The 90,465-nt window shown below is 60.9% G+C and carries 78 protein-coding genes and 1 pseudogene; 13 read left to right on the top strand and 66 right to left on the bottom strand.

Annotation, left to right across the window (positions count from 1 at the left end):
* Nucleotides 1-67: 67 nt before the first annotated feature.
* The 58 genes from AB4Z20_RS19255 to AB4Z20_RS18970 form a co-directional block, all read right to left on the bottom strand.
* Complete coding sequence (locus AB4Z20_RS19255) at nt 68-463, bottom strand: DUF2802 domain-containing protein (protein ID WP_024618185.1); 396 nt, start codon at nt 461-463, stop codon at nt 68-70.
* 1 nt (nt 464) lies between these two features.
* Nucleotides 465-950, bottom strand: coding sequence for a chemotaxis protein CheW (locus tag AB4Z20_RS19250; RefSeq protein WP_003199144.1), 486 nt, complete (start codon nt 948-950; stop codon nt 465-467).
* Nucleotides 951-1,022: 72 nt separating this feature from the next.
* Entirely contained in the window at nt 1,023-1,898 is an 876-nt protein-coding gene (locus tag AB4Z20_RS19245; protein WP_253472445.1) for a CheW domain-containing protein, read from the bottom strand.
* Nucleotides 1,899-1,994: 96 nt separating this feature from the next.
* Nucleotides 1,995-2,786, bottom strand: coding sequence for a ParA family protein (locus AB4Z20_RS19240; protein ID WP_214510749.1), 792 nt, complete (start codon nt 2,784-2,786; stop codon nt 1,995-1,997).
* Between the two features lie 49 nt (nt 2,787-2,835).
* Nucleotides 2,836-3,720 carry a flagellar motor protein MotD gene (gene motD / locus AB4Z20_RS19235; RefSeq protein ID WP_214510748.1) on the bottom strand — a complete coding sequence of 295 codons (885 nt, stop codon included), beginning with the start codon at nt 3,718-3,720 and terminating at the stop codon, nt 2,836-2,838.
* 15 nt (nt 3,721-3,735) lie between these two features.
* Entirely contained in the window at nt 3,736-4,476 is a 741-nt protein-coding gene (locus AB4Z20_RS19230) for a flagellar motor protein (RefSeq protein WP_072408495.1), read from the bottom strand.
* Nucleotides 4,476-5,621: a protein-glutamate methylesterase/protein-glutamine glutaminase gene (locus tag AB4Z20_RS19225; protein ID WP_253472443.1), complete on the bottom strand. Its 1,146-nt coding sequence runs from the start codon at nt 5,619-5,621 to the stop codon at nt 4,476-4,478. The genes AB4Z20_RS19230 and AB4Z20_RS19225 overlap by 1 nt, the downstream gene beginning before the upstream one ends.
* A 48-nt stretch (nt 5,622-5,669) precedes the next feature.
* On the bottom strand, nt 5,670-7,922 hold the full coding sequence (locus tag AB4Z20_RS19220) for a chemotaxis protein CheA (protein ID WP_253472441.1): 2,253 nt from the start codon (nt 7,920-7,922) through the stop codon (nt 5,670-5,672).
* Nucleotides 7,923-7,952: 30 nt separating this feature from the next.
* Nucleotides 7,953-8,738, bottom strand: a complete 786-nt coding sequence (locus tag AB4Z20_RS19215; protein ID WP_320390060.1) for a protein phosphatase CheZ — start codon at nt 8,736-8,738, stop codon at nt 7,953-7,955.
* Nucleotides 8,739-8,756: 18 nt separating this feature from the next.
* Nucleotides 8,757-9,128, bottom strand: a complete 372-nt coding sequence (locus tag AB4Z20_RS19210) for a chemotaxis response regulator CheY (protein ID WP_003199125.1) — start codon at nt 9,126-9,128, stop codon at nt 8,757-8,759.
* 167 nt (nt 9,129-9,295) lie between these two features.
* A complete protein-coding gene (fliA, locus tag AB4Z20_RS19205; RefSeq protein ID WP_014337177.1) occupies nt 9,296-10,039 on the bottom strand; it encodes an RNA polymerase sigma factor FliA in 744 nt (247 codons plus the stop codon).
* Nucleotides 10,036-10,866: a flagellar synthesis regulator FleN gene (fleN, locus tag AB4Z20_RS19200; protein ID WP_003184001.1), complete on the bottom strand. Its 831-nt coding sequence runs from the start codon at nt 10,864-10,866 to the stop codon at nt 10,036-10,038. Before fleN ends, fliA begins: the two co-directional genes overlap by 4 nt.
* Nucleotides 10,867-10,982: 116 nt before the next feature.
* Nucleotides 10,983-12,332, bottom strand: coding sequence for a flagellar biosynthesis protein FlhF (gene flhF / locus AB4Z20_RS19195; protein ID WP_024618179.1), 1,350 nt, complete (start codon nt 12,330-12,332; stop codon nt 10,983-10,985).
* 11 nt (nt 12,333-12,343) lie between these two features.
* The gene (gene flhA, locus AB4Z20_RS19190; RefSeq protein WP_253472439.1) at nt 12,344-14,473 is read right to left on the bottom strand and encodes a flagellar biosynthesis protein FlhA; all 2,130 of its coding nucleotides are present in this window, start codon (nt 14,471-14,473) and stop codon (nt 12,344-12,346) included.
* A 232-nt stretch (nt 14,474-14,705) separates the two neighbouring features.
* Nucleotides 14,706-15,842: a flagellar biosynthesis protein FlhB gene (flhB, locus tag AB4Z20_RS19185; RefSeq protein ID WP_253472437.1), complete on the bottom strand. Its 1,137-nt coding sequence runs from the start codon at nt 15,840-15,842 to the stop codon at nt 14,706-14,708.
* A 3-nt stretch (nt 15,843-15,845) separates the two neighbouring features.
* Entirely contained in the window at nt 15,846-16,628 is a 783-nt protein-coding gene (fliR, locus tag AB4Z20_RS19180; RefSeq protein WP_214510742.1) for a flagellar biosynthetic protein FliR, read from the bottom strand.
* Nucleotides 16,629-16,632: 4 nt separating this feature from the next.
* On the bottom strand, nt 16,633-16,902 hold the full coding sequence (gene fliQ / locus AB4Z20_RS19175; protein ID WP_003199113.1) for a flagellar biosynthesis protein FliQ: 270 nt from the start codon (nt 16,900-16,902) through the stop codon (nt 16,633-16,635).
* Between the two features lie 23 nt (nt 16,903-16,925).
* Nucleotides 16,926-17,675 carry a flagellar type III secretion system pore protein FliP gene (gene fliP, locus AB4Z20_RS19170; RefSeq protein ID WP_253472435.1) on the bottom strand — a complete coding sequence of 250 codons (750 nt, stop codon included), beginning with the start codon at nt 17,673-17,675 and terminating at the stop codon, nt 16,926-16,928.
* Nucleotides 17,675-18,112: a flagellar biosynthetic protein FliO gene (gene fliO, locus AB4Z20_RS19165; RefSeq protein ID WP_253472433.1), complete on the bottom strand. Its 438-nt coding sequence runs from the start codon at nt 18,110-18,112 to the stop codon at nt 17,675-17,677. Before fliO ends, fliP begins: the two co-directional genes overlap by 1 nt.
* Nucleotides 18,113-18,571, bottom strand: coding sequence for a flagellar motor switch protein FliN (gene fliN, locus AB4Z20_RS19160; RefSeq protein WP_003199107.1), 459 nt, complete (start codon nt 18,569-18,571; stop codon nt 18,113-18,115).
* Nucleotides 18,572-18,642: 71 nt separating this feature from the next.
* Nucleotides 18,643-19,611, bottom strand: a complete 969-nt coding sequence (fliM, locus tag AB4Z20_RS19155) for a flagellar motor switch protein FliM (protein WP_018611773.1) — start codon at nt 19,609-19,611, stop codon at nt 18,643-18,645.
* 9 nt (nt 19,612-19,620) lie between these two features.
* Nucleotides 19,621-20,124 (bottom strand): flagellar basal body-associated protein FliL, encoded by a 504-nt coding sequence (gene fliL / locus AB4Z20_RS19150; protein ID WP_212797040.1) that lies wholly within the window; start codon nt 20,122-20,124, stop codon nt 19,621-19,623.
* A gap of 230 nt (nt 20,125-20,354) precedes the next feature.
* Entirely contained in the window at nt 20,355-21,728 is a 1,374-nt protein-coding gene (locus AB4Z20_RS19145; protein WP_442090418.1) for a flagellar hook-length control protein FliK, read from the bottom strand.
* Between the two features lie 88 nt (nt 21,729-21,816).
* Nucleotides 21,817-22,161, bottom strand: coding sequence for an Hpt domain-containing protein (locus tag AB4Z20_RS19140; protein WP_253472429.1), 345 nt, complete (start codon nt 22,159-22,161; stop codon nt 21,817-21,819).
* A gap of 31 nt (nt 22,162-22,192) precedes the next feature.
* Nucleotides 22,193-23,899: a SpoIIE family protein phosphatase gene (locus AB4Z20_RS19135; protein ID WP_442090417.1), complete on the bottom strand. Its 1,707-nt coding sequence runs from the start codon at nt 23,897-23,899 to the stop codon at nt 22,193-22,195.
* Between the two features lie 5 nt (nt 23,900-23,904).
* Entirely contained in the window at nt 23,905-24,210 is a 306-nt protein-coding gene (locus tag AB4Z20_RS19130; RefSeq protein WP_214510738.1) for an STAS domain-containing protein, read from the bottom strand.
* Nucleotides 24,211-24,312: 102 nt separating this feature from the next.
* The gene (gene fliJ / locus AB4Z20_RS19125) at nt 24,313-24,762 is read right to left on the bottom strand and encodes a flagellar export protein FliJ (protein WP_003199091.1); all 450 of its coding nucleotides are present in this window, start codon (nt 24,760-24,762) and stop codon (nt 24,313-24,315) included.
* Between the two features lie 6 nt (nt 24,763-24,768).
* Nucleotides 24,769-26,127: a flagellar protein export ATPase FliI gene (gene fliI / locus AB4Z20_RS19120; protein WP_063322402.1), complete on the bottom strand. Its 1,359-nt coding sequence runs from the start codon at nt 26,125-26,127 to the stop codon at nt 24,769-24,771.
* The gene (gene fliH, locus AB4Z20_RS19115) at nt 26,117-26,962 is read right to left on the bottom strand and encodes a flagellar assembly protein FliH (RefSeq protein ID WP_253472423.1); all 846 of its coding nucleotides are present in this window, start codon (nt 26,960-26,962) and stop codon (nt 26,117-26,119) included. The genes fliI and fliH overlap by 11 nt, the downstream gene beginning before the upstream one ends.
* Before the next feature lie 7 nt (nt 26,963-26,969).
* Entirely contained in the window at nt 26,970-27,989 is a 1,020-nt protein-coding gene (fliG, locus tag AB4Z20_RS19110; RefSeq protein ID WP_018611787.1) for a flagellar motor switch protein FliG, read from the bottom strand.
* Entirely contained in the window at nt 27,982-29,766 is a 1,785-nt protein-coding gene (gene fliF, locus AB4Z20_RS19105) for a flagellar basal-body MS-ring/collar protein FliF (protein WP_253472420.1), read from the bottom strand. The genes fliG and fliF overlap by 8 nt, the downstream gene beginning before the upstream one ends.
* A 15-nt stretch (nt 29,767-29,781) precedes the next feature.
* Entirely contained in the window at nt 29,782-30,108 is a 327-nt protein-coding gene (fliE, locus tag AB4Z20_RS19100) for a flagellar hook-basal body complex protein FliE (protein WP_003199082.1), read from the bottom strand.
* Between the two features lie 223 nt (nt 30,109-30,331).
* Nucleotides 30,332-31,714 (bottom strand): sigma-54-dependent response regulator transcription factor FleR, encoded by a 1,383-nt coding sequence (gene fleR / locus AB4Z20_RS19095; RefSeq protein WP_442090416.1) that lies wholly within the window; start codon nt 31,712-31,714, stop codon nt 30,332-30,334.
* Nucleotides 31,715-31,719: 5 nt separating this feature from the next.
* Nucleotides 31,720-32,928 carry a sensor histidine kinase gene (locus AB4Z20_RS19090; RefSeq protein WP_442090415.1) on the bottom strand — a complete coding sequence of 403 codons (1,209 nt, stop codon included), beginning with the start codon at nt 32,926-32,928 and terminating at the stop codon, nt 31,720-31,722.
* Nucleotides 32,929-33,038: 110 nt separating this feature from the next.
* Nucleotides 33,039-34,514 carry a sigma-54 dependent transcriptional regulator gene (locus AB4Z20_RS19085; protein WP_003199076.1) on the bottom strand — a complete coding sequence of 492 codons (1,476 nt, stop codon included), beginning with the start codon at nt 34,512-34,514 and terminating at the stop codon, nt 33,039-33,041.
* Between the two features lie 169 nt (nt 34,515-34,683).
* On the bottom strand, nt 34,684-34,980 hold the full coding sequence (locus AB4Z20_RS19080) for a flagellar protein FliT (protein ID WP_072408529.1): 297 nt from the start codon (nt 34,978-34,980) through the stop codon (nt 34,684-34,686).
* An 11-nt stretch (nt 34,981-34,991) separates the two neighbouring features.
* The gene (gene fliS / locus AB4Z20_RS19075) at nt 34,992-35,387 is read right to left on the bottom strand and encodes a flagellar export chaperone FliS (protein WP_214510733.1); all 396 of its coding nucleotides are present in this window, start codon (nt 35,385-35,387) and stop codon (nt 34,992-34,994) included.
* 131 nt (nt 35,388-35,518) lie between these two features.
* On the bottom strand, nt 35,519-36,949 hold the full coding sequence (fliD, locus tag AB4Z20_RS19070) for a flagellar filament capping protein FliD (RefSeq protein WP_214510732.1): 1,431 nt from the start codon (nt 36,947-36,949) through the stop codon (nt 35,519-35,521).
* Nucleotides 36,950-37,031: 82 nt separating this feature from the next.
* Nucleotides 37,032-37,397, bottom strand: coding sequence for a flagellar protein FlaG (locus tag AB4Z20_RS19065; RefSeq protein WP_258690581.1), 366 nt, complete (start codon nt 37,395-37,397; stop codon nt 37,032-37,034).
* A 72-nt stretch (nt 37,398-37,469) separates the two neighbouring features.
* Nucleotides 37,470-38,318 carry a flagellin domain-containing protein gene (locus AB4Z20_RS19060; RefSeq protein WP_442090414.1) on the bottom strand — a complete coding sequence of 283 codons (849 nt, stop codon included), beginning with the start codon at nt 38,316-38,318 and terminating at the stop codon, nt 37,470-37,472.
* Between the two features lie 277 nt (nt 38,319-38,595).
* The gene (locus AB4Z20_RS19055) at nt 38,596-39,522 is read right to left on the bottom strand and encodes a ketoacyl-ACP synthase III (protein WP_027912745.1); all 927 of its coding nucleotides are present in this window, start codon (nt 39,520-39,522) and stop codon (nt 38,596-38,598) included.
* 332 nt (nt 39,523-39,854) lie between these two features.
* A complete protein-coding gene (locus AB4Z20_RS19050) occupies nt 39,855-42,749 on the bottom strand; it encodes a TIGR00180 family glycosyltransferase (RefSeq protein WP_442090413.1) in 2,895 nt (964 codons plus the stop codon).
* A 63-nt stretch (nt 42,750-42,812) separates the two neighbouring features.
* A complete protein-coding gene (locus AB4Z20_RS19045) occupies nt 42,813-46,394 on the bottom strand; it encodes a glycosyltransferase (RefSeq protein WP_442090419.1) in 3,582 nt (1,193 codons plus the stop codon).
* A gap of 110 nt (nt 46,395-46,504) precedes the next feature.
* Nucleotides 46,505-48,070 (bottom strand): flagellar hook-associated protein 3, encoded by a 1,566-nt coding sequence (locus AB4Z20_RS19040; protein WP_442090412.1) that lies wholly within the window; start codon nt 48,068-48,070, stop codon nt 46,505-46,507.
* A 13-nt stretch (nt 48,071-48,083) separates the two neighbouring features.
* A complete protein-coding gene (gene flgK / locus AB4Z20_RS19035; RefSeq protein ID WP_442090411.1) occupies nt 48,084-50,150 on the bottom strand; it encodes a flagellar hook-associated protein FlgK in 2,067 nt (688 codons plus the stop codon).
* 10 nt (nt 50,151-50,160) lie between these two features.
* Entirely contained in the window at nt 50,161-51,465 is a 1,305-nt protein-coding gene (gene flgJ / locus AB4Z20_RS19030) for a flagellar assembly peptidoglycan hydrolase FlgJ (RefSeq protein WP_253472397.1), read from the bottom strand.
* Nucleotides 51,466-51,475: 10 nt separating this feature from the next.
* Nucleotides 51,476-52,546: a flagellar basal body P-ring protein FlgI gene (locus AB4Z20_RS19025; protein WP_161796644.1), complete on the bottom strand. Its 1,071-nt coding sequence runs from the start codon at nt 52,544-52,546 to the stop codon at nt 51,476-51,478.
* A 45-nt stretch (nt 52,547-52,591) separates the two neighbouring features.
* Entirely contained in the window at nt 52,592-53,287 is a 696-nt protein-coding gene (gene flgH / locus AB4Z20_RS19020) for a flagellar basal body L-ring protein FlgH (RefSeq protein ID WP_253472395.1), read from the bottom strand.
* Between the two features lie 67 nt (nt 53,288-53,354).
* The gene (gene flgG, locus AB4Z20_RS19015) at nt 53,355-54,140 is read right to left on the bottom strand and encodes a flagellar basal-body rod protein FlgG (protein WP_214510726.1); all 786 of its coding nucleotides are present in this window, start codon (nt 54,138-54,140) and stop codon (nt 53,355-53,357) included.
* Nucleotides 54,141-54,189: 49 nt separating this feature from the next.
* The gene (locus tag AB4Z20_RS19010) at nt 54,190-54,927 is read right to left on the bottom strand and encodes a flagellar basal body rod protein FlgF (RefSeq protein ID WP_214510725.1); all 738 of its coding nucleotides are present in this window, start codon (nt 54,925-54,927) and stop codon (nt 54,190-54,192) included.
* A 174-nt stretch (nt 54,928-55,101) separates the two neighbouring features.
* The gene (gene rffA, locus AB4Z20_RS19005; protein WP_442090410.1) at nt 55,102-56,253 is read right to left on the bottom strand and encodes a dTDP-4-amino-4,6-dideoxygalactose transaminase; all 1,152 of its coding nucleotides are present in this window, start codon (nt 56,251-56,253) and stop codon (nt 55,102-55,104) included.
* A gap of 51 nt (nt 56,254-56,304) precedes the next feature.
* Nucleotides 56,305-56,982, bottom strand: coding sequence for a metallophosphoesterase family protein (locus AB4Z20_RS19000; RefSeq protein ID WP_442090409.1), 678 nt, complete (start codon nt 56,980-56,982; stop codon nt 56,305-56,307).
* Nucleotides 56,963-57,940 carry an ATP-grasp domain-containing protein gene (locus tag AB4Z20_RS18995; protein ID WP_442090408.1) on the bottom strand — a complete coding sequence of 326 codons (978 nt, stop codon included), beginning with the start codon at nt 57,938-57,940 and terminating at the stop codon, nt 56,963-56,965. Before AB4Z20_RS18995 ends, AB4Z20_RS19000 begins: the two co-directional genes overlap by 20 nt.
* On the bottom strand, nt 57,937-58,785 hold the full coding sequence (locus AB4Z20_RS18990) for an NAD-dependent epimerase/dehydratase family protein (protein WP_442090407.1): 849 nt from the start codon (nt 58,783-58,785) through the stop codon (nt 57,937-57,939). Before AB4Z20_RS18990 ends, AB4Z20_RS18995 begins: the two co-directional genes overlap by 4 nt.
* Nucleotides 58,782-59,510 (bottom strand): methyltransferase domain-containing protein, encoded by a 729-nt coding sequence (locus tag AB4Z20_RS18985; protein WP_442090406.1) that lies wholly within the window; start codon nt 59,508-59,510, stop codon nt 58,782-58,784. The genes AB4Z20_RS18990 and AB4Z20_RS18985 overlap by 4 nt, the downstream gene beginning before the upstream one ends.
* 45 nt (nt 59,511-59,555) lie before the next feature.
* A complete protein-coding gene (locus AB4Z20_RS18980) occupies nt 59,556-63,092 on the bottom strand; it encodes a glycosyltransferase (RefSeq protein WP_442090405.1) in 3,537 nt (1,178 codons plus the stop codon).
* A gap of 51 nt (nt 63,093-63,143) precedes the next feature.
* Entirely contained in the window at nt 63,144-63,845 is a 702-nt protein-coding gene (locus tag AB4Z20_RS18975; RefSeq protein WP_442090404.1) for a WbqC family protein, read from the bottom strand.
* 125 nt (nt 63,846-63,970) lie between these two features.
* The gene (locus tag AB4Z20_RS18970) at nt 63,971-65,530 is read right to left on the bottom strand and encodes a sigma-54-dependent transcriptional regulator (protein WP_442090403.1); all 1,560 of its coding nucleotides are present in this window, start codon (nt 65,528-65,530) and stop codon (nt 63,971-63,973) included.
* A gap of 335 nt (nt 65,531-65,865) precedes the next feature.
* On the opposite strand from AB4Z20_RS18970, the gene phhA reads away from it, so the two are divergent.
* The 3 genes from phhA to AB4Z20_RS18955 all read left to right on the top strand — a co-directional run bounded on the left by phhA (nt 65,866) and on the right by AB4Z20_RS18955 (nt 68,299).
* A complete protein-coding gene (phhA, locus tag AB4Z20_RS18965) occupies nt 65,866-66,651 on the top strand; it encodes a phenylalanine 4-monooxygenase (RefSeq protein WP_018614446.1) in 786 nt (261 codons plus the stop codon).
* 98 nt (nt 66,652-66,749) lie between these two features.
* On the top strand, nt 66,750-67,106 hold the full coding sequence (locus AB4Z20_RS18960) for a 4a-hydroxytetrahydrobiopterin dehydratase (protein WP_003184087.1): 357 nt from the start codon (nt 66,750-66,752) through the stop codon (nt 67,104-67,106).
* A complete protein-coding gene (locus tag AB4Z20_RS18955) occupies nt 67,106-68,299 on the top strand; it encodes an amino acid aminotransferase (RefSeq protein ID WP_214510717.1) in 1,194 nt (397 codons plus the stop codon). The genes AB4Z20_RS18960 and AB4Z20_RS18955 overlap by 1 nt, the downstream gene beginning before the upstream one ends.
* A gap of 42 nt (nt 68,300-68,341) precedes the next feature.
* Here AB4Z20_RS18955 and AB4Z20_RS18950 read toward each other — a convergent pair whose 3' ends face one another.
* Entirely contained in the window at nt 68,342-68,905 is a 564-nt protein-coding gene (locus tag AB4Z20_RS18950; RefSeq protein WP_442090402.1) for an NAD(P)H nitroreductase, read from the bottom strand.
* 162 nt (nt 68,906-69,067) lie between these two features.
* Here AB4Z20_RS18950 and AB4Z20_RS18945 point away from each other — a divergent pair, with 162 nt between their 5' ends.
* Nucleotides 69,068-70,522: a TrkH family potassium uptake protein gene (locus AB4Z20_RS18945; protein WP_253472377.1), complete on the top strand. Its 1,455-nt coding sequence runs from the start codon at nt 69,068-69,070 to the stop codon at nt 70,520-70,522.
* Here the strand turns inward: AB4Z20_RS18945 and AB4Z20_RS18940 are convergent.
* Nucleotides 70,479-71,540 carry an AraC family transcriptional regulator gene (locus AB4Z20_RS18940; RefSeq protein WP_442090401.1) on the bottom strand — a complete coding sequence of 354 codons (1,062 nt, stop codon included), beginning with the start codon at nt 71,538-71,540 and terminating at the stop codon, nt 70,479-70,481. The genes AB4Z20_RS18945 and AB4Z20_RS18940 overlap by 44 nt on opposite strands.
* A gap of 139 nt (nt 71,541-71,679) precedes the next feature.
* Here AB4Z20_RS18940 and AB4Z20_RS18935 point away from each other — a divergent pair, with 139 nt between their 5' ends.
* Complete coding sequence (locus tag AB4Z20_RS18935) at nt 71,680-71,991, top strand: DUF962 domain-containing protein (protein ID WP_027912759.1); 312 nt, start codon at nt 71,680-71,682, stop codon at nt 71,989-71,991.
* Between the two features lie 14 nt (nt 71,992-72,005).
* Nucleotides 72,006-72,596, top strand: coding sequence for an HD domain-containing protein (locus AB4Z20_RS18930; protein ID WP_258690572.1), 591 nt, complete (start codon nt 72,006-72,008; stop codon nt 72,594-72,596).
* A gap of 104 nt (nt 72,597-72,700) precedes the next feature.
* Here AB4Z20_RS18930 and AB4Z20_RS18925 read toward each other — a convergent pair whose 3' ends face one another.
* Nucleotides 72,701-73,516 (bottom strand): UDP-2,3-diacylglucosamine diphosphatase, encoded by an 816-nt coding sequence (locus AB4Z20_RS18925; protein ID WP_258690571.1) that lies wholly within the window; start codon nt 73,514-73,516, stop codon nt 72,701-72,703.
* Nucleotides 73,517-73,651: 135 nt separating this feature from the next.
* Here AB4Z20_RS18925 and AB4Z20_RS18920 point away from each other — a divergent pair, with 135 nt between their 5' ends.
* Complete coding sequence (locus AB4Z20_RS18920; protein ID WP_442090400.1) at nt 73,652-74,401, top strand: AraC family transcriptional regulator; 750 nt, start codon at nt 73,652-73,654, stop codon at nt 74,399-74,401.
* 282 nt (nt 74,402-74,683) lie between these two features.
* Nucleotides 74,684-75,574, top strand: coding sequence for a DMT family transporter (locus tag AB4Z20_RS18915; RefSeq protein WP_320390050.1), 891 nt, complete (start codon nt 74,684-74,686; stop codon nt 75,572-75,574).
* On the opposite strand, the gene AB4Z20_RS18910 is transcribed toward AB4Z20_RS18915, so the two are convergent.
* Nucleotides 75,568-75,855: a SelT/SelW/SelH family protein gene (locus AB4Z20_RS18910; protein ID WP_253472366.1), complete on the bottom strand. Its 288-nt coding sequence runs from the start codon at nt 75,853-75,855 to the stop codon at nt 75,568-75,570. The two genes, AB4Z20_RS18915 and AB4Z20_RS18910, sit on opposite strands and share 7 nt — an antisense overlap.
* Before the next feature lie 70 nt (nt 75,856-75,925).
* Here AB4Z20_RS18910 and AB4Z20_RS18905 point away from each other — a divergent pair, with 70 nt between their 5' ends.
* A complete protein-coding gene (locus AB4Z20_RS18905; RefSeq protein ID WP_442090399.1) occupies nt 75,926-78,127 on the top strand; it encodes a patatin-like phospholipase family protein in 2,202 nt (733 codons plus the stop codon).
* Between the two features lie 170 nt (nt 78,128-78,297).
* On the opposite strand, the gene AB4Z20_RS18900 is transcribed toward AB4Z20_RS18905, so the two are convergent.
* The 3 genes from AB4Z20_RS18900 to recQ form a co-directional block, all read right to left on the bottom strand.
* Nucleotides 78,298-80,256 (bottom strand): FimV/HubP family polar landmark protein, encoded by a 1,959-nt coding sequence (locus AB4Z20_RS18900; protein ID WP_442090398.1) that lies wholly within the window; start codon nt 80,254-80,256, stop codon nt 78,298-78,300.
* A gap of 112 nt (nt 80,257-80,368) precedes the next feature.
* Nucleotides 80,369-80,803 (bottom strand): MarR family transcriptional regulator, encoded by a 435-nt coding sequence (locus AB4Z20_RS18895; protein WP_030141131.1) that lies wholly within the window; start codon nt 80,801-80,803, stop codon nt 80,369-80,371.
* Between the two features lie 118 nt (nt 80,804-80,921).
* On the bottom strand, nt 80,922-83,048 hold the full coding sequence (gene recQ, locus AB4Z20_RS18890; protein WP_253472352.1) for a DNA helicase RecQ: 2,127 nt from the start codon (nt 83,046-83,048) through the stop codon (nt 80,922-80,924).
* Nucleotides 83,049-83,480: 432 nt separating this feature from the next.
* On the opposite strand from recQ, the gene AB4Z20_RS18885 reads away from it, so the two are divergent.
* The 4 genes and pseudogenes from AB4Z20_RS18885 to AB4Z20_RS18870 all read left to right on the top strand — a co-directional run.
* Nucleotides 83,481-84,068: a UPF0149 family protein gene (locus AB4Z20_RS18885; protein WP_003198997.1), complete on the top strand. Its 588-nt coding sequence runs from the start codon at nt 83,481-83,483 to the stop codon at nt 84,066-84,068.
* Between the two features lie 8 nt (nt 84,069-84,076).
* A complete protein-coding gene (locus AB4Z20_RS18880) occupies nt 84,077-84,472 on the top strand; it encodes a YbaN family protein (protein WP_253472350.1) in 396 nt (131 codons plus the stop codon).
* 304 nt (nt 84,473-84,776) lie between these two features.
* Nucleotides 84,777-85,604, top strand: coding sequence for a hypothetical protein (locus AB4Z20_RS18875; protein ID WP_442090397.1), 828 nt, complete (start codon nt 84,777-84,779; stop codon nt 85,602-85,604).
* A 95-nt stretch (nt 85,605-85,699) separates the two neighbouring features.
* Nucleotides 85,700-85,792: pseudogene (locus AB4Z20_RS18870) on the top strand (DUF454 domain-containing protein); the annotation flags it as partial.
* A 301-nt stretch (nt 85,793-86,093) separates the two neighbouring features.
* Here AB4Z20_RS18870 and AB4Z20_RS18865 read toward each other — a convergent pair.
* The coding region (locus tag AB4Z20_RS18865) for a beta strand repeat-containing protein (RefSeq protein ID WP_442090396.1) at nt 86,094-90,465 on the bottom strand (4,372 nt) is incomplete at its 5' end.

Raw genomic sequence — 90,465 nt, 5'->3', positions numbered from 1 at the left:
TCTCTGTTGATTGTCACACCGCTATCGCGAGCAAGCTCGCTCCCACATTGGATTGGGGTGAAGGCGATCAGCCGCCCTTGTGCAGCTTGCTCATCAACTCCGCCTCGGCCTGGGTCAGGCCGCAGGCTTGGGTCAGTTCGTCGACACTGGCGCCCATACCCACCAGGCGGGCGGCCTGGGCGAAGGACAGGCTGGAGGGGTCGCGCTGTTCCAACTGGGCGAGTTTATCCGGCAACGGCGCGACCACGGCACGCAGCTCATGGAGCGCTTCGCCCATGCGCACAGTGCCGTTCTGGTAATCGTCGACGCGCTTGGCCAGGTCCCTGATGCGCTGGTCGCGCAGCGCATCGCCCTGGGCCTGCTGAGCGGCGATCTGCCGCTGGCCACGTATGTACGCCAAGAACATCGCCAGCGTGCCTGCCCAGAAAAGGAACAGGACAATGACTGCTACCTCAAGAATCAAATCAGATACTCTCCAGTTCCGACCACTCTTCTTCGCTCATCATCTTGTCCAGTTCAACCAGAATCAGCAACTCGTTGTTCTTGTTGCACACGCCCTGAATGAACTTGGCGGATTCTTCGTTACCCACGTTCGGCGCAGTCTCGATTTCCGACTGACGCAGGTAAACCACTTCGGCGACGCTGTCGACCATGATGCCAACCACTTGCTTGTCGGCTTCGATGATGACGATCCGGGTGTTGTCGCTGATCTCGGCATTCATCAGGCCGAAGCGCTGACGGGTATCGATCACCGTAACCACGTTGCCACGCAGGTTGATGATGCCCAGCACATAGCTCGGAGCACCCGGTACCGGGGCGATCTCGGTATAGCGCAGCACTTCCTGAACGCGCATCACGTTGATGCCGTAGGTTTCGTTATCGAGCTTGAAGGTTACCCATTGCAGAATCGGATCTTCAGAACCCTTTTGAGACGACGCCTTATCATTCATACCCTGACCCCTCGAAAAACCGCCTGTGGCGGCGTGTATTCTGTCCGGCGACGCTGTGCGCCGCCGGTTGTCTTATTTCGGTTTCTGGACCGGCTTCTTGCTGCCGCCCAGGTGTTTTGCCCCGCCGCTGGCGATCAGCTCCGCCAGCTCGGAAACGTCCAGCAAGGCGCACATATGCTCGATCACCGTACCGGCCAGCCATGGCCGTTGCCCTCGATGGCTACGCCACTTGATCTCGTTCGGGTCCAGGCGCAGCGAACGGCTGACCTGATGCACCGCCAAACCCCACTCGTAACCCTGCACTGAAATCACGTACTGCAAGCCTTGGCGAAAGTCATCGCGATAACGGTCCGGCATGACCCAGCGCGCCGTATCCAGTACCTTCAGGTTGCCGGCCTGGCTCGGCAGGATTCCGAGAAACCATTCCGGCTGGCCAAACAACGGCGTCAATTCCTGCCCGGCCAGGGAATAAATCGATCCCAGGCATACCAGCGGCACCGCCAGGGTCAACCCGGCCACATCGAACAACAAACACTCGAACGGCTCGGCAGCCCAGGCCGGACGGTCGTCGCCCGGCACCGGTGGTGGCGGGCTGCTCGGCGGCAGGTGAATTTCCACCACCGGCGTCACCAGGCCTTGCAGCAGCGGGGCAACGGTCGAGACCGACGCCAGGATCGGCGCAGGCGCGTCCATGACCGCCACCTGAGGCTTGATGAACGGTGCCTCGACCGCCGCAGCCATTACTGATTTCTGTGCATCACGGGCCTGCTCTTCGAGCACGGCCGCCTGAAACTCATCCAGCACACCCTTGGCTTCGACATTCTCGGGCAACGCCTCGATCACGCTTGGCAGTGGTGGCAATTCTTCGGTCGCTTCCTGCAGCAGCCCATCCAGATAGGATTGCAGGGCCATTTGCGGACGCGAGGTTGTCTTTATCGGGCGGCTCATAGGAACAGTGCGCCACTTGAAGAGGTTATCGGCATGAATGCGGTAGGACTTGAGCGTTCACAAGCGAACGCAATGCCAGTGGAAAGCCTCGTCACCTCAGGCCACCTGCTGTGGAACAAGCTGCTGGGCCAACAGGTGCTTGAGCAGCGCCCGGTAGGCCAGCACGCCACGGCTCTTGCCATCGAATTGCGAGGGGGTCACTCCTGCGCGGCTGGCGTCCCGCAAGCGGGTATCGACGGGGATATAGCCTTGCCAGATGTCCTCGGGGTACATGTCCCGCAACACCCGCAGGGTGCCCAGGGACGCCTGGGTGCGACGATCGAACAAGGTCGGCACGATGTTGAAGGCCAGCGTCTGCTTGCGCGAGCGGTTGACCATCGCCAGTGTATTGACCATGCGCTCCAGGCCCTTGACCGCCAAGTGCTCGGTCTGCACCGGGATCACCAACTGCTGGCTGGCAGCCAAGGCATTGACCATCAGCAAACCCAGCAACGGCGGGCTGTCGATGATCGCGTAATCGAAATCCTGCCACAGCTGCGCCAGACTCTTGGCGATCACCAAGCCCAGCCCGCCCTGCCCGGGCGACTGTCGCTCCAGGGTGGCGAGAGCGGTGCTCGATGGCAGCAGGGAAATCCGCTCGTCGCTGGTGGACAACAGCAACTGCCCCGGCAGGCCCTCGGGCACAACGCCCTTGTGCAGGAACAGGTCGTAGTTGCTGTGCTCCAGGCTATCGGGATCGTAGCCGAAATAGCTGGTCATCGAGCCATGGGGATCCAGATCGACGATGACCACGCGCTTGCCCGCCTCGGCCAGCAACCCGGCTAAAGCGATGGAAGATGTGGTCTTGCCCACACCACCTTTTTGATTGGCGACTGCCCAGACTCTCATTCGGATCGTTCCTCCCGGCCGAAACAGGCTCGACCGAGAAATAGCTCGGTTATAAAGCGGGTGACGGAGAATTGACGGCACTCTGTCTTCCCGGCGACTTGACCGGAGCCGGTGCAGTTTGTGTGCCAGCCCGCTTCAATGCCGCATCCGGAGTTGCATTGGCCGTACCGGTACCGGTCAGGCTGCGACGCACATCGAGGTTGCGCGACACCACCAGCACCACCCGCCGATTGCGCGCACGCCCCTCGGCAGTGGCGTTGTTGGCGACTGGCTGGAACTCGCCGTAGCCCACCGAGGCCAGGCGACCGGGGTTCACACCCTGCATCGCCAGCATGCGCACGATGCTCGCCGAACGGGCGGAGGACAGTTCCCAGTTGGTCGGGTATTGCGCGGTACGGATCGGCTGATCGTCCGTGAAACCTTCGACATGGATCGGGTTGTCGAAGGGTTTGAGGATCGTCGCGACCTTATCGATGATGTTGAACGCCATGTCGCTGGGCATGGCGTCGCCGCTGCCGAACAACAGGCTGGAGTTGAGCTCGATCTCGACCCACAACTCGTTGCCGCGCACGGTCATCTGGTTGGAACTGATCAGGTCGCCGAACGCCGCGCTGATATCGTCGGCGATGCTTTTCAATGGATCACGACCGCCGGCAATACCGGCATCGACCTGCTCGCTGTCCTTGACCAATGGCTTGGCCGGGGTCGTGGTCTTGGGCCGCTCCTCACCGATGGGGATAGGCTTGAGGGCACGGTCGGAGTCGGTAAAGACACCGATCAATGCCTCGGAAATGACTTTGTACTTGCCTTCGTTGACCGACGAGATCGAATACATGACCACGAAAAAGGCGAACAGCAGCGTGATGAAGTCGGCGTAGGAAACGAGCCAGCGTTCATGGTTGACGTGTTCTTCTGTGTGCCTGCGACGAGCCATGTTCCTTGCCTCCCATCAGTCCATGAAGCCCTGGAGCTTCAACTCAATGGAGCGCGGGTTTTCACCTTCGGCGATCGACAGGATCCCTTCCAGCAGCATTTCGCGATAGCGCGACTGGCGCAACGCGATGGCCTTGAGCTTGGCCGCGATCGGCAGCAGCACCAGGTTGGCACTCGCCACACCATAGATCGTGGCAACGAACGCCACGGCGATGCCGCTGCCCAGTTGCGATGGATCGGCCAGGTTGCCCATCACATGGATCAAGCCCATCACCGCACCGATGATGCCGATGGTCGGCGCGTAGCCGCCCATGCTTTCGAATACCTTGGCCGCCTCGATATCGCGGCTTTCCTGGGTGTAGAAATCCACTTCCAGAATGCTGCGGATGGCTTCCGGCTCGGCGCCGTCCACCAGCAATTGCAGGCCTTTGCGTGAGTAGCTGTCGGGCTCGGCATCGGCCACACCTTCCAGGCCCAGCAAGCCTTCCTTGCGAGCGGTCAGGCTCCAGTTCACCACCCGATCGATACCACCGGCCAGGTCGACACGGGGCGGGAACAGAATCCAGATCAGCACTTGCATGGCGCGTTTGAAAGCGCTCATGGGCGACTGCAACAGCGCCGCACCAATGGTGCCACCGAGCACGATCAACGCCGCCGGGCCGTTGGCCAGCGCGCCCAGATGACCGCCTTCCAGGTAATTGCCGCCAATGATGGCAACGAACGCCATGATGATGCCGATCAGGCTGAGCACATCCATTACAGGCAGGCCTCGACCAGGTGTCTACCGATGTCGTCCAATCCATACACCGCGTCGGCAAGATCGGCCTTTACGATGGCCATTGGCATGCCGTAGATCACGCAGCTGGCTTCGTCCTGGGCCCAGATTGCGCTGCCGCCCTGCTTGAGCAGGCGCGCGCCTTCGCGACCGTCGGCGCCCATGCCGGTGAGCACCACCGCCAGAACTTTGTCACCGTAGGACTTGGCCGCGGAACCGAAGGTAATGTCCACGCAAGGCTTGTAGTTCAGACGCTCGTCGCCCGGCAGGATTTTCACCGCGCCACGGCCATCGATCATCATCTGCTTGCCACCCGGAGCCAACAACGCCAGGCCTGGACGCAGGATGTCGCCATCCTCGGCTTCCTTGACGCTGATGTTGCACAGCTTGTCCAAACGCTCCGCGAAAGCCTTGGTGAACGCCGCCGGCATGTGCTGGATCAGCACGATGGGGGCCGGGAAGTTGGCCGGCAACTGGGTCAGGACCCGCTGCAGTGCCACCGGGCCACCCGTGGACGTACCGATAGCGACCAGCTTGTAGGCTTTGCGCTTGGGCGCCGGCGATGACGTACTGGCGGGCGCCGGGCGAGCCGGCGCAGGTGCTGGTGCCGGAGCACTGCGTACCGGTGCCGGATTGAAGCTGCTCGATGCAGTCGGCGTCGGCGATGGAGCCGGGCTTGGCGCCGCAACAGGGGCTGGCGCCGGTGCGCTGTAGGCACCGACACGGCGATTGCTGCGGGAGATGCTGTGGACCTTTTCGCACAGCAACTGCCGAACCTTGTCTGGGTTACGCGAAATGTCTTCGAAATTTTTCGGCAGGAAATCCACCGCCCCGGCGTCCAGCGCATCGAGGGTCACCCGGGCGCCTTCATGGGTCAGGGACGAGAACATCAATACCGGCGTCGGGCAGCGCTGCATGATATGCCGCACGGCCGTGATGCCGTCCATCATCGGCATCTCGTAGTCCATGGTGATCACGTCCGGCTTGAGCGCCAGGGCCTGATCAATCGCCTCTTTGCCATTGGTCGCGGTACCGACGACCTGAATACTCGTGTCCGCCGAAAGAATTTCCGAGACGCGGCGGCGGAAAAACCCCGAATCGTCCACCACCAGGACTTTAACTACCATAAACACTCCGTTAGACGAGGCGCGGCCCTTGGCCACGCCCCTCCAGAATCAAATACGCCGGGCGGCGTAACGCTTGAGCATGCTTGGCACATCGAGAATCAACGCGATGCGGCCGTCGCCGGTGATGGTGGCGCCGGACATGCCCGGGGTGCCCTGGAGCATCTTGCCCAACGGCTTGATGACCACTTCTTCCTGGCCCACCAACTGGTCGACGACGAAGCCGATCCGCTGGGTGCCCACCGAAAGGATCACCACATGGCCCTCGCCCTGCTCCACATGAGCGGCGGAGCTGACCAACCAGCGCTTGAGGTAGAACAGTGGCAGTGCCTTGTCCCGTACGATCACCACTTCCTGGCCGTCCACCACGTTGGTGCGCGACAGGTCGAGGTGGAAGATTTCGTTGACGTTGACCAGCGGGAAGGCGAAGGCCTGGTTGCCCAGCATCACCATCAGGGTCGGCATGATCGCCAGGGTCAGCGGGACCTTGATGACGATCTTCGAGCCTTGGCCCTTGGTCGAGTAGATATTGATCGAACCGTTGAGCTGGGAAATCTTGGTTTTCACCACGTCCATGCCCACGCCACGGCCCGACACGTCGGAAATCTCGGTCTTGGTCGAGAAACCCGGGGCGAAGATCAGGTTGTAGCACTCGGTGTCGCTCAGGCGGTCGGCGGCATCCTTGTCCATCACACCGCGTTTCACCGCGATGGAACGCAGCACGTTCGGATCCATGCCTTTGCCGTCGTCGGAGATCGACAGCAGGATGTGGTCGCCTTCCTGCTCGGCGGCCAGGATCACCTTGCCGCTGCGGACCTTGCCCGAGGCTTCGCGTTCTTCCGGCGACTCGATGCCATGATCGACCGCGTTGCGCACCAAGTGGACCAGCGGGTCGGCCAGGGCCTCGACAAGGTTCTTGTCGAGGTCGGTTTCTTCACCCACCAGTTCCAGGTTGATTTCTTTCTTGAGCTGGCGAGCCAGGTCGCGAACCAGGCGCGGGAAGCGTCCGAAAACTTTCTTGATCGGCTGCATCCGGGTCTTCATGACCGCGGTCTGCAGGTCCGCCGTGACCACGTCGAGGTTCGACACGGCCTTGGACATGGCTTCGTCCTGGCTGTTGAGGCCCAGGCGCACCAGACGGTTACGCACCAGCACCAGTTCGCCGACCATGTTCATGATCTCGTCCAAGCGTGCGGTATCGACCCGAACGGTGGTCTCGGCTTCGCTGGCCGGTTTCTCGGGCGGCGGCGCCGCCGGAGCACGGGCTGGCGCCGGGGCGGCAGCGGCAGGCTTGGCTGGCTCGGCCTTCGGTTCCGGTGCCTTGGCAACGGGTTTGGGCGCAGCCTTGGCCACCGGTGCAGCCGCAGTGGCAGCAGGCGCAGCAGAAGCAGTACCCACTTCGCTGAACTTGCCCTTGCCATGAAGCTCATCGAGCAGTGATTCGAATTCGTTGTCGCTGATCAGGTCGCTACCCGCGGCAGCAGCGGCAGGCTTGGCCGGTGTCGGCGCCGAAGCGATGGCCGAATCCAGTGCCTCAACGGCAAAGGTACCCTTGCCATGCAACTGATCGAGCAAGGCTTCGAATTCGTCGTCGGTGATGTCCGAGCTGTCGCCCGCGGCTTTCGGCGCGGCGGGGGCCGCCGCCGGGACCACGGCATCAGCTGCGAACTGGCCCTTGCCATGGAGCTGGTCGAGCAGTGACTCGAACTCGGCATCGGTGATTTCATCGCTGGCAGCCCCACCGGCGGCTGGCGCAGCAGGTGCAACCTGAGCGACCGGCGCCTCGGCCTGAGCCTTGACGGTATTCAGGGAGTCCAGCAGTTGTTCGAATTCGTTATCGGTGACGTCCCCCGATTCCTCGGCGACCGGCTCTTCAACCGCAGCCTCGGCAACCGGAGCCGCTTCGTCAGCCGATTGCGGCTCGGCCAGACGCGCCAGCGCAGCGAGCAGCTCGGGGGTGGCAGCGGTGATCGGCGAGCGCTCACGCACTTCGCTGAACATGCTGTTGACCGCATCCAGCGCTTCAAGCACCACGTCCATCAGTTCCGAATCAACGCGACGCTCACCCTTGCGCAGGATGTCGAACACGTTTTCGGCAATGTGACAGCACTCCACCAGCTCGTTGAGCTGGAGGAAGCCGGCGCCTCCTTTTACAGTGTGGAAACCGCGAAAAATTGCATTGAGCAGATCCGCATCATCTGGTCGGCTTTCCAGCTCGACCAGCTGTTCGGACAGTTGCTCTAGAATCTCGCCGGCCTCAACCAGGAAATCCTGAAGGATCTCTTCATCGGCGCCGAAGCTCATTAATGGCTGCTCCTAAAACAGGGCTAAAACTCAGAATCCAAGGCTGGACAGCAAATCGTCCACATCGTCCTGACCGGACATAACGTCTTCTCTTTTATCGGCATGAATCTGCGGACCTTCACCCTGAGAGAGATGTTTTTGTGGATCTTTTTCAGCAAGCATCGCTTCACGGTCGTGTTCGATGCCTGCAAAGCGGTCGACCTGGCTGGCCATCAACACCAGTTTGAGCAGGTTGCTCTCCACTTCGGTGACCAGTTGGGTCACACGCTTGATCACTTGGCCGGTCAGGTCCTGATAGTCCTGAGCCAGCAGAATATCGTTGAGGTTACTGGCCACCGCGCGGTTCTCGGTGCTGCTGCGCGTCAGGAAACCGTCGACCCGACGGGCCAGCTCCCGAAACTCTTCGGCGCCGACTTCGCGCCGCATGAACCGACCCCAGTCGGTGCTCAAGGCCTGGGCTTCGTCGCCCAGGCCGTTGACCAGGGGCGTTGCGCTTTCCACCAGGTCCATGGTGCGGTTGGCCGCAGCCTCGGTCAGCTTGACCACATAACCCAGACGCTCGGTGGCGTCGGTGATCTGCGAGACTTCCTCGGCCTGCGGCATATTCGGGTCGATCTGGAAATTGACAATCGCGCTGTGCAATTCACGCGTGAGCTTGCCCACCTCCTGATACAGACCGCGGTCACGGGTCTGGTTGAGCTCATGGATCATTTGAACCGCATCGCTAAAGCGACCTTTTTCAAGGCTGTCGACCAGTTCGCGGGCATGTTTTTTCAGGGTCGATTCGAAATCACCCATTGAAGATTCGTTATCCATAGCTCCCCCGTGGCGCCGTTAACCGATGCGTTCGAAGATTTTTTCGATCTTCTCTTTCAACGCCTGGGCCGTGAAGGGTTTGACCACATAGCCGTTTACACCGGCCTGGGCCGCTTCGATGATCTGCTCGCGCTTGGCTTCGGCAGTGACCATCAGCACCGGAAGATGCTTGAGTTTTTCGTCGGCACGCACCTGGCGCAACAGGTCGATACCGGTCATGCCCGGCATGTTCCAGTCGGTGACCAGAAAATCGAAGTTGCCACTGTGCAACATCGGAAGCGCAGTGGTCCCGTCATCTGCTTCGGCCGTGTTGGTGAACCCAAGGTCACGCAACAGGTTTTTTATGATCCGCCGCATCGTTGAGAAGTCATCAACGATGAGGATTTTCATGTTCTTGTCCAATTCGACCTCCAAGCAGTCTTAAACGCGCCCAGCACCTGGACGCGCCATTTCAATCAATCCGGCACAACACTCGACAACGGTCTGGAGCACAACGGATGGAGACTGGTACAGCACCTGCCAGGCCAGCCTCGTTCGCAGTCTCCCCACACTGCCTGTCAGCGCGCTCGCCACTCCCCCAAACGCCCCCGCAAACGGGCCGCGCACTGGCTGTGTAACTGGCTGACCCGCGATTCGCTGACCCCCAGGACCTCACCGATTTCCTTGAGGTTCAGCTCTTCGTCGTAGTACAGCGCCAAGACCAGCCGCTCACGCTCCGGCAAATTGGCAATCGCATCCGCCAGCGCGCTCTGGAAACGTTCATCTTCCAGGTCACGCGACGGCTCCATGTGAGCACTCGCGTTATCCTCGTGCAGCCCTTCATGTTCGCCGTCCTGCAACAGGTCGTCGAAACTGAACAGGCGGCTGCCCAAGGTATCGTTCAAAATCCCGTAATAATCGTCGAGACTCAACTGGAGTTCGGCCGCAACCTCGTGATCTTTAGCGTCGCGCCCGGTTTTAGCTTCAATTGCCCGAATTGCATCACTGACCATGCGGGTATTGCGGTGTACCGAACGCGGAGCCCAATCGCCCTTGCGGACTTCATCGAGCATGGCCCCGCGAATGCGAATACCGGCATACGTCTCGAAACTCGCGCCCTTGCTCGCGTCGTATTTGTTCGACACTTCGAGCAGGCCGATCATGCCCGCCTGGATCAAGTCTTCGACCTGGACACTGGCCGGCAACCGCGCCAGCAAGTGATAGGCGATACGCTTGACCAGTGGCGCGTAACGCTCGATCAATTCGTATTGGGCGTCCCGTGCCGATTTTTTGTAGAGATGGTTGTAACCGCTGGCTGTCATAGCACGGGCCCTGCTGTTTGTTGCACAAGACGCTCGACGAAAAACTCCAGATGCCCGCGAGGGTTGGCCGGCAGCGGCCAGGTATCGACCTTCTGGGCGATTGCCTTGAACGCCAGCGCGCATTTGGAACGTGGAAAGGCTTCATAAACGGCACGTTGCTTCTGGACGGCCTTGCGTACGCTTTCGTCGTAAGGCACTGCGCCGACGTATTGCAGGGCGACATCCAGGAAACGATCCGTGACCTTTGTCAACTTGGCGAACAGGTTGCGTCCTTCCTGCGGGCTCTGGGCCATGTTGGCCAGGACGCGGAAGCGGTTCATGCCATAGTCGCGGTTAAGCAACTTGATCAGGGCATAGGCGTCGGTGATGGACGTCGGTTCGTCGCAGACCACCAGCAGCACTTCCTGGGCCGCGCGGACGAAACTGACGACCGAGTCACCAATACCGGCTGCGGTGTCGATCACCAGCACATCGAGATTGTCGCCGATGTCGCTGAAAGCCTGGATCAGGCCCGCGTGCTGGGCCGGGGTCAGGTGAACCATGCTCTGGGTGCCTGAGGCAGCCGGCACGATGCGAATCCCGCCCGGCCCCTGCAACAACACGTCACGCAGCTCACAGCGCCCTTCAATCACGTCCGCCAGCGTGCGTTTGGGTGTAAGCCCCAACAACACGTCGACGTTCGCCAGGCCCAGGTCGGCGTCCAGCAGCATGACCCGTCGGCCAAGCTCTGCCAGAGCCAGGGACAAGTTCACTGACACGTTAGTCTTCCCGACGCCACCTTTGCCGCCGGTCACCGCGATCACCTGTACGGGATGCATGCTGCCCATGTTCGTTCTTTACCTTGTCTTACTTAGACGGAGGCCACATTACTGGCTGCGCGTTCGCATACGGAACAATGCATGGCAGACCATCGATGTAGGTACAAAAAATATTCATGATAACCTCAGCCGACCTGCTTGGTCGGACTGTGGTAGATATCAGCGAACATATCAGCCATGGCTTCTTCGCTGGGTTCTTCCTGCATTTGCACACTCACGGCACGACTGACCAGTTGATGACGGCGCGGCAGATGCAAATCATCCGGGATCCGCGGCCCGTCGGTCAGGTAGGCCACCGGTAGTTCATGACCGATCGCCAGGCTCAACACCTCGCCCAGGCTTGCCGTTTCGTCCAGCTTAGTCAGGATGCAGCCGGCCAGCCCGCAGCGTTTGTAGCTGTGGTATGCGGCGGTTAGAACCTGTTTCTGGCTGGTGGTTGCCAACACGAGATAATTTTTTGACTTGATACCACGTCCGGCCAGGCTTTCGAGCTGCATGCGCAGGGCTGGATCGCTGGCTTGCAGGCCTGCGGTATCGATCAGCACGACGCGTTTGCGCAGCAGCGGCTCCAGCGCCTGGGCCAGGGACTGACCCGGATCCACATGGGTCACCGACACATTGAGGATCCGGCCGAGGGTCTTGAGCTGCTCCTGGGCACCGATGCGGAAACTGTCCATGCTCACCAGGGCAATGCTCTGGGCGCCGTACTTGAGTACATAACGGGCGGCGAGCTTGGCCAGGGTGGTGGTCTTGCCCATGCCGGCAGGACCGACCATGGCAATTACCCCGCCTTCTTCCAGCGGCTCGACTTCCGGGGTCGCGATCATCCGCGCCAGGTGCGCCAGCAACATGCGCCAGGCCTGGCGAGGCTCCTCGATACCATTGATCAGCGCCAGCAGGTCCCGGGACAACGGGCCGGACAGGCCGATGCGTTGCAGGCGACGCCACAGGTTGGCCTGGGCTGGACGGCTGCCTTGCAGCTGGTTCCAGGCCAGGGAGCCGAGCTGGACTTCCATCAGCTCGCGCAGGCTGTTGAGTTCAAAGCGCATCGAATCCAGGGCACGCGGATCGACACCCCGGGCAGGCGCTGCGGGCGCCGGCTCAGGACGACGCGGTTCGGCGTGGGCCTGCTCGATCAGCGGCTCGGCAGCGGTCAACGGCAGGCCGGCGGTCAGCGGCTGACCGGCGAACAATTGACGATTGGTGCCTGCCGCGCCCTCGCCTTCGCTGCTGCGCAGGCTCAGTTCGGCCTGGGCGCTGGCGATGCGCGATTGGGTCTTGCGCAGCTCATCTTCGAGTTCCATGTTCGGAACCCGTGGGGCCAGCGCAGACAGTTTGTAATCCAGGGCCGCCGTCAGCTCGACACCGCCGGCAATACGACGGTTGCCAATGATGGCTGCTTCAGCGCCCAGCTCGTCACGAACCAGTTTCATGGCCTGACGCATGTCGGCGGCGAAAAAACGCTTCACTTGCATAAACCACTACCTCAGCCGTTGGGCCCTACTGTCGCAACGATGGTCACTTGCTTGTTGTCCGGTATTTCCTGGTACGCCAGCACATGCAGCCCCGGGACCGCGAGGCGCCCGAATCGCGAGAGCATCGCGCGAATCGGACCGGCCACCAGCAGGATCACCGGTTGGCCTTGCATCTCTTGCCGCTGGGCTGCTTCGATCAGCGAACGCTGCAGCTTCTCGGCCATGCTTGGCTCCAGCAGAACACCCTCTTCCGAGCCTTGTCCTGCCTTCTGCAGACTATTGAGCAATATCTGTTCCAACCTTGGCTCCAAGGTGATCACAGGCAGCTCAGACTCAGTGCCTACAATGCTTTGGACGATTGCGCGGGACACTCCGACCCGAACCGCAGCCACCAGGGCGGCGGTATCTTGACTCTTGGAAGCGTTGTTGGCGATAGCCTCGGCAATACTGCGTATGTCGCGCACAGGCACCTGTTCGGCCAACAGCGCCTGCAGCACCTTGAGCAAATGCGACAACGAAACCACACCCGGCACCAGCTCTTCGGCCAGCTTCGGCGAGCCTTTGGCCAGTACTTGCAGGAGTTGCTGGACTTCTTCGTGACCAATCAGCTCGCTGGAGTGCTTGTACAGAATCTGGTTCAAGTGGGTCGCCACCACCGTACTGGCGTCCACCACGGTATAGCCGAGGGACTGCGCCTGGGCCCGCTGGCTGATTTCGATCCACACCGCCTCCAGGCCAAAAGCCGGATCCTTGGCGGTGATGCCGTTGAGGCTGCCGTAGACCTGCCCCGGGTTGATCGCCAGCTCGCGGTCGGGGTAGATCTCGGCTTCGGCCAGGATCACCCCCATCAGCGTCAGGCGGTAGGCGCTCGGCGCCAGGTCGAGGTTGTCGCGGATATGCACGGTCGGCATCAGGAAGCCCAGGTCCTGGGACAGCTTCTTGCGCACCCCCTTGATCCGTGCCAGCAACTGACCACCCTGGTTGCGGTCGACCAATGGAATCAGGCGGTAACCGACTTCCAGGCCGATCATGTCGATTGGCGTCACGTCATCCCAGCCCAGTTCCTTGGTTTCCATGGCGCGGGCCGGCGACGGCAGCAGTTCCTGCTGACGCTTGACCTCTTGCAGGGCCTGGACTTTCTGCACGTTCTGCTTCTTCCAGAACAGGTAGGCACCGCCTGCCGCCATGGCCGCCATGCTCAGGAAGGAAACATGGGGCATCCCCGGCACCAGGCCCATCACCGCCATCAGCCCAGCGGCAACCGCCAGGGCCTTGGGCGAGGCGAACATTTGCCGGCCGATCTGCTTGCCCATGTCTTCGGAGCCCGAAGCACGGGTTACCATGATCGCAGCCGCTGTAGATAACAACAGTGATGGCAATTGCGCCACCAAACCGTCACCAATGGTCAACAAGGCGTAGACCTTGCCGGCGTCGCCAAACGTCATGTTGTGCTGGAAGATACCGACGGCCATGCCGCCGATCAGGTTGATGAACAGAATCAGCAAACCGGCGATGGCGTCACCGCGTACGAATTTGCTTGCACCGTCCATGGAACCGTAGAACTCGGCTTCCTGGGCCACTTCCAGACGGCGCAGCTTGGCCTGGCTCTGGTCGATCAGGCCGGCGTTGAGGTCGGCGTCGATCGCCATTTGCTTGCCGGGCATCGCATCGAGGGTAAAACGCGCGCTCACCTCGGAAATCCGCCCGGCACCCTTGGTCACCACGACGAAGTTGATGATCATCAAGATGGCGAAGACCACGATACCGACCACGTAGTTACCGCCGATCACCACCTCACCGAAGGCCTGGATCACCTTGCCGGCGGCGGCATGCCCGTCCTGGCCATGGAGCATGACCACCCGGGTGGATGCCACGTTCAGCGCCAGGCGCAACAGCGTGGCCACCAGCAGGATGGTTGGGAATACAGCGAAATCCAGCGGCCGCAGGGCGTATACGCACACCAGCAGCACAACGATCGACAGGGCGATGTTGAACGTGAAGAACACGTCCAGCAGGAACGGCGGCACCGGCAGCATCATCATGGCGAGCATGACCAGCAGCAACAGCGGCACGCCCAGATTACCCCGGCTGAGGTCTACGACATTGCTGCGCGCGGCGCTGAATAACTGAGAGCGATCCACCAATATTCCCCGTTCCTGTGAAGCAAACTTTTGACGCCCGGAGGGGGCGCAGACGGGGTATTGCAAGAAGCCTTCCAACTTTTGTAGGCGGCTGAAATAGAGGGGTTGAAGGGACGCGAACCTGTGGGAGCGAGCTTGCTCGCGATAGCGACTTGTCAGTCACCCCCTTAGTCGACTGAACCAGCGCAATCGCGAGCAAGCTCGCTCCCACAGTTTTTTGTGCCAGCCCGACTCAGGAATCACGCCGCAAATCCGGCGGGATCGGCAGGTCCTTGAGCGGTTCGGGGCGCTTGCCCTTGCCGGCACGGTGCTGGCGGATCTGGTAGACGTAGGCCAGCACCTGTGCCACGGCCAGGTACAGGCCGCCGGGGATTTCCTGGTCGAGTTCGGTGGAGTAGTAAATCGACCGTGCCAGTGCCGGGGACTCGAGCAGCATCACCTCATTGGCCACGGCGATCTCACGGATCTTCAGCGCCAGGAAGTCACTGCCCTTGGCCAGCAGCACGGGAGCGTTGCCTTTCTCGGGGTCGTACTTGAGCGCCACGGCATAGTGGGTCGGGTTGGTGATGACCACATCGGCGTCCGGGATCGCAGCCATCATCCGCCGCTGGGACACTTCACGCTGCAACTGGCGAATCCGCTGCTTGACCTCCGGCTTGCCCTCCGAGTCCTTGTGCTCGTCGCGCACTTCCTGCTTGGTCATCATCAGCTTCTGCTTGCTCTGATACAGCTGGATCGGCACGTCGATGGCAGCGATCAGGATCAGGCCGCAGGCTATCCACAACGTGCTCCAACCCACCAACTGCACACTGTGGATGATGGCCTGCTCCAGCGGCTCGTGAGCGATGCGCAACAGATCGTCGATGTCGGACTGCAACACCGTCAGCGCGACAAACAGAACCAGCAGGAATTTCCCGAAAGCCTTGAGCAGCTCCATCAGCGCCGAGGTCGAAAACATGCGCTTAAGACCAGCGGCAGGGTTCATCCGACTGAATTTGGGGGCCAGGCTACCGGCGGCGAACAACCAGCCGCCCAGGGAAATCGGGCCGATAACAGCGGCCAGCAACAGGAAGATCAGAACCGGCTGTATCGCCAGAATCGCGATTTTGCCTGAGTGCAGCAGATACTGAGTCATGGACCCCGGCGTGAGCAGCACCTCACGGGGCAGCGAGAAATTCAGCCGCATGATTTCCAGCAGGTCCAGGGCCAACCCGCCACCATAAATCAGCAACCCACCCGCCCCGGCCAGCATCACCGCCAGCGTATTGAGTTCCTTGGAGCGGGCGGTCTCACCCTTTTCCCGGGATTCGCGCAGGCGCTTCTCCGTGGGGTCTTCTGTCTTGTCCTGGCCACTCTCGCTCTCGGCCATGGTTCAGCGTGCCTGTGCCATGTCGCGTAGCAGCTGCAAGGCCTCGGTGGCCAGCGGCCGATACTGGTTGAGGATATCCCCCAGGCTGATCCAGAAAATCACCATGCCCAGCGTGAGGATCAGCGGGAAACCAATGGAGAAAATGTTCAGTTGCGGCGCCGCCCGGGTCATCACGCCAAAGGCGATGTTGACCACCAGCAACGCGGTGATCGCGGGTAATACCAGCACCATCGCCGCACCGAGGACCCAACCGAGCTTGCCGGCGATTTCCCAGAAATGATTGACCAGCAACGCACTGCCCACCGGCATGGTGGTAAAACTCTCGGTCAAGACCTCGAACACCACCAGATGCCCGTTCATGGCGAGGAACAACAGGGTCACCAGCATCGTCAGGAACTGACCGATCACCGCCGTCGTCACGCCATTGGTGGGGTCGACCATGGACGCGAAGGCCATGCCCATCTGGATCGAAATGATTTGCCCGGCCACCACGAACGCCTGGAAGAACAGCTGCAGCGAGAACCCCATCAAGGTACCGATAAGGATCTGCTCGGCCACCAGCATCAGTGCGCTGAGGTCCAGCGCATGAACCGATGGCATCGGCGGCAGCCCGGGCGCGATGACCACCGTGATCGCCAGGGCGAAATACAGGCGCACGCGCCGGGGCACCAGGGTCGTGCCGAAGACCGGCATGCTCATGAGCACCGCGGTGACGCGAAACAGTGGCAGGACGAACGATGCCACCCAGGAACTGATCTGGGTGTCCGTCAGCGCGAGCATCGACATGAGGTCAGCCGATCAACTGTGGAATACTGCCGTACAACTGCAGGATGTATTCCATGAAGGTTTGCACCAGCCAGGGCCCGGCGACGATCAGCGTCACCAACATCACCAGCAGGCGCGGCAGGAAGCTCAAGGTCTGTTCGTTGATCTGGGTCGCGGCCTGGAACATCGCCACCAGCAACCCCACCAGCAGGCTGGGGATCACCAGGATGGCGACCATCGTGGTCGTCAGCCAGAGCGCTTCACGGAACAGGTCTACCGCTACTTCAGGCGTCATATCGCCCTCCCCGCACAAAAGGCCTAAACACCACCGAAACTGCCCGCCAGGGTACCGATGATCAGCGCCCAGCCATCCACCAGCACAAACAGCATGATCTTGAACGGCAGGGAAATGATCAGCGGAGAAAGCATCATCATGCCCATGGCCATCAGGATACTGGCGACCACCAGGTCAATGATCAGGAACGGGATGAAAATCATGAAGCCGATCTGGAACGCGGTCTTGAGCTCGGAGGTCACGAACGCCGGCACCAGGATGGTCAGCGGCGCCTGATCGGCACTGGGAATGTCGGTACGCTTGGACAGGCGCATGAACAGCTCCAGGTCGCTGCTGCGAGTCTGGGCCAGCATGAAGTCCTTGATCGGCACTTCAGCCTTGACCACGGCATCCTGGGCGGTGATTTTTTCTGCCAGGTAAGGTTGCAACGCATCCTGGTTCACCCGGTCGAACACCGGCGCCATGATGAACATGGTCAGGAACAGCGCCATGCCGGTGAGGATCTGGTTCGAGGGGGTCTGTTGCAGGCCCAGGGCCTGGCGCAGGATCGAAAAGACAATGATGATCCGGGTGAAGCTGGTCATCAGCATGACGAACGCCGGGATAAAACTCAGCGCGGTCATGATCAGCAGGATCTGCAGGCTGACCGAGTATTCCTGGGCCCCTTCGGCGTTGGTTCCGAGGGTGATCGCCGGGATCGACAGCGGATCGGCGGCGAATGCCAACGGTGCGGCCAGCATCAAGGCCAATGCCAACAGAATGCGCAACGGCATTACTTTTTATCCTTCTGGTCTTTACCTAACAGTTCCATGAGGCGCTGGGCAAATTCGGGGCTGGCCTGCTCGGCGGAGGGCACCTGCACCGGCTCCTTGAGGACGTGCAAGGCGGTGATGGTGCCCGGGCTCAAGCCCAGCAGGATCTGCTCGTTACCGACCTGCACCAGCACCAGCCGGTCGCGCGGCCCGAGCGCGCGGGTACCGACAATGTCGATGACCTGCCCCTTGCCAGCCGGCCCCGCTTGCTGCACACGCCGCAACAGCCAGGCGAGAAAGAAGATCAAGCCCAGCACCAGCAGCAAGCCGAGCACCAATTGCGCCAATTGCCCGGCGACACCACTGCCCGCTGCCGGCGCAGCGACGGCCGTGGCAACCGGTTCGGCCGCCAGCACACTCAATGGCAGCATCGCGGCTGCTGCGAAGAAAGCTTTCACTCAGCGCAACTTCTTGATGCGTTCGCTTGGGCTGATCACGTCCGTCAGGCGAATGCCGAACTTCTCGTTGACCACCACCACTTCGCCATGGGCGATCAAGGTGCCATTGACCAGTACATCGAGCGGCTCACCGGCCAGGCGGTCCAGTTCGATCACCGAGCCCTGGTTGAGCTGCAGCAGGTTGCGGATGTTGATGTCGGTGCTGCCCACTTCCATGGAGATCGACACCGGGATATCGAGAATCACATCCAGGTTCGGGCCATCGAGCGTCACCGGTTCATGACTCTTCGGCACGCTGCCAAACTCTTCCATCTGCAGGCGGCTGGACGCATGGGCGCCAGTGTCGGCCGCCAGCAAGGCGTCGATGTCGGCTTGCCCGGCATCGCCGGTTTCTTCCAGGGCCGCAGCCCATTCGTCGGCCAGCGCCTGGTCATCCTGGGTATTCATATCGTCAGCCATCATGTGTCCTCGGCGGGCAAAAATTCAGTTAGAAGCAAAAACCGTTACAAACTTAAGGCGTTCGACACCGCTCAGCGGCGTTCGATCGGCTCGATCACCTGCAACGCCAGGTTGCCTTTGTGAGAGCCCATCTTGACCTTGAAGGCCGGCACGCCATTGGCGCGCATGATCATCTCTTCCGGCATCTCGACGGGGATGATGTCCCCCGGCTGCATGTGCAGGATGTCCCGCAGACGCAGTTGGCGCCGAGCGACGGTAGCGCCGACCGGCACGTCGACATCCAGCACGTCCTGGCGCAAAGCGTTGATCCAGCGCTCGTCCTGATCGTCGAGGTCCGACTGGAAACCGGCATCGAGCATTTCACGCACCGGCTCGATCATCGAGTACGGCATGGTCACGTGCAGATCGCCGCCACCGCCATCGAGTTCGATGTGGAAGGTCGAGACCACAATGGCCTCGCTCGGGCCGACGATGTTGGCCATGGCCGGGTTCACTTCCGAGTTGATGTACTCGAAGTTCACTTCCATGATCGCCTGCCAGGCCTCCTTCAAGTCGACGAAGGCCTGCTCCAGTACCATGCGCACCACCCGCAGCTCGGTCGGGGTGAATTCACGACCTTCGATCTTGGCGTGACGACCGTCACCCCCGAAGAAGTTATCCACCAGCTTGAACACCAATTTGGCGTCAAGGATGAACAACGCGGTGCCACGCAACGGCTTGATCTTCACCAGGTTGAGGCTGGTGGGCACGTACAGCGAGTGCACGTACTCACCGAACTTCATCACCTGCACGCCACCGACGGCCACGTCGGCCGAACGGCGCAGCATGTTGAACATGCTGATGCGGGTGTAGCGGGCGAAACGTTCGTTGATCATTTCCAGGGTCGGCATGCGTCCGCGAACGATGCGATCCTGGCTGGTCAGGTCGTAGCTTTTGACGCTGCCCGGTTCAGCAGCGTTTTCGGTCTGTACCAGACCGTCGTCGACACCATGCAACAGCGCATCGATTTCGTCCTGGGACAGCAGGTCCTGCACGGCCATGTCGTGTTCCTACTGCAATACGAAGTTAGTGAAGAGCAACTGTTCGATCACCACTTTGCCAAGCTCTTTCTGAGCGACTTCCTGCACGCTGGCCGTGGCTTTCTGACGCAACATTTCCTGGCCGACCGGAGTGGCCAGGGTGTCGAAATTCTGTCCGGAAAACAGCATCACCAGGTTATTGCGGATCAGTGGCATATGCACCCGCAGCGCCTCCAGGTCAGCCTGGTTGCGACCCAACAGGGTAATGCTCACCTGCATGTAGCGCTGACGACCGTTCTGGGTGTAGTTGGCCACGAAGGCTGGCGCCATCGGTTCGAAAATCGCCGGCTGCTTGCCCACTGGCGCAGCTTCGGCCGCGACTGCCGGCTTGCTTTGGGCGCTGTGCATGAAATACCAGGTCGCGCCCACGGACACACCGATCGCCAGGAGCAAACCCACTACGATCACGATGATCAGCTTGAGTTTGCCTTTGGTTGCAGGGTCTTTTACAGCTGCTGCTTCACTCTTCGCCATGCCAATAATCCGTCACTAATCGGGGTTTTCACTGTTGCACGGCAAGGCAGGAGCAAGTGTTATGCCAGAAGTGGCAAGAGAGGAGATGGCGAACCGGATGCAATCTTTGATCGCCCTAAAACCAATGTGGGAGCGAGCTTGCTCGCGATAGCGAAGGATCAGTTACCTGCAAGGTGACTGACAAGCCGCTATCGCGAGCAAGCTCGCTCCCACAGAGGGGGGGTGTGACATTAGGCGTAGTAGTCGACCGCGCTGCTGCCGATGACGCTGGTGGTACTGGCCGCCACTTCCGCGACGCTGGCCGGCAGGTGCTCATCCACCGAGTCCACTCGCCCACCGGACGACGTCGTGCGCCCGGCCTGGGCTTGCTGCTGGGCCTGCTGCCCCTGGTTCTGCGAGCCACGGGATTGATCGGACACGCTGACATCGACCTGGCCCATGCCCTGCTGGGCAAAACTGTCCCGCAGGCGATGCAACTGGCCTTCGAGGGCTTCGCGAACGCCGGAGTGGGCGCTCATGAACGTGACCTGGGTCTGCTGGTCCGGAACCATGTTCACCCGGATATCCAGGCGTCCGAGTTCGGCGGGTTGCAGCTGGATGTCGGCCGCCTTGAGATTGACGCTGGACAGGTACATCACCCGGTTGACCACCTCTTCGGTCCAACCGCTCTGATTCATCGCGATAGGCTGGTTGACCGGCACCGCGTTGGCGGTTTTGGGCGTAGCAGCCTGGGTCAGTGCGGCCAGGCGGTTGGCGAAATCGTCCACGCGAGTATCACTGGACGCGGCGTTAAGGTCCTTGAGGCCCTCGCTGATCAAGCCGCCGAATGCCTTGTCACCGCCCTGGCTGCCGGACTCGGTACTGTTCTGGTCGGCCTGCACGGTGAGCATGCTCGCCATGCCTGCGGCGAAGGTCTGCGCCGAAGTCGGCTCACCGTCGAGCGACGCCGGGGCGGCAGTCTTGGATTGCGCCTGGCTGGTGGCGGAAACATGACCGCCCTGCTCCATGGCCAACCGCAAGGCGGGCAATGCGTCGAGCGGGTCGGCTTCAGGGTCAAAGGCTGGGTCGACCTCCGGGACCACCGCAGCCTGGGCTGGCGCGACCAGCGGGGTAACCGGTACCTCGACGACCGTGGTGACCTGAACCTCGGTCGTGGCCACAGGCGCAGGTTCCGGTGCGATTGTCGCCACCGGCACCGTCATGTCGGGCAGCAATCCTGGATCAAGGCTCGGATCGACGGAGGCAGCATCCGCCACTGGCGTTTCAGCCGAGTCGGCGTTGTCGTCACTGGCGGTCTCATCGTCGGCGCTGGCCGGTTTGTCCGCGGGCAAGGGTTTGCCGCTATCGGCAACCGTCGGTTCCGAGGCGGCAGGGGTTTGGTTGCCGGTGTCTTTTTTGACGGTGTTGCTGGAGGCGTTGTCGCGCGCCGATTTCACTGGTGGCTCTGGGGCCGCAGCGGTCTTGACAGGCGCCTGCTTGGCGAAGACTTGAGCGAAGCTGGAGGCTCTATCCCCGAGATCCGGGGCCGCTGCCGGTGAATTGACGGCGGCCTTGGGCTTGGCCTGGACAGAGGCCTGAAGCAGTGTATTGGGGGTAACGGGCATAAAAAGGTCTCCGCTGCACTGGAATCATAGGTACAGTCGAGACTAGGCAATGCAAGGCACGGGCCAATGTCTGCCCGACCGTCAAATCTCAGCAGTGAAAGCCTGCGCGCTCTTCCCTGCAAAGCTTGCGAACATAAGCAAATTCGCTGTCGATTTCGTTGACCAGTTTCTCGATACCGCCCAATGACGGCTGTTTGGCACGCTGTTCCAGTTCGCCACACAGCTCGGCCAGGCGGATAGCGCCCATGTTGCTGCTGCTGCCCTTGAAGCTGTGGGCCGTGGCGCTCAGTTTTTCAGCGTCCCGTGCCTCATGCAGCACGCGCAAGCGAGCCTCCGAGTCATTGAGAAACGTATCCAGCAACTCCGGATACCCCTCCTCCATGACTTCCTTCAGCGTGCTGAGTACGTCGCGGTCCAGATGAATTTCGTTCACTTGTTCGCTCCCTGATCAAGAATGGCGCCGATTAGGCCGGAGCCTCCCAGAAAAACTCCACGCGCGCACTACGACCATCGTCTGACCAGCTGGCTTGGTGGCTCAACTGGCGTACCAGGCTCACGCCGCGCCCCGACAACCGATCAGTGTCCACAGGACGCGTCAGCACCCTGGCGACATCAAAACCCTCGCCACTGTCCTCGACCTCTATGGCCAGGCGCCCACCCTCGCCGTTTGGCGAGACATGCAAGTGCACTCGCACATAGCCGTCGCTCAGCTCATCCAGGCGCGTATTGCGCTCTCTGTAATAGCGGGCAAAACCCACCGCGTCACGCTTGAGGCTGGAGTCGAGCCCCAGTACCCCATGATCCAGGGCATTGGAATACAGCTCCGACATGACGCTGTAAAGAGCGCCACTCTGTACCCTGAGCCCATGGACCTCAAGTAACAACTGCAGCAAATAGGGCATCGGATTGAAGCGTTTGAGCGTCTGCGCCCGGAACTCGAAGCTCACCGACCAATCCAGCGGGCTGGACTGGCCGCTATCGGAATAGACCGGTGGCGGCGGATTGAGTTGCGTCGGCGCGACCAGTCGCACCTCGACCATGCTGAAATCGTCACGGGCCTCACCGCGAAAATCCTGCAAGGCCTGCTGGATATCCTCAAAAAGACGGTCAGGTTCACGGTTGGCTGAAAATACCTGCTGCAACCGTTCCACGCCAAATGGCTGGTCGTCGCGGTCACTGGTCTCGATCACGCCATCGGACAACAGGAACACCCGGTCACCCAGCGACATGGTATGCACTTCGGTGCGGTCATCGAATAATTGAGGGGTGAGCACGCCCAACGGCAGGTGCCGCGCCGGCAATGGCGTACGCACGCCGCTGAGGCTGTCATGCAGGTATCCATCAGGCATGCCGCCGTTCCAGATCTCTACCGTGCAACGCTGGAAGCTCAGGCATAACAACGTCGCGCAACAGAACATGTCCACGGGCAGGATGCGCTTGAGCTTGGCATTCATCTCTCGCAGGATCTGCGCCAGGCCGTAGCCTTTGGCGGTCATCCCGTAGAACACTTCCGCCAGCGGCATCGCGCCGACCGCCGCCGGTAAACCGTGGCCGGTGAAATCCCCCAGCAGGACGTGCATGTCGCCGGCCGGATTGAACGCTGCCAGCAGCAGGTCACCGTTGAACAAGGCATAAGGCGATTGCAAGTAACGGATGTTCGGCGCGCTCAGGCAGCCGGAGTGGGCGATCTTGTCGAACACGGCCTTGGCGACCCGTTGCTCGTTGAGCAAGTAGTCATGGTGCCGGGCAATCTGGTCGCGCTGCTCCACCACCGTGGCCTGCAACCGACGCAAACGGTCCATGGCCTTGATCTTGGCCGCCAGGATCACTTGATTGTAGGGTTTGGCCAGGAAATCGTCGCCGCCCGCCTCCAGGCAACGGGCCAGGGCTTCGCTCTCAGTCAACGAGGTGAGAAAAATGATCGGGACCAACTGGTCCCCGGCCAACTGCTTGATTTTCTGCGCGGCTTCGAAGCCGTCCATCACCGGCATCATTGCGTCCATCAGCACCAGGTGCGGACGCTTTTGCAGATAGACGTCGACCGCTTCGGCGCCATCGGCCGCAGTGAGCACATGATGCCCCTGGCGACGGACGATGGTCGACAACAGCAGTCGATCAGCGGCACTGTCTTCGGCAATCAGGACCGTCAATGGCTCCGACGACGATTGCATGGCGATCAACTGATGTCGAACAGCTTGTCGAAATTGGAGATCGCAAGGATTTTCTTGACGTCGCTGCTGCTGTTGACGACCCGGATGTCCGACTCGTCGCCACCGGCATGATCGCGTAACAGCAAGAGCATGCCCAAGGCGGAACTGTCGAGATAGGTGGCCTTCTTCAAATCCACCACAATGGACTCGGGCTTGCTATTGAGTCTCTCGTAAGACTCGCGAAACTCCTGGTGCCGTCCGAAATCGAATCGACCTTCGATCGAAATCGTCAACTTCTTCCCATCTTGGGATACTTCTGTAACGACTGACATGTTCAGCTTCCCTGTCATGGACATACGTGTACAAGGTGTAGCATCAGGTAGAGGTCTGAGCAAGGTTTTGCCTCGATCATCCGACAAACTCCTGGCTTCTCATCAATAGGGATTCTGGCGCGGCAGGCGCTGGGACAATTCATCCAGCAGTTTCTGTTCACGCTTGTCTTCCAGTTGCCGCGCCTCATCAATATAGCGCTGCACCAGTTTACGCAACCCTTCGACCCGGGCAAACGCCTCTTGCCAGCTCTGGCGGGCCTTCTCCAGGTTGTTCTGGTGCCAGACCAGGCTCTGGCGCTGCTGGTCGATAGCGGTACCCAACTGCGCGAGGAATCCCTGGTAACCCAACAACCACTGGCCGGAAACCCCATGGGCGCCCCGGGCGATCCACTGCTCCTGGTATTCGAGTCGAAAGTTTTCGAGGTCTGCCAGCTTGCTTTCGGCGACTTTGACCTGGCCCTGGAAATACGCCAGGCGCTGGACGGCGGTCTTCTCGGCCTTTTCCGCCATATCCACCACCGGTGCCAGGCGTGCCGCACGACTCGTGGCCATGGCCGGTTACGTGCCTGAGACCGGGGCGAAAATAGTCTGCAAGTGCGCTTCGCTGGCGCCCATGCCGATGTTGTCGTTCAGGCTCTGGCGCAGGTAAACGGCCATGGACGGGTAAAGACTGATGGCGGTGTCGGTCTCGCGATCACCGCCGGGGACATAAGCGCCGACGCTGATCAGGTCGCGGCTTTGCTGGTAGCGCGACCAGTACTGCTTGAACTGCTGGGCCCGCTTCATGTGTTCGGCACTGATCACCGACGGCATGACCCGGCTGATGGACGCCTCGATGTCGATGGCTGGGTAATGCCCTTCTTCGGCCAGGCGCCTGGACAGCACGATGTGCCCGTCAAGTACGCCCCGGGCCGAGTCGGCAATGGGGTCCTGCTGGTCGTCGCCTTCGGACAGCACGGTATAGAACGCGGTGATGGAACCGCCGCCCTTTTCCGCATTGCCTGCGCGCTCCACCAGCTTCGGCAGCTTGGCGAATACCGAAGGCGGATAGCCCTTGGTGGCCGGCGGCTCGCCGATGGCCAGGGCGATTTCCCGCTGGGCCTGGGCGAAACGGGTCAGCGAATCCATCAGCAACAGGACATTCTTGCCCTTGTCGCGGAAGTACTCGGCAATGCGCGTGCAGTACATGGCTGCCCGCAGGCGCATCAATGGCGCATCGTCCGCAGGCGAAGCCACCACCACCGAACGCTTGAGCCCCTCCTCGCCGAGAATGTGCTCGATGAATTCCTTCACCTCACGACCCCGCTCGCCGATCAGCCCCACCACGATGATGTCGGCCTCGGTGAAGCGGGTCATCATGCCCAGCAGCACACTCTTGCCCACCCCGGTACCGGCAAACAGGCCCAGGCGCTGGCCGCGTCCGACCGTCAATAAACCGTTGATGCAGCGAATGCCCACGTCCAGCGGTACGCTGATGGGGTCGCGCTTGAGGGGGTTGATCGTCGGGCCGTCCATCGGCACCCAGTCTTCAGCCTTCATGCCGCCCTTGCCGTCCAGGGCTCGTCCGGCCCCGTCCAGCACGCGCCCGAGCATGCTCATGCCCATGGGCAGGCGACCGTTGTCGGCCAGGGGCACCACGCGCGCACCCGGGGCGATGCCAGCGACGCTGCCCACTGGCATCAAGAAGACCTTGCTGCCGGAGAAACCCATGACTTCGGCTTCGACTTGCACCGGGTGATAGCTGTCGTCGTTGATCACCATGCAACGGCTGCCCATGGCGGCACGAAGACCTTCGGCTTCGAGGGTCAGGCCGACCATGCGCAGCAGGCGGCCTTCCAGGATCGGTTGGCCGGCCAGCTCGCTGGCCTCGGCGTAGCTGCCCAGGCGCTTGCCGAAACTGGTTCGCTCAAGGCGCATCGCGGCTGTCCAATGCAGAAGCATCCAATTCAGGTACATCCAAGCCAGCATCGGCCGGCGCGGCATCAGCGCTGATCAGGGGTTCGTCCGGCAACTCCAGGCTCAGGTCGGGAGCGGCCGGATGCAGGGCCTGTTCGTGCAACTGGTCGAACAATTTGGCCATGATCTGGCTGATGCGGGTTTCAACGGTGGCGTCGATGCGGCTGTGTTCGGTTTCCACACGGCAACCGCCGGGCAGCAGCGAAGCATCCTCGACGATGCGCCAGGTTTCTTCATGGCGCTCGCGCAGGGCCTTGACCAGCTCGAAATCCTGGGGATTGATGTACAGCCGCACGTTGCCCACGCCCAATGGCAACAACTTGAGCGCTTCGCGCATGACATGTTCGATCTGGGTCGAATCGATGGCCAGTTCGCGCTGGATCACTTGCCGGGCGATGTGCTGCACCAGCCCCACCAGAGATTTCTCGATCTGGGTGTCCTGCTCGGCAATAGGGTCGAACAGGTTGAGCATCAGCGATTCCAAGGCACGGAGCTTGGCCGTCAACGCCACATCGGCTTCCTGGCGGACCTTGAGCGTGGTGCTGTGGAAGCCTTCCTTTTCACCCACGGCAAAGCCTTCGTTGTAGGCTTCCTGGCGAATGCCCTCGACTTCCTCGAGGGTCAGTGGCTGGACTTCTTCCAGCGGCACTTCCTCCGGCTCCGGCAGTTCTTCCACCGGTTCCGGCTCAGGCTCGGGAACATGGGGGTCGAAGCTGGGCAGCGACCAGACGTCGAAACCACCGACGTCACGGGCGCGGATCAGGTCGCTGGGTGCTTCATCACTCTTGGCAGACATAACGACCTTAGATCATCTCTTCGCCGCCCTTGCCACCGAGAACAATCTCTCCGGCTTCGGCCATGCGGCGGGCGATGGTGAGGATTTCCTTCTGTGCGGTTTCCACATCGCTGACGCGTACCGGGCCCTTGGCCTCGAGATCGTCGCGCAACAGTTCGGCCGCCCGTTTGGACATGTTCTTGAAGATCTTTTCCTTGACGCCTTCGTCCGACCCCTTGAGGGCCAGTACCAGCACGTCGGACGACACTTCGCGCAACAGCGCCTGGATGCCACGATCGTCGACATCGGACAGGTTGTTGAACACGAACATGAGGTCTTCGATCTGACCGGACAGGTCTTCGTCGAACTCGCGGATCGAGTCCATCAACTGACCTTCGATCGAACTGTCGAGGAAGTTCATGATGTCCGCCGCACGCTTGATGCCGCCCAGGGTGGTGCGCGCGGCATTGGAGTTGCCCGAGAACTGCTTCTCGAGAATCTGGTTCAATTCTTTCAGGGCCGCCGGCTGCACGGTGTTGAGCGAAGACACCCGCAGGATGATATCCAGGCGCACCTTGTGGTCGAAGTTGCCCAGCACTTCACCGGCCTGGTCCGGGTCGAGGTAAGCCACCACGATCGCCTGGATCTGCGGGTGCTCGTAACGGATCACGTCGGCAACCGCCCGCGGCTCCATCCACTTGAGGCTGTCCAGGCCGCTGGTGTTGCCGCCCAGCAGGATCCGGTCGATCAGGCCGTTGGCCTTGTCCTCGCCCAGTGCCTGGGTGAGCATCTTGCGCACGTAGTCGTCGGAACCGACGCCCAGGCTGGTCTGATCGCCGACGATGTCGACGAACTCACTCATCACCTGCTCGACCTGCTCACGGTGTACGTTGCCCATTTGTGCCATGGCTACGCCCACACGCTGGACCTCCTTGGGCCCCATGTGACGCAGCACCTGGGCAGCGTCGGTCGAACCCAGGGACAGCAGCAGGATCGCGGCTTTGTCGACCCGGGACAATTTGGCAACAGCGGCTCGATTATCACTCATCTGCGTTAATCCACTCTTTCACGACCTGGGCCACACGACCCGGATCTTCTGCCACCAGACTCTTGATGGCGTTCAACTGAGCGTCATAGCCTTCGCTCGGGCTTGGCAGCAGAATGCTCTGCGGCCCGCCGAGGCTGACGCGATCGTTGGCCAATTCGCCATCCAGGCCGCCCATGCCTCCCAGCTCGACATCACCAAAACCTGCCAACTGCTTGTTCTTGCCGCCACCGGTGATGTTGTTGAGCACCGGGCGCAGCACGCCAAACACCAGCACCAGGATAAACAGCACACCCAGTACTTGCTTGACCACATCCCAGAACCAGGGTTGCGAATAAAACGGAATATCGGCGACCACTTCACCGCGCTCCAGGGAGAACGGCACGTTGATCACGCTGACGCTGTCGCCGCGGCTGGCGTCGAAACCGACGGCGTCCTGCACCAGGCGAGTAAAGCGCGCCAATTCGTCGGCGCTCCATGGCGCACGACTGGTTTCGCCGTTGGCCGCGTTGACCTTGACCTGGTCGTCCACCACCACGGCGACCGACAGGCGAGTCAAACGGCCCTGCTGCTGCTTGGTGTGGCTGATGGAGCGGTCAAGCTCGAAGTTCTTGGTCGACTGCTGACGCTTGTCGGCCGGATACGGCGCCAGCATCGGCTGGCCGGTGGCCGGGTCCATGATCTGCTGGCCATTGGCATCGATCAGTGGCTGGCCTGGCTGCACCATGCCGGCGGCGGCCGTGGCGCCACCGGTGGTCTGCGGCGCGCTGGCCGGCGATGGCGGCTGGTTGCTCAGGGCACCCGGCACGCCTTGCGGACCATTGCTGGCGGTACGCTGTTCATTCACCGACTGTTCGCTGCGCAACGCCGGTTGGTCCGGGTTGAACTGCTCGGAAGTGGACTCGACGGCACTGAAGTCGACATCGGCCGACACTTCGGCTTTGTAGCGATCATTACCCAGGATCGGTTGCAGGATGTTGTGCACCCGCTGGGTCAGCATGCCTTCCATGCGACGGCTGTAATCGAATTGCTTGCCGGCCATGGTCAGTTCGGAGTTTTCCGCCTGATCGGACAGCAGATTGCCTTTCTGGTCGACCACAGTGATCTGCGATTTGCTCAGCTCAGGCACACTGGTCGCCACCAGGTTGATGATGGCAAGCACTTGGCCTGGCTCCAGGGAGCGGCCCGAATACAGCTCGACCAATATCGAAGCGCTGGGCTTGCGCTCATCGCGCACGAACACCGAGCTTTTCGGGATGGCCAGGTGCACACGGGCGCCCTTGACGTTGTTCAGGCTGGAAATGGTCCGTGCCAGCTCACCTTCCAGGCCGCGACGATAACGGGTCGCTTCCATGAATTGGCTGGTGCCCAGGCCCTGGTCCTTGTCGAGGATCTCGAAGCCGATGTTGCCATCGGTAGGCGTCACGCCAGCCGCTGCGAGCTTGAGGCGCGCACGGGCAACGTCATCAGCCTTGACCAGCAACGCGCCGGAATTGGGTTCGACGGTGTAAGGAATGTCGGCGGAAGCCAGGGTTTCCATGACTTGCTTGGCGTCCATGCCCGCCAAGCTGCCATACAGCGGCCGGTAGTCCGGCTGCTGGGACCACAGCACCACGGCAAAACCAATCGCCACGCTGGCAGCCAGGCCGACCAACAGGCCCACCTGACGCAGCATGGTCATCTCGGAGAGATTTTCCAGGAAGGACAGACCGAACAGCGGCGGTTTGCCGTCTACCGGAGTGGCCTTGGCCGGAACGTTATCAACGGCTGCTTCTGCCATGACTCAATAATTTCCTTAAACCGGCATCTGCATGATGTCTTGATAGGCTTGAACCAGTTTGTTACGAACCTGGGTCAACGCCTGAAACGAGACACTGGCTTTCTGCGAGGAGATCATTACGTCCGTCAGGTCGACGCCACTTTTGCCAATCTCGAAAGCACTGGCCAACTGGTTCGATGCCTGCTGGGTATCGTTCACTTTATTGACGGCCTGACCGAGCATGTCGGAAAAGCTGCTGCCACCCACCTGGGGGACCGCGACCGATTTAGGCTGGGCCATTGCGTCCATTTGCATGGCCCGCATGTCCAACATCAACCGATTAAATTCAATACCTTGGCTCATGGTCTACTCTCTCTGGCGGCCCGCATTTTTTTGACACTTACTCAGCGGGTATTCAGGTATTAGCAACAAGGGTGCCAGCTCCATGGCGATGGAAAACAAATACGCGCACGAACCCATGTGGGAGCGAGCTTGCTCGCGATGACCCAGGCACATCCGGCATCAATGCGACTGATGTACCGCTATCGCGAGCAAGCTCGCTCCCACAGGGATTTTTGGTGCTTATTCAACTGGCGAACAGGTAAGCCTCCACGTCCATGCCGGCGTCGCGCATTTGCGCCAGCTTGTAGCGCAGGGTGCGCGGGCTGATCCCCAGGCGTTCGGCCGCTTCCTTGCGCCGACCGCGTTCGGCGCGCAGGGTGTCGATGATCATCTGGAACTCGCGACGCCGCAGATCGTCTTCCAAGGCGCCGACCGAATCGCTCTCGACATCCGGCGCTGCTGCCGGTGCCGGCGTCAAGGCAGGCAATGGCGCACAGGCCACCGGACCCGCCAGGCAGAAATCCTCCGGCTGGATCAAGCCGCCCTGCTGCAGGATCAAGGCCCGCTGGATGGCGTTATCGAGCTCCCGAACGTTGCCCGGCCACGGGTAGGCAATCAGACAAGCCTGAGCCTGCGCTGAAAACCGCGCAGCCGCATGCTTCATTTTATTGACGTGTTTGTTCAGCAAACGCTCGGCCAGCGGCAGGATATCGGCGGTGCGCTCGCGCAACGGACGCCAAGCCAACGGGAATACCGACAGGCGGTAATAGAGGTCCTCACGAAACCGCCCCGCCGCCACTTCGCCGGCCAGGTCGCGGTTGGTGGTCGCCACCACGCGAATGTCCAGGCTGATGGGCTTGCGCGCACCGACCCGCTCCACTTCCCGCTCCTGCAATACCCGCAGCAACTTGGCCTGCAAGCCCATCGGCATTTCGGAAATTTCATCGAGCAGGATCGTGCCGCCGTCGGCTTGTTCGAATTTACCGGCCTGGGCCGCGATGGCCCCCGTGAACGAACCCTTTTCGTGCCCGAACAGTGTCGCCTCGAGCATGTTGTCGGGAATCGCCGCGCAATTGATGGCAATGAACGGTTCGCTCGCGCGCCGGGACTGTTGATGGATATAGCGCGCCAGCACTTCCTTGCCCGTTCCGGACTCGCCGGAAATCAACACGGTTGAATCGCTGCGCGCCACCCGCGCGGCCAATTCCAGCAGTTGCGCACTGGCCGGCTCGATGGCCACCGGGCCTTCGCCCTCGACCGCGAGACTGCCCAAGGCATGACGTGCGACCAGGTCCAGCAGGGCTTTTGGCTCGAACGGCTTGACCAGATAATCCGCAGCGCCCTGGCGCATGGCATCCACCGCGCGCTCGACGGCGCCGTGAGCGGTCATCAGCAAGACCGGCAGTTGCGGCTGACGGGCACGTAACAGGCCGAGCAATTGATGGCCGTCCATGCCCGGCATATTGACGTCACTGACCACCAGGCTGAATGCTTCGCGCCCCACCGCCAGCAGCGCTTCTTCCGCCGAACCGACGGCGACGTAGTCGTGCCCGGCCAGCACCAGCGTGTCGGCCAGCGCTTCGCGCAGGGCCCGGTCATCCTCAACCAGCAACACCTTGATCGCCATTGCTTTCACTCCACCCCTGGCGCGTTGGAAAACAGCGGCAAGCACACCGTCGCACAGGTGCCACGGCCCAGCCGCGAGCGCAGTCGCAATTCTCCCTGATGGGCACGCGCCACAGCCTTGACCACGGTCAGGCCCAAGCCGGTGCCAGTGGTCTTGGTGGTGAAGAATGGCTCGCCCAAGCGCGCCAGCACGACCGGCTCGATACCACTGCCGTTGTCGCTGACACACAGGCGCAAGGTGTTGTGGCGTGTATATAAGTGCACTTTCAGCCGGACGTCGCCGCCACTGGCCTGGATCGCGTTTTCGATGAGGTTCAACACCGCGCCCACCAACGTGTCGCGGTTACACAACACTTCGCCGACGTGGCTGTCGCACTGCCAGCGGATCGGCAGCTCCTGCACATGGGTCAACGCCGCTGCCTGCAGCGATTGCAGCAGGGCCTTGGGGGTGACACGGTCGGTCAACGGCAACTCGCCGCGCGCGAATACCAGCATGTCGCGCACCTGATGCTCCAGCTCGTGCAGGCGCTCTTTCAAGCGTCCGGCGAACCGTTGCTGGGTTTCCATCGGCAATTGCTGTTCAGTCAAATGACTGGCATAGAGCAGCGCGGCAGAAAGCGGCGTGCGAATCTGATGGGCCAGCGACGCTACCATCCGCCCCAGGGAAGACAGGCGCTCATGGCGGGCCAACTGGTCTTGCAGGTGCCGGGTTTCAGTCAAGTCATTGAGCAGCACCAACTGCCCCGGCTCGGCATCCAGCGAGCGCGTTGAGATGGACAGGCGCCGACCGTCCTTGAGGGACACTTCATGACCGTCGTCTTCACGGGGCGCAAAGCAGCGGGCAATGACATGCCGCCACAGCTCGCCTTCCAACGGCAGGCCGAGCAACTCGCAAGCCGCGGGGTTGGCTTCGCGCACACGGCCGTGGGCGTCGATGACGATAACGCCACCGGGCAACAGGTCGAGGAGATTTTGCAGACGATTAGCCAGGCGTTCCTTTTCCGCCAGCTCCTGCATGCGCTGGGCGCTGACCACGGCCAGCTCACCCTTGAGCTCGGTGACCCGAGCTTCGAGCAGGCTGTAGGAATCAGTCAGTTGGCTGGACATCTGGTTGAACAGCGAAAATGCCTGCTCAAGTCCAAGCCGGCTCGCCTGCTCGGCGGACGGCATGTGTCCCGGTTCGGGGACAGGCGACATCTGGGCGGCTTGGGTCATCGTGCTCTCTCGCTTGGCTGACCGTCAGTTAAACGGAACGTTGCGAGGGCTATAGCAATACCCGTGCCGAAAAAAAACCGCCTGAAAATCAGGCGGTTGGAAAACAGGCGTCAATCATCCGCCTGCTCATCTCCTTCGCGACGGCTCATGCCGTACTTGCGCATCTTCTCTACCAGGGTGGTACGACGGATGCGCAAGCGTTCTGCGGCGCGGGCCACGATACCGTTGGCATCGTCCAGCGCCTGCTGGATCAGTCCTTGTTCCAGGCCTCCCAGGTAATCCTTGAGATCCAGGCCTTCCGGTGGCAACAAAGCATTGGCGGTGAAGTCCGGCGTGTGGCCGTTGATTGCCACCCGCTCCTCCAGATCGCTGCGCAGGCTGTCGACCATTTGCTCGTCTTCGTCGTCGACGTAGCGGAATTTCTTCGGCAATTCATTCACGCCGATCACCCCGTACGGGTGCATGATCGCCATGCGCTCCACCAGGTTGGCCAGCTCACGGACGTTGCCCGGCCAGCCATGGCGGCACAGGGACATGATCGCCGCCGAGTTGAAGCGGATCGAACCGCGTTTTTCGTGCTCCATGCGCGAGATCAGTTCGTTCATCAGCAACGGGATGTCTTCGACCCGCTCACGCAGCGGCGCCATTTCGATCGGGAAAACGTTGAGACGGTAATAGAGGTCTTCGCGGAAACTGCCAACCTCGATCATGCTCTCGAGGTTCTTGTGCGTTGCAGCAATGATTCGCACATCGACGCTCTGGGTCTTGTTGCTGCCCACGCGCTCGAAGGTGCGCTCCTGCAGGACCCGCAGCAGCTTGACCTGCATCGGCAGTGGCATGTCGCCGATTTCGTCGAGAAACAGCGTGCCGCCATTGGCCAGTTCGAAACGCCCGGCGCGGCTGGTGATCGCGCCGGTAAAGGCGCCCTTCTCATGGCCAAACAGCTCGCTCTCCAGCAACTCGGCCGGGATCGCGCCACAGTTGACTGGCACAAACGGCGCTTCGCGGCGCTTGGAGTGGTAATGCAGATTGCGCGCAACCACTTCCTTGCCGGTGCCCGACTCGCCCAGGATCAGCACGCTGGCGTCAGTATCGGCGACCTGCTGCATCATCTGGCGCACGTGCTGGATCGCCCGGCTGGTGCCGACGAGGCTGCGGAAAAGGTTGGGTTCGCGATGCCTGCCGCGCTCACGAGCCTGGTCGTACATCTCGCGATAAACCTGCGCGCGATGCAGCGAATCAAGCAGCTTGCTGTAGCTGGGCGGCATTTCGAGCGTGGAAAGTACTCGGCGACGCTGGTCTTCAGGCAAGTCAAGGGAAGAATTTTCGCCCATTAACAAAACCGGAAGGAACTCATCCCAGGTTGAGAGTGTCTTTAGCAAGCCCAATAGCGTTGCGGGGGCATTCACGGTCCCGATAAGGACGCAAATGACCTCGCGACTGGACGACAAGGAGCCGACGGCCTGCTGCCAGTCATGGCTTCCGCAAGGTAAATTTTCTTCGCCAAGAAAATTTAAGATCACCGCCAAGTCGCGGCGGCGGACGCTATCGTCATCGATCAAGAGAATTTTGGTTTCACGCCACATGCAATAGCAACTTCCCTAGTCAACCCAATGCCCGAAATTAGGGGGCAAGCTAGACGCTTGCAGACTTGTCATGCCTGTAGACGCCTTAAATCTGTAAACAGTTACTAGTTAAGTCAAAAAACCGTGCACAGTCAAATTTATGGCGCAACAAGCTCGGATTAACTGAGTATTAACCGAACAGATGGTAAACCTTTGCCGCGTTCTGTGCTTGATGGATCTGTTGCATCTCGTCGACGATCGCCTGACGCTCTCCCGTCGCCGCCTCCAGCAATTGCCGATACACCCCCAGCAACTCCTCAAGATTATTGCGCAACGCCGCCTCGTCCACCTCAGACTCGCTCAGGACATCTTCCATGCAGGAACGACAAGCCAGGTCCAACTGACCGATGGCCTCCCAGTTTCGCTCGGCCAGGGCATCAACCAAGGCATCACGGGTGTGTTCGATTCGCTGCAGGACAAGACTCATGAGAGCACTCCTTAGAATTGCGGACCAGGTGTGGCAATGGCATCCCAGCCTTCCTTGACCGTGCGAAGCAGACCGGCGACTTCGTCGAGGATCTTCGGATCGGCCTTGACGTTGGCTTCAGCCAGGCGTTTCATCATGTAAGCGTAAAGAGTATCCAGCTCAGCGACCGACTCGGCCTGGTTTTCCAGGTCCAGGCCTTCACGCAAACCACCGACGATGCCGATGGCCTTGCTGATCAGGATGCCTCTGTTTGCAATATCCTTGCGCTCCAACGCGCCCTTGGCCTGGGCGATGCGGTCCAGCCCGCCTTCCATGAGCATCTGCACAAGACGATGGGGACTTGCTTCGGAGGTTTGCGCTTGGGCGCCAATCTTCTGGTATTGGCGAAGGGCCAACATCGGATTCATGTTCTACCTCATCAAAAATCTTCGGTTCGTATAAACAGCGTATCGACGCTGCGTCAAAAAACTTTAGGTCGAAAAGCCGAAAGCCCGGAACGTTGTCAAAACGTTGCCGGGCTTTTTTTCGTCAGTCGAAATCAGCTGTTTTTCTGTTGTGCCGCCATCGCCTCGAACATCGAGGTGATATTGCTCGCAGTGGCCTTCAGCTTGCCGACCAGGGTATCCATATCGTTGTACTTTTTAGTCAGCACAGCGGTCAGGGTCTCGACCCGACGATCCAGAGCCTCCTGATCGTTCTTCAGGCGGGTCTGGGTCTTGGTCAGCGCCGTGGTCCGCTGATCGAGGACGCCACCGGTCTGGGTGAAGGGTTCGATCGCCTTGCCCATGCGCTCCAGCAGGCCGTTGGTACCCGTGAACAACGTCTGGACTTCACCGCTGAGCTTTTTATCGTTCATCGCTTCGGTGAACTTGACGCTATTGAAGTTCAGCGCACCCGTCTTCTGATCGGTGGTAATACCCAACTGGGCCAGCGACGTCAGCTTGTCGCCAGCGCCGGTTTCAGACAAGGGCGTTCGAATCGCCGCCAGCAGCGAGCGAGGCAACGCGTCACCGGTCAATTTTGCCGGCACCGTCAGCTTCCCATCATCGTCGAGCGACGGCTTGGTCAGTGCGGTGATGCTATTGGCGATCGCGTTATAGGCATCGACGAATTTCTGGATCGAGGCTTTCAGGCCATCGTTGTTCGGCGCCACGGTGACGGTTGAACTGGCGCTCGGTCCGCCACTGAGCAAGTTCAAGGTCAACCCGGAAATCGCCGTGCTGACCGTATTGCTCTTGCTGGTCAGCAGCATGCCATCGACGGTGAAGCTGGCATCCTGGGCCAGGGCACCGATGGCGCCCGCCGAAGTGGCCGTCAGCGCAGCACCGCCAGCACCCACGACGTTCGTCCCATCGATCTCCAGCCCCGCGATGCCGCTTACCGAGATGTCGGAACCGGCGCCGGTCGTGCTTGAACCCAGCACCAGGCGCGAACCGAAAGAGTCGGTGATGATGTTGGCACTGAAACCCGCAGCCTTGAGTGAAGTGTCGGCATTGATCGAGTCGCGAACCGATTGCAGGGTCGCACCGGCCCCCACATTGAGGTTGTAGTTGACGCCGTTCTGCGCGATGGTCAGCGTGCCGCTCGGGATGGCACTGCTAGTACCGCCAGCAAAGGCCGCCGAGGTGACCTTGGAAGCCGTCGCGATATTGTTGACCTTGATCGCATAGGTCCCGCCCACCGCCGAGTTGCTGGCGGTGGCCGTGAGCACTGTCGGGGCAGAGGATGTCGCAGCAAAACCCGAGAATTGCGGAGTCGTTGTGCTGGACAAGTCCTTCATCGCGGTATTGAAAGCCGCCAACAACGACTTCAGGGTGCCCACCCCGGAGATACTGTTGGAAGTCGTCGTCGTCGCTCGGGTGATCTGACCTTGCTTGGCGGCCTTGTCGGAATCGACCAGCGCCTTGACGATCGCAGTGGTATCAAGGCCAGAGCCTAAACCCAAGCCAGGTAGAATTGGACTTGCCATGTGGGACTCCCTTCAGTGTGTCGCCGGCCTTTTGACCCTTACAACGCCCAAAAGGACATAGCAACAAAATTCGTGCCAGTTGTCAGGCTTCGGCGCTGAACAACAAGCTGTTTGCATCATTCAAACTGTTGGCCAGCTTCAGAACTTCTTCGTTCGGGATCTGGCGAATCACTTCACCGGAACCACTGGCAATCACTTTGACCACTACTTTGCCTGAAGGCTCATCAATAGAGAACTCCAGGTTGCGCTTGACCGACTGAACGAACTTCTCGATTTCCTGAACGGCCTTCTTGAGTTTGTCCTGCTCGGCGGCAGCGTCTTTAGGCGCTTCCTTGACCGGTGTCACGGTAGCAACCTCGGCTTGAGGCTTCTCCACTGGCTTGCCGACCACTGTCGGTGCCGGCTTCGCCGCTGGATAAGACAAGTTCAGCTTCACGCTCATATCCATGTCCATCACCTCTTGAACGGAAAAAGCGAGAGAGCACGCAAGCGCACTCCCCCGCTAAAACTCATCCGGCTATTACTGAAGCAGCTTCAGTACAGCGGATGGCAGTTGGTTGGCCTGGGCCAGAACCGAAGTAGACGCTTGCTGCAGAGTCTGCTGCTTGGTCAGTTGTGCAGTTTCAGCAGCGAAGTCGGTATCTTGTACGCGACCCAGTGCAGCACTGGCGTTTTCGTTGATGTTCTGCAGGTTGGAGATGGTGCTGGCGAAACGGTTTTGTGCAGCACCGAGGTCAGCACGAGCACTGTTGATGGTGTCGATCGCGCTGGTGATTGCGTCCATGGCGGCCGAGAAGTTGGTTTCAGCAACAGCGCTGTCGGAACCAACGATGGTGATTGCCGAGTCAACACCCAGGCTTGCAGCGTCGAAGCTGGCGCTCAAGGTCAGGGAGATCTGGTTGTCAGTACCGGTGTTCGAACCGACCTGGAAGGTCATGGTGCTAGCAGTACCGTCGAGCAGGTTCTTGCCGTTCAGGTTGGTGCTGTTGGCGATACGGGTCAGTTCGTCGCTCATCTGCGAGAACTCTTTGTTCAGAGCGACACGGTCGGTTGCGCTGTTGCTATCGTTACGGGACTGGATGGCCAGTTCACGCATACGTTGCAGAATGTTGGTCTGCTCCTGCATCGCGCCTTCAGCGGTCTGCGCCATGGAGATACCGTCGTTGGCGTTTTTGATCGCCATGGTCTGACCGCGGATTTGCGAGGTCATGCGGGTAGCGATCTGCAGGCCGGCGGCGTCGTCTTTGGCGCTGTTGATTTTCAGGCCGGAAGACAGGCGAGTCATCGAAGTGGAGAGAGCGTCGGAAGCACGGTTGAGGTTCTTCTGAACGTTCAGCGAAGTGGTGTTGGTGTTTACTGTTAAAGCCATGACGAATTCCTCGTTGGTTGGGTACTGCGGCTTCCGGCCCTTGGCAACCGCCGGGGTGTGGCCTAGAGAACCTTCGTAATAGTTATCGTCGGATTAGGAACTTGCTTGAGGGCTTTTTTCAAAATATTTGCTAGCAGACTGCCACCCCTTGAAAAACAAGGCTTTAGCCGCGCGATAAAGCCCGAAAAATGGCGCCAAGAAACCGCAGGACAAAATCGCGGGCCAAAAAAAAGCGCCCCAGGCCAACCTGAAGCGCTATTGGAAAAACGTGATTCGATCAATCGCGATAAAGAATCGCCGAGCCCCACGACAGGCCCACACCGAAACCGCTGATCGCCACGCGCTTCCAGTCAGCATCCAGGACGTGCTTTTCCAGCAGCAGCGGAATGCTCGACGACACGGTATTGCCGGTCTCGACCATGTCCTTGATGAACTTCTCAGGCTCACCCTCGAAACGCCGCGCCACGGCATCGACAATCGCCGCGCTACCCTGGTGAATGCAGAACGCATCGATGTCACTGGCTTGCAGTGACGATTCGTCCAGCAGTTCGTGCAAATGAGCGGGCACTTTCAACAGGGCGAAGTTGAAGACCTGGCGGCCGTTCATGAAAAACACCCCGTCACTGACCTTCAGGTGCGGCGCGCCGGAACCATCGGTGCCGAACTTGGCCTTGCCCAACTGCCAGCTGGCGCCCTCGGCCATCCACGTGGCGGTGGCGGCATCGCCAAACAACATGGTGGTGTTGCGGTCTTCAGGGTCGACGATTTTCGAATACGGGTCGGCGGTCACCAGCAGCCCGTTTTTCAGCCCTGCGGCCTCCATGAAGCCTTTCAGGGCGTAGATGCCGTACACGTAGCCCGAGCAGCCCAGCGATATGTCGAACGCCGCCACATGGGTCGGCAGCCCGAGTTTGTCCTGCACGATGGCGGCCGTGTGCGGCAGCCCTTCTTCATCACCGTTCTGGGTGACAACAATCAATGCGTCGATGGATTCGCGCGAAAGCTGCGGGTTGTTGGCGAACAATGCATTCACTGCTTCGACACACAGGTCCGAGGTTTCCTGGTCAGCGTCTTTGCGCGGCAGGAACGCCGAACCAATCTTGCCAAGGATGAATTCTTCATCCTTCTCGAATTTGGCACCCTGAGCGTAGTTATCCACACCAGCGGTCGGCACATAACTCGCTATGCTTTTTATGCCAATCATCATGGCTTCCCGATCATGTACTGCGACTAGGTTCACCCCCAAAAGCTCAGGGGCGCTTCAAAAATGGTTGATTTCCAAGGGCGGACGCCTTATCCGGCAAACGAACGGGCCTCCACTCCGGGGAATACAATACAGTGAAGATGCACTTTATGACCTATGCGTCACGCCGTTTTGTCCTGGAGGGGCATTTTTTCATGACAAACGAAGCCGCGTCATTTCCCGCGACGGCATCGGACACTGGACAGGAGTCTTGAGAATGGCGGGGTAATTGGGCAAGAACGCCGGCAGGTTTTAGCTGCCGGCGTCGATGAAATGCCTCGCAAGGCGGGGGGTTATACCAGCAAGTCGGTCCAGGGTACGTTGCGCACCGGTCCCAGGGTAAAACCAGCACCTTGCAACGCCAGGTTGCCGTTGTAGAAGCGATCCTGGGCGAACGCCTCGGACCACTTCTCACGCAGCGCCGCACGCGCCTCTGGCGTACTCGCCAGCACGCCGGACTGGATCACCTGCACATGGGGCGTCCATACCGTCAGGTACCCGGCCTGGCCGACTCTGAGGCACAGATCCACGTCACCCAAGGCATCGTCGAACAGCCCGCTGTCTATGCCGTCAGCAGCGTTGAACAACTGCTTGGAAATCATCAAGCAGGCAAAAGACACCGCTGAACAGTTCTGCTCCACGACCAACCTGTTCATGTAGCCTCTGGCGGTCTTCGGCTCGCCGATGAAGGCCGAGCCTACTTCGTCATTCAGGCCCAGAATCAGGCCGGCCTGGGTGATACGCCCATCGCGCTCGACCAGCTTGGCGCCGACCACACCCACCTCCGGACGCAAGGCTTGATTGAGCAGCGATTCGATCCAGTTGACGTTGAGCACTTCGCTGTCGGCCACCAGCGTCACCAGATAGTCGCCCTTGGCCTCCTGGCTGGCAGCGTTGATCCAGGAGCCCGTCGCAACGCCCGGCCCGATATCCAACAACCGAACGCGACTGGCCTGGTGCCCCTGGCCATCGAGCCAGGTGCGCAGCACGGAATGGTTTGCCGCCCCGGTGGGAACCAATACTTCGTAGCGCTGATATCGGGTGCGCTGCAGTACGCTGAGCAGGCAACGTTGTAGCGCCGTCAGATCGCCAATGCCATGGACGATGATCGACACCAAGGGGCGCTCGGCAAAGCGATAGTCGATTTTGTGCGTACCCGGCACGACCGCACTCACGTCAGCTTGATAACCACGAACCGCCAGGTGACGCAGCAAGGTCTTGCGCTCATCGGCATTATCTTCCACCGCAGGCGCCTGGCAAATCAGCAGAGGCTCATCCAGGTGGGCAAGTCCCCCCAGGCCGTCCTGCTCGACCAAGCGCAATAGCAGGTCGAACTCCATCGCGTTCTTGAACTCGCGCGAATAACCGCCGAGCTTTACCAACGTCTCGCGGCGTACCAGCCAATGGCGGGCCATCAAGGCCGGGGTGCTTTGCAGCAAGTCAAGGTTGAACCCTGGCCGGAAGACATCGGCCAGCGTCCCGTCGGGCTGGCGCTGGAACTCGTCCATTGCCACGGCCTGGCATTGTGGCGCGGCCAGCAATTCCACGCCCGCGCGAAACAGCCCCGCCGGCGTCAATTCATCGCCGGCCTCGGCCATGACCATCCAATCGCAATCGCTCTGGCTGACAACCTGATTGATTTTGTCGACGTAATTGCTTTCGTTGACTTTGACGAAATGCAGGACGCTCTGTGGTGTGGTCTCGGCCGGCAGGTCGCCGGTGGTGAACACAACAATCTTGAACGCCCGGCAATAGCCATTGATCACACTGTCAAAGGTCGCCTGCATCTTGAAGATGTCGGCGTCCAGATCCAGGATCAAGATGCCAAACGTCGGCCCCCCGTTGCGAGCAGCCAGGTATTTGGACACTTTCTGCGTCTCACTGGCGCTCGGTTCACGCGCCTCGAGCCAACGCAGCAAATGACCGGAGGGCGTGGCGTCGAACAACCTCGCGGTATTTTCAAACGCCGCTGCCTTGAGCCGTTGTTCCCAGGCCTGGAGCATCTGCACGTAGCGCGTGTCACCCTTGGCCTGCATGACCTCAAGCAACTGCTTCACCAGATCCTGGTTGAAGGCATAGCTCAGGAAAGCCCTTGCCAGCTGCTCATCAAGCGGCTCGGCGCTGGTGTTGCGCTGGGGGCGAGACAGCTCTTTCTGCCTGAGCATGACCGCTTCCAGCTCCCTCAACTGCACCAGCCCGCTCGGCGCCGCATGAAGCAGGAATTCCAGCGAAGTGAGCACGTCGAAAAAAGCCTGGTTATAAAAAGGCAACTCAACGTATTGCGTCGGTTCGAAACGCCGAACCGGTTCGCCACGCCGCGAATCCCAGGTCGACTCGAGCACTTTTCCAGTTTGCGGCACCGAACGCTCGACCAGCTTTTTGAGTATGGCCCGAGCATGCTCCCGCACCGAAGCATCCGCGCCAAAGGCGTCACCGAGCATCGTGCCCATGCGTTCCTGTTCAGCGACCGCTCGCAAGTCCTCGGTACCCGACGCCGTGCCCACCGGGTTCCGTGGCTTCGCCACGCGACTGCGCTCGTGTACACCATAAGGAATGTCCAGCAAGCGAACCTTTGCATCCGTCACCAAGCCAAAGCAATGGCCGGCCTCCTGCAACCGCGAATCAAAACCGACGGGCAGCGAAGCGTAACTGCGCCGCAGGGTTTCAGTGCGCGTGAGTGCACTGACCAATGACGGGCAATCCTCGGTAAACACGGCGAGCCGGGCTTCGGCCGATGCACCGGAATAATCCTCGCAACCCTTGCGATCGAGCAGGTAATAGTCGACACGATCGGCATGGGCCTCGAACGCCAGGCTGTAGCCTTGGCAGGCGCCGTATTCAGCGTGTGCTTCGAGAAAACTCAACGATTGTTCGAGCGCTTGGGGCAGCAGGAAACTCTCGGCATCGGCAATCGCCAGGTAAGGCGTGGTGACTCGCTCGACGGCCTGGCGAACCTTGTCGCCGAAACCAATGGCCGTGGGTGCGTGCAGGTATTGCACGCTGGGGAACTCTACCGTGATATCGGCATTGATCAGGCTCGATGAGTCGATCACCAGCACCGCAAACGAACTGTCGCGGTAGTAGCGCAACGCCCGCCGCAGGGCAGTCGACTGGTCGTGAGCGAGCAGCACCAGGGTAAACCGTTCATTCAACGGCGCAGTCGATCCTGTTGGGGCATTGCTTTGCATATTCATTCCTTAACAAGTGGGTGGTCGCATCAGCGACACCGGGAGTTTCGCGGTTGAAACTCATCAATCCGGTAGCCAACCATTGGCCCAGTACTGCAAGTTATCGCCGCGCAAGATAAAGTCGCGCAGCACCACTTCACGTAATTCGTCGCCCATCCGGTAACTGGCAATCGGATCCGCCAGGTGCATGCGGATGGCCTCCAGCCATTCTTCGGTGCTGTTGGTGAGGACCCGGGTACAAGGCAGGTGCCCCCGGTAAGCCTCGGTATCCGAACAAATGACCGGGTAGCCACACGCACCGTATTCCAGCAGGCGAAGGTTGCTTTTACAGTCGTTGAAAATATGAAATTCCAGCGGCGCCAAGGCCAGGTCGAGATTCAGGCTGGCCAGCTTCGCCGGATAATCCGCCAGGCTCACGCCTGGGTGAAACTCATGGATATAGGGCTTGAGCAAATCCGGACACATGCCGAAGAAAACCCATTCGACTTCGTCGGCCAACTCCCGAACGACATCGACAATAAGCTCCAGGTCGCCACGGTGGCTGGTGCCGCCACCCCAACCGATACGCGGTTTGCTGGAGGTTGCACGCTGGCTCCTGAGCTGGTTCCACAGGCCGGCAGCCAGCATGTTCGGCACCACGCGGATATCGTGGTGCATGCTCGACAGGACGTCCGCCAGCGGATGGGTGGACACCACGACCCGATCACACAGGGCGATCCCTCGGCGCAACATGTCCTCAAGGTTGTCCGGCATGTTGCGGCGGTGTTCGTTTTTTTCCGGGACCCGGGAGATGTAGTCATCCAATTCATAGATGCGCATGGCGTTGGAGTAAGTCTTGACTTGAGTGATGTCCTTGAACTTGCTCACGTTATAGCGACCCTGAAGGATGATCACATCCGGTGACTGGCGCTCGATGTCGATGATCGAGGGAGTATCGTAGGCCACACGCCCCACGATTCGCCCAGCCGCTTCCAGTTCGAATAACGGTTGGCTGACCCGGTAATGCCCCACCGCCGAGGTATTGACCGCCATCCCGAGGATCGAAGGGACGTTGCGGGTGATCAACGGATTCCAGCCGGTGCGTGGTCCGGGCTCGAGACTGAAGCTTTTCCCGCTCAGGCTCAGGTTACGGTTGTAGGCAGGATCGTTGGCGATCCTGGGCAACCAGCGCTGATAGAACGCCTCTTGTTCGTGCTCCAGCCGCTGCTTCCACAAAGGATCACGACTGGCTTCCACGCCGGATGCCAGCACGACATCACTGTAAGGCGTGGTGACGATCAGGTAGCCGTTTTTACCGACCTGCTGGCATAACTCCAGGGAGTTGATGCGCTGCGTGGTAATCGACTCATCGAACCCACCGGCCTCCTCCAGAACCTGCTTGCGCACCAACAGGCAGTGATCGCCGACAGCGCTCCAGTTCTGCACTGTCTGCAAGCGTTGCATATAGCCGCCAGACATGACCGATTCGTTGACAAAGGCCCTGCCCGCCAACCCACCCAGCCCCATGATCATGCCGGAATCGATGACCCGACCTTGCTGGTTGAGTGTGCGAGGCCCCACGATACCGACCTCGGGACGTTGCCCTTGATTGAGCAACTCATCCAGCCAGGCAGCTTCCAGCACAATGCAATTGGGATTGAGCAACAACAGGTATTCGCCGCGGGCATGCTGTGCGGCGAAATTGCGGATCACCGCTTCGCTGCCGCTTCCCGGGTGCAAGAATATTCGCAACGTTTCACTGCCCAGCTCGGCCATGGCTCGCAGCCAATGCTGCAGCTCGGCGTTTTCACTGGCGTTATCGACAATGATGGTTTCGTAGTGCGGATACGCGGTCGTACTGATCAGGCTGTTGACGCAACGCTCCAGCGCGCTCAGGTCGTCCTTGACGCTGATGATGATCGACACCAGTGGTCGCTCGGCGAACAGGTATTCGATGCGCGGGATCAACGCCAGGAGCGGCCCTGGGTGAAGCCGGTGCGGCACGCCGATACGCTGTAGATGAGCTTCGATCAGTTGGGCGTTTTGCTCGATGACCCCTGGTAACGACAGCCATTGGGCAAACGAAAACGTCGACTCGACCTGGACTTCCGGAATATGACCAATGACCTGCGGCCCATCCGTTTCCACCAGCCGCCAGATCAAGTCATGGGGCGCCAACTCGCCCAGGCTCGGATCGAATCCACCCGAGGCCAGGAATCGGGCACGCTCGAACGCCAGTGTCCGACCGACATAGGGGTAACCGCGCATCAGGTCGAGATTGAAGTCGGGCTTGAAGATCGGCTCCACCGACTTGTCATCCACCAGCGCACCTTCATCGCTGTAGAGGCAGGCAGCAGCCGGCGAGCTGACAATCCGATCGGCCATGATCAGCAGCGCTGACTCGGTCAAGCGATCGCCGGCACGCAGCAGGTAGAACCAGTCGGCGCCGTCCAGTTGAGGCAACAGCCCGTTGAGCTGCTGTGCCCAGTCCGCTTGCAGGCCAAGGCGCAGGACGTGGTTGTCCACAGCCTGGCGACCATTGGACAACAGCAGCACCGATTCGCAGGCATAGGTTTGGGCAGCGATACTCTGCAGGGTAATGCCCAACGCATAAGGATCGTCCTGCTCGTCGATGATGACGGGAACGATCTTCGGTCGATAAGCCCAGCGGGCGATCTGCCGGGACAAGACTTGCTTGCGCGATGGACTGAAACGTCGACAGGCCAACCACTGCGGGTAGAGGTCTGCGTAACTCTCAATGTCAGTGCCGACTTGCGAGTTGATGACGCCCTGGCGATTCGCAATGACCGCGTAGGCGTTGAGTTCTTCCCATTCGGGCGCCCCTGGCTCCCTGGGCTGCCCCAGTGGCTGGTAACGCACCCAGCCACTGGCGGGCGCCGGTTCGCCACTGCGCTGGGCGAGCATTTCCTTGAGCCAGGTCATCTCCACCGTGGCCGCTTCGAGCATCTTGGCCTGACGCGCCAGGCGATCCGGATGCAAGCGCTGGCCGCTTCCCTCGGCGTACAGTTGGACCAGGTGACCCCGGCGCAACAGGCAGATGAACAAGGCAAAATCGAGGACCGCCTCGAAGCCTTCGCCAGGCCGCGCCAACGCCGGCAGAAAGGCCTCGACATCGGCGCGGCGCATCAACGCGCCACTCAAGCCGCCGAGAAGTTGACGGGCGCTCTTTTCAAAATACGCCAGCATGTCGGTACCGTTGAACAACGCATCGAACTGCGTGATGCCAGTATTTTCAAGGCGGACCGGCAAGGCATAGTTATCGACATCGATTAAATGATGCCTGTTGATCACCAGCGATACGTGCGCATGCTCCTGCAGAATGGCCGCCTGCTGACTGACGCAGAACGCCAGCAACTGGTCGTCATCGCAGAGGAACTTGATGAACTCGCCCCGGGACTCTTCCAGACAGCGCAACAGGTTCTGCTGGAACCCCAGCCGGGTCGGGTTGCGCAGGTAACGCACCTCAACCTTGGAGTTCGCGCCAAGCTCCTGGACAATCTGCTCGATGCCATCGGTGCGGCAATCGTCGCAGATGACAATCTCAAGGTTCTCGTAGGTCTGCTCGAGCGCGCTTTGCAAGGCGAGGCGGAAAAAGCGTGGGTGGTACGCGGGGATGGCAATGCTGACAAGAGGAGCTGATTTCACACGCATGGCTCTCAACCGGTGGGCGCCAAACTCGGGCGAGAGCAGGACGTCCTGAATCGTATTAGGAACGGGTCAGGGACCGCTTATAGCGTCACGGTCCCGGCCCTGGATCACACTTTGTTGAACAGGCCCAATTGAGCGATCTTGCTGAACGCCAACTGCGACGCTTGAAGCATAGTCTGCTGCAAGGTCAGGCGCGTCATCACCTCGGCCGCGTCGGAATCACGAATCGCCGACTGGGTCTGCGTGTTAGCCAGGACAAAGCTCTGATTGGTATCGCTCTGGGTATCGAGCGACTGGCCGCGACCGCCGACCGAACTCAGTGCACTGGTCAACTGGTCAGTGCCGCTGGCCAGGTTACCGATAGCCGAAGCCAGTGACGCATTCAGTTTCTGGATGGCGATGTTGTCGCCATTGGCCGGCGTATTCAAAGCGGTCCGCAACTGGTTCACGGTGTCCAGGACATTCTGCGTCTCGTGAGTATTGACCGCGACGCTGAACTGATCGTTGGCGGCCGGAGCACCATTGAGCGTGAAACTCACACCGGATGCGGTGGCGACGTTGCCCGCCAGGGTGCCGCTGGACACCGGTTTGCTGTCAGCGGTCAGTGGTGCGGCGTACAGGTCGAAGTCCGTAGCACTGGTAAACTTCAGCACCGCCGACCCCGTCGGGAAGCTGGCGTGGTAGGCCACTGGATCGGTGATCTGGCTACCGGTGATCTGAGTCGCGGTGGTGTTGCCCGGACTGCGGGCCGGAGTGAACGAGTCGGGTTTGGCAGCCAGGGTGAACGTGTGACCGGGCAGGATCGTGCCGGCAACGTCGCCCGCATGAAGATTGACGTTCAAGGTCAAGTCGACGCCACGAAAGCTCACGGTCTGACCGGTCTGGTTGTTGGGGTCGATGACCCCGCCCTTGCTGGCCTCGGCGGTCACATCGTTGCCACCCGAATCGGTGATTTTCAACTGGGTGCCGCTGGTGAACTCCACCGTGTACGGCTCGCCACTGCGGAACTGGCTGTTGTAGGTCACGCTGGACGACACTTGGCCGTTGGTCAACACCACGCGACCATCATCCACCGCCGGCGCGGTCATGGTGACCTGGCTGCGACTGGTATTGACGGCTTGCTGGAACACTTCCCAGCCAGTGCTGTTGGTGGCCATCGACATGGTGTCGCCGATCGGCAGGTCCAGGGTCACCTGGTCGCCGTTGTAGCTGTAGGTGCCGTCGTCGTTGCGGGTGAACGGTACGACATCGCCCTTGGAACCGGAAAAAATGTACTTGCCGTTTTCATCCTTGGTGTTCATCAGGCTCAGCAACTGATCTTCGATCGACCCCAATTCCGAGGCAACGGCTTTACGGTCCGAGTCGGTGTAAGCGGCGTTACCGGCGCTCACGGCCAGTTCCTTGGCGCGCTGCAACACGTTGCCAATGCTGGTCATCACCGCTTCAGTGGTGCCCAGGGTCGCCTTGATGGTGGTGACGTTGGCTTCGTACTGAGACAGCATCGACGCTTGCGTACCCAACTGCAGCAGACGCGAAGCGCCCACCGGATCATCGGCGGCGGTGTTCACACGTACCAGGCTGCTGGCTTCTTCGCTGGTCTTGACCACCTTGGCGAAATTTTTCTGGTAGTTCGCAGCCGTGCTTTCGTAAAACTGAGAAGTAGAAATGCGCATGGGCTACGGCTCCTTAAAGACTGTTGATCAAAGTGCTGAAAATTTGCTGCGCCGCCTTGATGATCTGCGAAGACGCGGTGTAGTACTGCTGGAACTTGACCAGGTTGCCGGTTTCTTCATCCAGGTCCACACCCGACAACGAATCGCGGGCGGTCTTGGCGTTGTCCAGGATCGCGCCAGTGGCGGCACTGTCGAGCTTGCCCTGGGCGGCCTTGGCGCCGACGCCCTCCACCAGCTTGCCGTAGGCATCGTTCAGGGAAATGCCCTTGCTGGAGGAACCGGTGTCCACGGTCTTGGCGGTCTGCAAGCCGGCCAGGACCGTACCGTTACGGTTGTCCAGGCTGCCGGGCTGGCTGAGGCTGACATTGATGGACGCTCCGTTGGACGGAGCACCGGCAATGGACATGTCGAACGTGACGGTGCGCTGTACCGGTGGCACGGAAGAATCCATGATCGGGTTACCACTGGCGTCCTTGAGCGGAACACTCAGGCTCAGGGTGTTGCTTTCGCCAGGTTTGATCGTGCCATTGCTGATCTGAGTGCCCTTGGCATCGAGCAACTGATAAGCCTGGCTGGTGCCATCGGCGGACGTCGCGCCGAACACCACCTTGACCGGCATGGAGTTCTTGATGCCGTTCTGGATGATGGTCGTGGTGGCGGCGTCGTAGATGTCCAGCTTGGTGGTCATGCTCGGCTGGCCGTTGGCCGGAATGGTCAGCGTACCGCTGCCCCCTGGCACGATGGCGGCGCCCAACGGCGCGGCAATCGCCAGCCGCTTGGAGTCGGTCATCTCGGTCTTGATGTTGGCCGCCTCGTTGCGGGTCGGCGTGAGCTTGAACGTGTCGCCGGCGGCAGCGGTGCCGTTGGCGAAGGTCATCGAGAAACCGTCGATCACCGGCGGCGGCGTGGTCGCGGTGTTGAACGCGCCCATCGAGGTGCCGTCGGGCAGGCGCTGGACGGTGTAGTCCGTGCCGGTGGTGAACGTCACCTTGTAGTCGTTGGTGGTCAGCTTGCCGGAGTCTTTGATGGCGATGTTGAAGTTGCCGGAGCCGGCGCTGTTGTTCAACGACGCAACGCTGCGCTGGCTGATCAGCGCGGCGCTGTTGATGTTAGTGAACAGGTTGGAGCCGAAGGCCCCGTTCATGTCGATGCCCGAGGCCTGGACGCTGTTCATCTGGTCGGCGACCACCAGAGCCACGCGACCCAGCTCGTTCATGGCCGGGTCGAGCACGGTGCTGCGGTAGCGCATCAGGCCACCGATCTCGCCGCCGGTGAGCACCGAGGTCAGGTCCATGGAACTGGAACCGCTGTTGAGCTGGATACCAATGCGCCCCGGATCGTTCTTGTCCGGCACCGCTTGCAAGGTATTGACGATATTACCCATCACCAACGGTTGGCCGGAGCCCAGGTAGATGTCCAGGCTGCTGCCGTTCTCGACGACCTGCGTGCCGGTGAACGTCGAGAGCTGGCGAATGGTTTCGCCGCGGGCGTCGAGCAGGTCGTTGGGCGCGCCGCCGGCATTGGAGACTTCGGCGATTTTCTTGTTCAACTGCGCCACGGTGGCCGCCAGGTTATTGACCTGGTCGACCATATTCGACAGGTTGCCATTGATGTTCTGGCTCTGCTCCGTCAACTGGTTGGCAACCGAATTGAAACGGTTGCTCAAGGCCTGGGCATCGCTGAGCAGCAGCTGACGGGATGCATCGTCACCCGGCTTGGCGTTGACGTTCTGCACCGAGGCGAAAAACTTGGTCAGCGCGCCGTTGAGACCGGTGCCGCTGTCCGACAACAGGGAGTCGAGCGGAGTAATCTGGCCCTGATAGGCCGCTGCGTCACTGTTGAGCGACGTGGTGGTTTTCAGTTGTGCTTCAAGGAAGGCGTTATACACCCGGCGCACATCGGCCAGGGTCGTGCCGGAACCGATGAACACGTTGCCGTACTGGTTCGACGCCTTGGTGGTCTGCACGGTCTGCTGACGCGAATACCCTGCGGTATCGACGTTGGCGATGTTGTTACCCGTGGTCACCAGTGCGGTCTGGCTTGCGGACAGACCCGACATCCCGATATTGAGCAAACTCATGGTTCAGACCTTATAAAGTCGTGGTGGCGCCAGCCGAAGCGTAGTTTTGGTAACTCGTCATCTGCCGGGCTATGTGCGAAATCTTGCTGGCGTAGTGCGGGTCGGTGGCGTAACCGGCCTTCTGCAACTCGCGTACAAACTGTTCGGGGTTATCGGCCGACTTCAGTACATCTTGATAGCGACTGTTGCTTTGCAGCAGGTTGACCAAGTCATGGAAACTGTCGCGGTACGAGGCATAGGAGCGGAACTCGGCCGTTTCCTTGACCATCGCGCCATTGCGGAATTCGCTGGTGATCGCCCGGGCCGAATCGCCCTTCCAATTGGCGCTGGCCTTGATGCCGAACAGGTTGTGACTGCTGGTGCCATCGGGCTGGCGCATGACCGATTTGCCCCAACCGGTTTCCAGGGCGGCCTGGGCCACCAGGTAACGCGGGTCGACACCGATGCGGTCGGCGGCTTCCTTGGCCATTGGCAGCATGGCGTTGACGAATTCGTCGGCATCGCGGAAGGCCTTGCGTGCCGGTGCCAGCGGTGGCTGGGCCACGGCGCGGCCATAGACCTGCATGTCGCCTTTCGGCTCGGCGGCCTTGAGTGCAGCCAACCAGTCACCATTGGCCAGTTCGCCAGTCGCCGGCTTGACGGCGGCGATGGCGCGATCCGTCAGGACGTTCTGTGCAGGCGCATCGGCGTTGGCGGCAGCCGAAGGCACCAGCCCGGCAAGCAGGCGGTCAGCCAGTTTCGGCGGCAAGGCCAGACGGCGCTGGTTGATCAGCTCCATGTCATTGCGGTGAGTACCCTCGCCCGCCCCTTGCGGCACGTTCACCGCCCGGGAAGCCCACAGCGGACGCTGGCCGTTGGAACGCGAAAGCGGGCCATCAGGCAGCGTGCCGGCGGCCACTGGCGTTGGCACCGCTGCCTTGGCAACCTTGTCCAGCGCCTCTTGCTGCTTGGCGGCCGACAAGCTTGCCGCCTCGCCTGGCGCCAGCGGTTTGTTCTTGGACATCTGGCGCAGCAGCACATCGGCCAGGCCGATACCACCGCCTTCGCGGGACATGGAAACGGCCAACTGCTGGTCGTACATTTCTTGGTACTGCTTGGCTTGCGGTGTGTTCATCGGATTGTCCTTGCCCAGCGCATCGGTGGCCGAACGCATGGACTTGAGCATTTCGCCAAGGAACAGCGACTCGAATTCCTGGGCCACTTTACGCAGGTTGCCGTCGCTGTTCTTGTCGCCGACCTTGAGCTGGTTCAGACGGTTCAGGTCCGAGTAGGAACCCGAATCCCCGCTGATCAAAGTGCCCTTGCGCATGTCCATGGACCGGTCCTCAAATCACGATCAGGTCGGCTTGCAACGCGCCGGCCTGCTTCAAGGCTTCGAGAATCGCCATCAAGTCGCCCGGCGCCGCGCCGACCTGGTTCACCGCCCGGACGATTTCATCCAGGGTAGTGCCCGGGCCGAACTTGAACATCGGCTTGGCTTCTTGCTCGGCATTGACCCGCGAACGGGGCACTACGGCCGTCTGGCCGTTGGACAACGGGCCAGGCTGGCTGACGATCGGGTCTTCGGTGATGGTCACGGTCAGGCTGCCGTGGGTCACGGCGGCCGGAGACACCTTGACGTTCTGACCGATCACGATGGTGCCGGTACGCGAGTTGATGATGACTTTCGCCACCGCCTGGCCCGGATCAACCTCGAGGTTTTCCAGGATCGACAGGTAGTCGACCCGCTGGCTTGGGTCGAGAGGCGCGGTGACGCGGATCGAGCCACCATCGAGGGCCTGGGCCACGCCTGGGCCGAGCATGTCGTTGATCTTGTCGACGATACGCTTGGCGGTGGTGAAGTCGGAACGGTTGAGGTTCAGCGTCAGGCTGTTGCCCTGGTTGAAACCGCTCGGTACCGCACGTTCCACCGACGCGCCGCCAGGGATTCGACCGGCCGACGGAACGTTGACGGTGATCTTCGAACCGTCGCGCCCCTCGGCATCGAAACCGCCCACCACCAGGTTGCCCTGGGCGATGGCGTAGACGTTGCCGTCGATACCCTTGAGCGGCGTCAGCAGCAGAGTGCCGCCACGCAGGCTCTTGGAGTTACCGATGGACGAGACGGTGATATCCACCTGTTGGCCAGGCTTGGCGAACGCCGGCAGATCAGCACTGATCGACACGGCCGCGACGTTTTTCAACTGGACGTTGCCGGAACCGGCCGGCACCTTGATGCCGAACTGCGACAACATGTTGTTGAAGGTCTGCAGGGTGAACGGGGTCTGGGTGGTCTGGTCACCGGTGCCGTTCAGCCCCACGACCAGGCCATAGCCGATCAACTGGTTGGAACGCACGCCGGAAATGCTGGCGATGTCCTTCAAACGCTCGGCTTGAGCGGTGAAGGCCGCGGACATCACCAGGGCACCGAGCAACAGCTGCTTAAGATTCAACTGGGCCACCTAGAAAGGGAACTTCGGGCTGAGGAAGAAACGGTCGAACCAACCTGGCTGGCTCGCATCGGCAAAGGCACCGGTGCCCGAGTAGGTGATGCGTGCATCGGCCACACGGGTCGAGGAAACCGTGTTGTCGGTGGCGATGTCATCGGCGCGAACCATGCCGGCGATGCGCACCAGTTCGTCACCCGTGTTAAGGGTCAGCCACTTCTCGCCGCGCACGACGATGATGCCGTTGGGCAGCACATCGGCGACGGTCACGGTAATCGAGCCGGTCAGGCTGTTGCTCTGGCCGGACTTGCTGTCGCCCTTGGTGGCACGGTCAGAGTTGTACCCGGCGTTGAGGCTCAGGTCGTTGCCCCCGATCGGGTTGTTGGCGGTCAAGCTGGAGCCGAACAGCGAGGTCAGGCCGACGCTGGTATTGCTGGTCTTGTCCATTTGCGAGTTGGCGTTCTTGCTGGCCTGGGTCCGCTCGTTCAGGGTGATGGTGATGATGTCACCGACCCGGAAGGCCTTGCGGTCGCTGTACAGATTCTGCTCGAAGCCGGCCTGGTAGATCGAACCATTGTTGGCCGCAGCCGGCAACGGCGTGCGCGGCAACACCGGGGCGTAATACGGGTCATTGGGCCTGGGTGTCGGCGCGACACAGCCCGCGAGTGCGGTGATCCCACTCAGTGCCAGAACAGATACGAAGCGTTTCATGACCCTACCTCTTGGTGTTGCAGGCGACCCTGGGGCCGCCCTGTCTATGCAATGACGGACGACGTGATTACAGATTCTGCGTAACGAACGAGAGCATCTGGTCGGCAGTGGAGATCACCTTGGAGTTCATCTCGTAGGCGCGCTGGGTGGTGATCATGTTGACCATCTCCTCCACGGTGCTCACGTTGGACGTTTCCAGGGTGTTCTGCAGCGTGGTGCCGAAACCGTTCAGGCCCGGGGTGCCGATTTGTGGCGCACCACTGGCGGCGGTTTCCAGGAACAGGTTGTTGCCCACCGCTTGCAGGCCGGCCGGGTTGATGAAGTCGGCGGTCTGCAGGTTGCCGATCACTTGGGAGGCCGGGTTGCCCGCCACCGTGATGGACACGGTGCCGTCACGGCCCACGGTAAAGGTCTGGGCATCGTTCGGGATGATGATCGCCGGCTCCAGGGCGAAACCGCTGGCATTGACGATCTGGCCGTTGGAATCGAGGTGGAACGTACCGTCACGGGTGTAGGACGTGGTGCCGTCCGGCTGCAGGATCTGGAAGAAACCGCGACCGTCGATGGCCATGTCCAGCGGCTGCTCGGTGGTTTGCAGGCTGCCGGCGGTGAAGTTTTTCTGGGTGCCGACAATGCGTACACCGGTACCCACTTGCAGGCCCGACGGCAGTTCGCTGTCCTGGGTCGACTGGGCGCCAGGCTGGCGTTTCACCTGATACAGCAGGTCCTGGAACTCGGCACGATCACGTTTGAAACCCGTGGTCGAAACGTTCGCCAGGTTGTTGGAAATGGTCGTCAGGTTGGTGTCCTGGGCGGACAGACCTGTTTTGGCAACCCATAGAGCCGGAAGCATTCGATTCTCCTCGTACGCCTGTTTTTCGGCGCGACGCTTTAGTTAATGGTTAGATCTGCAAGACCCGAGCCATGGCCTCGTCGCCTTCTTTGGCGGTGTTCATCATCTTGACGTGAAGCTCGAACTGCTTGGCCAGGGCCAGCACCGAGGTCATCTCATCCACGGCATTGACGTTGCTCGCTTCCTGGAAACCCGACACCAACTGCACGTTGGCATCGATGGGCGCCGGCTGGCCGTCCTTGGTCCGGATCGAACCATCCAGGCCCTTGGTCATGTTCTTGAGGTCCGGGTTGACCAGCTTGATGCGGTCCACTTCAGCCATTACCCGCGGGCCTTCGCCCATGGCGCGGATGCTGATGGTGCCGTCCTGGCCGATCTCGATTTTCTGCTCCGGCGGCACGGCGATCGGACCGCCGTTGCCCATCACCGGCATGCCGTTGCCGGCCCGCAGTACGCCCAGGGCGTCAACATTGAGGCTGCCGGTGCGCACGTAGCTTTCACCGCCGTCGGGGTTCTGCACGGCCATCCAGCCCGGCCCGCTGACCGCGACGTCGAGGTCGCGACCGGTTTCAATCAGCGCACCCGGGGTGAAATCAGTAGCAGGTCGTTCGGACAGGGCAAACGCCCGCGCCGGAAAGCTGTCGCCGAACACCGGCATCGAGCGCGCCTGCTCCAGGTCTTTCTGAAAACCATTGGTGGAGATGTTCGCCAGGTTGTTGGCATGGGCCCGCTGCGCCAGTGCGTTCTGGCTGGCGCCGGTCATTGCCACATAAAGGTACTTGTCCACTGTCGTTCCTCTGCATGCCGGACGTTTGCCGCCCACTGCTGTGTTGCACAGCCTTAAGCAATTTGCAGACCAACTTTTTTCTGGCGGGGCCAGGCCCATGAAACAAAGGGCTCTGGGGATTCGGAGGGCATTGCCGAGTTGTATCGAAGACGAAAAACCGGCGGTGTCATGCCGCTAAGTGGCAAGGGCTGCCAAAGCACCGCCGAGCACATCGACCACCCGGTCTTGTTGATCTGCGGATAGACCGAGCCATAGCGGCAAACGCAACAGTCGCTCGGAATAACCATCGGTAATATCCATTGCGCCATGCACACGCCCATAGCGCGTTCCACCAGGGGATGAATGCAGCGGCACGTAATGGAACACCGCATAGATTGCGTGGCTCTTGAGCGCCTCGAGAACGGCCTGGCGCTCCACGCCAGGGGCGAGGAGCACGTAGTACATGTGCGCATTGTGCTGGCAGTTTTCAGGAATGATCGGACGACGAAGCAACCCTTGCTGCTCAAGTCCCGCCAACGCAGCATGGTAATAGTCCCAGATCACCAGGCGGCGATGGGTGATGGCTTGCGCCTCTTCCAATTGGGCCCAGAGGAAGGCTGCTGTCATTTCTCCAGGCAGAAACGAGGAGCCCACCTCTTGCCAGGTGTATTTGTCCACCTCGCCCCTGAAGAATCGACTGCGATCGGTACCTTTTTCCCGGATGATCTCGGCTTGCAATGCCATTGCAGGATCATTGACCAGCAACGCCCCGCCCTCCCCCGAGATCACGTTCTTGGTCTCGTGAAAGCTGAATGCCCCAAGGTTTCCGATACTGCCCAAGGCTCGACCCTTGTAGGTTGACATCACACCTTGCGCGGCGTCTTCAACCACCGCCAGCCCATGCTTATGCGCAATAGCCAGGATAGTGTCCATCTCGCAGGCCACACCGGCGTAATGGACGGGCACGATGGCCTTGGTCCGTGACGTGATCGCCGCCTCGATCAGACGCTCGTCCAGGTTCAGGGTATCAGGACGAATATCGACGAAGACCGGCACCGCGCCACGCAACACAAAGGCATTGGCCGTGGAGACGAAGGTATAGGAAGGCAGGATGACTTCGTCGCCAGGCTGGATGTCCAGCAGCAACGCCGCCATTTCCAGCGCAGCCGTACATGAGTGGGTGAGCAATGCCGTGTTGCAACCCGTGTGCGACTCCAGCCAACGGTGACAACGCTTGGTGAATGGGCCATCACCGGCGAGCATGTTGCCGAATTTGGCCTGGGCAATGTAATCCAGCTCTTTGCCGGTCATGTACGGGCGGTTGAAGAGTATCGTTTCGTTGCTCATTGCAAACTTCCCTGGGTGGGCATAGTAAATAGTGGCGCACAGCATAGAACTTCAAACCGCACTAATCCGCCCACCGATCTGACTGCCTGTATCTAGATTTTCGTAGAAGTACGGAGTAAATCCGGCCCCCTTCATGGCCTGTTGGGTTTCACCAATATCGTACTCAATCCGATGCAGGGCGAAGGCTTGACCGTCCCAGGTCGCGAAAGCTGCCCGAGCATCGCCATCACGTGGCTGGCCAACTGAACCGGGGTTGCAATAGACCTTGCCCTCGCCACTCCACAAGTACTGGACATGGGTATGGCCTGATGCGAAATACTGGCCAGGCAAAGGCGCGAAATACGTTTGCGAGGGCCGGACATATTCGTCCAGAGGATCGTTCCAGCCGCCATGGACGATGCTTAATTGATGCTGGGTCGAGCGCTCCGGGAGCGCCCCCAGCCAGGCCAGATTCTGCGCAGTGATAATGCCCTGCTGATAGTCCAGGCAAGCATTGGCGCTATTGGAACGGGGGCAGCGCTCATTCTTCGCCAGGTACCAATCATGATTGCCCATCACAGAAAAGATGTTTCGCTCGCGCAGGGCCTCGCAACACTCATTGACCTGGCTGTAATAACCGGCCGTGTCGCCCAGGCAGATAATCTGCGACACACCCAGCTCATCAAGCTTGGCAAGCACTGTCCGCAGGGCGCTGTAATTGCCATGTACGTCAGAAATGATCCCGATCATAGACAATGAAATCCTCTATATAACGAACAGCGAAACCACTGCGAATGGTTGGCTGGGCCGGTGCCTTGCCGTCGAGGTAATGATCCAGACACATGGCGGCCTCGTTGTAGCCAAATGCGCGACGTATAGAACTGGTCGAGGATATTCGCGGATTGATCTCGAGCAGGCTCCAGGAGCCGTCGATGCCACGACGGAACTGCAGGTTGGTCGGCCCCACCGGCTTGAAGGCGCGGCACAGCCTGCCAACCACCTGATCCAGCGAATCATCCTGATACACCCAAGCCTTGGCGGTGGACCCGTCTGAGGCCAGCTTGCGCTGGAAGGCGATGATCGGACCAGTGTCGCCGCTACCATTGCCAAACGCCGCCACGGTGAATTCGTCGGCCGCGCTGCCAATGATAGGTTGCGCCATGAGGTAATCACCGAGCAGTGCCGCGTGAGGCGTAAAGTCGCGCTCCTCACGAACCCAGACCAGCCCTTTGGAGGCGTAGCTTCTACGCGGCTTGAGCAGGAACGGCAGGCCCAAGGCCGCCTTCAGGGAGTGAAAATTCCCCGACAGCAGGCTGGGAATACGGCTGGCATCCCCCAGCGCCACCAGCGCCTGGTCCATTGCCCACTTGTCCTTGGAAAGGTCGATCAATTCCTGGTTGTTGAGCACGACCTGACAATCAAATGTCGCCAACAACGCTCGGTTGTCCGACAACCAATGGACATCCTGTTCGATCCCGGGAATAAGCAGATCAACCTTGTTCCTGGCCAATGTGTCGCCCAGCCACTGGCCGTACGCCGGGTCTGCAGTCAGCGGGGCCTGCACGAATACATCGCTCCAGCCGCGACCGACAGCGTCGTCGTAGATATCCGTGCCGACCAAACGAACAGAGGGAGACGCATCATGCAGTGACTTGAGCAGGCCATAGCCCATGATGGCGCCTACGCCAGTCACCATGACGGTCTTCATGACAGACTCTCCCGTTGCGCTCTCATCAGCTCAAAACCCCGGCGAACATCTATTCGCGGAGTAAATCCTATTTGCTCGTACAGCTCATGCGCGCAGTCAAAGGGAGGCAAATCGGGAATATCGCTTTTTTCCGGCAGGAAGCGGATATCCGACGGCTTGCCAAACGCCTCGAATGCGGCCTGGGCAATTTCGGAAAGACGGGGAGATTCAGGATGGCCGCAGTTGTACAAGCCAGCAATACCCTGCTCTGCCAGCCGCGCGCAGACCTCGGCAAGGTCACTCAGGTGCAGGTAGTTGCGCCTGGCATCGTTGCTGCCATACAGCTCGACGGTTTGCCCCACCTGCGCCTTGTCGGCGATGGCGTAGAACAGTGGCTGGTGAGACCTGCACTGCTCGCCGCTATCGTAGACCTGACTGATGCGCAGGATGCTCAACGCCATGCCCCGCTCTTGGCAATACAGGCTGGCCACTTCCTCGGCATGGCGCTTGGACAGCGAGTAGATGCCGAAATAAGGATCCGCCGGCCGGTCGCAGGCCGAACGCGACGACAACAGAATGAAATGGCGCGCCCCGCATTGTTCGGCCAGGCGGCAGGCAGCCAATGTCCCGACGCTGTTGATCAGCTCGGCACGAACCAGATCGTCCGGCTGACGACCGCCGAAATCGGCAGCGGCCAGCACGACGACATCGAAGCGCTCATCGCACGCGCAAGGCGCCTGGCTAGCGAGGTCAAAAGTAATATCGGCATCCCGGCGCCCCGCCAACTTGACTTCGCCAAGGCGCGACAACGCGAGGGCGACCGCCTTGCCAATGACTGATGTACTGCCAATGACCAGGCTTTTCATGACTGGGGGACTGTCGCTTCAAGCATCAGCGCGCAACTGAGCTCTGGGTAATCGATGCCCACGGTGCACATGGCCTGGACGATGTCCGGCCCCAGGTTCAACTCTTTCAATTGTCCGGTGGTGAAGGGCTTGAGAAACACGCCTTCCTTGCGCACGACCTGGAGCCCGGCGGCTTCCAGTTCAGCGGTCAAGGTCTGGAGCGAGTAGCTGCGCACATGGCCCAGCTCCAGATCGCCACGCCCCAACGCCATCATGTCGCCAAGCAGTCCGGCAGCATGGCCGAACCGCCGATGCAGGGACTCACCATTGGGAACCAGCACGAAGCAACGACCACCCGGTGCAAGAAAGCGCTTGAACCTTTGCAGCACGGCCTGTGGGTCTTCGACATGTTCCAGGACAAATCCCATCACGATGAGATCGAAACGTTTGTCGGTGTCGAATGTCTCGAAATAACTTTCGACGATCTCGGCCGTATTGTCCGGGTACTGGGCCTTGAATTGGGCGATCACCGAGGCAGAGCCATCGATGACCGTGTGTCCACTGAAGAACTGCGAGAAGCGGTGGGTGCTGAAACCATGGCCCACACCGAGCTCCAGCAGGCTCTGCGCCTGGGTGCACAGCGCCATGATGCGCTGGGGATACCAATTGAGAATGATGTTGTTGTCATACGCGTAGCCAAAGCTGTCGCTGTAGGCTGCGATGAAGGTATCAAGATCGTTGCTCATGTCACATGCACTCCGCTGCGCGGCCAAGGTAGTCATTCGTACACATCAATCGGCCAACCAGGCCCGTCGCCAGGCGGCCAGGCGCTCGCCTTCAAGAAGCCACTGCGCTCGCACGGTGGACTGCAAGGTATCCCCCAGCGTCGCAGAGGCCTCACGGTCTTCCAGATGCAAGCGAATCGCCCGGATCCAGTCTTGCGCCTCGTTACTCACTCGCGACAGCGGCAACACCTCGCCGCCAATAAACCCCGGCATGCGGCTGCAAATGACCGGATGCCCGCAAGCGGCATGCTGCAGGACACGTAAATCACCAGAACAGGCATTACCCAGGGTTTCAGCCATGGGTACCAGCGCAAGATCCAGATTCAAGGCTCCCATGGCCCCAGCCAACTGCTGCTGCGCGACAGCTGGGTGCAGTTCCTTCAAAAAAGGCTGCAGTGCTGCGGGACAGTCGCCGAGCACCACCCACTCGACTTCGTCAGCCAACGCGGGCAGCACGTCGGCCAGCAGTTCAGCATCCTTCCCGCCCAGCCAGCCCAGGCGTGGCTTGGAGCCCATGCGGCGCTTGCTTTGTACGCGGCCCCATGCAGCCGGTAGCAGGGTCTCCAGCACGCGGATGTCGTCATGCTGACCCTGTAACAGTTCGGCCAGCGCTGGCGTGGGGACCAGCACCCGATCGACCTGCAACATCCCGAACCGCAGACGCTCCAGCAGCTCATCGGCAGAGTAATCGCCCTTCAATTCCATCTGCGGCAAGTAACCGTCCAGATCGTAGACGGTAAATGCCTTGGAAAACGCCCTCAGGCGGCTCAGGGTTAGCAGCCCGGCATCATCCAGAGGACGCTGTAACACGATGGTCGTCGGCGCCAGGCGCTCGATCTCCACCGGCGACAGCAAACTCGAAACAGCCGCGCCTTCGACCTGCCCCGCTTCAAGCAATGTGCTGAACGGCTGAACCAGTCGCGAATAGGCCCCCGCCCGTTGTTCGGTGACAAAGACCAGCACCCTCGGCACGCTGCCTTGCAGCGGATACCAGCACAGGTCCTTGTTTTCCCGGACAAAACCTTCGCCAGCGCGCAGCGAAAGGTTGGCGTTGTAGGCCGGGTCGCGGGCCAACTGCGGCAACCAGCGCGCGAACAAGGCATCCTCCTGTTCGCTACTTGCACGGGCATCTGCCGACGGGCTTACCAACAGCCGCGCGTAAGGGGTCCAGACGTTCAGGTAACCGGCTTGCTGCAGCTTCAGGCACAGGTCGACATCGGTCCAGGGCGCCAGCAGCGGATCGGTGTCGAAACCATCGGCTTCGAGAAACAGGTCCCGCCGCAGAATCAGGCATTCACCGCCCACTGCGGAGCAGTTCTGCTCAAGCCCAAGCCGCCCCATGTAACCCGCGGCCTGGGATGACAGGCCCTCGAACGCCCGACCGACAACTCCGCCCTGCCCCAACACAAGGCCCGCCTGGCGTATGTGGCCTTGGCTATCCTGCAACTTGCCTCCCACGGCGCCCACTTCCGGACGCTGGGCGTGATTGAGCAACGCCTGCAGCCACCCTGGCTCAAGCACAGCGCTTTGCGCATCGAGCCAGAGCAGGTACTCGCCGCGCGCCTCCTGAGCCGCCGCATTGCACATGGCCGCACGCGACTGCCCGGGCATGAAACGCAACACCTGGAAACGGCCCTCGCCCATCTCCTCGACCAGCCCTAACCACTCTAGCAATGCAGGCTCATCGTTGCCCGGTTCAACCAGCAAGACCTCGAAGTCCACCGCGCGGGTCTGCGTCAGCAGGCTTTCCAGGCAACGCTGGAAATTCGCCAACTGCCCTTCCAGGTAAATCACAATACTGACCGAGGCCTGCCGCTCGTGACCATAGTCGATACGATAGCGGCCCGGCTCCAGTGCAATCGCACGCGCCTGCCCATAACCACGCGCTTGCAGATGCGCATCGATGACCGCACGCTCGTCCGCGCACTCAGACTGTCGCACCTCGTTGGCGATCAACAAGGGTTCGCTGACATGACCGATGCTCGCCATGCCCTGCTCGATGATCAGGCGCAGTTGGCAGGCCAATTCAAAGGCGCCACCGCAGGCATTATCAAAACCGTTCAAGCGCATCAGCGCCTCACGACGGTACATCCAGTGACGGGAATGGCTGGCCGGAAACGCCAACAACAAATCCAGATTCAGGTCGGGTCGCAACGAGAGATCGATCACGCCGCCCGTACGCAGCGCCTCGTCGGCGTACACCGCCAGGCACCCGTCAGGCGCATCAAGCAGATTCAGAGCCGTCACCAGCAACCCTGCGGCGATGAACTCCTCCCCCGCCTCCACCAGCATGACCCAATCGCTCTGGACGCCCTCGAGCAAGCCATTGATCGCGGCTGCCGGTTGCTTGGGATCACACGCCAACCACTGAACATTGGCACGCCCCGGGTCAGCGCCCCCCATCACGCACACATGGATGCGCTGGTACAACTGTCGATCCAGGCTGTCCAGGGTGTGAGCCAGCGCCAACTGATTGCCGTTATCGCGGACCAGGACAGTGAAACTGGGTGCAGCCGAGTTGGCCAAGCACTCATTCATCAGACGCAATTGCTGCGCCGTCGGGTAACGTTGGCGCAGCCAGTCGAGCGCCCCCAGACGATTGCCAACCGCCTCTCGAGCGGCAGTCGCCTGGGTTTTTGCAATGAACACGTCCAACTGCTGCCAGAAAGACGCGGTGCGCTCGACGTAACGATGCAAGGCGTCACCGAGGCTTGCCCGCGCATGTTCCAACGGGTCCGGCTGATCGAGCATGGCAAAGCCGACACTGCCGAAGAAACTGGTGTCGAGCAGTGGCTGGTCGACGCCATGTCCCGGAATGAAGATCACCGGGCAGCCACACAGCACCGCCATGACGCAGGTCATTGACCACTCATAGCTGTACATCACCTCCGCACTGCGCAGCAGCTCGGCCAGCTCGGACAGGGACAAGGGGTTGGCCATGCTCAGCAGGCGGATATCCGCTGGCAGTAGCGAGTAGTCGATCTGGTCCAATGGGTGGCGGTTCTGGTAGAGATAGCTCCCTTTACGCACAGCTGCGGCGCCCACCGTCGAGAACATTTCGATATCGATCGCCGGCAAACACAACAGGTCACCATCAAGGTCACCACGGTGCTCGGCGAGCCGGGCGGCGTAATAGAAAAACAAGTCGGTGGGCGCGGCGTTCATGCCATTTCCCGTGAGGAACCCCTCGAAATTCAGCAGAAAACGCGCCACGACCGAACAGTTGAGCGGATTGCCTGGGAACACCTCGGGATAAACCGCAATCGGCACCTTGCCCGCCGCTATATGACGCTGTTTGATTGCGGAATCGATCACGGGTGTCTTGAGGTCTGGATTGACCACTTCGGTGCCGCAGATGTAGGCCTCACGCCCACTGAGATTGAGCATGTGGCAGAGGTAGTGCAGCGAGACGACGCCCGACGACGACTCACGGTAGGCAGGCGCCAGGAAGTAGTACGGATGCTCGGGTTTGGCATACATCAGCCGCAGACGCGCCAACGCCTGTTCAAGCGAATGAGCGTCCAGCTGCGCAAGGTTCGACATCGGGTGCAATCTCCAGAATCAAATCAAAGGGGTGTCACTGGCAAGGCCCGCTCAGGCAGCCCTTTTCTTCAGAAAATCCGATGCATCCGCGCCGGTATTGAACAACAGGTCAATAACACTGACCGCATGCTGGAAGTCGCCATACACCTGCGGATATTCGGGATAACCGGCATAGCTCATATACGACACCGCGATCCCATTGGCGGCGAACGCCGCTTCGTCGAGGTAATGACTGGCCGCGGGTCCAGAGAGGTATTCGTTGGCCCCGAGGGCCTGGCATAGATGGATCAGGCGTTCATTCTTGCCCTCTACACCACCCAGGTCTTCGGAACGGTAAAGCGGCGTGTGAATTCCCAGCAGGGGACACAAGCCGGCAATGAACAGGTGGTTGATACGGGTCAGGTGGGTGAGCTCGGCCGCCTGCTCGTAGAGCGCGCGAATCGGCGCCTCCATCTGGGCGAAGCAAGGTGCGCGGCGGTAGCTCTGCTCAATCGTCTTCCAGTGCGCAGCGGCCCAATCCGGACTGTTGATCTGGACTTCGTTGATCAACTGGCCGAGACGGCCTTTTTTCTTGACTGGAATACTCAGCCAATGCTCACCCTGGGCAGTCTTGATCTTGTTGCGGTTGCGCCAGTCACTCCGGGTGTACTGGACATCGTCATAGAGGATGAACGCATCGACGCTACGGATCAGATCGAAATACCCCTTCCAAGGGATGTAGTTCGACTGCACCACAGCTATTTTCTTTTGCATCCTGAGCCTCACGTACGCAGCCGAAACCGGGCCTCTGCCCTGTCAAAAAATCGCCACCCCCTATGAATAAGCGGGGGACAGGCCACGATCTAGCAAATCCCATACCAGGGAAAAAACGCCCCCCGCTACGGCTCAGTCTTGCCGACCTCATACTCCCGCAACTTATTGGCAATGGTCGTATGGGAAACCCCCAGCCGCTTGCCCAGTTGCCGGCTGCTGGGGTGCTCGGAGTACAAGCGCTCCAGCACCGCTTTCTCGAAGCGCCCGACAATGTCGTCCAGGCCACCCTCAAGGGAAAAATCGCCAAGGGGTTGGCGCACGCCGTAGTCCGGCAGGCGGATATGCTCGGCCTTCACCATCCCGCCATCGCACAGGGAAACCGCCTGGAACAGCACGTTTTCCAGTTGCCGGACATTGCCCGGCCAGTGGTAGTGACTGAGACGATCCATCGCCGCCGGGGCCAGCTTGGGCAAGGCGCAGCCGATCTGGCGGCTGGCCTGGTCGAGGAAATGCTCAACCAGCGGCGCCAGGCCATCGAGGCATTCGCGCAGCGGTGGGATGTGCAAGGAAAGCACGTTCAAGCGGTGGTACAGATCCTGGCGGAATTCGCCCCGGGCGCAGAGTTCGGACAAATCGACCTGGGTGGCGCAGATCACCCTGACGTCCAGGTACACCTCTTCATCGCTGCCGACACGCCGGAAGCAACCGTCCTGCAAAAAGCGCAGCAGTTTCACTTGCAGGCGCGGGCTCATTTCCCCGACCCCGTCGAGGAACAGCGTACCCCCGGCAGTCAGTTCCAGCAGGCCGAGCTTGCCTTCGGCCCGGGCGCCTTCGAAGGCTCCGGGGCCGTAGCCGAACAGCTCGGTCTCGGCCATGGACTCGGGCAGCCCGGCACAGTTGAGCGCCATCAATGGCGATTGCCCGCGCGGGCTCGCCAGGTGACAGGCGCGGGCCAGCAGCTCCTTGCCAGTGCCGGTTTCACCCTCTATCAATAGCGGCGCGTCCAGCGGTGCCATGCGCCGGGCCTCACGGACCACCGCCGCCATGACCTTCGAACTCTGGAAAATACTGTCGAAGCCACGCAGCTCCTGTTTGCGCACGTTATAGATACGTTCGCCCACCCGGTCGGCCCGGTGCAGCGTCAGCACCGCACCGGCCATGGCTTCGCTGTCGTCGTGCTCCGATTGCAGTGGCGCGATGTCGGCCAGGAACACATCGCCCTTGACCTTGACCCGCAGGCCGTTGATGCGCGACTGGTTGGCCCGCACCAGTTCCGGCAAGTCGAAATCCTCGGCATAGCGGGACAGGGGAATCCCCGGCACCTCGTCCACTCGCACCCCGAGCAACTGCGCCGCCGCCCGGTTGGCCGCAACGATGGAGCCGCCCATGTCGATGGACAGCACCGGGAATTCCAAGGCGCCGAGCAAGGCGTTGAGCTCCATGTGCCGACGCTCGCTGGGCATCAGCCCTACACGCTTGACGCCAAATACCCCGGCAATGCCTTCAAATTTCGGACGCAGCGCCTGGAACTGGATGTTGATCAGGTTTGGGCAGTGCAGGTAGATCGCATTGCCATGCTCGCCACCCACCTCCCCCCGGGCGACGTTGATGCCGTACTCCACCAACAGATTGAGGATGTCCCGCAGGATGCCGATGCGGTTCTGGCAATGGACTTTGATGCGCATGAAGAGGCCCGGGTGCGTATGAGATAGAAAGGCGCGCCATTCAAATCCCCCTGTGGCGAGGGAGCTTGCTCCCTCGCCACAAAGGTTTTCTGCGCGACAACGTAAATAGTCGTCAAGATTATGTGACAGATGTAGGCCGATTCCCACCTGAAAAACCCGACAACACCGCAGCGCCGACCAATTCGTAACGAAAACTTTACAAATTAACCCTTTCTTCACCCAAGCCCTCTTAGCCAGGCCGATGCGTATCCCCCTGCTTCGAGTTATCTCTAATACACCGCTGGACATAACAACAAACACATCTTCCCCCAGAGGGAAATCAGCAGGAGAGCAGCATGAAGCAGACGCAGTACGTGGCCCGCGAGCCCGATGCGCAAGGTTTTATCCACTACACCGCCGAAGAACATGCGGTGTGGAACACGCTGATCACCCGCCAGCTGAAAGTCATCGAAGGCCGTGCGTGCCAGGAATACCTGGACGGCATCGACAAGCTTGGCCTGCCCCACGACCGTATCCCGCAACTGGATGAAATCAACAAGGTGCTGGGCGCGACCACGGGCTGGCAAGTCGCCCGGGTGCCGGCACTGATCCCCTTCCAGACCTTCTTCGAATTGCTCGCCAGCAAGCAGTTTCCAGTGGCGACCTTCATTCGTACCCGCGAAGAGCTGGATTACCTGCAAGAGCCGGACATTTTCCACGAGATCTTCGGCCACTGCCCGCTGCTGACCAACCCCTGGTTTGCCGAATTCACCCACACCTACGGCAAGCTCGGCCTACAGGCGTCCAAGGAAGAACGCGTCTACCTGGCGCGCCTGTACTGGATGACCATTGAGTTCGGCCTGGTGCAGACCCCGCAGGGCCGGCGCATCTACGGTGGCGGCATCCTGTCCTCGCCCAAGGAAACCGTGTACTGCCTGTCCGACGAGCCTGAGCATCAGGCCTTCGATCCACTGGAAGCCATGCGCACGCCGTATCGCATCGACATTCTGCAACCGGTGTATTTCGTGTTGCCCGAGCTCAAGCGCCTGTTCGACCTGGCCCACGAAGACATCATGGGCATGGTCAAGCGCGGTCGGGAACTGGGCCTGCACACGCCGAAATTCCCACCGAAGGCTGCGTGAACCGCGTCTTTTAATCTCAATTGAGTCTGTTGCACAACACGGCTTTGCTTTAGCGTGGGTGCATCGACGTTTTCAAATATTCGATCCGGGAACACACCATGAACACTCTGAACCAAGCCCATTGCGAAGCCTGCCGCGCCGATGCCCCACAAGTCAGCGACGAAGAACTGCCGGTGCTGATCAAGCAGATCCCCGACTGGAACATCGAAGTGCGCGACGGCGTGATGCAACTGGAAAAAGTTTTCCTGTTCAAGAACTTCAAGCACGCCTTGGCATTCACCAACGCTGTCGGTGAAATTTCCGAGGCCGAAGGCCACCACCCTGGCTTGCTCACCGAATGGGGCAAAGTCACCGTGACCTGGTGGAGCCACTCCATCAAGGGCCTGCACCGCAACGATTTCATCATGGCCGCCCGCACCGATGACGTGGCCAAGACCGCCGAGGGCCGCAAGTAATGCATTTCGACGCCATCGGCCGGGTACCCGGCGACCCGATCCTGGGCCTGATGGAGGCCTACGGGGCGGACGCCAACCCGAGCAAGTTCGACCTGGGCGTGGGCGTCTACAAGGATGCCCAGGGCCTGACGCCGATTCTTCAGTCAGTGAAACAGGCTGAACAACGGCTAGTGGATCGCCAGACCACCAAGACCTACATCGGCGGCCATGGCGACGCTGCGTTCGGCCAATTGATCAACGAGCTGGTGCTGGGCGCCGACTCACCACTGATCAGCGCCAAACGTGCCGGCGCCACCCAGACACCAGGCGGCACCGGTGCGCTGCGCCTGAGTGCCGACTTCATCGCCCAATGTTTGCCGGGCCGTGGCGTGTGGCTGAGCAACCCGACCTGGCCGATCCACGAGACCATCTTCGCCGCGGCCGGGGTCAAGGTCAGTCACTACCCTTACGTGGGCGCCGATAACCGCCTGGATTTCGAAGCAATGCTGGCGGCCCTGAACCAGGCGCCCAAAGGTGATGTGGTGCTGCTGCACGCCTGTTGCCACAACCCCACCGGGTTCGACCTGTCCCATGAGCAATGGCACCAGGTGTTGGAGGTGGTGCGCGACCGCGACCTGCTGCCACTGATCGACTTCGCCTACCAGGGCTTCGGCGATGGGTTGGAACAGGACGCCTGGGCGGTCCGGCTGTTTGCCCAGGCCCTGCCGGAAGTGCTGGTCACCAGTTCCTGCTCGAAGAACTTCGGCCTCTACCGCGATCGTACGGGTGCGTTGATCGTCTGTGCCCGGGATGCCGAGAAGCTGGTGGACATCCGCAGCCAACTGGCAAACATCGCCCGCAACCTGTGGTCGACACCGCCGGACCATGGTGCGGCCGTGGTGGCGACCATTCTCGGCAACCCGGAACTCAAGAGCCTGTGGGCCGATGAAGTCCAGGCCATGCGCCTGCGCATCGCGCAATTGCGCAGCGGCTTGCTGGAGGCCCTCGAACCCCATGGCTTGCGCGAGCGCTTCGCCCATATCGGCGTGCAACGCGGGATGTTTTCCTACACCGGCCTGACGCCGGAACAGGTCAAGCACCTGCGCGAGCGCCACAGTGTCTACATGGTCGGCACCGGCCGGGCCAACGTGGCCGGCATCGACGCCACGCGCCTGGACCTGCTGGCCGAGGCTATTGCTGACGCGTGTAAATAACGCCACCGTCGGCCGTTGATTTTGTGGCGGGGGAGCTTGCTCCTACAGGCCTGTCCACTCGCTGACAAATTCGGCGGTTTCCACCTTCGGCGCCGTGCGCGCTTCTTTCTGCGGCGTGCCCAGGTAGAGGAAACCGATCACCTCTTCCCCGTCCTCAAGGCTAAGCCCCCTGGCCACATGCGGCGAGTACGCCAGTTCACCGGTGCGCCACACGCCGCCAACCCCTTGGGCATACGCCGCCAACAAGATGCCATGGGCCGCGCAGCCGGCCGCCAACAGTTGCTCGGATTTGGGGATTTTGAAATGGTCCTGCAGACGGGCGATCACCACCACGACCAGGGGCGCGCGCAATGGGCCGTTGAGGGCCTTTTCCACGACGGCTTCCGGTACCAGCGGGTCATTGAACCGCGCTGCTTCGGCCAGCAGTTCGCCCATGCGATTGCGCGCCTGCCCTTCGACCGTCAGAAAACGCCATGGCCGCAACTGGCCGTGATCCGGTGCCCGCATGGCCGCGGCGAACATGAGTTCGCGCTGTTCCGGCGTGGGGGCCGGCTCCACCAGGCGCGGGACGGAAACACGGTTGAGCAAAGCGTCGAGAGCCTGCATCGGCCACCTCCTGAAAAAATGTCCGGCTATTCTAGTGGCTGTGCGGCGAGTTCGTTAGCGCAAATTCCGCGGCCAGCTGCCCACTCCGCGCCGGGTGCCGGTTTACAGGGCGCTTGTCGCGGGTAGAATGGCGCCCTTCCTTTTTCAGCCTGAGCGGACTTCATGGCGTTGCCGACCCTGCGGATCATTGGTTTCATCATCGGCATCTTCCTGATCACCCTGGCGATCTTCATGGTCGTGCCCATGGCCACCCTGATGGTCTTCGAGCGCACCGGCGACCTGCCGTCGTTCCTCTGGTCGAGCATGATCACCTTCCTCGCCGGCCTGGCCCTGGTGCTGCCCGGGCGCCCGGAACACATCCACCTGCGCCCGCGCGACATGTACTTGCTGACCGTCAGCAGTTGGCTGGTGGTGTGTATCTTTGCCGCGCTGCCGTTCCTGCTGACCCAGAAGATCAGCTACACCGACTCGTTTTTCGAAAGCATGTCGGGCATCACCGCCACCGGCGCCACCGTCCTGAGCGGCCTGGACACCATGTCCCCGGGCATCCTGATGTGGCGCTCGCTGCTGCACTGGCTCGGCGGTATCGGCTTCATCGGCATGGCGGTGGCGATCCTGCCCTTGCTACGCATCGGTGGCATGCGGCTGTTCCAGACCGAATCGTCGGACCGCTCGGAAAAAGTCATGCCCCGCTCCCACATGGTGGCGCGGCTGATCGTGGCGTCCTACGTGGGCATCACCATTCTCGGCACCCTGGCGCTCTGGTGGGCCGGGATGAGCCTGTTCGATGCCATCAACCATGCGATGTCGGCGATCTCCACCGGCGGTTTTTCCACCTCGGACCTGTCCCTGGCCAAATGGACCCAGCCGGCGGTGCACTGGGTCGTCATTGTCATCATGATCCTCGGCAGCCTGCCGTTTGCCCTGTACGTCTCGATGTTGCGGGGCAATCGCCGGGCGCTGATCAAGGACCAGCAGGTCCAGGGGCTCATCGGCGTGTTGCTGGTGACCTGGCTGGTGCTCGGCACCTGGTATTGGGCGACCACCGACCTGCATTGGCTGGACGCGCTGCGGCACGTGGCGCTGAACGTGACGTCCATCGTCACCACCACCGGTTTCGCCCTCGGCGACTACAGCCTGTGGGGCAATTTTTCGCTGATGCTGTTTTTCTACCTGGGGTTCGTCGGCGGTTGTTCAGGCTCGACGGCCGGCGGGATCAAGATCTTCCGCTTCCAGGTCGCCTACATCCTGCTGCGGGCCAACCTTAATCAACTGATCCACCCCCGCGCGGTGATTAAGCAGAAATACAACGGTCATCGCCTCGACGAAGAAATCGTCCGCTCGATCCTTACGTTCTCGTTCTTCTTCGCCATCACCATCTGCGTGATCGCCCTGCTGCTGTCGTTGCTGGGCGTGGAATGGATGACGGCGCTGACCGGCGCGGCCAGCACCGTGTCCGGCGTCGGCCCGGGGCTGGGGGAAACCATCGGGCCGGCTGGCAACTTCGCACCGCTGCCGGACGCGGCCAAGTGGATTCTGTCAGGAGGCATGCTGCTGGGCCGACTGGAGATCATCACGGTGTTCGTGCTGTGTATCCCGGCGTTCTGGCGTCACTGACCGCTTCAGGCTGGCTCGCCAACCGTGCCCGGTATTCGCCAGGCGTGGTGTCGAACCAGCGACGGAAGGCCCGGAAAAAATTGCTCGGGTCGGCAAACCCCAGCAGATAGGCGATTTCCAGCAGCGTCATGCCCGGCTGCGCCAGGTACTGCTCGGCCAGTTCACGACGGGTGTCCTCAAGCAAACTCTGGAAACTGGTGCCCTCTTCCTGCAAGCGCCGCTGCAAGGTGCGCTGTGACAAGTGCAGCGTCTGCGCCACCACGTCACGCTTGGGCTCGCCCTGGGGCAACAGTCGGCACAACACTTGTCGTGCCTTGTGCGTCACACGGCTTTCCGAAAAACGCGCGAGGTATTCACCGGCAAACCGATCATGCAACTGCGCCATGGCTTCGTTGGCCGTAGGCAGCGGCGCCTCCATGTCAGCCCGTTCAAAAATCAGCGCGTCATAAGACGCGTCGAACACCAGCGGCGCGCAGAAGGCTCGCTGATAAGGCGCCAGGTCCAGGGGTTCGGTGCCTTGGAACAGCACTTTTACCGGGTGCAAGGTACGCCCGGTCAGCCAGTTGCACAGGGCCAACGCACAGGCCAGGGATGCTTCGGCACTTTGGCGAGTGGGGGGTAAGTGGTCGCCGTGCACCGTCAAAATCAGCCCGTAGCCTTCTTCCAGCCGACGAAAACTCAAGTCGGCGCTTTCGGCAATGATCCGCTGGTATCGCACCAGTCGCTGGAAACCCTCCGCCAGCGTGCGACTGGACATCAAGGCGTAGCCCGCCACATGGAACGAGGCCGGGCGCACCACTTTGCCCATGTTCAAGCCAATGGCCGGGTTACCAGACAATTCCACCGCCCGCTGCCAGAGCCGCGTCATCGAGTCCTGGGGGAAGCGTGCATCCGGATCGTCCAGCGCATCAAAGTCCAGCCCCAGTTGCTTGAACAGCACCCGACAATCCAGGCCGTCGATTTCCAACGCCTTGACAATCCCCATCGCCCAGCTTGAAGAAGTCGTTCGTTCGTTCATGACGTTTTACTTGCATGACGAGCCGCAGGGTACGGCTGGATTTGCGAAGGATACTAAAGTGGCGCCCATTGTCACTGGCTGTTGTAAATGATGGTTCTAGACTTCGAGTATCAGAACAATAACCACAGAGTCAGCCGTCGTGGAAAACGCTAAACGATTCAATACGTTCGCCGAGTTCTACCCGTATTACCTCGGCGAGCACAGCAACAGCACCTGCCGCCGATTGCATTTCATCGGCACCTCCCTGGTCATCCTGGTGTTCGTCATGGCCCTCGTCGTGGGTAGCGGGTGGCTGTGGCTCGCACTGCCCGTGGCCGGCTACGGCTTTGCCTGGGTCGGGCACTTCTTCTTCGAAAAAAACCGTCCCGCCACCTTCCAGCATCCGTTCTACAGCCTGCTCGGCGATTTCGTCATGTACCGCGACATGCTGCTGGGCAAGGTGGCGTTCTAGCCAAAGGATTGCCTATGAACACTCATGCACGCTTTACCCACATGCGGGACGGCACCCAGGAAGACTGGGCGATCATCGCAGCCGATTTCAGCGCCTATGCCCGGCAACTGCCGGGCCGGATCCTGGCCCATTTGAAACTGCTGGACGGCGACTTCGGCGGGTTCCCGGTGGACCGCCTGACCCACTCCCTGCAAACCGCCACCCGCGCCTACCGTGACGGACGGGACGACGAATACGTGGTCTGCGCCCTGCTCCACGACATCGGCGACACCCTCGGCTCGTATAACCACCCGGACATCGCCGCGGCGATCCTCAAGCCCTTCGTCAGCGCCGAAAACCTGTGGATGGTGGAAAAACACGGGATTTTCCAGGGCTATTACTTCTTCCATCACCTGGGCATGGACCGGCACCTGCGCGAGCAGTTTTTCGAACATCCGCAGTACCAGGCGACGGTCGACTTTTGTGCGAAATATGACGCGGCGGCGTTCGACCCCGAGTACGACACGCTGCCGTTGAGTTTCTTCGAGCCGATGCTGGAAAGGGTGTTTGCTGCGCCGAAGCAGTCGATCTACAAGGCGGCGATGGCTGACGCACCGGCCTTGTAGGAGCTGACGAGTGCAACGAGGCTGCGATCTTTTGATCTTTCGCTTGAGACTCAAGCGTCAGGGGAAAGATCGCAGCCTCGTTGCACTCGTCAGCTCCTACGGGCTCAAGCAGGTTCGGCGACTTTCAGTGCTTTCAACTGCGCCTCCCGCGCCTGGGCCTCCGCCAACCGATACAACTCGATCGACCCGTCCCAGTGCTCGATCAGCGCCGTGCAGGATTCGACCCAATCGCCACAATTGAGGTATTCCACCTCGCCCACCATGCGCATCTCGGCATGGTGGATATGCCCACAGACCACACCATGCAGTTCGCGCTTCACACACTCGTGGGCGATGGCTTCTTCGAAATCGCTGATGAAGCTGACGGCGGTCTTGACCTTGTGCTTGAGGTACGCCGACAACGACCAGTAGCCGTAGCCGTAACGGGCTCGCCAATGGTTGAGCCAGCGGTTCAGCGTGAGGGTGAACTCGTAGGCCGAATCCCCAAGGAACGCCAGCCAACGGTGGTACCGGGTGATGACATCGAACTGGTCGCCATGGATCACCAACAGATGCCGCCCATCGGCCGTGACGTGTACCGCTTCGTCCACCAACTGGATATTGCCCAGGATCAGCTTCGAATAACGCCGCAGGAATTCGTCATGATTGCCGGTGACGTAGATCACTTCGGTGCCGCGCTTGCTCATCGTCAGCAAGCGGCGAATGACGTTGGTGTGGGCCTGGGGCCAATACATGCCACCGCGCAGTTTCCAACCGTCGATGATGTCCCCCACCAGGTAGACCTTGTCGGCGTGGTAGCCCTTGAGGAACTGCGACAGGTGCTCGGCCTGGCAATCCCGGGTCCCCAGATGCACATCGGAAATCCACAGGGTGCGAACACGCTGTTTGCGGCTGGGTTTGGCGAGCTCGGCGCTGGTCATTGGGCAACCCTCTGATCGTTTTTGCCACTGTGCACGCCAGCGGTTAATGGCCCATGACAAACACAAGTCCATTGCGTGACAGCGCCGGGCGTTGCGCCCTCGGTGTATGCTGGCGGCCAGACACGGGAGACCGCGATGAGACCGATCCTCACGCTACGCCACTACAGCCACGACTTGATCGCCCACAGCCATGACCATGCCCAACTGGTGTTCGGGCTGTCTGGCGCGCTGGATTTCGAGGTCGAAGGGCATGGCAGCCAGGTGGTGCAACAAAGCTTCGTGGTGGTACCGGCCGGCGCGCATCACGGCTGCGGCAGCCCCCACGGCAGCCGTTGCCTGGTGTTGGATGTGCCCAGTGATGACTGGCTCGGGCAATGCCTGGGGGATCACGCCGACGCCAGCCGCCGCTTGCTCGACGATACCGCTCGCCTGCCCCTGGATGCGGGGCAAAGCCAGTTGGTCAGTTGGCTGGCGGGCAGCCCGGTGGACGATCCGGTGATCGCCCAGCAAGGCGCGGTGCTGCTGCTGGCGAGTCTCAATAACGCTCGCCAGGCAACCCTCGGCGGCCGGCGCCTGCCCTACGCCGCACTCAACGCCCACATCGACCAGAACGCCGCCTATCCGCTGCAAGTGGCGGACCTGGCGCGAGTCGCCGGCCTCTCCAGCGCCCGCCTGCACGCGCGCTTCGTCGCCGAGTGCGGGCAAACCCCGATGGATTACATCCGCAGTCGCCGCCTGCACAAGGCCGTGGCGTTGTTGCGTGAGTCGCAGCTGCCCATCGGTGAGATCGCCCACCGCATCGGCTACAGCTCCCAAAGTGCCTTCGCCGCAGCGGTGCTGCGCGAATTCGGCGTCTCTCCGGGCACGCTGCGGCGTCAACGCTAGATTCGCGCTAAAAATCGCTAGGATCGCGACAGACGCCAGCACCTCTCCAACGCTTAAATGCCCTGTAGGAGCAGTAGGAGCTGTGTAGGAGCTGACGAGTGAAACGAGGCTGCGATCTTTTGATCTTTTGATCTTTTGATCTTTCGCTTGCGATTCAAGTGTCTGGGGAAAGATCGCAGCCTCGTTTCACTCGTCAGCTCCTACAGTCAGCTCCTACAGTCAGCTCCTACAGGGGATTGATGTTTGTCCGTCGGTTTTGGCTTATCTGTTAAAAGGATTGAAATGACACCTCGTACCGCCCTCGGCGCCCTGCACATCGGCGCCCTCATGTTTGGCCTGACCGGTGTATTCGGCAAACTCGCCACAGCCTCGCCAACGGTCATTGTGTTTGGTCGCGCCGTCTTCGCCGTGCTCGCCCTGGCCATGTTTGCCCGGTTCGCCAGCAACAGTCGCTGGCAGAAGCTGCGGGCCCAGGATGGCCGGCGATTGCTGCTCGGGGGGTTGTTGCTGACCGGACACTGGGTGAGTTTTTTCATCGCCGTGAAGGTTGCCGGCGTGGCGGTCGCCACGCTGGGGTTCACCAGTTTTCCGGCCTTCACGGTGTTGCTTGAAGGGCTGATCTTCCGCGAACGGATTCGCGCCAATGAAATCTGGTTGGTGGTGTTGGTGAGCGTCGGCCTGGTGTTGGTCACGCCGAACTTCGACTTGGCCAGCGGTGCCACCACTGGCCTGCTGTGGGCCGTGGCCTCGGGGTTGCTCTTCTCCCTGCTGTCCTTGACCAATCGTGCCGGTTCGGCGCACGTCCCGCCGGTGCAGGCCGCGCTGTGCCAGAACGTGGTGGTCGGGTTGTGCCTGCTGCCGATGGCCGCGCCACAATTGAGCGACGTTCGCCCCATCGACTGGTTGTGGATCGGCTTGCTCGGCGTGTTCTGCACCGGCCTGGCCCACAGCCTGTTCGTCGCCAGCCTGGCGGTGATCAAGGCCCGCACGGCGGCGGTGGTGTTCGCCATGGAGCCGGTCTATGGCATCGCCATGGCCTGGTGGCTGTTCGATGAGAACCCGACCCTGCGCATGCTGTTGGGCGGTGTGGTGATCATCGCGGCCATCGTGATCTCAAGCCAACTGGGCGGTTCGAAGAAACCGGAGGTTGGCGCCCAAGCGGCGTCTCACTGAACCCGATCGTTGTGGCCCAGGTCCCGCTCCGGATCGATCCGGTCGCGGACCCGCTGCTTGAGAACCTTGGCTTCGGGAAAACCGCCATCGGCCTTGCGCTCCCAGATCTGCACATCGTCGCAAGTGATGTGGAACACACCCCCGGTGCCCGGCACCAGGGACACTTTGCCCAAGTCGTCGCCGAAGGTGCTGAGCAGTTCCTGGGCCAGCCAGGCAGCGCGCAACAACCATTGGCACTGGGTGCAATACGTGATGACGACTTCCGGTTTACGTTCGGTCATTGCGGGTGGACTCCTGGGTTCGAAGGCGTCGTTATAATACCCGCCTTTGACGCCCGCCCCGAGATTGACGATGCGCCGCCTCCTGCCCCTCCTGCTTCTGTTGCTGTTGCCCCTGCTCGGCCATGCCAACGAGCCCGCCGTCGAATCGCCACGCCCGAAAATCGGCCTGGTGCTGTCCGGCGGTGCCGCACGGGGGCTGGCCCACATCGGCGTGCTCAAGGCCCTGGAAGAGCAAGGCATCAAGATCGATGCCATCGCCGGTACCAGCATGGGCGCGGTGATCGGCGGGCTGTATGCCTCGGGCTACAAGATCGACGAACTGGAAAAACTCGCCCTGGGCATCGACTGGCAACAGGCTCTGTCCGATGCGCCGCCGCGCAAGGACGTACCATTCCGGCGCAAGCAGGATGACCGGGACTTCCTGGTCAAACAGAAACTGAGCTTTCGTGACGATGGCAGTCTCGGCCTGCCCTTGGGGGTCATCCAGGGCCAGAACCTGGCCCTGCTGCTCGAAAGCCTGCTGGCCCACGCCAGCGATACACGGGACTTCGACAAACTGCCGATCCCGTTTCGCGCAGTCGCCACTGACATCGCCACGGGCGAAAAAGTCGTGTTCCGCAAAGGTCATCTGCCCAAGGTCATTCGCGCCAGCATGTCGATCCCGGCGGTATTCGCCCCGGTGGAACTGGACGGCCGGCTGCTGGTGGACGGCGGCATGTCCGACAACATCCCGCTGGATGTGGCCCGGGAAATGGGCGTGGACGTGGCCATCGTGGTCGACATCGGCACGCCCCTGCGCAACCGCAAGCAACTGGTCACGGTGGTCGACGTGCTGAACCAATCGACCACCCTGATGACCCGGCGCAACTCTGAAGAGCAACTGGCAACGCTGAAGAAAGACGACGTGCTGATCCAGCCAGCGCTGGCGAGCTTCGGCTCCACCGATTTCGGCCGGGCCCAGGAGATAATCGACGCCGGTTACCGTGCCACGCGGATACTCGAGGCACGCTTGGCTCCTCTACGCCCGTCCGAGGCGCCCGACGCCGAGCTCATGGCCGCGCGCACCCCAAGCGAGCGCACGCCGGTCATCACCGCCATTCGTGTGGAGAACGACTCGAAAGTCGGCGATGACGTGATCCGCTATTACGTTCGCCAGAAGATCGGTGAGCCGCTGGACCTGGGTCGCCTGCAGACCGACATGGGCACGCTGTACGGCCTGGATTACTTCGAACAGGTGCAATACCGCGTAGTCCGCAAGGGCCCGGATCACACGCTGGTGATCAGCGCCCGGGGAAGACGCACCGGCACCGACTACCTGCGGCTGGGGTTGAGCCTGTCGGACGACATGCGCGGCGACAGCGCTTTCAACCTGGGGGCCAGCTACCGGGTCAACGGTATCAATCGCCTCGGTGCCGAATGGCTGACCCGGGCGCAGATCGGCGACAAGCAGGAGCTGTACAGCGAGTTCTACCAGCCATTGGATGTCGGTTCACGCTACTTCATCGCCCCCTACGGGCAATTCGAATCCCGCAACGTGGAGTCCATCCTGGACAACGATCCGGTGGCCCAGTATCGCGTCGAGCGCTATGGCTTCGGGCTGAACGTGGGCCGCCAGATCGGCAACAACGGCGAAATCCGCTTCGGTGTCGGCCAGGCCTGGGGCAAGGCGGATGTGCGCATCGGCGATCACGACCAGCCCAGCGAAAACTTCAATGAAGGTTTCTATGAGCTGAAGTACTCCTTCGATTCCTTCGACAACGTGTATTTCCCCCACGAAGGTGAAGACATCGGCCTGACCTGGCGCCAATACGAACCAGGGCTGGGTTCCGACCAGCGTTACCGCCAGTGGGAGTTCAAGCTGGACAAAGCCCTGAGCAGCGGCCCGGACACCTTCATTCTGGGTGGGCGCTACGGTCGAACACTGGACACGGCTGAAGTCGTGACGTCCAGCTTTGTGCTCGGTGGCGCGCGGCAACTGTCGGGCTTTCGCGAAGACGGGGTCTCCGGGCAGAACATCAGCCTGATGCGCGCTGTGTATTACCGCCGCCTCACACCGCGAACCTACCTGCCGTTGGACTTCCCGCTGTACATCGGCGGCTCACTGGAACGCGGCCGGGCCTGGAACAACGACAACGAATTCGACAGCGGCTACATCAACGCCGCCAGTATCTTCCTCGGCTTCGATACACCGCTGGGGCCACTGAATTTCAGCTATGGCTTTAACGACGATGATGAACAGGCGGTGTATCTGAACCTGGGGCAGACGTTTTGATGGGCTGGGTGTTGCCTGGGCTGGATTGATGGCCTGACAGACCGTCATCGCGAGCAAGCTCGCTCCCACAGGGGTGCCGGGGTGTTCGCGGGATGATTGTTCACCGAAGATCCCTGTGGGAGCGAGCTTGCTCGCGAAGAGGCCAGTGGACTCAACATCCATTTATAGCTTCAGCGAATCCCTGCCAGCAGCACCCGGGCGGTCTGCTTGAGCGGCTCGTCGCCCTCCTCGAGCAGTTCTTCAAGCAGGGAGACGGCGGTTTTCAGGTCTCCATCGTCGATGCAATTCTGTGCCTGTTCCAGCTTGACCGAGTGTTCCGGGGCCTGGGGCTCGAGGGACAGGGTGTCCAGGGAAACAGGTTCAAGGGCCAGTGGCTCAAGTTCCAGCGACTGTTCTTCGTCGGCAAAGCTATCGAGGAAGGCATCGTCCAGCGACTCGGTTTCCAGTGGCGCTTCCCATCGCAGGTCCGGTTCGTCAAAACCTGAGAGCGAAAAACTCTCGGCGGCATAGGGTGAAACAGCCTCTTTATCAGCAGTGTTGTCCTGGGCATCGGCGAGGTCCCAGCTGGTGTCCATGGACAGTGCATCCAGGTCCAACTCGAACTCGTCACCGGACACCGGCTCACGTTCAGGAGCAGGTGTCGGTGCCGGAGTAGATGCAAGAACCGGTACCTGAGGTTGTACCGACGCCACTGTCGGCGCGGCGATCATGGAAACCTTGGGGTAGCGCCCGCGGATCTCCTCCAACGTCCCGGCATCGATACCCTGTGCCAGTAGATGATGTTCCTGGGCCTGGAAACCGATGACATCGCCCTGCTTGCCCAGTACTTCCAGCAACTTGAGGCCCAGGTCGGTGCGTTCCGGCTCCGCCAGCAACGCGGCGCGCAACAGCCCTGCGGCCTCGGTGAATCGACCGTAGGTCAGGTAGATCCCGACGCCCTCCAGCACATCACCCAGGGGCGTGTCACCGTTATTGAACGATGCCGCGGTCTCGGACGGCTCCGTATCGGGGATTGCTGCAAAGGTTTCGTCGCCCTCCTCCAGCATCGGCTCGGGACGCCCGGTCATCGGTTCCAACTCGGCCTGCTGCTGCCGACGCCGAACGAACAGTAACAGCGCCAGCAACCCCAACAGGCCCACCAGCCCCGCCACCCATGTCCAATTGATGCCCTCTGGCTCTGCTACCGGTTCTGTAGCGGGTTGCGCGTCCGACGCCGGTTCCGCTGCAGGAAGCGCCGGTTGCGGTTGCGTCGATGCCACAGGGGCTGGCGCTACCTCGGCCAGCCGGGCCTGCAATTCGCTGATCTGCTTGCGTTGGCCCGCGATTTCCTCGTCCTGGGCCTGGAGCCGGGCCTGCAGTTGCTCGATAGTCTTCTGTTGCTGCTGGTTTTGCAGCACGCTGGCGGCCAATTGCTCATCGGACGCGGCGGGGGCCTGGCCGGCCGGCGTTGCAGCCGACGTCGGCAGCACGGCCGAATCGGGCAACAACAAGCGCTGGCCGATGGAAAGCCGGTCGCTGCCGGGGTTCAAGGCCTGGATTCCTTGCATCAACTCATTGACCGACGCGTTGCTGCCGGCGTCATGCAGGCGCTTGGCGATGATCCAGGGGTTGTCTCCCGGCACCACGGTGTAACGCTTGCCCTGTACCGCCGGGGGCGGCTTGATGGACTGCGGGGCCTCGGAAGGTTCTTCACGGACCGGCACGATACCCGGTGTGCCCGGCGGGTCGATCAGTACGGTGTATTCGCGCAGCAAGCGCCCGTTGGGCTGATTGAGTTGCACCAGGAAGTTGAGAAAGGGTTCCTCCACCGGTTTGCTGGAGGTCACCCGAATGAAGCTGCGCTCCCCGCGCAAGACCGGCGTGAAGCGCAGGTTGTTGAGAAAGAATGCCCGTTCCACACCCGCACGACTGAAATCGTCCGGGCTCGCCAGGCTGGCCGACAGATCGCCCTCGCCGATCCCGGCCACATCGACCAGGGCGATATCGGCGCGCAACGGCTGGTTCAGGGCGGAATGGAGCGTTATGTCCCCCAGCCCCAGCGCCGACGCCAAGGCCGAATACCCCAGGGCACCCACGACGACCGACACGTTGACCCAACTGCGCAACGTGGACTGCAAACTTTCAAGCATGGGTATCCCTTTCGACTACCGACTGAGCGTAAACGCATCCAATACGATCACTTAGTACTGGTTATAGTTCGCTAATCGCCGAATCTCAAAAGTCTGGCGCCAGGGATATGCCTCAGGATCTTTCCAGGTTGGCCAGGATCGTACCGTGAACCCGCATGCACACGCGCATGTCCGCTTCGTCGACACCTTCGAACAGCTCACGACGCAGTTGCGTGGCAATGGTTTCGATTTGTTCAATCAACGGTAGGGCCGGTGCGCAGAGCACGATTTTCTTGGCCCGGCGGTCCTCGGCCACGGCCTGGCGCTGCACCAGCCCCTGGGTTTCCAGGCTGTCGAGCAACCGGGCCAGCGTCGGTCCTTCGACGGCGACGCTCTGGGCCAGTTCACGCTGGGTCGGCGCCTGTTCGAAACGGGCCAGGTGCAACAGCACCAGCCAACGCGCCTGGGACAGGCCCAGCCCGGCCAGGCGACGGTCCAGTTCGGCACGCCAGCCACGAGACATTTGCGCCAACTGCATGCCAAAACGGTGTTGATCGGTTAACGGCATAAAAAAACTCATCAGATCTGAAATAGAGAAAAACTAATTATTAGTCAGCTAAGCATGAGCTTTGGATTCAAGCAAGGCTCGCCTTGTACTGAATCGTTAAAGTAACGTAACTCACTGATCAGACTTCAAATTCCGACTGCAATGCAGCCCTGACGCAATACAGCACGCCTTCGGGAACCCGTCCGACAAACAGTGCGGCAACTTCAGATACTGGGGGTAACTCGCCTTCGCCATCCAGGAAGGCATCCTGCACTTCACCCATCAGTTCCTCGGGCAGATCCAGTGCCTGTTCCAGGGATAACTGCTGTTTGCCGATGGCCTCGGCCAGCATCGTGTAGACGTTCTTTTCCGAGCACTGCAGTTGCCCGGCGATCTGCAACGGCGTCATGCCGGCCCGGGCCAGCGTAATGAGTTCGTGGCGTACATCGGCCACCGCTTTCGGTGCTTCGGCCTCGCCGCCCAGGACCTGGAGGAAGGCCTCGCCATACCGCTCCAGCTTGCGCGCGCCCACGCCACTGACCCGGGCCATTTCCGCCAGGGAGGTGGGCTGGCTGCGAAGCATTTCCAGCAGCGTCGAGTCGGGGAAGATGACGTACGGCGGCACGCCGTGCTCCTCGGCCAGCTTACGCCGCAAGGCCCGCAAGGCTTCCCATTGATCGCGCTCTTCGCCCCGCACCAGTTGGCTGGCCTGGCTCTTGCTGCTCTTGACCGCCGTTGCCGGCTTGAGGTCGCGGCGCAGTTCGAGGGTGACTTCACCTTTGAGCAACGGCCGGCAAGTCGCACTCAGGCGCAGGCCGCCGTAGCCTTCCAGGTCGATGTCGGCCAGGCCGCGGGCCACCAGTTGTCGGAATAATGAACGCCACTCACTCTCGGTACGGGCCTTGCCCACGCCGAACACCGACAGGTGCTGGTGGCCGAAGTTGCGGATCTTCTCGTTGTCCTTGCCCAGCAACACGTCCACCAGATGCCCGACACCGTAGCGCTGGCCGGTGCGGAAAATCGCCGACAAGGCCTGGCGGGCCGGCTCGGTGGCGTCCCAGGTTTCCACGCCATCGACGCAGTTGTCGCAATGCCCGCAAGGCTGGGGCATGTCTTCGTCAAAATAGGCCAGCAGGGTCTGGCGACGGCAGCGGGTTTCTTCGCACAGCGAGAGCATCGCGTCGAGCTTGTGCTGCTCCAGGCGCTTGTGGCGCTCATCGCCTTCGGAGTTCTGCAGCATCTGCTTGAGCATCACCACGTCTTGCAGGCCGTAGGCCATCCAGGCATCGGCCGGCAAGCCGTCACGGCCGGCACGCCCGGTTTCCTGGTAGTACGCCTCGAGGGACTTGGGCAGGTCCAGGTGCGCGACAAAACGCACGTTGGGCTTGTCGATGCCCATGCCGAACGCAATGGTGGCCACCATGATCAGGCCTTCCTCGTTGAGGAAGCGCTTCTGGTGATAGGCCCGCAGGTCGTTGGGCAGGCCGGCGTGATACGGCAACGCCGGGAACCCCTGCTCACAAAGAAACGCCGCCACTTCATCGACCTTCTTGCGCGACAGGCAGTAGACGATGCCGGCATCACTGCGACGTTCGGCAAGGAACGCCAGCAACTGCTTGCGCGGCTGCTCCTTGGGTACGATGCGGTAGAAAATATTCGGACGGTCGAAACTGGACAGGAAGCGCTCGGCATCCTGCAAGTGCAGGCGCTCGACAATTTCCTCGCGGGTGCGCTTGTCGGCGGTGGCGGTCAGGGCGATGCGCGGCACGTCGGGGAACAGTTCCGCCAATTGTCCCAGTTGCAGGTATTCGCGACGGAAATCATGACCCCATTGGGACACGCAGTGGGCTTCGTCGATGGCGAACAGGGCAATTTCCAGGCTCTGCAGGAACGCCAGCATACGCGGCTGCACCAGGCGTTCCGGGGCCAGGTACAACATCTTCACTTCGCCGCGCTTGATGCGGGTCGCCAGGTCCCGCTGTTGCTCGGCGCTGAGGGTGGAGTTCAGCGAAGCGGCGGCAACCCCCAGCTCCTCGAGGGTCGCGACCTGGTCGTCCATCAATGCGATCAGTGGCGAGACCACCACGGCCAGGCCGTTGCGCAACAGCGCCGGGACCTGGAAGCACAAGGATTTGCCGCCGCCGGTGGGCATGAGCACCAGGGCATCGCCACCGCTGGCCACGCGCTCAATAATGGCACCCTGGCGGCCACGGAAACTGTCGTAGCCGAAGATGTCCTTGAGGACGCGTTGAGCCTGTTCGAGCATAGAAACTCCAAAAATCACCGAAACATCCCTGCAAGGCTGGTTCAGAATCACAAACGCTGCACCGGCAAATCGTAAGTGTGCATTTCGAACCAGCGGGACGCCGCAGGGCATCACAAAACGCGGCAGTATACCCGAGGCCTTCGTTACAAAGGGGGCTGCTGACAGGAGGTGCTCAAGTAGGCGATTGCATGCCATGCGCCCTGTAGGAGCTGCCGAGTGCAACGAGGCTGCGATCTTTCCCCTGCCAATTGTGTCTAAAGCGAACGACCAACAGAGCAAGGTCAAGATCAAAAGATCGCAGCCTTCGGCAGCTCCTACAGGTATCACGGCCCGCCCGTGCGCCCAAGTCGAGGCAAATACGCCACGCGGCTGGCCTGGGCGCTCAAGAAGGCCTAGAATTCCCGCATTGTTTATTCCCCAAGGTAGCCCGTAATGTCCTTCGCTGAGCAACTGACCCGCCTGCAAGTCTTCCTCGACGCCGATGAGCTGCACGAAGAGGCGCTGGACTACGTGGCCGCTCACGGCTATCTGACCGCCCTGTCCATCTGCGCAGAAACGGTGCCGGACCGTGAGTGGATCGACGCCCTGTTCGCCGAAGAGCCGCATTACAGCGACGAAGCCCAGCGTGCCGAAATCGAAGCCACGCTGGTCGGCCTCAAGGCCCACATCGCCCGCCAACTGGCTTCCGACGAAGAATTCGAACTGCCGTGCGACCTGGACCTGGGCGATGACCCGGACGATTCGGAATTGCGTGGCTGGTGCATCGGCTTCATGGAAGGCGTATTCCTGCGCGAAGCCGCCTGGTTCGAAACCGCCGAAGAGGAAGTCAGCGAAATGCTGCTGCCGATCATGGTCGGTTCCGGCCTGTTCGACGAGCAACCGGAATTTTCCGACATCGCCGCCGACGCCAACCTGATGGACGACATGATCGTCCAGATCCCCGAAGCCCTCACGGCCCTGTACCTGCTGTGCAACGCACCGGACGAGAAACCGGCGATCCTCAAGCCTCGCCACCACTGAGTGACCGGGTGCCCTCGCCAGTCGGCAATCGCTCGCTGATCCTGCGTTACGTTCTGTTGGCCATTGGCTGGCTGAGCGTAGCGCTGGGGGTCATCGGCATCTTCGTCCCCGTACTGCCCACCACCCCTTTCCTGCTCCTGGCGGCGGCCTGTTTCGCCCGCAGCTCGCCGCGCTTCTACCAATGGCTGGTAGAACATCCCCGCCTCGGCCCGTGGATTCGCGACTACCTCAGTGGCAACGGCATCCCGCTCAAAGGTAAGGTCTATGCCATCGGGCTGATGTGGGCGAGCATCCTCTTTTCCTGCTACCTGGTGCCCCTGCCGTGGGCCCGGGGATTCATGCTCACCAGTGCGGTGCTGGTGACGGTGTATATTCTCAGGCAAAAGACGTTGCCCAAGCCGTGAGCGGTGCGAGTGCTTTCAAACGCAAAGGGGCTTGCCCCACTGGGCTGTTAACGCCGCTTCCCCGGACACGCATCCGCCATTTCCTGATTGAACCGGATAATTGTAATAATCAATCAGCCATTCGAACCGATCATCCGAATTCACCCATACCTGTCAACTTTGACAGTATCCAGCCCTGCACGTCGGTGGTTTGCTACAGGCCCACCCTTCACTCACATCGTAATAGACGCTCATACCCATTCTTCAAAGTACTCGGTACGAAGGGGCGTCCTTTGCCAGAGTGACATTTGCAAGGAGTCATACCATGGCATTGCCTAAACCCAGCAATGGTGAAAACCTGATCAGGAACGGAACGTTTGATCAGGATCTTGGTTCATGGAACGCAAATCGTGTAACACCAGCAGAGGGGCGTGCGAGATTCGAAAGTTCAGGCCGTCTCAGTCAGGCCGTCGAACTGTCGGGAGCCGGCTCAGTCAAGGTCACATTTAATATCCAGAGCTATTACGGCGCCGGCGGAATGGTCAAACTATCGTCAAGCGCCAGCAGCTACGCCATCGACCACCAAGGCCCTTACGAGGTTAGCTTCATCGTTGACGGGGGCGGGAATGCGGATTTGATATTTATTTCGGCTTCGAATTCATACGACGTCGATGATGTCGAATTATATTTTGAGGCGGCTGCTGAGTGCACACCTATTCAACTGATTAAGAATGGTGGTTTCGACAACTCCTCACTCCTCGAATGGGAGCAAAACGGCAGGGTCAAAGGTGTTGACGGTCGAGCTCAATTCGACAACTCGGGTTCGCTGTTTCAACACGTTGCGGTCAAGGCCGGTGCATCGGCCAATGTAAAGTTCAAAATAACCAACTATTACGGTCAAGGCAAAGTTTCCATTCCAGAACTTAATCAGCATGTCACTTTTTCTCAGGCGGGAAACTACGAGGCAGCTTTCATTCCTGAACAAGACTCCACGGTAACCAACCTCACTCTAAACTTTGCCTCGATCGGCGGCGCCTTCGATCTGGATGACGTCGAATTGATGGCGTGCCCGGCGGAAGCCAGCAGCGGTGGACGAAAAATCAAGGCCATCAGTGTCGTGGAGCTCCTGCCAATTGGACAGTCCTCACCCTGATGTCCTGGAAGAAAAGGAAGAGAAGAGGACTAAGTGAAAAATGGTAGAACAACGGGACGCATTTATTTCTTCTGGCTATCGGCTGGTCAAGCGTGGTGCCCCTGCCGTGGGCCCGGGGGTTCATGCTCACCAGTGCGGTGCTGGTGACGGTTCATATCCTCAAGCAGAAGACATTGCGCAAGCCCTGAGCCTCCACTGTGGCGAGGGAGCTTGCTCGCGCTGGGCCTGTAGGAGCTGGCGAAGCCTGCGATCCTTTGATCTTGATCTTGATCTTTCACTCTCGACCCAATGGGTGCTGGAAAGATCGCAGCCTCGTTGTACTCGACAGCTCCTACACAGCGCCTACAGCGCAGCCGAGCGGGAGCAAGCTCCCTCGCCACAAAGGCATGCGTGCGTCCAGTAAATCCGAGGATCCACCAACAAGTTTCAGAAAAACAAAACCCGTCATTTCCTTAGCGAAAATGGCGGGTTTTGTTGTTTCAGCTCACCTCACACCGTGTCCACCTTCAACGAATGGTCATTCAACATGCCGTTGATGATGGTCGCCGTATCCGCCCCGCCCGCGATCATCCCGTCTGCGCCGGGTGTGACGCCGTAATGACTGGCCAGATTGACGCCGGCCAGGTCGATGGTCTGGTTCGGCGTGGCACCGGCAATGGCACTGACGTCGATGCTGGTGATGACCGCCCCACCGCTGCCGCTCACGCTGAAATGCAGGTAATCATCCAGTGACGCGGTGCTGCCGTTCTCCCCTTGCAACAGCTGGGACAGGTCGAGTTTGTCGACGCCGGGCGCGAAGTCCGTGATCACGTCGTGGCCGCTGTTGCCTGCCTGCCATTGGAAGGTATCGGCGCCGCTACCGCCGGTCAGGGTGTTGTTGCCCAGGCCGCCGATCAGCAGGTCATCGCCGCCACCGCCATTGAGCACGTCATGGCCCAATCCACCGTTGATGCGGTTGCTGGCGCCGTCACCGGTAAGCGTATCGTTGAAGTTCGAACCGACCAGGTTTTCGATGCCTGTCAGGGTATCGGTGCCGGCGCCTACGGTGTTCTGCGCCGCCAACAATCCCAGGTTCACCGTGACCCCGGCGGTGGCGTGGGCATAGCTCGCAGTGTCGTTGCCCGTACCACCGTCGAGCAGGTCGTTGCCCGTGCCGCTGTAGAGCAGGTCATTGCCAGCCCCACCGTGCAGGGTATTGTTGCCCGAGCCTGCGCTGAGGATGTCGTTGCCGTCGCCCGCATTGAGGGTGTTGTCACCGTTGCCGGCAATCAGCACATCATCCCCGGTGGTGCCCGTCAGGGTATGGCCCGCCTGGTAGCTGATGTCCACCGCCGCGCTGTCGCTACCGCCATGGTTGTCGCTGGCGGTGTAGCTGCCGTGGTAATCCGGTGTGCTGTCCTGGGCGCCGGCGTAGTTGACGGTCATGGTCAGTTGATAGTTTTCCGCAGCGTTGGAATTACCGCCGCCGGGATTGGGGATGTTGGTGACGTGGATCTGGTAGTTGCCATCCGCTGCCGCAGTGAACGAGGCGCCGTCGCTGATCGCAATGAAAGGCCCACCGTTGAGAGAGTACTCGAGGTTGATATGCCCACCCGCCAGGTTATGGTCCAGAGTCAGCGTTTCACCCTGCTTGAGGCTGATGTTGAGGCGGTCTTCATCGTTGGCATTATTGTTGGAAACCGCACCCAGCGCGCCACTGACCACCAGTACCGCCGTCATGGTCGCGGCATTGGCGACGAAGGCGCTGCGGCTGAGGTTGATCGACTGCACGTTGTTGCCGGTGAAGCTGGCCGTGCCGCTGCTACCGGTGAAATCCGCGCCTTTGGCGACCCAACCGGTATTGAAACTGGTGGGCGATGCGGTGAGCGGATCGCCGTTGGCGTCGCTGTCGTTACCCAGCAACAACTCACCCGGGATCACGATATTGCCTGACAGCACGTTGGTGATGATGTTGTCGTCGACAGCGATCGGCGGGCTGTTGGGCACGACGTTGATCACCAGGTTGGAACTGGCCAGATCGCCATCGTTGTCACTGACGGTGTAGCCGACGTGCTCGGTGATCAAGGTGCTGGTGGCGGTCTGGGAGGTGTAGCTGAACGCGCCGGTATCCAGGTTGACCACCAGGGTGCCGTCGTGGTCGGTGGCGATGCTCAGTGTGTTGGTGGCGGTATTGAAGGAGCCATGGTTGAGCCCGCCGCTGGCGGTCAGTGCACCCTGGCCACCGTTGGCCGCCGGATCGTAGCTGTACGTGGTGCCATCGACCACCAGGCTTTTGATAAACCCGCCATCGGCGCCGAAGGCCCCCCCCTCGCCCAGCAGGTTGCCGGTGACCGGCGCACCTTGCACGGTGTCGGAGAGCACCGAGTTGAGTTGGTTCAGGTCGGTGACCACCACCGCATTGGTGTTGGTGTGGGCGCTGCCGTCGTAGGCCAGCGGGTCGAGGTGGGTGTTGCTGACGCCGCTGCCCAAGCCAATGGCGTAGTTCTTGATGCCGTTGGCGTCGAGGAAGGCTTTCCAGGCGGCTTCGTCTGCCGAGCCGATTTCACCCAGGGTCGGCTTGCCGTCGGAGAAGAAATAGCCAACGTTCTGTGCGCCGGTCAGTTGGCCGGGATTTGCGAACGCAGTCTTGGCCATCGCCACGGCAGCATCATAATTGGTGTCACCGTGGGCGCTCAGCGCGGAGATCAGCGTCTTGGCAGTTGCCACATCCACCCACACGGTGCTCTGTTCGGTGGCGCTGCCGCTGAAGGTCACGAGCTGGACTTTCACATCGCCCAGGTCGTCGTATTTGTCGAGCAAGGCGCTGATCGCCTGCTTGGCCAGATCCATCCGCGAGAGCCCCGGCACGCCGGAGTCGTCTTTCATGCTGCCGGACACGTCGAGCACGATCAGCAGGTTCGTATCGATCTCCACCGCTGTGACCGAACGTTCGGACGCAACGGCCTTTGGCACGTCATCGACGATGCTGACCACCAGGCTGCCGGTGGTGCTGTTGCCCAGGGAATCCGTGGCCTGGTAGGTGAAGCTTTCGCTCAGCGCATTCGGGCCATCGTTGGCATGGGGCGTGGTGTTGGCTGGCGAGGTCAGGGTGTAGGTGTAGGAACCGTCCGGGTGGAGCAGCAACTGGCCGTAGGCGCCGGTGGCGTTGCCCACCAGGGTGAAGGTGACGGCGCCCGTGGCCCCGCTGACCGCCCCGACCAAGCTGCCGCTGGCGGTTTCACCGGTGGCGCTCGGGTCGCTGCCGGTGACGGTGCCAGGGGCAAGGTCCTGGCCATCCTGATTCAGATCGAGGGCTTTTTCATAGACAGTAACGTCATGGTCGGTTTCTGCGACGAGGCAGCTGTTGTGCACGTCAATGGTGATGGTAGTCGTGCTTTCATCGCCATCGGCGTCGCGCACGGTGTAGGTGAAGACATCGGTCGCGCCTGGCGCGCCGACAGCGTCGGGGTTGCTGTGGTAGACGGCGTTGCCGTTGGCGTCCAGGGTCAGGTAACCGTAGGTGCCGTTGATCTGGTTGTTCAGACCACCGACAGCGGAGGTTGAGGTGTCATTGCCGGCGCGTACGCCGATTACCATGCCGCCGTCCGCGCCAAGCACGTCATTGTCCAGCACGTTGCCGTTGACCGTGCCGCCCTCCACCACCGAAGCGAAATCGGCATGGGCGTTGGGCACGTCGTCGACGATGTCGATGACGATGGTGCTGGTGACCGTGTTGCCCAACGAGTCCGTGGCCTGGTAGGTGAAGCTTTCACTCAAGACGTTGGGGCCATCGTTGGCGTGGGGCGTGGTGGTGGCTGGCGAGGTCAGGGTGTAGGTGTAGGAGCCGTCGGGGTGAAGCGACAGTTGACCGTAGGCACCGTTGGCGTTGCCCACCAGCGCGAAGGTCACTGCGCCAACGGCACCGCTGACCGAACTGATGAGGCTGCCACTGGCGGTTTCGCTGGTGGCGCTCGGGGCGCTGCCGGTGACAGTGCCGGGGGCCAGGTCCTGGCCGTCCTGGTTCAGGTCAAGGGCTTTTTCGTAGACGCTGACTTCGTGGTCGGGTGTGGCGACGAGGCAGATATCGTGGACATCGATGGTGATGGTGGTAGTGCTTTCGTCGCCGTCGGCATCACGCACGGTGTAGGTGAAGACATCGGTCGCGCCCGGGGCGCTGACGGTGTTCGGGTTGCTGTGGTAGACGGCGTTGCCATTGGCATCCAGGGTCAGGTAGCCGTAGGTGCCATTGATTTGGGTGTTCAGGCCGCCAATCGCCGGGGTCGAGGTGTCGTTGCCAGCACGCACGCCGATCACAGCACCGCTCGCGGCCGGCCCATCGGCGCCGCCTTCGTCGTTGTTCAGGACGTTGCCACTGACCGTCCCGCCCTCATCCACCGAGGCGGAATCCGCGTGAGCGGTCGGCAAGTCATCAACGATGTTCACGTCCAGGTTGCCGTTGGCGGTGGTGCCGTTGTCGTCGGTGGCGACTACGGCGAATTGCTCGCTGAGGCTGTTGGCGCCGCTGGCGTTTGGATGAGCTTCGTTATCCAGCAAGGTGTAGCTGTAGCTGACCACGCCGGTGGTGGCGTTGTAGCCGGTGATGGTCAGGGTGTTGCCCAGCGCGGTAGTAATCGACTGAGGGAAACCCGCTGCCACGCCACCCGTGACGACGTTGATGCCGCCCACGCTCAAGGTCTGCACACCGTCCAATGCCGTCACGGTAAAGGTGCCGCTTTGAGTCAGCGCCGATGCATCCGGGCTGCTGCCGTCGCTGAGGTTTTTCTCCTGGACCGTGAGCTCACCGCCGTCAGTGTCGAGGCCGGTGATGATCACTGGGTCGTCGTTGTTATGGACTTGCAGCACCAGGTTCGCGGTGCTGGTG

It is taken from the genome of Pseudomonas sp. KB_12 (assembly GCF_052114545.1).
In the GTDB taxonomy this organism is placed as follows: domain Bacteria; phylum Pseudomonadota; class Gammaproteobacteria; order Pseudomonadales; family Pseudomonadaceae; genus Aquipseudomonas; species Aquipseudomonas brassicacearum.
The sequence above is the reverse complement of the archived record's forward strand: the minus strand, read 5'-3'. Positions and strand labels throughout refer to the sequence as shown.

Excerpts from the sequence above, each read along its gene's own strand:
- AB4Z20_RS19250 (WP_003199144.1), bottom strand. The coding sequence starts at position 950 with ATGAATGATAAGGCGTCGTCTCAAAAGGGTTCTGAAGATCCGATTCTG.
- AB4Z20_RS19245 (WP_253472445.1), bottom strand. The coding sequence starts at position 1,898 with ATGAGCCGCCCGATAAAGACAACCTCGCGTCCGCAAATGGCCCTGCAA.
- AB4Z20_RS19240 (WP_214510749.1), bottom strand. The coding sequence starts at position 2,786 with ATGAGAGTCTGGGCAGTCGCCAATCAAAAAGGTGGTGTGGGCAAGACC.
- motD (WP_214510748.1), bottom strand. The coding sequence starts at position 3,720 with ATGGCTCGTCGCAGGCACACAGAAGAACACGTCAACCATGAACGCTGG.
- AB4Z20_RS19230 (WP_072408495.1), bottom strand. The coding sequence starts at position 4,476 with ATGGATGTGCTCAGCCTGATCGGCATCATCATGGCGTTCGTTGCCATC.
- AB4Z20_RS19225 (WP_253472443.1), bottom strand. The coding sequence starts at position 5,621 with ATGGTAGTTAAAGTCCTGGTGGTGGACGATTCGGGGTTTTTCCGCCGC.
- AB4Z20_RS19220 (WP_253472441.1), bottom strand. The coding sequence starts at position 7,922 with ATGAGCTTCGGCGCCGATGAAGAGATCCTTCAGGATTTCCTGGTTGAG.
- AB4Z20_RS19215 (WP_320390060.1), bottom strand. The coding sequence starts at position 8,738 with ATGGATAACGAATCTTCAATGGGTGATTTCGAATCGACCCTGAAAAAA.
- AB4Z20_RS19210 (WP_003199125.1), bottom strand. The coding sequence starts at position 9,128 with ATGAAAATCCTCATCGTTGATGACTTCTCAACGATGCGGCGGATCATA.
- fliA (WP_014337177.1), bottom strand. The coding sequence starts at position 10,039 with ATGACAGCCAGCGGTTACAACCATCTCTACAAAAAATCGGCACGGGAC.
- fleN (WP_003184001.1), bottom strand. The coding sequence starts at position 10,866 with ATGGGCAGCATGCATCCCGTACAGGTGATCGCGGTGACCGGCGGCAAA.
- flhF (WP_024618179.1), bottom strand. The coding sequence starts at position 12,332 with ATGCAAGTGAAGCGTTTTTTCGCCGCCGACATGCGTCAGGCCATGAAA.
- flhB (WP_253472437.1), bottom strand. The coding sequence starts at position 15,842 with ATGGCCGAGAGCGAGAGTGGCCAGGACAAGACAGAAGACCCCACGGAG.
- fliR (WP_214510742.1), bottom strand. The coding sequence starts at position 16,628 with ATGTCGATGCTCGCGCTGACGGACACCCAGATCAGTTCCTGGGTGGCA.
- fliQ (WP_003199113.1), bottom strand. The coding sequence starts at position 16,902 with ATGACGCCTGAAGTAGCGGTAGACCTGTTCCGTGAAGCGCTCTGGCTG.
- fliP (WP_253472435.1), bottom strand. The coding sequence starts at position 17,675 with ATGCCGTTGCGCATTCTGTTGGCATTGGCCTTGATGCTGGCCGCACCG.
- fliN (WP_003199107.1), bottom strand. The coding sequence starts at position 18,571 with ATGGCTGACGATATGAATACCCAGGATGACCAGGCGCTGGCCGACGAA.
- fliM (WP_018611773.1), bottom strand. The coding sequence starts at position 19,611 with ATGGCCGTGCAGGACCTGCTGTCCCAGGACGAAATCGATGCGCTGTTG.
- fliL (WP_212797040.1), bottom strand. The coding sequence starts at position 20,124 with ATGGCGAAGAGTGAAGCAGCAGCTGTAAAAGACCCTGCAACCAAAGGC.
- AB4Z20_RS19145 (WP_442090418.1), bottom strand. The coding sequence starts at position 21,728 with ATGCCCGTTACCCCCAATACACTGCTTCAGGCCTCTGTCCAGGCCAAG.
- AB4Z20_RS19135 (WP_442090417.1), bottom strand. The coding sequence starts at position 23,899 with ATGCAATCGTCGTCGGAGCCATTGACGGTCCTGATTGCCGAAGACAGT.
- AB4Z20_RS19130 (WP_214510738.1), bottom strand. The coding sequence starts at position 24,210 with ATGTCAGTCGTTACAGAAGTATCCCAAGATGGGAAGAAGTTGACGATT.
- fliJ (WP_003199091.1), bottom strand. The coding sequence starts at position 24,762 with ATGGCCACGAGTCGTGCGGCACGCCTGGCACCGGTGGTGGATATGGCG.
- fliI (WP_063322402.1), bottom strand. The coding sequence starts at position 26,127 with ATGCGCCTTGAGCGAACCAGTTTCGGCAAGCGCCTGGGCAGCTACGCC.
- fliH (WP_253472423.1), bottom strand. The coding sequence starts at position 26,962 with ATGTCTGCCAAGAGTGATGAAGCACCCAGCGACCTGATCCGCGCCCGT.
- fliG (WP_018611787.1), bottom strand. The coding sequence starts at position 27,989 with ATGAGTGATAATCGAGCCGCTGTTGCCAAATTGTCCCGGGTCGACAAA.
- fliF (WP_253472420.1), bottom strand. The coding sequence starts at position 29,766 with ATGGCAGAAGCAGCCGTTGATAACGTTCCGGCCAAGGCCACTCCGGTA.
- fliE (WP_003199082.1), bottom strand. The coding sequence starts at position 30,108 with ATGAGCCAAGGTATTGAATTTAATCGGTTGATGTTGGACATGCGGGCC.
- fleR (WP_442090416.1), bottom strand. The coding sequence starts at position 31,714 with ATGGCGATCAAGGTGTTGCTGGTTGAGGATGACCGGGCCCTGCGCGAA.
- AB4Z20_RS19090 (WP_442090415.1), bottom strand. The coding sequence starts at position 32,928 with ATGACCCAAGCCGCCCAGATGTCGCCTGTCCCCGAACCGGGACACATG.
- AB4Z20_RS19085 (WP_003199076.1), bottom strand. The coding sequence starts at position 34,514 with ATGTGGCGTGAAACCAAAATTCTCTTGATCGATGACGATAGCGTCCGC.
- AB4Z20_RS19080 (WP_072408529.1), bottom strand. The coding sequence starts at position 34,980 with ATGAGTCTTGTCCTGCAGCGAATCGAACACACCCGTGATGCCTTGGTT.
- fliS (WP_214510733.1), bottom strand. The coding sequence starts at position 35,387 with ATGAATCCGATGTTGGCCCTTCGCCAATACCAGAAGATTGGCGCCCAA.
- fliD (WP_214510732.1), bottom strand. The coding sequence starts at position 36,949 with ATGGCAAGTCCAATTCTACCTGGCTTGGGTTTAGGCTCTGGCCTTGAT.
- AB4Z20_RS19065 (WP_258690581.1), bottom strand. The coding sequence starts at position 37,397 with ATGGATATGAGCGTGAAGCTGAACTTGTCTTATCCAGCGGCGAAGCCG.
- AB4Z20_RS19060 (WP_442090414.1), bottom strand. The coding sequence starts at position 38,318 with ATGGCTTTAACAGTAAACACCAACACCACTTCGCTGAACGTTCAGAAG.
- AB4Z20_RS19055 (WP_027912745.1), bottom strand. The coding sequence starts at position 39,522 with ATGATTGGCATAAAAAGCATAGCGAGTTATGTGCCGACCGCTGGTGTG.
- AB4Z20_RS19050 (WP_442090413.1), bottom strand. The coding sequence starts at position 42,749 with ATGCAAAGCAATGCCCCAACAGGATCGACTGCGCCGTTGAATGAACGG.
- AB4Z20_RS19040 (WP_442090412.1), bottom strand. The coding sequence starts at position 48,070 with ATGCGCATTTCTACTTCTCAGTTTTACGAAAGCACGGCTGCGAACTAC.
- flgK (WP_442090411.1), bottom strand. The coding sequence starts at position 50,150 with ATGAGTTTGCTCAATATCGGGATGTCGGGTCTGTCCGCAAGCCAGACC.
- flgJ (WP_253472397.1), bottom strand. The coding sequence starts at position 51,465 with ATGGACATGCGCAAGGGCACTTTGATCAGCGGGGATTCGGGTTCCTAC.
- AB4Z20_RS19025 (WP_161796644.1), bottom strand. The coding sequence starts at position 52,546 with ATGTCCGCGGCCTTCACCGCTCAAGCCGAGCGTTTGAAGGACATCGCC.
- flgH (WP_253472395.1), bottom strand. The coding sequence starts at position 53,287 with ATGAAACGCTTCGTATCTGTTCTGGCACTGAGTGGGATCACCGCACTC.
- flgG (WP_214510726.1), bottom strand. The coding sequence starts at position 54,140 with ATGCTTCCGGCTCTATGGGTTGCCAAAACAGGTCTGTCCGCCCAGGAC.
- rffA (WP_442090410.1), bottom strand. The coding sequence starts at position 56,253 with ATGAGCAACGAAACGATACTCTTCAACCGCCCGTACATGACCGGCAAA.
- AB4Z20_RS19000 (WP_442090409.1), bottom strand. The coding sequence starts at position 56,982 with ATGATCGGGATCATTTCTGACGTACATGGCAATTACAGCGCCCTGCGG.
- AB4Z20_RS18995 (WP_442090408.1), bottom strand. The coding sequence starts at position 57,940 with ATGAAGACCGTCATGGTGACTGGCGTAGGCGCCATCATGGGCTATGGC.
- AB4Z20_RS18990 (WP_442090407.1), bottom strand. The coding sequence starts at position 58,785 with ATGAAAAGCCTGGTCATTGGCAGTACATCAGTCATTGGCAAGGCGGTC.
- AB4Z20_RS18985 (WP_442090406.1), bottom strand. The coding sequence starts at position 59,510 with ATGAGCAACGATCTTGATACCTTCATCGCAGCCTACAGCGACAGCTTT.
- AB4Z20_RS18980 (WP_442090405.1), bottom strand. The coding sequence starts at position 63,092 with ATGTCGAACCTTGCGCAGCTGGACGCTCATTCGCTTGAACAGGCGTTG.
- AB4Z20_RS18975 (WP_442090404.1), bottom strand. The coding sequence starts at position 63,845 with ATGCAAAAGAAAATAGCTGTGGTGCAGTCGAACTACATCCCTTGGAAG.
- AB4Z20_RS18970 (WP_442090403.1), bottom strand. The coding sequence starts at position 65,530 with ATGCGCATCAAAGTCCATTGCCAGAACCGCATCGGCATCCTGCGGGAC.
- phhA (WP_018614446.1), top strand. The coding sequence starts at position 65,866 with ATGAAGCAGACGCAGTACGTGGCCCGCGAGCCCGATGCGCAAGGTTTT.
- AB4Z20_RS18960 (WP_003184087.1), top strand. The coding sequence starts at position 66,750 with ATGAACACTCTGAACCAAGCCCATTGCGAAGCCTGCCGCGCCGATGCC.
- AB4Z20_RS18955 (WP_214510717.1), top strand. The coding sequence starts at position 67,106 with ATGCATTTCGACGCCATCGGCCGGGTACCCGGCGACCCGATCCTGGGC.
- AB4Z20_RS18950 (WP_442090402.1), bottom strand. The coding sequence starts at position 68,905 with ATGCAGGCTCTCGACGCTTTGCTCAACCGTGTTTCCGTCCCGCGCCTG.
- AB4Z20_RS18945 (WP_253472377.1), top strand. The coding sequence starts at position 69,068 with ATGGCGTTGCCGACCCTGCGGATCATTGGTTTCATCATCGGCATCTTC.
- AB4Z20_RS18940 (WP_442090401.1), bottom strand. The coding sequence starts at position 71,540 with ATGAACGAACGAACGACTTCTTCAAGCTGGGCGATGGGGATTGTCAAG.
- AB4Z20_RS18930 (WP_258690572.1), top strand. The coding sequence starts at position 72,006 with ATGAACACTCATGCACGCTTTACCCACATGCGGGACGGCACCCAGGAA.
- AB4Z20_RS18925 (WP_258690571.1), bottom strand. The coding sequence starts at position 73,516 with ATGACCAGCGCCGAGCTCGCCAAACCCAGCCGCAAACAGCGTGTTCGC.
- AB4Z20_RS18920 (WP_442090400.1), top strand. The coding sequence starts at position 73,652 with ATGAGACCGATCCTCACGCTACGCCACTACAGCCACGACTTGATCGCC.
- AB4Z20_RS18915 (WP_320390050.1), top strand. The coding sequence starts at position 74,684 with ATGACACCTCGTACCGCCCTCGGCGCCCTGCACATCGGCGCCCTCATG.
- AB4Z20_RS18910 (WP_253472366.1), bottom strand. The coding sequence starts at position 75,855 with ATGACCGAACGTAAACCGGAAGTCGTCATCACGTATTGCACCCAGTGC.
- AB4Z20_RS18905 (WP_442090399.1), top strand. The coding sequence starts at position 75,926 with ATGCGCCGCCTCCTGCCCCTCCTGCTTCTGTTGCTGTTGCCCCTGCTC.
- AB4Z20_RS18900 (WP_442090398.1), bottom strand. The coding sequence starts at position 80,256 with ATGCTTGAAAGTTTGCAGTCCACGTTGCGCAGTTGGGTCAACGTGTCG.
- AB4Z20_RS18895 (WP_030141131.1), bottom strand. The coding sequence starts at position 80,803 with ATGCCGTTAACCGATCAACACCGTTTTGGCATGCAGTTGGCGCAAATG.
- recQ (WP_253472352.1), bottom strand. The coding sequence starts at position 83,048 with ATGCTCGAACAGGCTCAACGCGTCCTCAAGGACATCTTCGGCTACGAC.
- AB4Z20_RS18885 (WP_003198997.1), top strand. The coding sequence starts at position 83,481 with ATGTCCTTCGCTGAGCAACTGACCCGCCTGCAAGTCTTCCTCGACGCC.
- AB4Z20_RS18875 (WP_442090397.1), top strand. The coding sequence starts at position 84,777 with ATGGCATTGCCTAAACCCAGCAATGGTGAAAACCTGATCAGGAACGGA.